Source organism: Streptomyces sp. NPDC028308 (genome assembly GCF_055565855.1).
This window is the reverse complement of sequence record NZ_JBVHTO010000011.1, coordinates 340,700-449,482: the sequence shown is the minus strand read 5'-3', so window position 1 is coordinate 449,482 and position 108,783 is coordinate 340,700. Positions and strand designations below refer to the sequence as shown.

Sequence of the window (108,783 nt, the reverse complement as noted above, 5' to 3'; positions counted from 1 at the left end):
CTTCCGGCAGCAACTTCGGTCGCTGTCGCCAACGTGTCTGTCCGCATGGACATGATCCTAGCTCAGACCCACCTATGTTGCGTAGCTCTTTGGCTGCTCGGCTGGACGACGGTCGACGGGCGCCCCTTCCAGGTGCGGCAGTTCCGCAACCGCAAGGGCAGCGTCGACCCCGCCGCCCTCGCCCCCGGCCAGGTGGACGACTACGGCCGGATGACGGGCGCCCTGCTCGCCCGCGCCCACACGCACAGCGCCGACCCGCGCCTGATCGCCGGCTACTGCGGCAAGAACGAGGAGCTGGACGAGGCGATGGCCGCCTTCGCCGTGGCCTACGCGGACCGTACGGAGGCGGACCACGCGGAGCTGGTGGCGGCGGTCGCGCAGGGCCGCGTGGCCGCGGAGGCGGGCGTGTGACGGGAGGGTCGGGCGGCGTCGCGGGTCGGCCCGGGAAACCCCGGGGGCCCGTGGCCTAGGCTGGACGGGTGACGACCCCGGAAGCCGAGCACAGCCAGCCCAGCCGCAGCGAGGCGGACGCCGCCCGCACGACGGAGGACGCCAGCTCCCGCAGCACCGCGAGCCCGCAGCCCGACGAGGGCACGGGGGCTCAGTCCCCCGGCGGACAGAGCGTTCCGGCCGCCGGGGGCGAGCGGGTCGGTTCGGATGCGCAGAGCGCCGCGAGCGTCGAGGGCGGTCAGGTCGCTGCGGATGCGCGGAGTGGCGCGGGCGTTGAGGGCGATCAGGTCGGTGCCGATGATGGTGCCGGTGCCGGTGCCGGTGCCGGTGCCGGTGCCGGTGCCGGTGCGGGCGCGGGCGCGGCGGCTGAGGCAGGCGCCGTCGGAGCGGGTGCCGGTGTCGTGGCCGATGAGGACGCGCGGCCCGAGGCGCGGCTGGAGCGGGCCGTGCGCGCGGCCGAGCAGGCGCTGATCGAGTACGAGATCGCCGTGGAGACCTTCCGCGTCGAGGTCGAGAACTTCTCGCGGCTGCACCACCAGAAGCTCGGGCCGATGTACGCGCGGCTCGACGAGCTGGAGGCCCAGATCGCCGAGGCGCAGGCCGCCCGCACCGGTGACCCGGAGGACGTGCGCAAGGCGGACGAGGCGCGGGCCCGGGTCATGCCCATGCCGGGCGTCGAGGAGCTGTTCCACGGCTGGATGGACTCGGAGGGCCTGTTCCCGGAGGCCGCGGCGATGCTCACGGACCAGCCGGTGCGGCCCCCGCAGCGCGTGCGGCCCAGCGACGAGGCCCGCAGGCTCTACCGCGAACTCGTCCGCAAGGCCCACCCGGACCTGGCGCAGGACGACGGCGAGCGCTCGCGGCGCGACGAGTTCATCACCCGGGTCAACGCGGCCTACGCGCGCGGCGACGAGGTCCTGCTGCGGGAGCTGTCCGCCGAGTGGGCCGCCGGTCCCGTGCCGGAGGAGTGGAAGCCGAGCCGCAGCGAGGAGCTCTACGCCCGCCTCGAATGGCTCTCGCAGCGCAAGGAACTGCTCACGCTCGTAGCCAGTGACCTGGAGGAGAGCGCGATCGGCGCGATGCTCAAGCTGGCTCCGGACGACCCCGACCGGCTGCTGGAGGAGATCGCCGAGCAGCTCCTGGCCCAGGTCGGGCAGCGCGAGGCCCAGCTGGCGGAGCTGATCGGTCAGCAGCGGAGCTGATCGGTCGGCGAGGGGCGTGCGCTGTCGGTCCGCCGACGGGTGGCAGTGGCTGTGGTGGACCTCGGGCGCCTGAGGCTGCCGGTGGACCTCGGGCAGCTGGGGCTGTCGGTGGGCGCCGGATGGCTGGGGCGACGGAGTACTGGTGCGGTCAGGTAGCGTCGAGGCATGCATTTTGGAGCTGGTGTGCCCACCGTCGAGGTCAAGGACCTGACGGACGGAGACTTCCTGCTGGACGTCCGCGAGGACGACGAGTGGCAGGCGGGTCATGCCGAAGGGGCGCTGCACATCCCGATCAGTGAGTTCGTGGCCCGCTACGGCGAGCTGACCGAGGCGGCGCCGCAGGACGGCAGGGTCAATGTGATCTGCCGCTCCGGGGGACGTTCGGCGCAGGTGGCCATGTACCTCGTACAGCAGGGCGTCGACGCGGTGAACGTCGACGGCGGCATGCAGGTCTGGGCCGCCGCGGGCCGCCCCGTCGTGAACGACAAGGGCGAGCAGGGGTTCGTGCTCTGAGCAGGTAACCGCGGAGGCGGATGACCGGCGGGGCGAGGGCGGGGGCCAGGGGTTGGGGTCCCCGCCGTCGGTGGCCGTGAGCCGTCATCCGGTGAGCCGCCGTTCAGCTCAAGGGGTGGGCTGCCAGGAGGTCGCCCAGGGCCTCCTCGTGGGCTGCCGCCGGGCCGAGGGAGAGTTCGAGCTGCTTGGCCCAGGCGTGGTAGCGGTGCAACGGGTACTCCACGTCCGCACCGAAGCCGCCGTGCAGATGCTGCGCGGTCTGCACGACACGTCGTACGCCCTCGGACGCCCAGGTCTTGGCGACGGCCACGTCGGCCGCGGCGGGCAACGCACCGCTCGCACCCGTGGAGATCCGCCACGCGGCCTGCCACAGCGTGACCTCCATGGCGCGCAGGTCGATGTAGCGGTCGGCGGCCTGTACGGCCACGGCCTGGAACGTGGCGACGGGGAAGCCGAACTGCTCACGCTTGCTCGTGTACGCGCTCGTCATGCCGAGCACGCGCTCCCCCAGCCCCAGCGCCAGCGCACACGTCCCGACGGTCAGCAGCTCGCGCAGTTCCTCCCAGGCGCCGTCCGCCTCGATGACGTCCCGTGCGGCGATCCGCGCCGAGTCCAGGCGCAGCTCGCCCAACCGCTCGCCGGTGGTGGAGAGTTGCTCGGCGAGTACGGCTCCCTCGTGGACGCGGGGGAGGAGGGCGAGGACGGTCCGGCCGGCGGCGGTGTGTGCGGGTACGACGATGACGTCGGCGTCGTGCGCCCAGGGCACGGCGGTCTGCAGGCCGTCCAGGATCCAGGAGTCGCCGTCCTCGCGGGCGGTCACGGCGAGTTCGGCCGGGTCGTGGCCGGTGCGGCCGTTCGCGGCGACGGTCAGCACGAGTTCCCCACGGCCGGCCCGTGCCGGCAGGTCCGCCTTCGCCTCGGGGCTGCCGTGCGCCTGTACGGTCACCGCGGCCGCGGTGCTCTCCAGCAGCGGTACCCGGGCCAGTACCTTCGCGGACTCGCGCAGCACCAGGCACAGCGCGACGGCGTCCAGGCCCGTGCCGCCGGACTCCGCGTCCAGCAGCAGGCTCAGCAGGTCGGCGTCGGCGAGCTTCGCCCACAGCGGCCGGTCGAAGTCCTCGGCGACGGCTCTCGCGGTCATGGAGGGGCTGGGTACGGCGTCCGGTGCCACCCCGGCGAACACCGCCCTCGCCGCTTCGGCCGCCGCCTGCTGCTCCTCGGTGAAGGTGAAGTCCACGGTCCCGCCCCTCCCACGCACCCGGCCACCCGTCCTGCCACCCGTCGTGCCGCCCGAACCGGTGGAACCGGCGGATCGTCGGTCGGGTTGCTCCGACGGATCTGACGGTTCGTCAAGATAGAACAGGTTCTACAAGAAGGGAACGGGTGACGAGGGCAGGGGTGGAGAGGGAGGGGTCCGAGGGCGGGCTGGGGTCCGTCCCGCACAGCGCGGCGACGAGCACCGTCGCCGCTGTCGTCACCGGGAATCGGTCACGTCACCGGGAGCGCAGGCCGTCCGGTGACCCGGCAGGGGTGCCGGGTCACCTGAGACTGGGGTCAGCGGTCGAAGTCCAGCTCCACCTTCTCCGTGGCCGGATGGGACTGGCAGGCCAGTACGTAACCCGCGTCCGTCTCCTCCGGCTCCAGCGCGAAGTTGCGGTCCATGCGCACCTCACCCGAGACCAGGAAGGCGCGGCAGGTGCCGCAGACCCCGCCCTTGCAGGCGTAGGGGGCGTCGGGGCGGTTGCGCAGCACTGTCTCCAGGAGGGACTCGCCGTCCTGGACGGGCCAGGTCCCGCCCCGGCCGTCGAGCCGGGCGGTGACCATGCTGTGGGCGGGAGCCGGTGTGGTGACCGCGGGCGCGGCGACGGTGTCCACGTGGAAGATCTCCTCGTGCAGCCGTGTGCGAGGCACCCCGAGGCCGCGCAGCGCCCGCTCCGCGCCCTCGACGAGACCGAGCGGCCCGCACAGGAACCAGCCCGCTACTTGGTCCACGGGCAGCAGCGCCGGCAGCAGCGCGGTCAGGCGCTCCTCGTCGAGCCGGCCCGTCGGGAGTCCGGCCTGCTGCTCCTCCCGGGAGAGCGCCGTCACCAGCTGGAACCGCTCCGGGTAGCGGTCCTTGAGGTCGGCGACCTCCTCCAGGAACATCGTGGAGGCGGCCGTCCGGTCGCTGCGGATCAGGCAGAACCTGGCCTCCGGTTCGCGCGCCAGCAAGGTCGTCACGATCGACAGCACCGGCGTGATGCCGCTTCCGCCGACCACTGCCGCGTACAGCCCGGGCGCCGGGTCCAGGGTGAAGCGTCCGGCCGGTGTCATGACGTCCACCTCGTCGCCGGCCAGGATCTCCTTGAGCGCGTACGTCGAGAAGGCGCCGCCGTCGACGAGCCGCACGCCGACGCGCAGGGTGCGCGGGCCTTCGGGGTCGGCCGGGTCGGGCGCGGGGGAGCAGATCGAGTACGTCCGCCGGATCTCCGTGCCGTCGACGACGCGGCGCAGGGCGAGGTGCTGGCCGGGGGCGTGCCGGAACTCCTCGCGCAGGGCGGGCGGCACGGCGAAGGTCAGGGCGACGGAGTCGTCGGTGAGCCGGTCGACCGCGGCCACCGGGAGCGGGTGGAACCGGGCCATCACAACTCCTTGAAGTGGTCGAACGGTTCACGGCACGTCAGGCAGCGCCGCAGTGCCTTGCAGGCGGTGGACGAGAAGCGGCTGAGCAGTTCGGTGTCGCCGGAGCCGCAGAGCGGGCAGCGCACGGGTTCCGCCGCCGGCGTCCGGGCCGCCGTGAGCTCGTCAGCGGGGGCCTCGGCGCCGGCAACTGTCGCGCCCGGGGTCGTCGGCGCAGGCGTCGCTTCCTGCGCGGTGAGCGTGCGGGTCGGGCCGAGGCCGACCGTCACCGGGCCCGCCGGGCGGCCGCCGCGCGGCGGCGCTATGCCGAACTCGCGCAGCTTGCGGCGGCCTTCGTCCGAGATGTCGTCCGTCGACCAGGCCGGGCTGAGCACCTTGTGCACGGACACCTCGGCGACCCCGTGCTCGTGCAGCACGCGCTCGATGTCGACGGTCATCGCCTCGATGGCGGGGCAGGCGGTGTACGTAGGGGTGAGCTCGACCTCGACCGAGCCGCCCTCGCGGACGTGCACCGCGCGGAGTACGCCCAGCTCCTCCAGGGTGAGGACGGGCAGCTCCGGGTCGAGGACGGAACCGGCGAGCCTGCGCAGTTCCTCCTCGAGCGCGGTCGTGCGGCCCTCGGCCGTGGGGGCGGGGGTCACCACGACGCTCCCGGGTGGCTCCGGTGCAGGTGCTGCATCTCGGCGATCATCCGGCCGAACGATTCCGTGTGCAGGCCCTGCCGCCCGGCGCCCGCCGTCCACGCGCCGGACTGCGGTCCCTGCGGCACGTCGAGGGTCGCGCGGCGCAGGACGTCGGTGACGGAGGTCAGCCAGTCGGTCCGCAGCGCCTCCCAGTCGAGGTCCAGGCCCTCGACCGGCTGGAACATCTCGCCGGTGAACCGCCACAGCGTGTCGCTGGCCTGACGCATCCGCTCGTGGCTCAGCTCGGTGCCGTCGCCCAGCCGCAGTGTCCACTGCTCGGCGTGGTCCCGGTGGTAGTCGACCTCCTTGACGGCCTTCGCGGCGAGCGGCGCCAGCGCGCCGTCACCGGCCGCCAGGCGCCCGTAGAGGAGGTGCTGGTAGGTGGAGAAGTACAGCTGGCGGGCGATCGTGTGGGCGAAGTCGCCGTTCGGCTGCTCGACCAGCTGGAGGTTGCGGAAGGCGCGCTCCTCGCGGAGGTACGCCAGCTCGTCCTCGTCGCCGACCATCGACAGCAGCACCCTGGCCTGGCCGAGCAGGTCCAGCGCGATGTTCCCCAGGGCCACTTCCTCTTCGAGGACGGGGGCGTGGCCGGCCCACTCCCCCAGGCGGTGCGAGAGCACCAGGGCGTCGTCCCCGAGGCAGAGGGCGGCGGCGGCCGTGGTGCCGGCCGCGGGCAGCGTGGGCGTCACAGGTGCTTCACCCCTTCCGGGATCTCGTAGAACGTCGGGTGCCGGTAGGGCTTGTCGGCGGACGGCTCGAAGAAGGGGTCCTTCTCGTCGGGCGAGGAGGCGGTGACGGCGGTGGACGGGACGACCCAGATGGAGACGCCCTCGCCGCGGCGGGTGTACAGATCGCGCGCGTTGCGCAGGGCCAGCTCGGCGTCCGGGGCGTGCAGGCTGCCGGCGTGGGTGTGGGAGAGGCCGCGGCGCGAGCGCACGAAGACCTCCCAGAGGGGCCAGTCGGTGGTCATGCTCGCGCCTTTCCGTGTGCGTCCTCGGGCCGGCCGGTGCCGGCCGTGTCCGTCCTGGCCGCCTGCTTGCCCGCGTACGCGGCGGCCGCGTCGCGGACCCAGGCGCCTTCCTCGTGGGCCTGCCTGCGCTGGGTGAGCCGCTGGTCGTTGCACGGGCCGTTGCCCTTGAGGACCTCGCGGAACTCGGCCCAGTCGATCGCGCCGAAGTCGTGGTGGCCCCGCTCCTCGTTCCACCGGAGGTCCGGGTCGGGGAGGGTCAGGCCGAGGGACTCCGCCTGCGGCACGCAGATGTCCACGAAGCGCTGGCGCAGCTCGTCGTTCGAGTGGCGCTTGATCTTCCACGTCATCGACTGCGCGGAGTGCGCGGACTCGTCGTCCGGCGGGCCGAACATCATCAGGGACGGCCACCACCAGCGGTTCACCGCGTCCTGGGCCATCTCGTGCTGTTCCGGGGTGCCGCGGCTGAGGGCCAGCAGCAGCTCGTAGCCCTGCCGCTGGTGGAAGGACTCCTCCTTGCAGACGCGGACCATCGCGCGTGCGTACGGGCCGTAGGAGCAGCGGCACAGCGGGACCTGGTTCGTGATCGCGGCGCCGTCCACCAGCCAGCCGATCGCGCCGACGTCCGCCCAGGTCAGCGTCGGGTAGTTGAAGATCGACGAGTACTTCTGGCGGCCGCTGTGCAGCTTGTCCAGCAGCTCGTCGCGGCTGGTGCCCAGGGTCTCCGCGGCGCTGTACAGGTACAGGCCGTGCCCCGCCTCGTCCTGCACCTTGGCCATCAGGATCGCCTTGCGGCGCAGGGAGGGCGCGCGCGTGATCCAGTTGGCCTCGGGCTGCATGCCGATGATCTCGGAGTGCGCGTGCTGCGCCATCTGGCGCACCAGCGTCGAGCGGTACGCGTCGGGCATCCAGTCGCGGGGCTCGATGCGCTCGTCGGCCGCCACGGCGGCGTCGAAGGCGCGCTCGTACGCCTCCTGCGCGGCGCCGTCCGTCGCCGGGTCCGCCTCCGTGCGGGTCGTACGCTGCGCGGCTGCTGTTGCCATGCGGTCCCCCTCGACCTCTCGCTCCTGGCTACCGACCGATCGTTCGGTTCGCTCGAAACCATGGTCGGGCGAGCGTCGTAAGGTGTCAACCGCTGTGGATAACCTCACGGGGCCCGGTTCGACCGCTGTGGCCCGTGGGGCTGTGCTGGACCGCGGGTCTGAGTACCGTTCCGTTCCGGTGCGAACGTCGGGGCGCGTGGTGCGCGAGTGATACCGCGCCGTACGGCCGGACGGCGGGGAAGCGGACCGGGATCGGGAAACGGGGCGGAATGGACGCGTACGACGAGGGCTCGGACGCCCGCCACGGGCCCGACCACCCCGGCAGACCCGTGCCGCCCCCGCCCGGTAGCTCCGTGCCGCCCCCGCCCGGTGGTTCCCCACCGCCTACGCCCGGGGGACCTGTGCCGCCCCCGCCCGGTGGTTCCGTGCCGCTTTCGTCCGACGAGCCCGACCACCACGGCGCCTCCGACAGCCCCGTACCGGACGACCCGGTCCTGACCCGCCCCGGCGCCGAGGCCGACGCGAGCCCTTCCGGTGAGCCGGAACGGGTCCGTCCCGGCCCGGAAGCCGTGCGCACCGAGCCGGTCGAAACGGCTGCGCAGGTGTGGCCGGACCCCGCCGGCCGCGCGGCGGTGGCGCCGGACCGGGTCGGGCTCGCCGCGCTGTCGCTGCCCTACCGGATCGCGGCCGCCGGGGCCCTCGCCTTCGTCATGGTGGCCGCCTGCGTGCACCTCGGCATGGTGTTCCTGCATGTCGCACCCTCGAACACGGCGACCAAGCAGCACGGCCGGACCGTCGAGGAGTGGATCTACCCCGAGTTCGAGCAGAACTGGAAGCTGTTCGCGCCCAATCCACTCCAGCAGAACATCGCGGTCCAGGTCCGGGCCGAGGTCAGGACCGCGGACGGCGGGCGTCGTACGACCGGCTGGTACGACCTGTCGGCGCGCGACGGCGAGGCCATCGACGGCAATCCGCTGCCGAGCCACACCCAGCAGAACGAACTGCGCCGGGCCTGGGACTTCTTCGTCGCCTCGCACGACAGCGAGAACCGTCCGGCGGGCCTGCGCGGCGACCTCGCCGAGCGCTACCTGCGCCGCATCGTCGTGCTGCGCCTCGACCGGGAGCGGGTGGACGCCGACGGGGGCGTCGTGGAGCGCGTGCAGGTCCGCTCCCGCACGACCAACGTGCCGCCTCCCGACTGGAGCACGGAGCCGGTGTCCGACAAGCCGGTGCTCCGCGTGCTGCCCTGGTGGCGGGTGCCGACGGGCGGGGCGGGGGCGAGCGCCTGATGAACCGGTTCTCCCTCTGTCTCGCGCGCGGGATCGCCCGCGTCACCGAGACCGCCCTCGGGCCGTACCAGTCGGCGGTGATCCGTATCGGCTTCTCGGCCACCTGGCTGCTGTTCCTGCTGCGCGAGTTCCCGCACCGCCAGGAGCTGTACGGGCCCGACGGGCCCTGGAGCTGGGACCTGGCGCAGCAACTCGTGGCGAGCAACCACTCCTTCACGGTCCTGCTGTGGTCGGACAGCCAGCTGTGGTTCGAGACGGTCTACGCCCTGGCCGTGCTGTCGAGCCTTCTGCTGATGCTCGGCTGGCGGACCCGGACCATGTCCGTGCTGTTCATGGTCGGCGTGCTCTCCCTGCAGAACCGCAGCGTCTTCATGGGGGACGGCGGTGACAACGTCATCCACCTGATGGCGATCTACCTCGTCTTCACGCGCTGCGGGCAGGTGTGGTCGCTGGACGAACGGCGGGCCCGGCTCCGGCAAGCGGCACGCGCGCGTGGAGCGTTCCCCGGCCACGACGTGCTCCAGGGGACGCGGGAAACCCCGGAAGCCCCGGCGGCGAGGGGGACGGCGGACGGGTCCGATCCCGTCGGAGCCGCCCTGTGGGCCGTACTGGGTTTCGCCCTGCTCGCGGCGACGCTGACGGGGAAGATCGACGGCGGTCTGCTCGGGGGCTGGCCGGCCGTCTACTGGGGGCTGTGGGCCGGGCAGGGGCTGTGGTGGGCCGTCGGGCGTCGCGCGCGCACCGCCCAGCCGCGGATCCTGCTCGACGTCGTCGCGAACCTCGCGCACAACGCGGCCCTGCTGGTGATCATGGCCGAGGCGTGCCTGATCTACGCGACGGCCGGCTGGTACAAGATCCAGGGTTCGCGCTGGCAGGACGGCACCGCCGTCTACTACCCGCTCCACCTGGACTACTTCTCGCCCTGGCCCGCGCTCTCCGACCTGCTGTCCGCACACGGGACCGCGGTGCTGCTGGTGACGTACGGGACGGTCGTGGTGCAGGTCGCCTTCCCGTTCACGCTGTTCAACCGGCGGGTGAAGAACGTGCTGCTCGCGGTGATGATGACCGAGCACGCCGTGATCGCCGTGGTCCTGGGCCTGCCGTTCTTCTCGCTGGCGATGATCGCCGCCGACGCGGTGTTCCTGCCGACGTCCTTCCTGCGGCGCGTGGGCGGACGGGTGGCACGCGCGCGTGGGGGGCTGTTCCGCGGCAGGTACAGGGGCCGCACGGTCCCTGGCCCGCGTGGTGAGCAGCCGGATCCCGTGGAGGGGACGCACGTAGGCTTCACGGCATGAACGACCCCGGCGACAGGCGAGGCACGAACGGCGACGGCGGCACCGGCGGCGCGAACGACGCCGTGCGGGCCTGGCACCGGCTCGCCGACGATGCGGTGCTGCTCGACGGCTTCCACGCCCTCAAGCACGCCGTGCGCTTCGGCGCCTCGGTCCCGGTGGCCGTCAGCGCCGACCGGTCCGCCACACTCGCCCTGGCGGACGAGCTGGCCCCCGACGTACGGGAGGTGCTCGACGGGCTGCTCAGCGAGGTCCCGGAGACGACGCTGCGGGCTCTGGTGCCACGTCCGCACCCCACCGCGGTGGCCGCGCTGGCCGTACGACCCTCCCGGACCGCCCACCTGGAGGCCCTGGCGCGTCCGGGCCGCACGGCGCCGGTCGTCGTGCTCGACAATCCCAGGAACCTGGGCAACGCGGGCGCCGTCATCCGGCTCGCGGCGGGCTTCGGGGCGACCGGAGTGGTCACCACCGGCACGCTCGACCCCTGGCATCCCACGGTCGTACGCGGCGGGGCGGGGCTGCACTTCGCGACCGCCGTGGAGCGGCTGACGGTCGCCGAGCTGCCGCCGGGGCCGGTCTTCGCCCTCGATCCGGAGGGCGAGGACATCCGCGGGCTGAAGCTCCCCGACGACGCCGTCCTCGCCTTCGGCTCCGAGCGCAGCGGGCTGTCCGCCGAACTGCGCGCCCGCACCGACCACCTGGTGTCCCTGCCGATGCGCCCCCAGGTCTCCAGCTACAACCTCGCGACCAGCGTCGCGATGACCCTGTTCCACTGGAGCACCACCGGGGGCGCCTCGGCTTGAGGCCCGGCGGGCCCGGGCGGCCTACGCCTCCCGGCGGACCTCCACGATCCTGAAGCGGTTCGCGACGAAGGCGCCGTCGCACAGGGCGGAGTTGGCCGCCGCGTTGCCCCCGGAGCCGTGGAAGTCGGAGAAGGCCGCCGTCTGGTTCACGTAGACCCCGCCGGTCAGGTTCAGCGAGAGCTGGGCGCACTCCTCGAAGCAGACCTCCTGGACGGCCTGCTCGACCTCGTCGGAGGTGGTGTACGCGCCGACCGTCATCGCGCCCTTGTCGCGGATGCTGCGCCGCAGCAGGTCCACGCCGTCCGCCGCCGAGTCGACGGCGACCGCGAAGGAGACGGGGCCGAAGCACTCGCTCAGGTAGGCGGCCTCGTCCTCGGCGCCGTCCCAGTACTTCCGGGCGCCGTCGAGCTTCACGATCACCGGGGTGCGCACCACGGCGCCCGGGAACTCGGGGTTGGCGACCTCCCGGGAGGGGAGGGCGACTTCGCCGAGGCCGGACGCGGCCTCCAGGCGGGCCTTCACGTCGGGGTTGACGATCGCGCCGAGCAGGGCGTTCGCGCGGGCGTCGTCGCCGAGGAGTCCGTCGACCGACCTGGCGAGGTCGGTGACCACCTCGTCGTACGACTTGGGGCCCTCCTCGGTGCGGATGCCGTCACGGGGGATCAGCAGGTTCTGCGGCGTCGTGCACATCTGGCCGCTGTAGAGGGACAGCGAGAAGGCGAGGTTCGACAGCATGCCCTTGTAGTCGTCGGTCGACTCGACGAGCACCGTGTTGACGCCGGCCTTCTCCGTGTAGACCTGGGCCTGACGGGCGTTGGTCTCCAGCCAGTCGCCGAACTCCGTGGAGCCCGTGTAGTCGATGATCCGGATCTCGGGGCGGACCGCCAGGGTCTTGGCGATGCCCTCTCCGGGGCGCTCGGCGGCCAGCGCGACCAGGTTCGGGTCGAAGCCGGCCTCGGTGAGCACCTCGCGGGCCACGGCCACGGTCAGCGCGAGCGGCAGCACCGCGCGCGGGTGCGGCTTGACCAGGACCGCGTTGCCCGTGGCCAGGGAGGCGAAGAGGCCGGGGTAGCCGTTCCACGTCGGGAAGGTGTTGCAGCCGATCAGCAGGGCGATGCCGCGCGGCACCGGTGTGAACTGCTTGGTCAGCGCGAGCGGGTCGCGCTTGCCCTGGGGCTTGGTCCACTCCGCGGTGTCCGGCGTGCGGACCTGCTCCACGTACGCGTACGCCACCGCCTCCAGGCCGCGGTCCTGCGCGTGCGGGCCGCCCGCCTGGAACGCCATCATGAACGCCTGGCCGCTGGTGTGCATGACCGCGTGCGCGAACTCGTGCGTCCGGTCGCTGATCCGCTTGAGGATCTCCAGGCAGACCACCGCGCGCGTCTCCGCGCCCGCGTCCCGCCACGCCCGCATGCCCGCGCGCATGGCCGGCAGCAGTACGTCGACGTCCGCGTGCGGGTAGCTGACGCCCAGCTCGATCCCGTACGGCGAGACCTCGCCGCCGACCCAGTCGTCCGTGCCGGGCTGGCCGAGGTCGAGACGGGTGCCCAGCAGGGCGTCGAAGGCGGCCTTGCCCTCCGCCATGCCCAGGCTCCCGTGCTCCCCGTAGGCCTTGGGGTGCTCGGGGTGCGGGGACCAGTACGCGCGCGTGCGGATCGCTTCCAGCGCCTGGTCGAGGGTGGGCCGGTGCTGGGCGATCAGCTGGTGCGCGGTGAGTTCGGCGGCCATCTAGGACCAACTCCTCGTCTCAGGAGCTCCTCGTCGAGCTCGCGAGCTGGGCAGGAATGGACGGACACGGTTAGAGTAACCGAACGATCGGTCGGGACAAGGGGGACCGCCGCAACTGTGGAAAACCGTGTGCGGGAGGATCGCGAGCATGACAGCACTCGACCTCAGCAGCCCCGTGGCCGTCGTCGGTACCGGCACCATGGGCCAGGGCATCGCCCAGGTCGCGCTGGTCGCAGGCCGGCCCGTGCGGCTGTACGACGCCGTGCCCGGACGTGCCGAAGCGGCCGCCTCCGCGATCGGCGCGCGACTGGACCGGCTCGTCGACAAGGAGCGGCTCAGTGCCGCCGACCGGGACGCCGCGCGCGCCCGGCTGCACCCGGCGGCAAGCCTCGGCGAACTCGCCGACTGCGTACTCGTCGTGGAGGCGGTGCTCGAACAGCTCGACGTGAAGCAGCAGCTGTTCCGCGACCTGGAGGACGTCGTCGGGGAGGACTGCCTGCTCGCCACGAACACCTCCTCCCTGTCCGTGACGGCCATCGGCGGCGCGCTGCGCAACCCGGGCCGCCTGGTCGGGCTGCACTTCTTCAACCCCGCTCCGCTGCTGCCCCTGGTGGAGGTCGTCTCCGGGTTCGCCACGGACGTCACGTCGGCCACGCGCGCGTACGAGACGGCCCGCGCCTGGGGCAAGACCCCGGTCGCCTGCGCGGACACCCCCGGTTTCATCGTCAACCGCATCGCCCGGCCCTTCTACGCCGAGGCCTTCGCGGTCCACGAGTCCCAGGCCGCCGACCCGGCCACCATCGACGCCGTCCTGCGCGAGTCCGGGGGCTTTCGGATGGGGGCCTTCGAGCTGACCGACCTGATCGGCCAGGACGTCAACGAGTCCGTCACGCACTCCGTGTGGCAGGCGTTCTTCCAGGACGTGCGCTTCACGCCCTCGCTGGCGCAGCGGCGGCTCGTGGAGTCGGGCCGGCACGGCCGCAAGTCGGGTCACGGCTGGTACGACTACGCGGACGGCGCCGAGCGCCCCGAGCCGCACACCGCGGAGAAGGCGCCCGCGCCCGCCCACGTCACCGTCGAGGGCGACCTCGGCCCCGCCTCCGAACTCGTCGCGCTGATCCGCGAGGCGGGCATCCAGGTCCGCGAGGAGGAGGAGGACCACGGCACCCGGCTGCTGCTGCCCTCCGGCGGTCAGCTGGTCCTCGCCGACGGACAGACCTCGGTCGAGTTCCGTGACGTCGTCTACTTCGACCTGGCGCTCGACTACCGCCGGGCCACCCGGATCGCCCTGTCGGCCTCCCAGGACACCGCCGCCCGGACTCTCTCCGAGGCGACCGGTCTCTTCCAGGCGCTCGGCAAGGACGTCAGCGTCATCGGGGACGCCCCCGGCATGATCGTCGCCCGGACGGTGGCCCGGATCATCGACCTGGCGCACGACGCCGTCGCCAAGGGGGTGGCCACCGAGGAGGACATCGACACCGCGATGCGGCTCGGCGTGAACTACCCCCTGGGTCCCTTCGAGTGGAGCCGCAGGCTCGGCCGGACCTGGGCGCACGACCTCCTGGAGGAGCTGCACCTGCGCGAGCCCTCGGGCCGTTACGCGCCCTCCCTGGCGCTGTACCGCCACGGGCACGCCTCCGAGAAGCGGGAGGGCACCTCGTGACCACCGCCAAGCGGGACACGTACACCCCGGAGACGCTGCTCCATGTCGCCGTGCAGGTCTTCATCGAGCGCGGCTACGACGGCACTTCCATGGAGCACCTGTCCAAGGCCGCCGGCATCTCCAAGTCCTCGATCTACCACCACGTGGCGGGCAAGGAGGAGCTGCTGGGCAGGGCCGTGCGCCGGGCGCTGGACGGCCTCTTCGGCATCCTCGACGAGGAGCACGCGCGCGTGGGGCGTTCCGTGGAGCGCCTGGAGTACGTCGTACGGCGGATGGTCGAGGTGCTCACCGCCGAGCTGCCGTACGTGACGCTGCTGCTGCGGGTGCGGGGCAACACGGACACCGAGCGCTGGGCCCTGGAGCGGCGCCGGGACTTCGACCACCGGGTGGCCGAACTGCTGAGGGCGGCGGCCGCCGACGGCGACGTACGGGACGACATCGAGTTCCGGCTCGCGACGCGGCTGGTGTTCGGCATGATCAACTCGATCGTGGAGTGGTACCGGCCCGACGGCCGGGGCTCCGCCGAGCGCGAGGTGGCCGACGCTGTCGTACGCCTGGTCTTCGAAGGGCTCCGCAAGGAGGGCTGACACTCCTGACGGGGGCCCTGTCCGGGCCCCGGATTCCCACGGGGCCCCCTATGCCTAACTTGGGTTCAACGGGGCCCCCTATGCCTAACTTGGGTTCAACGGGGCCCCGTCCGGGCGGCTCACGCCACGGGACCCTGTCCAGGCCGCCCACGCCACGGGGCCTCCTGGCCAGGCCCCCTATGCCTCACTCGGGTTCAACGGGACCTCCGCCCGAGCCGCCCACGCCACGGGACCCCGTCCGGCCCGCTCACGCCTCGGGTTCCACGTCCTCCTCCTCGAAGACCAGCAGCGTGCGCGTGCTGAGTACCTCGGGGATGGCCTGGAGGCGGGTGAGCACCAGCTCGCGCAGGGCGCGGTTGTGCGGGGTGTGCACCAGCAGCAGGACGTCGAAGTCGCCGCCCACCAGCGAGATGTGGGCGGCCCCGGGCAGCGCCCGCAACTGCTCGCGGACCGTGCGCCAGGAGTTCTGCACGATCTTGAGCGTGATGTACGCCGACGTGCCCTGGCCCGCGCGCTCGTGGTTGACGCGGGCTCCGAAGCCCCGGATGACCCCGTCCTCGATGAGGCGGTTGATCCGCGCGTAGGCGTTGGCCCGCGAGACGTGGACCCGCTCGGCGACGGACCGTATCGAGGCGCGTCCGTCCGCCTGGAGCATCTGCAGGATGTCCTGGTCGATCGGGTCGAGCGGACGGGCGGGCGGCAGCTCCGTCCCGGCCCCAGCTCCCTCGGCCATTTGTTCAGGTGCCATGTCCCCCCGCCTCCCTACCATGGACGTACTGCGTCCATCTCAGGCTGTGCAGAACCGTTTGTCCACAGCCTGGCGGTGCCTGTAGCCAAAATGTGCCGACGACCGAACAATCGGTAGGTGAGGCGCATCACACCCGGTGCGTCTCTCCAGCCGCTCCCACGAGGAGGTGCCGTCATGACGGTCATGGAGCAGCGAGGCGCTTACCGGCCCACACCGCCGCCCGCCTGGCAGCCACGCACCGACCCCGCGCCGCTGCTGCCCGACGCGCTGCCCCACCGCGTCCTCGGCACCGAGGCCGCCGCGCAGGCCGACCCCGACCTGCTGCGCCGGCTGTACGCCCAGCTGGTCCGCGGCCGCCGCTACAACACGCAGGCCACCGCCCTCACCAAGCAGGGCCGTCTCGCCGTGTACCCCTCCACCACCGGCCAGGAGGCCTGCGAGGTCGCCGCGGCGCTCGTCCTCGAAGAGCGCGACTGGCTCTTCCCGAGCTACCGGGACACCCTGGCGGCCGTCGCCCGCGGCCTGGACCCCGTCCAGGCGCTCACGCTGCTGCGCGGCGACTGGCACACCGGGTACGACCCGCGCGAGCACCGCATCGCGCCCCTGAGCACCCCGCTCGCCACCCAGCTCCCGCACGCCGTGGGTCTCGCCCACGCCGCCCGCCTCAAGGGCGACGACGTGGTCGCGCTCGCCATGGTCGGCGACGGCGGCACCAGCGAGGGCGACTTCCACGAGGCGCTGAACTTCGCGGCCGTCTGGCAGGCCCCGGTCGTCTTCCTCGTGCAGAACAACGGCTTCGCGATCTCCGTCCCGCTCGCCAAGCAGACCGCGGCCCCCTCGCTGGCCCACAAGGCAGTCGGCTACGGGATGCCGGGCCGCCTGGTCGACGGCAACGACGCGGCCGCCGTCCACGAGGTCCTCGCCGACGCCGTGCGCCGTGCCCGCGAGGGCGGCGGCCCGACGCTCGTCGAGGCCGTCACGTACCGCATCGACGCCCACACGAACGCCGACGACGCCACCCGCTACCGCGGCGACGCCGAGGTCGAGACCTGGCGCGCGCACGACCCGATCGCCCTGCTGGAACGCGAGCTGACCGAGCGCGGCCTGCTCGACGAGGACGGCGTACGGGCCGCCCGCGAGGACGCCGAGGCGATGGCCGCGGATCTGCGCGAGCGCATGAACCAGGACCCGGTGCTCGACCCCATGGACCTCTTCGCCCACGTGTACGCCGAGCCCACCCCGCAGCTGCGCGAGCAGGAGGCGCAGCTGCGCGCCGAGCTCGACGCCGAGTCGGACGGTTCGCACGGGTCGGAAGGGGCCGGGCGATGACCACCGTTGCCCAGAAACCGGCGACCATGGCGCAGGCCCTCGGGCGCGCCCTGCGGGACGCCATGGCCGAGGACCCGACGGTCCACGTCATGGGCGAGGACGTCGGCACGCTCGGCGGTGTCTTCCGGGTCACCGACGGGCTCGCCGCGGAGTTCGGCGAGGACCGCTGCACGGACACGCCCCTGGCGGAGGCCGGCATCCTCGGGACCGCCGTCGGCATGGCGATGTACGGGCTGCGGCCGGTCGTCGAGATGCAGTTCGACGCCTTCGCCTACCCGGCGTTCGAGCAGCTGATCAGCCACGTCGCGAAGATGCGCAACCGCACGCGCGGCGCGATGCCGCTGCCGATCACCATCCGCGTGCCCTACGGGGGAGGCATCGGCGGCGTCGAGCACCACAGCGACTCCTCCGAGGCGTACTACATGGCGACCCCGGGGCTGCACGTCGTCACGCCCGCCACGGTCCCCGACGCCTACGGGCTGCTGCGGGCCGCCATCGCCTCCGACGACCCCGTCGTCTTCCTGGAGCCCAAGCGCCTGTACTGGTCGAAGGACACCTGGAACCCGCAGGAGCCGCCGGCCGTCGAGCCGATCGGCCGCGCGGTGGTCCGGCGTCCCGGCCGCAGCGCCACCCTCGTCACGTACGGCCCGTCCCTGCCCGTCTGCCTGGAGGCGGCCGAGGCGGCGCGGGCCGAGGGCTGGGACCTCGAAGTCGTCGACCTGCGCTCCCTGGTGCCGTTCGACGACGAGACGGTGTGCGCGGCCGTCCGGCGGACCGGGCGCGCCGTCGTCGTGCACGAGTCGGGCGGGTTCGGGGGACCGGGCGGAGAGATCGCCGCGCGGATCACCGAGCGCTGCTTCCACCACCTGGAGGCGCCGGTGCTGCGGGTCGCCGGGTTCGACATCCCGTATCCGCCGCCGATGCTGGAGCGCCACCACCTGCCCGGTGTCGACCGCATCCTGGACGCGGTGGCACGGCTGCAATGGGAGGGCGAGAGCTGATGGCCCAGGTGCTGGAGTTCAAGCTCCCCGACCTCGGGGAGGGCCTGACCGAGGCGGAGATCGTCCGCTGGCTCGTCCAGGTCGGTGACGTGGTCGCCGTCGACCAGCCGGTCGTCGAGGTCGAGACCGCCAAGGCCATGGTCGAGGTGCCGTGTCCCTACGGGGGCGTGGTCACCGCCCGCTTCGGCGAGGAAGGCACCGAACTGCCCGTCGGCGCCCCGCTGATCACGGTCGCGGTCGGAGCGCCCGCGTCGGCGTCCGAATCCGCGCCCGCGCCCGCGTCCCGGCCGTCCGCGTCCTCGAACGGCGACGGCGACGGCGACCAGGGATCGGGCAACGTACTGGTGGGATACGGCACCCAGGCCCCGCCCGGGCGCCGCAGGAGGGTCCGGCCGGCGTCGCCGGTGCCCGGGACCCCGTCGGGGAGCCGCGCGGACGGATTCGCGTCCGCCGGAGCCGCGCCCTCCCTCGCGGGAGCCGCCGCGCCGTCGTCCGGGAAGTCCGCCGGGGCGGGGACGGCCGGGTCCGCCCGGCCCGAGGCCGCCGGGACGTTCGGGACGGGCGGTGCCGTGGACGGCCGTGCGGTCGCCGGGCGGACGGAGGGTCCCGTTCCGGTGATCTCCCCCCTCGTGCGCCGGCTGGCCCGGGAGAACGGGCTGGACCTGCGTGCGCTTGAGGGGACCGGGCCCGACGGGCTGATCCTGCGCGCGGACGTCGAGTCCGCGCTGCGGGCGGCCGCCGGCCGGGGTGCCGTACGGGTGCCCGAGGGCCGTGGACCCGCTGCCACCGGTGCCGCCCTCGCCGACGCGGCCTCCGCCGTGCGCGGCGACGGGACCGGAGTCCCGGCCGCCGCCGGGGCGGTCCGGACGCCCGCTGCCGGGGAAGGTGTGCGCGTGCCGCTCAAGGGCGTTCGCGGTGCCGTCGCCGACAAGCTCTCCCGGAGCCGTCGCGAGATACCCGACGCGACCTGCTGGGTCGACGCCGACGCGACCGAACTCATGCGGGCGCGCGCGGCGATGAACGCGGCGGGCGGCCCGAAGATCTCGCTGCTGGCGTTGCTCGCGCGGATCTGCACGGCCGCGCTGGCCCGCCACCCCGAGCTGAACTCGACGGTCGACCTGGAGGCCCGTGAGATCGTGCGGCTCGACCGGGTGCACCTGGGCTTCGCCGCGCAGACCGAGCGCGGGCTCGTGGTGCCTGTCGTCCGGGACGCGCACACGCGGGACGCGGAGTCGCTGAGCGCGGAGTTCGGGCGGCTGACCGAGGCGGCGCGCACCGGGACGCTGACGCCCGCGGACCTGACGGGCGGCACGTTCACGCTGAACAACTACGGCGTGTTCGGTGTCGACGGCTCCACGCCGATCATCAACCACCCGGAGGCGGCCATGCTCGGCGTCGGCCGCATCGTCCCCAAGCCGTGGGTGCACGAGGGCGAGCTGGCCGTACGACAGGTCGTGCAGCTCTCGCTCACCTTCGACCACCGGGTGTGCGACGGCGGTACGGCGGGCGGCTTCCTGCGGTACGTCGCGGACTGCGTGGAGCGGCCGGCGGTGCTGCTGCGGACGCTGTAGGCCACCGGGGGACGCCGCCGTCCACATGCTGTGCGCGGGGGTGGCAATGATCCCCCGGGCGCCCATACTCGGGGGATGACCGCGCACGAGCCACTCGGCGCCGCCGTCGGCACGGCGGACGCCGTCGCGGCCGGCGTCCCCGCTCCGGGCGCCGCGCCCGCCGCCTATGACGCCGTCGTGCTCGCCGGGGGCGGCGCGCGGCGTCTCGGGGGCGCGGACAAGCCCGGCGTGCGGGTGGGCGGACGGGCGTTGCTCGACCGGGTCCTCGCCGCGTGCGCCGGAGCCGGGACCACCGTCGTGGTGGCCGACCCCAGGGCGACCGCCCGGCCCGTGGTGTGGGCCCGTGAGGATCCGCCAGGCGCGGGACCCGTCGCCGCCCTCGGCGCGGGACTCCGGCACATCACCGCCGAGTACGTCGTGGTGCTCTCGGCCGACCTGCCGTTCCTGACGGCGGGGACGGTACGGCGCCTCCTCTCGGCCCTGCTGACGGGCGACGCCGGCCCGGCCCGCCCCGGCCCGGGAGACGCCGCCGGCCCCGGTGCGGAGAAGGACGGGGGCACCGGCCGCCCGCGGCACCCCGTGCCCGCCACACCGGACGGACCCGGCCCCGCACCCGTCGCACCGGACGGACCTGGCCCCGCACCCGCCGTGAGCCGCGAACCCACCGATTCCGCGCCCCCCGCCGCTCCCGGCCCCGCACCCGCCGTGAGCCGCGAACCCACCGATTCCGCGCCCTCCGCCGCTCCCGGCCCCGCACCCGCCGTGAGCCGCGAACCCACCGATTCCGCGCCCTCCGCCGCTCCCGGCCCCGCCCCCGTCGTGGGCCGCGAACCCAACGGCTCCGCGTCCCCCGTCGCCCCCGCTGTGAGCGCCGAAGTCACCGGCCCCGTACCCCCCGCCGCCCCCGGCAGCGCCCAGCCCGCGCATCCCCGCGAGCCCCACCGTGGCGACACCGTCCCGGCCCCGCATCCCGCCGCCCAGGCACCCCGCCCCCCGCAAGGCACCCCTCCCGACGGGGTGCTGCTCACCGACCGGGACGGGCGGGAGCAGCCGTTGGTGGCCGTCTACCGGGCGCAGGCGCTGCGGAGGGTGCTGGAGGGGCTGGCCGGTGCGCGGGGCGGGCTGGACGGGCTGCCCCTGCGGCAGGTCACCGCCGCCCTCGAACTCACCCGTCTCCCGGACCCCGTCGCCTCCTTCGACTGCGACACCTGGGACGACATCGCCACCGCTCGGTCACGCATCAGGGAGCATGGGCTCGTGTTGGATGAATGGATTTCCGCAGTCAAGGACGAACTGGGCATCGACCTGGACGTCGACACCGGCATCCTGCTGGACCTGGCCCGGGACGCCGCGCACTCGGTGGCACGGCCCTCGGCGCCGCTGACCACGTTCCTCGTGGGTTACGCGGCCGCGCGGGCCGGAGGCGGCCCCGAGGCGGTGGCCGAGGCCGCCCGCAAGGCGTCGGCGCTCGCGCGGGCCTGGGAGGCCGAGGACCTCCCCGCGCCGCCGCCCGCCCCGGCCGGCGAGGGTCCCGTCGTCCGTCCGGACGCCGGATGACCGCCGCTGGCGGCACCCGCAACAGCCAGGAGGACGAGGACTTCGACGTCGAAGAGGCCCTCGCCCTGGTCAAGGGGGAGACCGTGCCCGGCCCCACGAGCAGTCCCGAGCCCGCGCCCGTACCGGAGGGCGAACGGCACGGGCGGCCCGCCGCGCCCGCCGGACACCGGGCCACCCCCTGGCCGCGGGCCCGCACCGCGGCCGAGCGGGCCGGCCGTGCCGGAGCACGCCGGGCACCGGTGTCGGTGCCGCTCGACGCCTCCCTCGGCCTGGTCCTCGCCGCCCCGCTCGGCGCGCTGACCGACCTGCCCTCGTTCGACACCAGCGCGATGGACGGATGGGCACTGGCCGGTCCTGGCCCCTGGGACGTGCGGGAGGAAGGCGTGCTCGCCGGGCACGCCGAGCCGGCACGGCTCACCGACGGCGAGGCGGTGCGGATCGCCACCGGGGCGCGCATCCCGCAGGACGTCACCGCCGTGCTGCGCAGCGAGCACGGACGGACCGACGACAAGGGGCGGCTGCACGCCACCCGCGAGGTCGTGCACGGGCAGGACATCCGCCCGCGCGGCCAGGAGTGCCGCAGCGGCGACCAGTTGCTGCCCGTCGGCGCGCTGGTCACCCCGGCCGTGCTGGGTCTCGCCGCGGCCGCCGGGTACGACACGCTCGCCGTCCTCCCCCGCCCGCGGGTCGAAGTCCTCGTCCTGGGCGACGAGTTGCTCACCTCGGGTCTCCCCCGGGACGGGCTCATCCGGGACGCGCTCGGCCCCATGCTGCCGCCGTGGCTGCGGGCCCTGGGCGCCGAGGTCCTCGGCGTGCGGCGGCTCGGCGACGACGCCGAGGCGCTGCACCGGGCGATCGCCGGTTCCGCCGCCGACCTGGTCGTCACCACCGGCGGTACCGCGTTCGGCCCGGTCGACCACGTGCACCCCGTGCTGGACCGGCTCGGCGCCGAACTCCTCGTGGACGGCGTCAAGGTCCGCCCCGGCCACCCCATGCTGCTGGCCCGCATCAAGGAGGACCAGCACCTCGTCGGCCTGCCCGGCAACCCCCTGGCCGCCGTGTCCGGGCTGCTCACGCTCGCCGAGCCCCTGCTGCGCGCCCTGGCCGGGCGGACGGCTCCGGAGCCGTACGGGATGCCCCTGAAGGACGGCGTGCACGGGCATCCGTACGACACCCGGCTGATCCCCGTCGTGCTGCGGGCGGAGCAGGCCGTGCCGCTGCACTACAACGGCCCCGCCATGCTGCGGGGCATCGCCGCGGCCGACGCGCTGGCCGTCGTGCCGCCCGGCGGCGCCCGGGCGGGCCAGGACGTGGAACTGCTCGACCTGCCCTGGGCGCTTGCCGGCCTCGGGGCGTGTCTCGCCTAGGGCCTGTCGTTTGGATCAGGTCGGCCGTGACGGACGGTTCGTCCCGGCGACCCCGCGACACTGGCCTGATCCAAACGACAGGCCCTAGCCGCCGAGCGGGCGGGCGGCCGGGCCGGCTGTCCGCCTACGGGTGGGGCGTGCCGTTGCCCGTCCGGCTGATCGTGATCAGGCGGTCGCCCGCCCGCAGCGGCGCGGTGTCGGGCGCGGCATGGTCCAGCACCCTCCGGTCGCGTACGACGGCGACCACGAGGTCGGCGCAGTCCCGCGGGGCGGCGCCGATCTCCCGTTCCGACACGGCGCGTTCCGTCAGGTCGAGGCCGCTGCCGTAGGTCATCAGGCCCTCCAGGACGTCGGCGGCGTGCGGGCTGCCCACCGAGACGCCCAGCAGGCGCCCGGCCGAGCTGGAGCTGGTGACGACCATGTCGGCGCCGCTCTGCTTGAGCAGCGGCACGTTCTCGTCCTCCCGGACGGCGGCGACGATCGTGGCGCGCCGGTTGAGCTGGCGGGCGGTGAGCGTGACGAGGGTCGCCGTGTCGTCGCGCTGCGGGGCGACGATCACCTGGGCGGCGTGCTGGATCTCGGCCTTGAGGAGGGTGTCGGAGCGGGTGGCGTCCCCGAGCACGGACACCAGTCCGTCGCTGCCGGCCGCGTCCACCGTCTTCTGCTGCGGGTCGACGACGACGATCCGGTGCCTCGGGATGCCCTGCCCGAGCAGCGTCTCGATGGCGTGCCGTCCCTTGGTGCCGTAGCCGACGACCACCACGTGGTTCCGCATCCGCGAGCGCCAGCGGTGGATGCGCACCTGCTGCCGGGTCCGCTCGGTGAGGACCTCCAGGGTGGTGCCGACCAGGATGATCAGGAAGAGCACGCGCAGCGGGGTGATGACGAGGATGTTCGTGAGCCGGGCGGTGTCGCTGACCGGGGTGATGTCGCCGTAGCCGGTGGTGGAGAGGGTGACGGTCGCGTAGTAGGCGGCGTCGAGGAGGTCGACCGAGCCGTCGGAGTTGTCCTGGTAGCCGGAGCGGTCCAGCCAGACCAGGAACGTGGTGAACGCGAGGACCAGCAGCGCCATCGCCAGCCGCCGCAGCACCTGCTGGAGCGGCGGCACGGTGACCTCGACCGGCAGCCGGATCGAGCGGCCCGCCTCGGCGTCGTCCAGGGCCTCCGTGCGCGAGCGGTACCAGAGGGAGCGCAGGATGGAGAAGCGTCCCGCGCCCGGACCGTCCTCCCGGGTGGCCCCGCCCCGCCCGTCCGTCCGGCCCGGGTCGCGTCGGCCGCGGTCCCCGCGGCCCGTGCCCGCTCCGTGCGCTGCTGTCCTGGGCGGTCGTTGTTGTCCGTCCTTCATGGCCTGCTCCCAGCGGCTCGCGGCCCGGTCGGCGGACCGGTACCGGGGCCATGCTCTCGGATCTTGGCCTCCAGGTGGGTAACGTCGGCGCGGGTGACGTCCGTCGATTCGTGGGAGGCCCGCCTTGCGTGACCACACCGTGGTGGTCGGTTTCGGGACGAAAGGGCGGTCGGCCGTCCAGACCGTCTGCGCGACGGGACTGAGGAAGGAACGGATCGTCGTCATCGACCCGGCCTCGAAGGTGATCGAGGCGGCGGCGGCCGAGGGCTACGCGGGCGTGGTCGGCGACGGCACCCGCAGCGACGTGCTGCTGCGGGCCGAGGTGCAGCGGGCCGGCCAGATCATCATCGCCGCGCAGCGGGACGACACGGCCGTGCTGGTGACGCTGACGGCCCGGCAGCTCAACGCCACGGCGAAGATCGTGGCCGCGGTGCGGGAGGAGGAGAACGCGCCGCTGCTGCGCCGGTCCGGCGCCGACGCCGTCATCACCAGTGCCGGCGCGGCCGGGCGCCTGCTCGGCCTCTCGGTGCTCAGCCCCAGCGCGGGCCTGGTCATGGAGGACCTCATCCAGCAGGGCAGCGGACTCGACATCGTCGAACGCCCGGTCATAAAGGCCGAGGTGGGCAAGGGGGTGCGCGAGGTCGGCGACCTGGTGGTGAGCGTCGTACGAGGTCACCGGGTCCTCGGATACGACGATCCCGCCATCGGCACCCTGGAACTGACGGACCGTCTCATCGCGATCGTGCGGGTCTCCTGAAGTAGCCTCGCGGCATGCGAGCGATCACGATTGCCGAACCTGGTGGACCCGAGGCTCTGGTGTGGGACGAGGTCCCGGACGCGGAGCCCGGGGAGGGCGAAGTCCTGGTCGAGGTGGTGGCCAGTGCCGTCAACCGAGCCGATCTGCTGCAGCGCCAGGGCTTCTACAACCCGCCGCCCGGCGCGTCCCCCTACCCCGGTCTCGAATGCTCCGGGCGGATCGCCGCCCTGGGCCCCGGGGTGTCGGGCTGGGCCGTCGGGGACGAGGTGTGCGCGCTGCTCTCGGGCGGCGGTTACGCCGAGAAGGTCGCCGTCCCGGCCGGCCAGCTGCTGCCGGTGCCGGACGGCATCGACCTGCACCGGGCCGCCGCGCTGCCCGAGGTGACCTGCACCGTCTGGTCCAACGTCTTCATGATCTCCCACCTGCGCCCCGGTGAGACGCTGCTCGTGCACGGCGGCTCCAGCGGCATCGGCACCATGGCGATCCAGCTGGCGAAGGCGGTCGGCGCCAAGGTCGCCGTCACGGCCGGCACCGAGGACAAGCTGCGGTTCTGCGCCGACCTCGGCGCGGACGTCCTGATCAACTACCGCGAGCAGGACTTCGTCGAGGAGCTGGAGCGGGCCACCGACGGAGCCGGCGCCGACGTCATCCTCGACAACATGGGCGCCAAGTACCTGGACCGCAACGTCCGGGCGCTGGCCGTCAACGGCCGGCTGGCGATCATCGGCATGCAGGGCGGCGTCAAGGGCGAGCTGAACATCGGCACGCTCCTCGGCAAGCGTGCCGCGGTCAGCGCGACCTCGCTGCGGGCCCGGCCGCTCGCCGAGAAGGCGGCCATCGTGGCGGCCGTGCGCGAGCACGTGTGGCCGCTGATCTCCTCCGGGCACGTCCGGCCCGTCGTGGACCGCGAGATCCCGATGAGCGACGCGGCCACGGCGCACCGCGTCCTTGAGGAGAGCGGGCACATCGGCAAGGTGCTGCTCGTCGTGCCGTAGGCGCCCGGCCGGGCGGGAGTCTCAGCCGCGCCGGACGCGCAGGGCGAGGAAGGCGAGCCCGAGACCGCAGCCGATGAGGATCAGCCCGCTGCCCAGAGGCAGTATCTGCAGCACGGGCTCCTGCGGCGCGGACCGGGTGACGGACCGCCCTGCGGGGGCCGGGGAGGGCGGCTGCAGCCCGGTGTCCCCGGGCGCCTCGGAGGCGACGGCGCTCTCGGGGACGCCGTCGCTGTCCGCGACGCCGGAGCCGTCCGTGTCGTATGCCTCGGACGTCCCGTCCCCGGCGTCCGCGTCCGTACGGCCCGCGGGCCGGACCGGCCGGTCCGGGCGCTTGCGGCCGTCGGGGTCGCGGCCCGCGTGCGTCGCTCCCGCGTCCTCCTCGCGCGGTGCCGGCTCCTCGCGTCCCGGACGCCTGCGGCCCTCGCCCGCCTCGCTCCCGGCGCGCGACGCGTCGGCCCGGGGGGTGCGCGAGGTGTCCGGCGCCGGGGAGCGGGACGGGCCCGCCGCCGGGGTGCGGGACGACGAGACGGACGGGGAGGGCGGGGCTTCCCGCGCTGCCGGGGCCGCGTACGCGTACGAGGTATGGGTGGTGCCGCCGGCCAGCAGGACCAGCAGCAGGCCCAGTCCCGCCGCGTACGGCCCGTGGCCGCCCTGCCGCTGTGTGCGCAGCCTTGGAGTCACGTCCGTGACCCCCTCCCGGTGCGAGAGTTCGCCAAGATCAACGAGACAAGCCTCACATGAGGTGAGGATCCCGGCATCCCGTCGGGGGCCGAAGGGTGGATCACTGCCCGGCGGGGGCGCCACCGTGATGAGGTGGGCGTGTGCGAGACAATGGCGGCATGGAGATGCCGAGGAACGAACGGTCGCCGGAGAACCCCCAGATCCTGGTCGTGGGCCAGGACGGAATGCCTCTCGGAGGCGCCGGGGACGAGGACTCCCGGGAGGTCCCGGTGACGGAGATGGTGGAACAGCCCGCCAAGGTGATGCGCATCGGCAGCATGATCAAGCAGCTGCTGGAGGAAGTGCGCGCGGCCCCTCTGGACGAGGCCAGCCGGGTGCGGCTCAAGGAGATCCACGCCAGCTCCGTGAAGGAGCTGGAGGACGGCCTTGCGCCCGAGCTCGTCGAGGAGCTGGAGCGCCTCTCCCTCCCCTTCACGGACGAGGGAACCCCCAGTGACGCCGAACTGCGCATCGCGCAGGCCCAGTTGGTGGGTTGGCTGGAGGGGCTCTTCCACGGGATCCAGACGACCCTGTTCGCCCAGCAGATGGCGGCCAGGGCTCAGCTGGAGACCATGCGCCGGGCCCTGCCGCCGGGCGTGGGCGGCGGTGACGACGGCGAGGACCCGCGCGCGGGCGGCCGCTCCGGCGGACCGTACCTGTAGAGCGCGGCCGTCGGGGACGGCGGCGGCCGGACGGAGTCCGGCGACCGTACACACGCAAGGGCCCGGCACTCGTGCCGGGCCCTCGGTGCGCCGGCGGTGGCCGGCGGCGGTCTCAGCCGGTCAGGCCGGGTCGCCCGTCGAGACCCGCAGCTCGATGGAGGGCATGTCCTTGGGGTCCACGTCCGTGCCCGCGGCGGGGAACTGGTCCATGACCGTGCCCTCGCCGTAGGTGTTCTCGTCGACCGGCTTCTCCTTCAGCTGCCAGCCGGCGGCCTGGAAGCACGACTTGACGGACTTGATGTACCGGAACGTGAAGTCGGGGACCTTGATCTTGTCCGGGTCGTTGTACGACTCGTCGGGCTCCGTGCACTTCGACGTCTCGATGGTCTTCGTGGTGTCCGGGCCCTTGTGGCCGGCGACCTCGGAGGCGGAGGCCGAGGACGAGGAGCCGCCGTCGCGGCCCTTGTCGTCGTCACCGCCGCCGTTCATCGTGAGTGCCGTGATCAGACCGCCTATCGCGACGAGCGCGACGAGCACCGAGCCGATGATCACGCTCTTGTTGCTCTTCCCGCCGCCGGAACCGCCCTGGGGCGCCTGGTGCGGGGCGAGGTTGTACGGCGGCGGGGTGTGCGAGCCCTGCTGCGGCGCGTACGCCGAGGTCTGCGGCGGAGGCTGGTAGCCACCCTGCTGCGGGTAGCCGTAGGACGGCGCCGGGGTGTGCTGCGGCGACGGGGTGGGCGGGCCGTAGGGACCGGGCTGGTACGGCGTCTGGACCGGGCCGGGCGGGGCCGGGGCCGACTGGTCGACCGGCGGGAAGACGGCGGAGCCGACACCGGAACCGCTCGGCGTCTGCGCGCCCGGCACGATGTTCGGCGCGGTGCCGTGCAGCGACTGGGCCACCCGCAGGCACTCGTCGCGCATCGCCTCGGCGCTCGGGAAGCGCTCGTTCGGGTTCTTCTTCAGCGCGCGGGCGATCAGCGCGTCCACCGCCGGGGGCAGCGAGCGGTTGACCGAGGAGGGCGCGACCGGCTCCTCCTGGACGTGCGCGTACGCGATGGCCAGCGGCGAGTCCGCCTCGAACGGCAGCCGCCCGGTGACCAGTTGGAACAGCATGATGCCGACCGAGTAGAGGTCGCTGCGGGCGTCCACGCCCCGGCCGAGGGCCTGCTCGGGCGAGAGGTACTGCGGGGTGCCGACGACCATGCCGGTCTGGGTCATCGACGTGACCCCGGACTGCATGGCGCGGGCGATGCCGAAGTCCATCACCTTGACGACGTTGCGCTTCGTCATCATCACGTTGCCCGGCTTGATGTCCCGGTGGACCAGGCCCATCTCGTGGCTGATCTCCAGGGCCGCCAGGACGTCCGCGGTGATCTTCAGGGCCTTGTCGGCGGGCATGGCGCCGTACTGCCGGATGTCCTCGTCGAGGACCGACCCGAGCGGGTGGCCCTCGATGTACTCCATGACGATGTACGGCGTCGTCATGCCGTCGAGGTCGTCCTCGCCGGTGTCGAAGACCGAGACGATGTTGGTGTGCGTGAGCTTGGCCACCGACTGGGCCTCGCGGCGGAAGCGCTCGCGGAACGCCTGTTCGCGGCCGAGTTCGGTGTGCAGGGTCTTGATGGCGACCTGGCGGTCGAGCACCGAGTCGTACGCGAGGTGCACCGAGGCCATCCCGCCCTCGCCGAGCAGGTCGCGCAGTTGATAGCGCCCGCCGGCGACCGCACGCCCCGCGTACCGGCCCTGTGCGCCGTCCTGGCTCATGTTTCTGCGTCCCCCATCGGCGCGGCGGCAGCGGCTCTCGTGCGTCCGCGTCCCGCGTTCGGTCCTCGGTGATCCAATGCGCTATTCCCGGCCAAGTCTGCCCGAGGGCAGTGACACGTCAAGCTCGGTGCCCGTTCCGTGACCGTACGCGAAAGAAGCGTCGCGGAAGCGTTACAGGTGGCGTACGGCCGGTACACAGGATTTGCACGCGGGGACCCGCTGCGGGTTTCATGGCCGGTCCATCTCGAATCCAACCCGGACCAGCGCCTTGCGCGGAGCCTGTAGCGTGGCCCGACGGAGACCGTAACAACCACCGCGCAGACCGCGGGCAGAAACGACGGCGAGGACTGATGGCACAGCAGCAGCGCGCTCAGGGCCCGTCCGACCCCGAGGCGACTGGCGGCGGTATGTCAGATGCGCCGGAGATGTGGGGTAACGGCGGGCTGGTCGGCGACGGCCGGTATCGACTGACCCGCAGACTCGGCCGGGGCGGTATGGCCGAGGTGTTCGCGGCCGAGGACGTACGACTCGGGCGCACCGTCGCGGTCAAGCTGCTCCGGTCCGACCTGGCCGAGGACCCGGTCTCCAAGGCCCGCTTCACGCGTGAGGCCCAGTCGGTGGCCGGGCTCAACCACCACGCCGTCGTCGCCGTGTACGACTCCGGCGAGGACGCGGTCGGCCACGGCGTCGTGCCGTACATCGTGATGGAGATCGTCGAGGGCCGCACGATCCGCGACCTGCTGCTCAACGCCGAGGCCCCGGGCCCGGAGCAGGCGCTGATCATCGTCTCCGGCGTCCTGGAGGCGCTGGCGTACTCGCACCAGCACGGCATCGTGCACCGCGACATCAAGCCCGCCAACGTCATCATCACGGACACGGGTGCCGTGAAGGTGATGGACTTCGGCATCGCGCGCGCCCTGCACGGCGCGCAGTCGACGATGACCCAGACCGGCATGGTCATGGGCACCCCTCAGTACCTCTCCCCGGAGCAGGCGCTCGGCAAGGCCGTCGACCACCGCTCCGACCTGTACGCGACGGGCTGCCTGCTCTACGAACTGCTCGCGCTGCGGCCCCCGTTCACCGGTGAGACGCCGCTGTCGGTGGTCTACCAGCACGTGCAGGACATCCCGGCGCCGCCGTCGACGGTGTCGGACACGGTGCCGCCGGAGCTCGACGGGCTCGTGATGCGCGCGCTGGCGAAGGAGCCCGACGACCGGTTCCAGACCGCCGAGGAGATGCGCGGCCTGGTCCAGTACGCGCTGCAGATGCTCTACGACCAGGGCGGCCACACCGGCACCTGGAACACCGGGCCCGTCACGGTGCACGAGGGACGGCACACCCCTGCCGCGGGCTTCGCGGGCGCGGGCATGCTGCCGCATCCCGGCGACTCCGGCACCACGCAGATCCCCTCGCCGCTGCTGCCGCAGTCCGGCGGGGACGACGGCGGCTTCGAGGGACACGGCAACCACGGCAGCGGCCGCGGCAAGCTGTGGATCCTCGCGGTCTTCGCGGTGATCGCCATCGCGGCCGGTGTGGCGCTCGCGCTGAACCACAACGGGGGCGAGGGCGGCGGAGGCAACGGCACCACGACCTCACCCACGGCGACCACGTCCAAGGACAAGGGCGACGACGCGAGCCCGAGCGACGACTCCACGGGCAAGGCCACCGAGGACTCCACGGACAACGGCACGAGCACGGGCACCGGCGACGACTGGACGCCCTCGTACACGCCGTCCGAGACCCCGACGGACGAGCCGACGGAGAAGCCGACGAAGACGACGCCGACCAAGGTGCCGCCGACGAAGACGACCCCGTCGACGAAGCCGCCGGCTTCCAGCGAGCCGCCGCCGTCGGCGGACCCGTCGGGCGGCGAGGACACCGCGGGCGGCGACGGGCTCTGAGCCCGGGTCGGCCCCCGCCACACGCGCGCGTGCGGCCCGGAGACGGGCTCCACGCGCGCGTGCCGCTTTTCCGGGTCCGTCGGGTGCCGGGCCGCCCGCGCCGCTCAGCCCGCGAACGCCTCGCCCACCGCGTCGTACTCCCGGGTCCACCACATCACCAGGGCCGAGGCGGCCGGGAACTGCGGGTCGGCGCGGGTGTCGCCGCGCTCGTAGTGCCAGCGCAGTATCCAGAAGTCGTTGAGGCGCTCCCACCACACGCGGTGCACGGCCGCCGCGAACTCGGCGCCGGAGGCGCCCGCCGAACGCCGGTACGCGCGCGCGTAGGCCCGCACCTTCGCCAGGTCGAGGGTGCCGTCCGGGCGGACGAAGAAGATCACCGCGGCGCGGACGGCCTCCTCGGCCCGGGGCTGCACGCCGAGCCGGTCCCAGTCGACGATCGCGGCCGGTTCGCCGTCCCGGTAGAGCAGGTTGTACGGGTGGAAGTCGCCGTGCACCCACCCCACGGAGCCGCCGCGCGGGGGACGCCGGTCCGCGTGCTCCTCCAGGAGCGCCCGCCGCTCCAGGAGCCGGTGCCGGGCCAGTTCGTCGAAGGCGTCCGGCGGCCGGCGCCGGTTCACGTGCCCGAGCAGGTCGTCGATGAGCGCGCGGGTGTCGGCCGGATCGGCGCCGTCCGCGGGCTTCCCGGGCGCCCGCCCGTCCGCCGGCATGACCCGCTCCAGGCAGGCGTGTACGAGGCCGAGCAGCGCGCCGAGGCGCCGGCACTCCTCGCCGGTGAGCTGGCCGCCGTGCCGGTGCCCGCCGTCGATCCAGGGGTGCAGCGCGTAGGCGTGGCCGCCGACGACGGCGACGGTGCGGCCGTCGGTGGCGGCCAGCGGCGGGGCGACGGGGACCCCGAGGTCCGCGAGGCGCCGGGTGGCGTGGTGCTGCCGGGCGATGGCGGCGGGGTCGGCGGTCTCCGGGTCGAAGTGGTGCTTGAGGAAGTAGCGGCCGCGGGTCGTGCACAGCCTGTAGCCGCGGTTGAGGAGGCCCTGGTCGACGGGCTCGCAGGTGAGCGCGGACCCGGCGGCGTAGCGGCGCAGAAGGGCACCCAAGGGGGGCGTGTGAGTCGTAGGGGGTGGTACAGATGGGCGCGGCACGCGCCAGATGCTAGGGCACGATCCGGACCTCCGACCTCGCGCTTGTCACAGACAGTCGTCTTCGGTCACAGGACGTGCTGGAACCGCCGTTCCAGGCCACCGTCGATGGTGTGCACGGTGGCGAAGCGCGGTTCGATCACCAGATGGACCGGATCGAAGGGCTCGCCGTCCACGAGTTCCGGACCGGGTCCGAGGCGGTCGAGCTCGGCCGGGGTCGGGTCGGCGCTCTCGCAGTGCCCGACGACCTGCACGGACCACAGGCCCTCGCCGGGGCGGGCGCAGCCGAGGTTGTCCGCGCCGTACGCGACGACTCCGCCTCCGCAGGCCCGGTGGTACCCGTAGCCCCGGTGCAGGCGCAGCAGGACGCGTCCGTCCGCGACAATGTGACGGGCGGGGGCGAGGAAGGGCAGCGCGCGCATGCTGGTGGCCGCCCGGCCGTGCCGGACGCGGCCGAGCAGGTCCACGGCGAGCTGTTCTTCGGTGGGCATGCCCACCAATCTCGGGCACCGGGCCCCGGGGAGACAGGGTCGCCCGCCCCGGAAAGAGGAGCCGAAAGTCCCGAACGGCCGTGTCAGGGCCGGCGGCTCTCCGCCTGGAGGCGGGCCACGTAGGCGGCGGCCTGGGACCGGCGCTCCATGCCGAGCTTGGCCAGCAGGCTGGACACGTAGTTCTTGATCGTCTTCTCGGCGAGGTGCAGCCGCTCGCCGATCACCCGGTTGGTGAGGCCCTCCCCGATCAGGTCGAGGATTTTGCGCTCCTGGTCGGTGAGCCGGGCGAGCCGGTCGTCGGCCTTGGGACCCCCGTCGCGCAGCCGTTCCAGGACGCGGGCGGTGGCCACCGGGTCGAGCAGGGACTTCCCGGCGGCGACATCCCGTACGGCCGTGAGCAGCTCGTTTCCCCGGATGGCCTTCAGGACGTAGCCCGAGGCGCCCGCCATGATCGCCTCGAAAAGAGCCTCGTCGTCGGCGTAGGAGGTCAGCATCAGGCACTTGATGTTCTCGTCCGCCGAGCGGATCTCGCGGCACACCTCCACGCCGCTGCCGTCCGGGAGCCGTACGTCCAGCACGGCGACGTCCGGGCGGGTGGCCGGAATCCGCGCCAGGGCGTCGGCCGCCGTCCCTGCCTCGCCGACCACCACGATGTCGGGCTCCACCGAGAGCAGTTCGTGGACGCCCCGGCGCACCACCTCGTGGTCGTCGAGGAGAAATACGGTGATTTTCCCGTCTTCGCGCACGGGGTCAGTTTCACACACGGCAGGAATACCCGCCTGAGGTCAAGTCTTCCCGTGCCCGGGGTGACCGGGATAACGTGCCCGTGTTCCGGCCCCCTGCAAGGCTGTGACCAGCGACTGTTCCCGACTTGAGCGACGCACTTGGAACCCCTCGTGGAAAGTACTTGGAAATCCAAGCAAAATCGCAGGTCAGGCGGGGTTTCACAGAAATGTGGAGCACTGGGTAACGTGCATCTTGCAGGGCGCTCGCCGGGGCACCTGTCACGTCTGTTCCCGGCCGAGCGGCACCCACCCCGTGCGCGGGATCGGGATCAGGCGAGCCGCACTGGCCACCCGGCAACCCCGGGGGCCGGACCGACGGAGGAGCACACGTGACCGTGGAGAGCACTGCCGCGCGCAAGCCGCGACGCAGCGCCGGTACGAAGAGCGCCGCGAGCAGGCGGGCCGGCGCGGCCGCCAAGGCGGCCCCGGGCGCCGAGCCCGAACTCGTCCAGCTGCTGACCCCGGAAGGCAAGCGGGTCAAGGACGCCACGTACGACGCGTACGTCGCCGACATCACCCCCGAAGAGCTGCGTGGCCTGTACCGGGACATGGTGCTGAGCCGTCGCTTCGACGCCGAGGCCACCTCCCTGCAGCGCCAGGGCGAGCTGGGCCTGTGGGCGTCGATGCTCGGCCAGGAGGCCGCGCAGATCGGCTCGGGCCGGGCCACCCGGGACGACGACTACGTCTTCCCGACCTACCGGGAGCACGGCGTCGCCTGGTGCCGGGGCGTCGACCCGACGAACCTGCTCGGCATGTTCCGCGGCGTGAACAACGGCGGCTGGGATCCGAACAGCAACAACTTCCACCTGTACACGATCGTCATCGGCTCGCAGACCCTGCACGCCACCGGCTATGCCATGGGCATCGCCAAGGACGGCGCCGACTCGGCCGTGATCGCGTACTTCGGGGACGGTGCCTCCAGCCAGGGCGACGTCGCCGAATCGTTCACCTTCTCCGCGGTCTACAACGCCCCCGTCGTGTTCTTCTGCCAGAACAACCAGTGGGCGATCTCCGAGCCCACCGAGCGGCAGACCCGCGTCCCGCTCTACCAGCGCGCGCAGGGCTACGGCTTCCCCGGCGTCCGCGTCGACGGCAACGACGTGCTCGCCTGCCTCGCCGTCACCAAGTGGGCCCTGGAGCGGGCCCGCAACGGCGAGGGCCCCACCCTGGTGGAGGCGTACACGTACCGCATGGGCGCGCACACCACCTCCGACGACCCGAGCAAGTACCGGGCCGACGAGGAGCGCGAGGCGTGGGAGGCGAAGGACCCGATCCTGCGCCTGCGCGCCCACCTGGAGGCCGAGGGCCACGCGGACGAGGCGTTCTTCGCGGAACTCGAGACCGAGAGCGAGACGTTGGGCAAGCGGGTGCGTGACGTGGTGCGTGCCATGCCGGACCCGGACCACTTCGCGATCTTCGAGAACGCGTACGCGGACGGGCACGCGCTCGTCGACGAGGAGCGGGCACAGTTCGCCGCCTACCAGGCGTCGTTCGCGGACGAAGGGGAGGGCAAGTAGCGATGGCAGCAGAAAAGATGGCGCTGGCCAAGGCGATCAACGAGTCGCTGCGCACGGCCCTCGACACCGACCCCAAGGTCCTCATCATGGGCGAGGACGTCGGCAAGCTCGGCGGTGTCTTCCGGGTCACCGACGGTCTCCAGAAGGACTTCGGCGAGGACCGGGTCATCGACACCCCGCTCGCCGAGTCGGGCATCGTCGGCACCGCGATCGGCCTGGCCCTGCGCGGCTACCGCCCCGTGGTGGAGATCCAGTTCGACGGCTTCGTCTTCCCGGCGTACGACCAGATCGTCACGCAGCTCGCGAAGATGCACGCCCGGGCGCTGGGCAAGATCAAGCTGCCCGTCGTCGTCCGCATCCCGTACGGCGGCGGCATCGGCGCGGTCGAGCACCACTCCGAGTCCCCCGAGGCGCTGTTCGCGCACGTGGCGGGCCTGAAGGTGGTCTCCCCGTCGAACGCGGCGGACGCGTACTGGATGATGCAGCAGGCCATCCAGAGCGACGACCCGGTGATCTTCTTCGAGCCGAAGCGGCGCTACTGGGACAAGTCCGAGGTCGACACGAGCGCGATCCCCGGCGAGCTGCACAAGGCGCGGGTGGTCCGCGAGGGCACCGACCTGACGCTGGTGGCGTACGGCCCGATGGTGAAGGTCTGCCAGGAGGTCGCCGACGCCGCCCGCGAGGAGGGCAAGTCCCTGGAGGTCGTCGACCTGCGCTCCATGTCGCCGATCGACTTCGACACCGTCCAGGCGTCCGTCGAGAAGACCCGCCGGCTCGTCGTGGTCCACGAGGCCCCGGTCTTCCTCGGTACGGGCGCGGAGATCGCCGCCCGCATCACCGAGCGGTGCTTCTACCACCTGGAGGCCCCCGTCCTGCGGGTCGGCGGCTACCACGCCCCGTACCCGCCGGCGCGCCTGGAGGACGAGTACCTGCCGGGCCTGGACCGGGTGCTCGACGCCGTCGACCGCTCGCTGGCGTACTGAGGGAGAGGGTCGTGACGACGATGACAGAGACCGCCTCCGGGCTCGCCGAGTTCAAGATGCCCGACGTGGGCGAGGGGCTCACCGAGGCCGAGATCCTCAAGTGGTACGTCCAGCCCGGTGACCAGGTCACCGACGGCCAGGTCGTCTGCGAGGTCGAGACGGCCAAGGCCGCCGTGGAGCTGCCCATTCCGTTCGACGGCGTGGTCAGCGAGCTGCGCTTTCCCGAGGGCACCACGGTGGACGTGGGCCAGGTGATCATCTCGGTGGACGTGTCCGGCGGTGCCGGCGCCCCGGCCCCCGAGGCCCCCGTCGCCGAGGCGCCGGCCGCACCGGCCGCCGAGGAGCCGAAGGCCGAGCGCAAGCCGGTCCTCGTCGGGTACGGGGTCGCAGAGGCGTCCACCAAGCGCCGTGCCCGCAAGGGGGCGGAGGTCCGCGCCGACGCCCCGTCCGAGACGTACTACGCGGCCACCGCGATCCAGGCCGAGCTGAACGGCCACGGCGGGCAGCGTCCGCTGGCCAAGCCGCCGGTCCGCAAGCTCGCCAAGGACCTCGGCGTGGACCTCGCGACGGTCACGCCGTCGGGCCCCGACGGAATCATCACGCGCGAGGACGTGCACGCCGCGGTGGCCGCTCCGGCCGCGCAGCCCGTGGCCGTGCCCGCGGTGACCGAGGCTCCGGCCCCGGTGCAGGCCGCCGCCGCTCCGGCGCCCGTCGCCTCGTACGACGGGGCCCGGGAGACCCGGATCCCGGTCAAGGGTGTCCGCAAGGCCACCGCGCAGGCGATGGTCGGCTCCGCGTTCACCGCGCCGCACGTGACGGAGTTCGTGACCGTCGACGTGTCGCGCACGATGAAGCTGGTCGAGGAGCTCAAGCAGGACAAGGAGATGGCCGGCCTGCGGGTGAATCCGCTGCTGCTCATCGCCAAGGCCCTGCTGGTCGCCATCAAGCGCAACCCGGACGTGAACGCGTCGTGGGACGAGGCCGCCCAGGAGATCGTGCGCAAGCACTACGTGAACCTGGGCATCGCGGCGGCCACCCCCCGCGGCCTGATCGTCCCGAACATCAAGGACGCCCACGCCAAGACCCTGCCGCAGCTGGCCGAGTCGCTGGGCGAGCTGGTCGCCACCGCCCGCGAGGGCAAGACCTCCCCGGCGGCCATGCAGGGCGGCACGGTCACCATCACGAACGTCGGCGTCTTCGGCGTCGACACGGGCACGCCGATCCTCAACCCCGGCGAGTCCGCGATCCTCGCGGTCGGCGCGATCAAGCTCCAGCCGTGGGTCCACAAGGGCAAGGTCAAGCCCCGCCAGGTCACCACGCTCGCGCTCTCCTTCGACCACCGCCTGGTCGACGGCGAGCTGGGCTCCAAGGTCCTCGCCGACGTGGCGGCGATCCTGGAACAGCCGAAGCGGCTGATCACCTGGGCGTAGCCCCGGTCGACCTCCTCTCGCGGGGCCGTCTCCTCACGGAGGCGGCCCCGCGAGCCGTTCCGGGCCCGGTGTCCCCGGGACGTCCAGCTCCGCCCACACCGTCTTGCCCACCGGCAGCCGCCGCACGGACCAGCGTGCGGCGAGCAGGCCGACGATGAGCAGTCCCCGCCCGAACTGGTCACCGTCCTCGGCCGTCCGCAGCCGCGGCAGGCGCTCCCCTCTCGGGTCCGTCACCGCGACGCGCAGCACCTGTCCGGTGAGCGAGGTCTCCACCCGGAACAGGCGGTCCCGCAGGCACCCGTGCAGCAGCGCGTTCGCGCACAACTCGCCGGCCAGGAGCGCGGCGTCGCCGGCGGCGCCGGGATGCCCCACTCGGCGGCGAGCCGGGCGACCCGTCTGCGGGCCAGCGGGACGTTCCGCGGATACGGGTGTAGCTGACGCAGTCGTAGCGGTCGGGGGCGTGGCGATCGGGATCGCAGGAGCCGTACATGGACGCGCACCTCCTCGTGCGGGGCCGGTGCCCTGGCGGTGTCCGGTCGGGTGGGGGGAGGTGGCTCGGCCGCACGACCCCGGAGCGGGCAGCAACCTGCTTGGGCAGAAAGTTTTCTGTCCAGCTTGTGTGGGAAGCGCGTGCGCCACCAGACTGGGGCGATCCACCGGAGGGACGGAAGATGGCGGGCAAGGACCCCGACCGGGGCCGGACGGTGTCGACCGTGCTGGGGCGCCGACTGGGTGGCGAGCTGCTGCGCATGCGCGAGGAGCGTGGGCTACGGCAGGCCGAGGCCGCCGAAGCGCTCACCGCGTCCGCTCCCAAGGTCGCCAAGATCGAGCGCGGCCAGGTGCCGATGCGTGATCCGGACGTGCGGGCGCTGTGCCATCTCTACGGCGAGAGGGACGAGCCGGCGATCGAACGGCTCCTGGCCCTCGCCAAGGCTGACCGCGAGCGGCGCAAGGCGCACGGCTGGTGGAACCAGTACCCGCAGCTGGGCGCCATGGTCGAATACGTGGCCCTCGAAGACATCGCGACCAACGTGAGGACCTGGCAACTGGCTGTCGTACCAGGTCTGTTGCAGACTCCCGACTACGCGCGGGCGCTCGCCGTCGGCAACGGACACTGGGAGGACCCCGACGAGATCGAACCGTTCGTGGAGTCCCGGATGGCGCGTCAGGCGCGACTCGGCGGAGAGCGTCCGCTCGAACTGTGGGCGGTCGTGCACGAGGGTGCCCTGCGCCAACTCGTGGGCGGCCGACGGGTCATGCGCGAACAGCTCGGCCATCTGCTGGACGCGGCGCGGCAGTCGAACGTCAAGCTCCAGGTGCTGCCCTTCCTGGCGGGTGCTCACCCGGGCATGACCAGCGCCTTCACGATCGTCTCGTTCGCGGAACCGGGCGCGCTCGACGTGGTCCACCTGGACACCACCTCGTCGACTCTCTGGCTGGAGAGCGATACTGATGCCGATCGCCACAACGGACTGTTCGACCGCATCACCCGGCTGAGCCTCGCACAGCGGGCCTCTGCCGCGCTGATCGACGGAATCCTCAAGGAGATGTAGCAAGCGTGGCCGCATACGAGTTCGTCAAGTCCAGCCACAGCAGCGGCAACGGCGAGTGCGTCGAAGTCGCCCGCAATCTCCCCGGTGTCGTCGCCGTCCGGGACTCCAAGGAGCCGGACGGGCCGGTACTCCGGCTCGCGCCGGGAGCGTGGGCGTCGTTCGCCGCCCACCTGCGCCGACGCTGACGTAAAAGGGGGTCTGGTACGCGTGGCCGCATACGAGTTCGTCAAGTCCAGCCACAGCGGCGGGAACGCCGGACAGGAGTGCGTCGAGGTCGCCCGCAATCTCCCCGGTGTCGTCGCCGTCCGGGACTCCAAGGAGCCGGACGGGCCGGTACTCCGGCTCGCGCCGGGAGCGTGGGCATCGTTCGCCGCCCACCTGCGCCGGCGCTGACGTGAAAGGGGCCGGCCGCTCGAAGCGGCCGGCCCCCGGCACATCCAGGTGAGGCACCCAGGGGAGGGTGACTACCTTGCGAAGCCGTAGTTCATCAGCTTCTTCGCGTCCGACGTGCGGTTGGCGACCGACGTGGAGGCGAGGACCGTGCCGATGACCGTCTTGCCGTTGCGCGTGGCGGCGAAGACGAGGCAGTACTTGGCCTCCGGGCCGGAGCCCGTCTTCACGCCGATCGTGCCGCTGTACTCGCTCAGCAGGTTGTTGGTGTTCGACCAGTTCATGTACCGGTAGCCACCGCTCTTGGTGGTCACCTTCTGCTGGGTCGACTTGGTCTTCACGACCGTGCGGAACGTGGAACTCTTCATCGCGCTGCTCGCGAGCTTGGTGAGGTCGCGCGGCGTCGAGTAGTTGGAACCGTGGCCGATGCCGTCGAACGAGTCGAAGTGCGTGTTCGTCATGCCCAGGCTGCGCGCCGTCGTGTTCATCTTGCCGATGAAGGACTTCACGCGGGCGGAACGGGTCGTGCCGCTGCCGAACTTGTCCGCGAGCGCGTACGCGGCGTCGCAGCCGGACGGCAGCATCAGCCCGTACAGGAGCTGGCGGACGGTGACCTTGTCGCCGACGATCAGGTGAGCCGAGGAGGCGTTGTTGGCGACGATGTAGTCGCTGTACGCCTTCTGGATCGTGACCTTGGAGTCCAGGTTCAGGTTCGACTGCGACAGGACGACCTTGGCAGTCATGATCTTGGTGGTGGAGCCGGTGGAACGCTTGGTGTCGGCCGCCTTGGTGTACAGGCTCGCACCGGTGCCGTTGTTCATCACGTAGCCGCCCGCGGCGACGATCGTGGGCTTGGTGACGGCCTGTGCGGGAGCCGCGCTGAGGGCTCCGGTCGCGACCACGGCGCCGCTCGTCATCATCACGGCGACAGCGCGGCGAACGCGTGCGCCCTTAATGCCGTTTATCAAGTTGAATACCCCGAATACGTTAAATGCCCCTGGAGTGCGGTCACATGGGAGTGCCGCGACTCCTCTGACACCTGAGTAGCACGGATGGTTGCACGTCCACGCGGCGGGGGTGGGACTTGTCGCATTCTGGTCGGGTGTCCGCGATCCGGACGGGGCGCGACCATGCGTACGTGTTGTATCTATGCTGTGCGCATGCCTGTCGCTCCCGTGTCCGACGTGCCCGCCGCGGCCGGTGCGTTCCCCGCGCCCGCCGTCAAACCGCCCCCCGCGGCCGACCGCGTCTACGCGCACGTCAAGCAGGGCGTGCTGGAGCGCCGCTACGAGGGCGGGACGCTGCTCACCGAGGGCGAACTCGCCGAGGCCGTGGGGGTTTCCCGCACTCCGGTGCGCGAGGCGCTGCTGCGGCTGGAGGTGGAAGGGCTGATCCGGCTCTACCCCAAGAAGGGCGCGCTCGTCCTGCCGGTCTCCGCGCAGGAGATCGCGGACGTGGTGGAGACCCGCCAGCTCGTCGAGGAGCACGCCGCCCGCAAGGCCGTACCGGCCTCGCCCCGGCTCATCGCCCGCCTGGAGGAGCTGCTCGCCCGGCAGAAGGAACAGGCGGCCGCCGGTGACCTGGCCGCCGCCGCCGTCACCGACCGCTGCTTCCACGCCGAGATCGTGCGCAGCGGCGGCAACGAGATCCTCGCCCGCCTCTACGACCAACTGCGCGACCGGCAGCTGCGGATGGGAGTCGCCGTGATGCACGCCCACCCCGACCGGATCACCAAGACGCTCACCGAGCACGAGGAAATCCTGGAGGCGCTGCGGTCCGGCGACGCGGAGGCGGCTGTCGGGATCGTCCACCGGCACGTCAGCTGGTTCTCCAACCTGGCCCGGGGCGAGGTCCGGTGAGCGCCGTCTCCCTGCCCGGCGACCCGCCCGGCGGACGGCGCGCGATCGCCGTCTGGGGCATCGGCGTCTCCGTCTACTTCGTCGCGGTCATCTTCCGCACCTCGCTGGGCGTGGCCGGCCTGGACGCGGCCGACCGCTTCCACGTCAACGCCTCCGCCCTCTCCAGCTTCTCCATCCTCCAGCTCCTCGTGTACGCGGGCATGCAGATACCCGTCGGGCTGCTGGTCGACCGGCTCGGCACCAAGAAGGTGCTGACCATCGGCGTCCTGCTGTTCACGGCGGGACAGCTCGGCTTCGCGTTCTCCCCCTCGTACGGCATGGCGCTGGCCTCCCGTGCGCTGCTCGGCTGCGGCGACGCGATGACCTTCATCAGCGTGCTGCGGCTCGGCACCCGCTGGTTCCCGGCCCGCCGCGGCCCGATGGTCGCCCAGCTGGCGGGCCTGGTGGGCATGGCCGGCAACCTCGTCTCGACGCTCGTGATCGCCCGGCTGCTGCACGGGGTCGGCTGGACCGCGGCCTTCGCGGGCAGCGCGCTCGCCGGGGTCGTCGTCCTCGTCCTGCTGCTCCTGTTCCTGAAGGACCACCCCGAGGGGCACGAGCCCGAACCCTTCCCCCACCGCGGAGTCGCCTTCGTGCGGCGCCAGATCGCCCGTTCCTGGCAGGAGCCGGGCACCCGGCTGGGACTGTGGGTGCACTTCACGACGCAGTTCCCCGCCATGGTGTTCCTGCTGCTGTGGGGCCTGCCGTTCCTCGTCGAGGCGCAGGGCCTCTCGCGGGCGGCGGCCGGCGAGCTGCTGACGCTGGTCGTCCTGTCCAACATGGTGGTGGGCCTGGTCTACGGCCAGGTCGTCGCCCGGCACCACGCGGCGCGGCTGCCGCTGGCGCTCGGCACGGTGACCGCGACCGCGCTGGTCTGGGCGGCGGTCCTGGTCTGCCCCGGCGCGCACGCGCCCCTGTGGCTGCTCGTGGTGCTCTGCACCGTGCTGGGCGCCTGCGGGCCCGCGTCGATGATCGGCTTCGACTTCGCGCGGCCCGCGAACCCGCCCGAGCGGCAGGGGACGGCGTCCGGCATCACGAACATGGGCGGCTTCGTCGCCTCCATGACGACGCTGCTGGCGATCGGCGTCCTGCTGGACGCGACCGCTGACAACTACCGCGTCGCGTTCTCCGCGGTCTTCGTGCTCCAGGCGCTCGGCCTCAGCCAGATCTTCCGGCTGCGCGGGCAGGCGGCCCGCCGGGAGCGGGAGCGGCTGGTGGCCAGCCGGGTGGAGACGGTGCACGTCCCCGCCTGACGCGACGGAGCCGGCCGGGCCCCTGTCGCTCGGCGAGGGGCGGGAAGGCCACCGGGTCCTCGCGGCAGGGCGCCGGAAGGGGTACGCCGGGGCGGGCCGCGGGCCGCCGGACACGGACTGCGCCCCCGTACGGCCCCGTGGGCCGGGGCCGGCCCGCTACGGAGTGACCGCGAAGTTCCGCAGGATCGCCGCGGTCAGATCCGGGTCGCCCTCCACCTTGATGCGGTCCTCGACGGAGTTGGCGCTGACGCGTCCGCAGGCGAGCCGGACGTAGGTCTCCCAGTCCAGCGTCAGCGTCGCGGCCGGGCCCAGCGAGGGGGTGCCGTCTATCGAACCGCGGCCGTCCGCGTCCACCCGGACCGTGCGCAGGAACTCGACGGGCCCGTGGACGTCGAAGACCACCGCCGAGTTGGCGGGCGCGCCCGCGTCCTTCGCGACCACCTTCGGCAGGGCGGCGAGCAGTTCGTCACGGGTGATGAACGCGCCGGGCGAGTCCAGGTTGCCCGGCTGCCCGAGAGCGGTCCGCAGGTCCTGCTCGTGCACCCACACGTCGAACGCCCGGTAGCGCATGGCCTCTTCGAGCGTCGGCTCCGTGCCCAGCGGGCCGCGCACCTTGGTGTCCGGGCTCCGCGACTCGTTCCGCAGCTGGCGGTTGCGGCGGATGATCGTGTACTCCAGCTCCGACGTCATCTCGGGCGCCGTGTGGTGGCGCCGCACGTCGACCTGCATCTCCATGTACCGCTGGTGCTCGTTCGTCACGTGGTACAGGTCGCGGGGGAGCGTGTGGATCGGCCGCGGGTCGCCCAGCATCTCGCAGTCGAGGCCGATGACGTGCGACACGAGGTCCCGCACCGACCAACCCGGGCACGGCGTACGCCTGTTCCACTCGCCTTCCACAAGCGATGACACCAGCTCCGATATCGCGTCGACGGAATGGGTCCAGGCGTCGGCGTAGGACTGAAGACTGGGATGCAGACTCACGGAACGGGACCCCTCGGGCGGTCGGTACGCGGGCAGTGGGTGTCTTGGAACGCTAAGTTACGCTGCTGTGAGGCACCCCGGCAGTGCTTTGGTGTGACGATCGTAGGCCCGTATAGACGGCTCGAATGCCAGGACGGTGGTAGTGTGCGCGCCTCCCTCATCCAGATCGGTGTAGACGAGGGCGAATCGGTCGATTCGCGCAGGCGCCGAGCCGCCTCCCTCGTACGGGATCAAGCCGGAGTCGATCTCGTCGTGCTGCCGGAGCTCTGGACCACCGGCGCCTTCGCCTACGAGGCTTTCGGCACCGAGGCCGAACCCCTCGAAGGGCCCACGTACGAGGCGATGGCGAAGGCGGCCGGCGACGCGGGCGTGTGGCTGCACGCCGGCTCGATCCCCGAGCGGGACACCGACGGCACGCTCTACAACACCTCCCTCGTCTTCTCCCCCGACGGCCAACTCACCGCCTCCTACCGCAAGATCCACCGGTTCGGCTTCGACAAGGGCGAGGCCGTGCTGATGGGCGCCGGGACGGAACTGGTCACCGCCAGGCTGACCGGGACGACCATCGGACTCGCCACCTGCTACGACCTCCGCTTCCCCGAACTCTTCCGCGGGCTCGTCGACGCGGGCGCCGAGATCCTCGTCGTCCCCGCCGGCTGGCCCGAACGCCGCCGCTCCCACTGGACGCTGCTCGCCCGCGCGAGGGCCGTCGAGAACCAGGCGTACGTGCTCGCCTGCGGAACGGGCGGCACGCATGCGGGAGTTCCCCAGGCCGGTCACTCGATCGTGGTCGATCCCTGGGGCGAGGTGCTGGCCGAGGCGGGCGCCGGCGAGGAGGTCCTCACCGTGGACCTCGACCCCGCGAAGGTCGGCGACACCCGGGAGCAGTTCCCGGCGCTCAAGGACCGGGTGCTGGGACTGCGGGCACCCCGCCGCTGAGACCGGCGCCGGCCGCTGAGCCGGGCGCCGCCCTCAGTCGTCCTCGCCCTCCTTGTCCGCCAGGTGGATGACGCACACCGCCACGGCGATCATCAGGGCCGCGTCCGCGTCGTCGCGCACCACGTCCACGCCGTAGGTCTCCCGGACGTGCAGCCACCGCCGGGAGATCTGCGCCAGGAGCTCGTTGTCGTAGTCGATGGCGAACTCGCGGTCCAGGATCTTTCCGCTGACGTCCAGCTCCGTCCCGTCCACCAGGGACACCCGGTAGTGGTTGCGCAGCAGCGACAGACGCTTGCGCTTGATGGTCGCCAGGGGGTCGCCGTCCCGCTCGATCACCATCGTGTCGCGCAGGGCGAACATCTTCTGGTGGATGTCGATGAGGACCCGGCCCTGGCCGTCCTTCAGCTCGAAGGTGTCCCGGACCCGCATCGCCTTGCCGTCGACGAGGAACGCCTTGTTGCCGTGCTGGTCCTCGATCCAGTAGTCGTCACCGAAACCGAGCAGTCGTTCGCGTACGAGGTATCTCATGCCATCAGGGCTTCCCCGGCGGCTCCTCCGAAACGCCGCCGGTAGGCCGACGGGCTGAGTCCCGTCTCCCGGCGCAGCCGCTCGCGGAGGTTAGCGGCCGTGCCCAGCCCGCTGTGCCGGGCCACCACGTCGAGCCGTTCCTCACCCCGCTCGATCAGCCGGCAGGCGAGCGCCACCCGCTCGCCGGTGAGCCACGCCAGCGGGGTCGTCCCGAGCTGGGCACGGAACCGCCGGTGGAGGGTGGCCGGGCTGACGGAGGTCCGCGCCGCGAGGTCCGCGACCGTCAGGGGGTCGCCGAGACGCTCACGGGCCCAGGCCAGCAGGGGCCCCAGCGACTCGTCCGGCACGTCCGGCAGCGGCCGCTCCACGAACTGGCGCTGGCCCCCGTCGCGGTGCGCGGCGAACACCAGACGCCGGGAGACCGCGTTGGCGATCTCCGCCCCGTGGTCACGGCGGACCACGTACAGCCCCAGGTCGAGCGCCGCGGCACTGCCCGCCGCCGTCAGCACGTCACCCTCGTCCACGAACAGGACGTCCGGCTCCAGGAGCACCCGCGGGTGCAGCGCGCGGAAGGAGTCGGCCCAGCGCCAGTGCGTGGTCGCCCGGCGGCCGTCCAGCAGGCCCGCCTCCGCCAGCGCGAAGGTGCCCGTGCAGAAGCTCATCACGCGGGCCCCGCGCGCGTGGGTGCGCCGGATGGCCTCCCGCACGTCGGCGCCGCGCGGCACGACGTTGTCGGGGCGGCCGGGGACGATCAGGGTGTCCGCGTCGTCCACCGCGTCCAGGCCCGGCACCCCGGCCAGCGTGAAGAAGCCGTGGTTCATCCGGACCTCGGGCGTCGGCCCGCAGAGCGTCAGCTCGTACAGCGGCCGGTCGAGACCCAGCTCGGGGCGCGGCAGCCCGAACAGCTCGGTGGCCACGCCCACCTCGAAGGGGTTCGTGCTCGCGTCGACGATCACGGCGACGCGATGGGGACGCGGGGGTGGGGCGTCCGGCGGCGGACCGGGGCGGCGCGGCACGGAACCGTCCGGCACCGGCGGCCCCGCTTGCGAGGATCCTTGCGGCATACGCGATTTCTAGCACTCGCGTGGCGCCCGCACCACGCCCGAGCATGGGGCCATGAGCAGCGAACAGAGCGCACCCGACACCGGTACGGGCCCCCGCGCGGGCCGCGAGCCGGTCTCCCTCGCCGAGGCACTCGGCTCCTTCGACGACCTCTGGAGCCCCCGCATCGTCACCGCCGTCAACGACTACGACGTCCGCGTGGCGAAGGTCGAGGGCGAGCACCTGTGGCACGTGCACGACCACACGGACGAGTTCTTCCTGGTCCTCGACGGGGAGCTGGCCATCTCGCTGCGGGAGGCAGGAGGCGAGCGGACCGTCGTCCTGCCCAAGGGCTCCGTCTTCACCGTCCCCCGCGGCACCGAGCACAAGCCCGTCGCCCCGGCGGGCGCCTCGCTCCTCCTCTTCGAGCCGACCGGCACCCTCACCGTCGGCGACCGCCACGAGGAGATCCCCGACCACGTCGACGCGACGACCGGCCACGCCCTGGACTGACCGGGGCCGCGCGGTCCCGGTCCCCGGGGCGGACGCCGGCACGCGAACGCCCCCCGCCGCACCGAAGCGGCGGGGGGCTCGACGCGAACCGAGCGCCGGTCAGCCGTTACCGGTAACCGTCCGCCCACATCTCGTCGTCGTCCTCGGCGGCGCGCTCGTCGCCACGGGCGCGCTCACGGACGCCGGCGCCGGGCATCCCGGCGTCCGAACCGCGCCGCTCCCTGCGGTCCCTGTCCTCCATGGGGTCGAGGTCGCGCGGGTTCTCGCGGTTGCGCATGCCCTCGGGGTCCCGCGGGTTCTCGCGGTCGCGCATGCGCTCCTGCATGCCCTCGGGGTCGCGCAGCTCGTCGCGGTCGCGCATACCGGGCTCGCGCATGGATTCGTCGGGCTGTCGTGCCATGAAACTGCTCCCTTGCAGTGACCCCCCTGTCGTATTCCGAGCATCCCTCCGTCACGCCGGGTACGCATCTCGTGGCGTTCTGTTACTCAATGTGACCGGGTTATCCACAGGGAAAAGGGTTCGCGCGGGCCGAGTGGCACCCTTGATCCATGAACCACTCCACCCCGCGCCGCGCTCGCGTCCGCGCCCCCGAGCTGGTCGGCAAGGGCGGCTGGCTTAACACGGGTGACAAGCAGTACAGCCTCGCCGACCTGCGAGGACGCGTCGTCGTACTCGATTTCTGGACCTTCTGCTGTATCAACTGCCTGCATGTTCTGGACGAGTTGAGGGAGCTGGAGGAGAAGCACCGGGACACCGTGGTGGTCATCGGGGTGCACTCGCCGAAGTTCGTCCACGAGGCGGAGCACGAGGCGGTCGTGGACGCCGTCGAGCGGTACGGGGTGGAGCATCCCGTCCTCGACGACCCGGAGCTGGCCACCTGGAAGCAGTACGCGGTCCGCGCCTGGCCGACGCTGGTGGTGATCGACCCCGAGGGGTACGTGGTCGCGCAGCACGCGGGCGAGGGGCACGCCCACGCCATCGAGCGGCTCGTCGAGGAGCTGGAGGCCGAGCACGCGGCGAAGGGCACCCTGCGGCGCGGGGACGGCCCGTACGTGGCGCCGGAGTCGGTCGCGGGCGACCTCCGCTTCCCCGGCAAGGCGTTGGTGCTGCCGTCCGGGAACCTCCTGGTGAGCGACACGACCCGGCATCAGCTGGTGGAGCTGGAGCCCGACGGTGAGACGGTCGTGCGCCGCATCGGCTCCGGCGTGCGTGGCCTCACCGACGGCGGGCCCGGCACGGCCGCGTTCAACGAGCCGCAGGGCCTCGCCCTCCTCGACGACGGCGCGGTGGTCGTCGCCGACACGGTGAACCACGCTCTGCGCCGGCTCGACCTCACGGACGGCCGGGTCACGACGCTCGCGGGCACCGGCCGCCAGTGGTGGCGCGGGTCGGCGACGGAGGGGCCCGCGCGCGAGGTGGACCTGTCCTCCCCGTGGGACGTGGCCGTGTTCGGCGGGCGGGTCTGGATCGCCATGGCGGGCGTGCACCAGCTGTGGGTGTACGACCCGGCAGGGGGTGCCGCCGGCGGCGGGACGGTCGGCGTCGCGGCCGGCACGACGAACGAGGGGCTGGTGGACGGGCCCGCCGCGGAGGCGTGGTTCGCGCAGCCGTCCGGTCTCGCCGTCTCGGCCGACGGGCAGCGGCTGTGGGTGGCCGACTCCGAGACCTCGGCACTGCGCTGGGTGGAGCCGGACGGGAGCGTGCACACGGCCGTGGGCACCGGCCTGTTCGACTTCGGGCACCGGGACGGCGCCGCCGGACAGGCCCTGCTCCAGCACCCGTTGGGCGTCACCGCGCTGCCCGACGGCTCGGTGGCCGTCAGCGACACGTACAACCACGCGCTGCGCCGCTTCGACCCGGCCACCGGTGAGGTGACCACGCTGGCGACGGACCTGCGGGAGCCCAGCGACGCGGTGGTGGTCGGTCCGGACGTGGTCGTCGTCGAGTCGGCCCGGCACCGGCTGACCCGGCTGCGGCTGCCCGAGGAGGCGGTGCGCGTCGACGCGGTCGCCCACCGCACGCAGCGCGCCGCCACCGAAGTCGCCCCGGGCGCCGTGCGGTTGGACGTCGTCTTCCAGGCTCCGGCAGGCCAGAAGCTCGACACGCGGTACGGGCCGTCCACGCGGCTGCTGGTCTCCTCGACGCCGCCGGAGCTGCTGCTGGGCGGCGGGGGCGCGGGGACGGACCTGTCCCGGGAGCTGGAGCTGAACCCGGCTGTCGCCGAAGGCGTGCTGCACGTCTCGGCGATGGCGGCCTCCTGCGACGACGACGCGGACATCGAGTACCCGGCGTGCCATGTCCACCAGCAGGACTGGGGCGTACCGGTCCGGCTCACCCCGGACGGCGAGGACCGACTGCCGCTGGTCCTCGCGGGGATGGACGAGGTCTGACGAGGGGGGAGTTGAGGGCCGAAGGCCGGACGCGCGGGGTGCCGGGGCGCGTGGGTGCCGAGGACGCGGCGTGCGGTGCGGTACGCCGTGCCGAATCGGCGAGGGCGCCGCAGGCGGTGAGGGGAGCGTCCTGAACCGGCGGGCGCGCGTGCGGTGCAGACGAGTGTGCCGGTCCGCGTGCGGTGCGCTGACTGTCCCGAACGGGCGGGGCGCCGCGTGCGTGCGGTCATCGCCCCGGAACGGCGGGGGCCGCGTGCTGTGCGGTGAGTGTCCCGAACGGGCGCGGCGCGTGCGGTGCAGCGAGTGTGCCGGTGCCCGTGCCCGTGCCGGTGCCGTGCCGGCGTGCGGGGCGGTGAGCGTCCCGTACCGGTGCGGGTGCCGCGTGTGGGGCGGACGGCTGCGGGGAGGGCGGCAGTTGACCGTCCTCCCCGCGTTCCGCGCCCGTGTCCGGTACCCCTCGTGCCATGACCGCCCTCGGGGTGCCCCGTCCGCGTGCCCGGCCCGGGCGGCGTCCCCGTCCTCCGGGGGTGCCCGCCGGTGCCGTCACGGCGGCGGCCTCAGCCGACGCCGGGTGTCCTACGCGCCGTAGCCGTCGTTGTAACCGCCCCGGGGACGCTCTTCGGTGACCACCGGGGTGGTGGGCTGTACGACGGTGCGCCGGCGCTTGGCGATGCTGCTGAACGTCGCCACGCCGATCAGTCCCGCGATCATGAAGATGATGCCGACCAGGTCGAGGTTGACCCCTTCCATGTCCCAGTCGGTCGCGAATGTGAGGATCGCCCCTACGGCGATCAATATGATGCACCCGCCCAGGCCCATTGGGTGTCGCCTCCTGTAGCCGACTCGGCTTCTCTTCGGGTCAACTCCGGGTACCCGGGGGCGCGGCGGACATGCCCGGCTAGCCCTCGAGAAACGCGGCGAGGGAGTTGGCCAGCATGAACGGGTCGTCGGCGCCGCAGAGTTCGCGCGCGCTGTGCATGGAGAGGATGGCCACGCCGACGTCGACGGTCCTGATGCCGTGCCGGGCCGCGGTGATGGGCCCGATGGTGGTGCCGCAGGGCATGGCGTTGTTGGAGACGAAGGACTGGAAGGGGACGCCGGCCTTCTCGCAGGCGGCGGCGAAGATGGCACGCCCCGAACCGTCCGTGGCGTAGCGGTTGTTGACGTTCACCTTGAGGATGGGGCCGCCGTTCGCGCGGGGGTGGTGCGTCGGGTCGTGCCGCTCGGCGTAGTTGGGGTGGACGGCGTGTCCGGTGTCGGAGGACAGGCAGACGGTGCCGGCGAAGGCGCGGGCCCGGTCCTCGTACGTACCGCCGCGGGCGAACACCGAGCGCTCCAGGACGGTGCCGAGCAGCGGGCCGTCCGCGCCGGTGTCCGACTGGGAGCCGTTCTCCTCGTGGTCGAAGGCGGCGAGGACGGGGATGTAGGGGAGGTCGCGGGCGGCGGAGACGGCGGCGAGGGCGGCGGTGCCGGCGTGCACGGAGAGCAGGTTGTCCATACGCGGGCCGGCGAGGAGTTCCCGGTCGCGGCCCAGGTACGCGGGGGCCTCGACGGAGTGGGTCATCAGGTCCCAGCCGGTGATCTCGCCGGCGGAGAGGCCGGTCTCCTGCTCGACGAAGGCGATCAGGTCGCCCTCGCGGGGGTCGCCGAGGCCCCAGACGGGCTGGAGGTGGCGCTGCTTGTCCAGCTTGAGGCCGTCGGCGGAGACCGAGCGGTCGAGGTGGATCGCGAGCTGGGGGACGCGGAGCAGCGGGCGGTCGATGTTCACCAGCCGGGTCGTGCCGTCGCGCAGCGAGACGCGTCCGGCGAGGCCGAGGTCGCGGTCCAGCCAGGAGTTGAGGAGGGGGCCGCCGTAGATCTCGACGGCGACCTGCCGCCAGCCGTGGGCGCCGCTGTCCGGCAGCGGCTTGACCCGCAGGTTGGGGGAGTCGGTGTGCGCGCCGACGATCCGGAACGGGGTGTGCGGGGCGGCGCCCTCCGGGACGTACCAGGCGATGATCGCGCCGCCGCGCAGCACGTAGGCGCCGCCGGTCGTGCCGTCCCACGCGTCGGTCTCGGCGACCTGACGGAATCCGGCCTTCTCCAGGCGCTCGGCGGCGTTCGCCACGGCGTGGTACGGCGTGGGTGTCGCCGCCAGGAAGGTCATGAGGTCGTCGGTGTGGCCGCGGTCGAAGCGGGAGGGTGTGCGCATGGGGTTCACCTTAACGACGCACGAGGGCCCGCTCCCCGTGATGGGGAACGGGCCCTCGTGAGGGGGATGTGAAAGGCGGACACCTGACCGGAGGGTCAGAATCCGGCCACCGGCCCGCCGACGTCCACCCGCCGGCCGGCCCTCGGGACCGACCTGGGCCATCCGCTCGCCGGAGCGCCGGAGCGACCTGAGCCATCCGCTCCCCGGCCCACCGGACGACCGCCGCGTCGGACCGACGGCGATCATCCGCTCGCCGGACCGCCGGACCCTCTGACAGCCGCCGGTTGCCGGCAGGGGTGCGTCCCCCGCCGGTGGCGGGTGCTAGAAGGCGGCCTCGTCCAGCTCCATCAGGTCCAGGTCGACGCCCTCGGCGAGCTTGCGCGCGCCGGTGACGCCGGGCAGGACGTTGGCCGCGAAGAACTTCGCCGCCGCGATCTTGCCGGTGTAGAACGGCTTGTCCTTGGCAGACGCGGTCTGGAGCTTCTCGGCGGCCACGGCGGCACCGCGCAGCAGCAGGTAGCCGACGACCACGTCACCGGAGGCCATGAGCAGGCGGGTGGTGTTGAGGCCGACCTTGTAGATGTTCTTGACGTCCTGCTCGGTGGCCGCGAGGTCGGTGAGCATCAGGCCGACGATGGCCTCCAGCTCGACGGCGGCCTTGGCGAGCTGCTCGCGGGCGGTGGAGAGCTCCTCGCCGCCGGTGCCGAGCGCCAGGAACTTCTTGATGTCCTCGGCGAGGGAGTTCAGCGCGGCGCCCTGGTTGCGGACGATCTTCCGGAAGAAGTAGTCCTGGCCCTGGATCGCGGTGGTGCCCTCGTAGAGGGTGTCGATCTTGGCGTCGCGGATGTACTGCTCGATCGGGTACTCCTGGAGGAACCCGGAGCCGCCGAACGTCTGGAGCGACTGGGCGAGCTGCTCGTAGCCCTTCTCGGAGCCGTAGCCCTTGACGATGGGCAGGAGCAGGTCGTTCAGGGCCTCCAGCGCGGTGGCGTCCTCGCCGGCCGCCTCCTTGACCTGGATCTCGTCCTGGATCGCGGCGGTGTGCAGCACGAGCGCGCGCATGCCCTCCGCGTACGCCTTCTGCGTCATGAGCGAGCGGCGCACGTCGGGGTGGTGCGTGATGGTGACCTTGGGCGCGGTCTTGTCCATGAAGTTCGCCAGGTCGGGACCCTGGACGCGCTCCTTGGCGTACTCCAGCGCGTTCAGGTAGCCCGTCGAGAGCGTGGAGATGGCCTTCGTGCCGACCATCATGCGGGCGAACTCGATGATGCGGAACATCTGGCGGATGCCGTCGTGCTTGTCGCCGATCAGCCAGCCCTTGGCGGGGTGGCGGTCGCCGAAGGTCATCTCGCAGGTGTTGGACGCCTTGAGGCCCATCTTGTGCTCGACGTTGGTGGCGTAGACGCCGTTGCGCTCGCCCAGCTCGCCGGTCTCGAAGTCGAACTCGTACTTCGGGACGAGGAAGAGGGACAGGCCTTTGGTGCCGGGGCCGGCGCCCTCGGGGCGGGCGAGGACGTAGTGGAGGATGTTCTCCGACATGTCGTGCTCGCCGGACGTGATGAAGCGCTTCACGCCCTCGATGTGCCAGGAGCCGTCCTCCTGCTGGACCGCCTTGGTGCGGCCGGCGCCGACGTCCGAGCCGGCGTCCGGCTCGGTGAGCACCATGGTGGAGCCCCACTGCTTGTCGACGGCGATCTTCGCGATGTGCTTCTGGACCTCGTTGCCCTCTTCGAAGAGGATGCCGGCGAAGGCGGGGCCGGAGGAGTACATCCAGACGGCCGGGTTGGCGCCGAGCACGAGCTCCGCGTAGGCCCAGATCAGGGAGCGGGGCGTAGTGGTGCCGCCGATCTCCTCGGGCAGGCCGAGCCGCCAGTACTCGGAGTCCATGAAGGCCTGGTAGCTCTTCTTGAAGGACGCGGGGACCGGCGCCGTGTTCGTCTCCGGGTCGAAGACGGGCGGGTTGCGGTCGGCGTCGGCGAAGGACTCGGCCAGCTCGTTCTCCGAGAGGCGCGTCAGCTCTTCGAGGATGCTCTTGGCGGTGTCGGTGTCCATCTCCTCGAACGGGCCGGTGCCGTACAGCTTGTCGCGCCCGAGCACCTCGAAGAGGTTGAACTCGATGTCGCGGAGATTCGACTTGTAGTGCCCCATGGCGACGGCTCCGTAAGAGATCGGGGAGGCCGGAGAACTGGCAGCCTCGTTACACATACCGGCAAGTAGCTACGATGATGCTACCCGTCGGTAATAAGACGCAACCCCGAGTGGGTTATCTGTGACTCAGTAGTCTTTGCGGCATGTACGGCTACGACCAGAACGCGAGCGCTCAGCAGCAGTACGCCCCGCCGCAGCAGCAGATGCCCGGCGGCTACGGCCAGCAGCCGCCGCTGTACCCCGAGCCGTCCCCGCCCTCCCTCGCGGACGCGGTCCGCGCCTTCACCACGGGGTCGATGGCCGCCGAGGACTTCCAGCAGATCTTCGCGACCTCGAAGGTCTACTGCCCGCGCGGGGACAACCCCGGCTTCCTCGCGCTGCACAACACCCAGCAGCCCGTGATCCCGATGTTCACCTCGCTCAAGGAGCTGCGCCGGTACGCCGGCAAGGAGTCCAAGTACTTCGTGATCACCGGCGCCGAGGTGATCGACCTGCTGCCGACCGGCTACGGCTTCGTCCTCGACATGGAGGGCGAGCACCGCATGGTCTTCGACGCGAAGGCCGTGGAGCAGATGGTCGACTTCGCCATGCGCCGGATGTACGGCTGACCGCGGCCGTGCCGCGGGCGGTGAGCGCCCGTACGCGCCGCCGACGACGTACCTCGCCCACGACGGACGCCCGGAGGGAATGCCCTCCGGGCGTCCTTCGTTACGGGTAGCAGAAAGTTCAACAATCAACTAAACTCGAAGCCAAGGAGGTACCCGACATGCCTGCAGTGACCGTCGAGAACCCGCTGACCCTGCCCCGTGTGGTCGCGCCCGCCGACGCCGTGGCCCGTCCCGTCCTCACGGTGACGACCGCGCCCGGTGGCTTCGAGGGCGAGGGATTCCCGGTGCGCCGCGCGTTCGCCGGGATCAACTACCGCCACCTCGACCCGTTCATCATGATGGACCAGATGGGTGAGGTGGAGTACGCGCCGGGAGAGCCCAAGGGCACCCCCTGGCACCCCCACCGCGGTTTCGAGACCGTCACCTACATCATCGACGGGATCTTCGACCACCAGGACTCCAACGGCGGTGGCGGCACCATCACCAACGGGGACACCCAGTGGATGACGGCGGGCTCGGGACTCCTGCACATAGAGGCGCCGCCGGAGGCGCTCGTGATGTCGGGCGGCCTCTTCCACGGCCTCCAGCTCTGGGTGAACCTGCCGGCCCGCGACAAGATGATGGCGCCGCGCTACCAGGACATCCGCGGCGGCCAGGTCCAGCTGCTCACCACCCCCGACGGCGGCGCGCTGCTGCGGGTCATCGCCGGTGAGCTGGACGGCCACCAGGGCCCCGGCATCACGCACACGCCGATCACCATGATCCACGCGACCGTGGCGCCCGGCGCCGAACTGACGCTCCCGTGGCGCGAGGACTTCAACGGACTCGCGTACGTCCTCGCCGGGCGCGGCAGCGTCGGTGCGGAGCGCCGGCCCGTCCACACCGGGCAGACCGCCGTCTTCGGCGCCGGTTCCTCGCTGACCGTCCGCGCGGACGAGCGGCAGGACTCGAACACGCCGGACCTGGAGGTCGTGATCCTCGGCGGGCAGCCGATCCGTGAGCCGATGGCCCACTACGGCCCCTTCGTGATGAACACCCGCGAGGAGCTCCAGCAGGCCTTCGAGGACTTCCAGAAGGGCCGGCTCGGTACGGTCCCGGCCGTGCACGGGATGTCCGAGGGCGGCCTGTAGAACCCGCCGGCACCCCGCGGGGACGAGCCCCGGTCCACACCCGGACCGGGGCTCGTCCGTGTGCCCGTACGCGGCGGGTGGTCCCGGTTCCAGGACGCTGAAACCGCCGTGAAACCGCGCTGAAGGCACCGTGCCGCACGCTCTGCCCCATGACGACAACGACTCCGCACTCCCTCGCCATCGCGGCCAAGGGGCTGTGCAAGGCCTACGGGGACAAGACGGTCCTCGACGGCATCGACCTGGCGGTCCCGGCCGGCACGGTGTTCTCCCTGCTCGGCCCGAACGGCGCCGGCAAGACCACCGCCGTCAAGATCCTCTCGACCCTCATCACCGCCGACGCCGGCGACCTGCAGGTCGGCGGCCACGATCTCGCCGCCGACCCGCAGGCCGTCCGCGCCGCGATCGGCGTCACCGGGCAGTTCTCCGCCGTCGACAACCTGATCACCGGCGAGGAGAACATGCTCCTCATGGCGGACCTGCACCACCTCCCCCGCGAGGAGGGCAGGCGCGTCACCGCGGAACTGCTGGAGCGCCTCGACCTGGTGGAGGCCGCCAAGAAGCCGGTGTCCACCTACTCCGGCGGCATGAAGCGGCGCCTGGACCTCGCCATGACGCTGGTCGGCGGCCCGCGGATCATCTTCCTCGACGAGCCGACCACCGGCCTCGACCCCCGCTCCCGCCACAACATGTGGCAGATCATCCGCGAGCTGGTCTCCGGCGGCGTCACCGTCTTCCTCACCACGCAGTACCTGGAGGAGGCCGACGAACTCGCCGACCGCATCGCGGTGCTGAGCGACGGGAAGATCGCCGCCGAGGGCAGCGCCGACGAGCTGAAGCGGCTCATCCCCGGCGGGCACGTGCGGCTGCGGTTCACCGACCCGGCCGCCTACCGGTCCGCCGCGGCCGCCCTGCGCGAGGCCACCCGCGACGACGAGGCGCTGACGCTGCAGATCCCCAGCGACGGCAGCCAGCGCGAACTGCGCTCCGTCCTCGACTGGCTGGACACGGCCGGCATCGAGGCCGACGAGCTGACCGTGCACACCCCCGACCTCGACGACGTCTTCTTCGCCCTCACCGGCGGCGCCGCCGTCCCCAGCCAGTCCAAGGAGACCGTCCGATGAGCGCCCTCTCCCTCGCCGTGCGCGACTCGAACACGATGCTGCGCCGCAACCTGCTGCACGCCCGGCGCTACCCGTCCCTCACGCTGAACCTGCTGCTCACGCCGATCATGCTGCTGCTGCTCTTCGTCTACATCTTCGGCGACGTGATGAGCGCGGGGATCGGCGGCGGCGGCGCCGACCGCTCCGAGTACATCGCCTACATCGTCCCCGGCATCCTGATGATGACCATCGGCAGCACTGTCATCGGCGCCGCCGTGTCCGTCTCCACCGACATGGCCGAGGGCCTCATCGCCCGCTTCCGCACCATGGCCATCCACCGCAGCTCGATGATCATCGGGCACGTCGTGGGCAGCGTGCTCCAGGTGCTCGCCAGCCTGGTCCTCGTCGGCGCCGTCGCCGTCGCCATCGGGTTCCGGTCCACGGACGCCACGGCGCTGGAGTGGCTGGCGGCCTTCGGACTGCTCGCGCTGTTCACCCTGGCGCTCACCTGGATCGCCGTCGGGATGGGCATGGCGAGCCCGAACGCCGAGGCGGCCAGCAACATGGCGATGCCGCTGATCCTCCTGCCGCTCATCTCCAGCGCCTTCATCCCGGCCGACACGATGCCGGGCTGGTTCCAGCCGATCGCCGAGTACCAGCCCTTCACGCCCGCCATCGAGACCCTGCGCGGCCTGCTCCTCGGCAGCGAGATCGGCAACAACTGGTGGATCGCGATCGCCTGGTGCGTCGGCCTGTCCGTGCTCGGCTACCGCTGGTCCACGGCGCTGTTCAACCGCGACCCGAAATGAGCGCGCGGGCTGCCTCGCGCAGCCCGTCCCGCGGCAGGGCGGCGTACTCCGACACCGCGTCGGCGTACGCCGCCCTGTCGGCCTGCTCGGCCGCCTTGCGGGCGCGGTCCGCCGACATGGTCGGCTGGTAGTCGCGCAGTACCCGCAGCCGTTCGGCCAGCGCGATCATCCGGACCGCCGTGCCGTCCCCGGCGGCGAGGCCCGCCATGCCGAGCGCGTGCAGCACCGTCCCGTACACGGGCAGGTCCATGGGCGAGTGGGCCGGGGCCGAGAGCAGGGTCGTAAGGCCCCGGCGCAGTCGCCCGACCGCCTGCGCGACCGGTTCGAGGCGCCCCGCGTGCGCGTGCGCCGTCACCGCCGCCGACTGGATCTTCAGCGCCCACCGGTCGAGGAAGGGATCGCCGCTGTACATCGGGCCGGCCTCGGTGACCCCGTCCATGGCACTGCGCCACAGGCCGAGACCGACCTCCGTCAGTCCCCGGGCGAGCGCGATCTCGGCCCGTCCGCCGAGGTCGGCGCTGTCGGAGTCGTCCTTCTTCGGGTTGCCGGCCTGTTCCGCCTGGCGCAGCCAGTACTCGGCCTCGTCGGGGTCGCCGCGCTGGAGGCAGGCGAGGACGAGGCCCCAGCGGACGCCGATGGTGTCGTGGTCGTCGCCGAGCCGCGGCAGCGCTTCGAGGGCCTGTCGGAGATGGCCGTACGCCGCGTCGCCCTGTTCCAGTTGCAGGCACAGCTGGGCCAGCCGGGAGTGGCCCATGACCTGGAGGAACGGGTTGTCGACCGGCGCCAGCGCGGTGACCGTGCGGCGGGCCGAGGCGAGCGCCCGGTCGATGTCGTGCTCGTACTCCCAGACGTAGGTGGCGACGCACTCGGCGATCCCGGCGAGCAGCGGCTGGTCACTGGCGCACAGCTCGCGCAGCACGGCGTAGTCGGGCGGCTGCATCTCGGGGACCGCGCCCAGCACGGCCGCGATGGCGCGCAGCAGCGTGTCCGGGGGCGCCGGGGGCAGCCTTCGCAGGGTGACGAGCTGGCGTACGACGTGCGGGCCGTAGCCCATGAACAGGCTGGCCGTGCAGAGCACCGCGGCGGCGCGGGCGACCTCCACGTACGCGGGCTCGGGGTGGTAGTGCGACAGCGGCGGCCCGGTGTCCGCGGCGAGGGTGGCCAGGCGCAGGTAGTTGGAGTCGGTGGACCACAGCGCGGCCAGGACGGCGGTGAGCGCGGCGGTGGTGGGGCCGTCCGTGCGGGCCAGGGCGTGCCGCAGGGCCGGTACGAGGTTGTCCTGCTCGGCCCTGATCCGCTCCCAGGCGGCCAGCGGTTCCGAGCTGAAGAACCAGTCGTGGTAGGTGACCCCGAAGTCCCGCGCCCAGTCCAGGAAGCGGCCGACGGCCTCCTCTTCCTCGCCCGCCTCCGCGCGCCGGGCCGCGCTGAACTCCCTCACGGTCTCCAGCATCCGGAACCGTACGCCCGCGGGGGTGTCGGCGACGGTGAGCAGCGACTGGTCGGCGAGCTGTTCCAGCAGGAGCAGCGCGTCCTCGCCGAGGACCCGCTCGGCCGCCTCGCCGGAGAAGCCGCCGGGGAACACGGACATCATGCGCAGCGCCGCCCTCGCCTCCTCGTCGAGGAGGTTCCAGCTCCAGTCCACGACCGCGTGCAGTGTGCGGTGGCGTTCCGGCACGTCCCGTGCGCCGCCGCGCAGCAGCGCGAACCGGTCGCCGAGGCGGCGCGCGATCTCCGGCACCGACAGCACCCTCACCCGCGCGGCGGCCAGCTCCACGGCGAGCGGCAGCCCGTCGAGGTGGCGGCAGAGCTCGGCCACCGCGTGCGGCGGCAGCTCCACCCCTGGCCGGGCGGCCCGGGCCCGCTGCGTGAACAGCTCGACCGAGGTGCCGAGGCCGAGTTCGGGCAGCGCGAACACCGCCTCCGAGGTGAGGCCGAGCGGGGACCGGCTCGTGGCGAGCACCCGCAGGTCCTTCGAGGACGAGACCAGGGTGCGTACGAGGTCGGCGGCGCCCCGGACGACCTGCTCGCAGTTGTCCAGCACCAGCAGGGCGGGCCCGGAGCCGAGCACGCCGAGGATGCCGGACACCGCCGGGGCCTGGGCGGGCCCGGTCACGGCGGCGGGCCGGGCCTCGCCGGCGCCGAGCGCGGAGGCCACCTCGGCGGCCACGTCCTCGTCGGCGCCGACTCCGGCGAGCGTCACGAAGTACACCAGCCGCTGCTCGGCGCGTCGGCTGACGGCGTGCGCGAGGCGGGTCTTGCCGAGGCCGCCGGGGCCGACGACGGTGACGGCGCGGGAGGCGCGCAGCAGCCGTTCCACCGCCGCGATGTCCTCGTCCCGGCCCAGCAGCGGGTTCGGCTCGTGCGGGACGCCGTGCCGTACGGGCGGCGCCTCGCCGCGCAGCAGCTCCCGCTGGACGGCCTTCAGGGCGGGCCCTGGGTCGGTGCCGAGCCGGTCGCGCAGCTCCCGGCGATAGGTCTCGTAGCGCGTCAGCGCGGCGGACGGGCCGGCCGTCGCCGCCTCGCCGCGCAGCAGCTCGGCGAGCACCTCCTCGTCGCGCGGACGCGCCGCGGCGGCCGCTGCTAGCGGTCCGGCGGCCTCCGTGTGGCGGCCCAGCCGGGCGAGGGCGAGGGCCCGCGCCCGGACGAGCGCGTCGCGGACGGGGGCGCGGTCGGCGCGCAGCGCGGCCACGGGGTCTCCGGGGTCACCGGCCCCCTCGGGGGTGCCCTCCCACAGGGCGAGCCCCGCCTCGGCGGCGGCCAGTGATCCGGCGTGGTCCCCGGCCCTGGCCCGCCCGGCGCTCGTGGTGGCGTGCAGCAGCAGGGCTGAGCTGTCGATCCGGTCCTCGGTGAGGGTGAGCCGGTACCCGGTCGGCGTGCTCGCTATGACGTCGGCGCCCAGCTGCGCCCGCGCCCTGGACACGAGGACCTGGAGCGCCTTGCCCGGGTGCTCCGGCTGCTCGTCCGGCCACAGTCCCGCCACGAGCCGCTCGGTGCTGCAGCCCGAGCGCACGTCGCCCGCGAGCAGCGCGAGCAGGCCCCGGAGCCGGGGCGCGGTGACCTCCCGTCCGCGGTGGGCGACACGCGGCAGCAGGGTCAGGTCGGTGGTCACCCGTGCAGGTTAGCCAAGCCCCGGCCGCGGAAACTCCCGCCGTGGCCCGAACTCGCGCCCGCCCGAAGGGCTTTCGGCCGCGGCGCCCGTTCCGTCCCCGTGCCGGGTACGCGCGCGGGGCCGGTGCTCCCCCGCGGCGTGAGCGGTCCTCTTCCTGACGTCGCGTCACCCGGGCGGGCCGTCCCGCGAGGACACACCGCCCGCCGCGTGATCGGGTGGGGCCGTGCACCTACTTCCCGAAGGCGCCCGGCGGCTGGCCGCCTGGTGCGCCGTCATCCTCCTCGTCGCGGCCGTCGGGTGGGTCGGGATCCAGCTCTGCGGCGAACTGCGCACGGCCGTCGTGCCGGTGCTGCTCGCCCTCCTCGGGACGGCCCTGCTCGGGCCGCTGTACCGGCGGCTGGTGAAGGTCGGGGTCAACCGGTCGCTGGCGGCCGGGCTCACCTGCGTGGCGGTGGTCGTGGTCGTCGGCGGCGCCGTCTACATCGTGGTCGCCGCGCTCGTCGACACCGGCGACCAGATCGTCGCCTCGCTCAAGGACGCCGCGACCTCGCTCGCCGAGCACTTCGGGGCGGCCGGCACCTCCCTGCACGACATCGCCTCGAACTCCAGGGAACTGCTGAGCAAGTTCGGCGGGACCGCCGCCTCCAACGTCATCAGCGGCGTCAGCGTCGTCGGCGAGACCCTCGCCGTGGCCGTGCTCGCGCTGCTGCTCGTCTTCTTCTTCCTGCGCGACTCCCACCGCGCCCCCGGCGCCCTGCGCGCGCTGTCCCCGCACGGCACGGCCGACACCGTGGAGGCCATGGCCAGGCGCGCCTTCCAGGCCGTGGAGGGCTTCATGCGCGGTACGACGCTCATCGCGCTGATCGACGCCGTCTGCATCACCGTCGGGCTGCTGGTCCTCGGCGTCCCCGGCGCCGTCGGCCTGGGCGCGCTGGTCTTCGTGATGGCGTACATCCCCTACCTCGGCGCCTTCATCTCGGGCACGGTGGCGGTGCTGGTCGCGCTGGCCGACCGGGGGTTCGTCATCGCGCTGTGGGCGCTCGGCGTCGTGCTCGCCGTCCAGGTCCTGGAGGGCCACGTCCTCCAGCCGGCGATCCAGAGCCGTACGGTGCAGATGCATCCGGCGGTGGTCATGCTGACGATCACCGGGGGCGCCTCGGTCGCCGGGATCCTCGGGATGCTGCTGGCCGTGCCGCTGACGGCGGCCGCGTTCGGCGTCCTGTCGGAGGCGCGCACGCGCTACGCGGGGGAGTCCTCGGACGCGTCGCCGTCGTCGGACAGCCCGAAGTCCGGCGGGTCGTCGGACTTGCCCGAGGACTCGTAGAGCTCGAACCAGATGCTCTTGCCCTGGCCCCGGGGATCGACGCCCCACGCGTCGGCGAGCAGCTCCATGAGCACCAGTCCGCGGCCCGACGACGCCAGCTCGCCCGGCCGGCGCTTGTGCGGGAGGTCGTCGCTGCCGTCCGTGACCTCCACCCGCAGCCGGCGCTCCCCCGTGTCGCCGCTGAGCTGCGCGACGAGCAGGGCGTCCGCGTCGGTGTGCACGAGCACGTTGGTGACCATCTCGGAGGTCATCAGCACCGCCGAGTCGACCTGGTCGTCGCAGGCCCAGTCGTGCAGCAGCTCCCGCAGCTGCTGGCGGGCGCCCGCGACCCGTTCGGGCTCGGCCTGCGCGACGGTGACCATCGTGCGGCGCACCGGCGGCGCGATGACGTCGGCCGTGCTGCCGCAGCCGCAGCCCTCGCCGATCCGGCACAGCAGCAGCACCGCTATGTCGTCCTCGCGGCGGTCGATCAGCGGGCCGGGGGAGTGGTGCGAGGAGGGTCCGTGCACGGCCTGGACCAGGGAGTCGGCGAGGACGTCCATGTCGCCGTCGTGCTCCTCCAGGATCCGGCGGATCCGCCGCCAGCCGGTGTCCAGGTCGTGGCCGCCGGTCTCGATCAGGCCGTCCGTGCACATCAGCAGGGTCTCGGCGGGCTCCAGGACCAGCCGGGTGGTCGGGTAGTCCGCGTCCGGGTCGACGCCCAGCGGGAGCCCGCCCGCGGTCGGCCGCATCAGCACCGTCCCGTCCGCCATGCGGATCGCGGGGTCCGGATGGCCGGCCCGGGCGATGTCCAGCACGCCGGTCGCCGGGTCGACCTCGACGTACAGGCAGGTCGCGAAGCGCGGGTCCATGCTCTCGCCGTCCTGGGTGACGGAGTCGGTGATCCCGTACAGGAACCGGGAGGCCCGCGAGAGCACCGCGTCGGGGCGGTGCCCCTCGGAGGCGTAGGCGCGCAGGGCGATCCGCAGCTGGCCCATCAGTCCCGCGGCCCGTACGTCGTGCCCCTGGACGTCGCCGATGACCAGGGCGAACCTGCCCGCCCCGGACTTCGTCCGGGAGGTGCCGCCGGGCAGCGGGATCATGTCGTACCAGTCGCCGCCGACCTGGAGCCCGCCGCCGGTGGGCACATAGCGCGCGGCCACCGACATGCCGGGTATCTCGGGGCCCAGGGTCGGCAGCATCGAGCGCTGGAGGCCGTCGGTCAGCTCCCGCTCGGACTCGGCGACGCCCGCCCGCGACAGGGCCTGCGCCAGCATCCGGGCCACGGTGGTCAGCACCGAGCGCTCGTCGGGCGTGAACGAGACCGGATAGGAGAACGCCGCCATCCAGGCGCCCATCGTGCGGCCGGCGACCGTCAGCGGCAGGAACGCCCAGCTCTGCCGCCCGAAGTGCTGGGCCAGCGGCCAGGAGGCCGGGTAGCGGGCCTTGTAGTCCTCGGGGGAGGAGAGGTACACGGCACGGCCGGTGCGGACGACCTCCGCCGCCGGATAGTCGGTGTCCAGGGACATGTGGGAGAACGGCCCCTCGTCACCCGGCTGGTGCCCGTGGTGGCCGATGATCGTCAGCCGGTCCGCCTCCGCGCCGAAGACGGCCAGCCCGTCCGGGGTGAAGCCCGGCATCGACAAGCCCGCCGCGACCCGCAGGACCTCCTCCGTCGACCGCGCCTCCGCCAGCGCGCGCCCCGCGTCCAGCAGGAACGCCTCGCGCGAGCGGCGCCAGTCGCCGGTGACGGGGGTACGGGCGGCAGCGCCGGGGGGCTGCTCGCTGACCTCCTGGAGGGTGCCGACCAGCTCGTACTCGCCCGTCTCGGGGTGCACGGAGGGCCGGGAGCGGCTGCGCACCGTGCGGATCACACGCCCCTGCTCGTCCATGATCCGCAGCCGGGCCTCCGCCAGGGTGCCCTCGGCGACGGCGAGCTGCACGATGCCGTCGATCTCGTTCCAGTCGACCGGGTGGAAGCGGGAGCGTATGCCCGCCTCCGTCAGGGTCGTCGGCTCGGCCGGCAGGCCGAGCAGCCGCGCGCACTCGGCGTCAAGCGTCACCAGTCCGGCCTCGTTGTCCCAGCGCCAAAGGCCGGTCGCGAGGGAGGCCAGGACCTCCCCCACGGTGGGCAGGGGCTCACCAGTGCGCATTCACCCACTCTAAGGAGAGGTGATCGGGAGCTGCCACCGAGAGTATTCGGGCCGGTGATCTCGGGGCGGCCGGTACCCTTGGGAGATCCGGGCTCCAGCCCGGATGTTTCACGTGAAACAGCCCCGATCCGCGAAGACTGGATGAACGACGATGCATCGGTACAGGTCCCACACCTGCGGCGAGCTCCGCGCCTCTGACGTCGAGAGCGACGTCCGGCTGAGCGGCTGGCTGCACAATCGCCGAGACCTGGGCGGCATCCTCTTCATCGATCTGCGCGACCACTACGGCATCACGCAGCTCGTCGCCCGCCCCGGCACGGCCGCGTACGAGGCGCTCGACAAGCTCTCCAAGGAGTCGACGGTCCGCGTCGACGGCAAGGTCGTCTCCCGCGGCACGGAGAACGTGAACCCCGACCTGCCCACCGGCGAGGTCGAGGTCGAGGTGAGCGAGGTCGAGCTGCTCGGCGCGGCCGCCCCGCTGCCGTTCACCATCAATGCCGAGGACGGCGTCAACGAGGAGCGGCGCCTGGAGTACCGCTTCCTCGACCTGCGCCGCGAGCGCATGCACCGCAACATCCTGCTGCGCACGGCCGTGATCTCCGCGATCCGTCACAAGATGACGGCGCTGGGCTTCAACGAGATGGCGACGCCGATCCTCAGCGCCACCTCCCCCGAGGGCGCCCGCGACTTCGTCGTCCCCTCGCGTCTGAACCCGGGCAAGTTCTACGCGCTGCCGCAGGCCCCGCAGCAGTTCAAGCAGCTGCTGATGATCTCCGGCTTCGACCGCTACTTCCAGATCGCGCCCTGCTTCCGCGACGAGGACGCGCGCGCGGACCGCTCGCCGGGCGAGTTCTACCAGCTCGACGTGGAGATGTCCTTCGTCGAGCAGGAGGACGTCTTCCAGCCCATCGAGAAGCTCATGACCGAGCTGTTCGAGGAGTTCGGCGGCGACCGGCACGTCACCTCGCCCTTCCCGCGCATCCCGTTCCGCGAGGCCATGCTGAAGTACGGCTCCGACAAGCCGGACCTGCGCGCCCAGCTGGAGCTCGTCGACATCACCGACGTGTTCGAGGGCTCGGAGTTCAAGGCGTTCGCGGGCAAGCACGTGCGTGCCCTGCCGGTGCCGGACGTCGCCGGGCAGAGCCGCAAGTTCTTCGACGGCCTCGGTGACTACGCGGTCGAGCAGGGCGCGAAGGGCCTGGCCTGGGTGCGCGTGGCCGAGGACGGGTCGCTGACCGGCCCGATCGCCAAGTTCCTGACGGAGGAGAACGTCGCGGAGCTGACGAAGCGGCTCTCCCTGGCCGCCGGGCACGCCGTCTTCTTCGGCGCGGGCGAGTTCCACGAGGTCTCGAAGATCATGGGCGCGGTGCGGGTCGAGGCCGCCAAGCGCGCCGGGCACTTCGAGGAGAACGTCTTCCGCTTCTGCTGGATCGTCGACTTCCCGATGTACGAGAAGGACGAGGACACCGGGAAGATCGACTTCTCGCACAACCCGTTCTCGATGCCGCAGGGCGGCCTGGAGGCCCTGGAGACCCAGGACCCGCTGGACATCCTGGGCTGGCAGTACGACATCGTCTGCAACGGCGTCGAGCTGTCCTCCGGCGCGATCCGGAACCACGAGCCCGAGATCATGCTCAAGGCCTTCGAGATCGCGGGCTACGACCGCGAGACCGTCGAGGAGCAGTTCGCCGGCATGCTCCGCGCGTTCCGCTTCGGCGCCCCGCCGCACGGCGGCATCGCCCCGGGCGTCGACCGCATCGTCATGCTCCTCGCCGACGAGCCCAACATCCGCGAGACCATCGCGTTCCCGCTCAACGGCAACGCGCAGGACCTGATGATGGGCGCGCCGACGGAGCTCGACGAGTCGCGCCTGCGCGAGCTGCACCTCTCCGTGCGCAAGCCGCAGCCGAAGTAGCCGACGACCCGCACGAAGCGGCCCGGAACCGAGGAACGGTTCCGGGCCGCTTCGCTGTTCGCGCGGGGTCGGGTGGGCTCAGGTGTCGTAACGGCCGTCCCAGGGGGCGGCGAAGCCGAGGCGGTCCGGGTACAGCTCCGCCCAGGACTCCTCGGCGTCCTCCCCGGTGACCAGTCCGAACAGCACGCCGTCGACGGTCAGCTGGAAGGGGCGGATCGCGATGTCCGTGTACGCGCGCCGGGGCAGGCTGCGCAGCAGCTTCCCCAGATGGGCGCGGGCCCGCGCGAGGACCGAGTTCTCCCCGTGCGGAGCGCGCTGCTGCTCGGCCCAGGTGCCCGCGCACCAGACCTCCGAGTCGCGGTAGCGGCCCTCGGCGTCGAAGGTGTGGAGCGCCACGTACAGGCGCTTGTGCTCTTCCCAGCCGTCGTCGGGACGGAACCCTTCGGGAAACGCGTATGTGATCGACGCCAGGAACTGGCCGTCCGCGTACCGTCCGATGGTCTCGGTGCGGTGCTTGGGCTCGTAGGCGATCGGAATGACCTGGGGGACTGCCATGGCGAAACCATACGGGTGAGCGGGGACATGTCACCGGCGGGGTCGGCCGCCGACGCGGGAGGCCCCGGGTGCCCGGCACCCTGCGGTGCCGGGCGGCCCGCTACTTCAGGGCGACACCGTCGCCGTAGGCGGTGACGGCGCTGGTCGTGCCGGTGCCGGCGAACTTCCAGCGCCAGGTCCCGGAGGAACGCGCGGTGACCGTCGTCCGCAGCTTGCCGCTGCTGTCCGTGGTCGCGGACTTGACCGTCGTGTACGTGGAGGACCCGGACTTCTTGAACTGCAGCGCCACCGACTGGCCGCTGTAGCCCGCGTAGACGTTGGTGTCCCAGTTCGCGCGGGTCAGCGCCCCGGTGACGGTGAGGGTGCCGCCCGAGGCGACCGGCTCCGGCGAGGCCTGCGTGGCCGTCAGCTTCGCGTACCGCTTCACCTTGACCGGCGCGCTGTCCTCCAGGTCGTAGAAGTCGCCGTCGTTCGCGGCGGCCTCCGCGGTGAAGTGCCAGGTGCCGGCGGAGCTGTTCTTCAGGTCGTAGTAGTCGGAGCGGTCGGCCTCCAGGGTGAACTGGAAGACGCACTTCCTGGTCGTCGTCGACGGCCGGGTGCAGTCGGCCGAGCCGGCGTGCACGATCCGGTCGTCGGGGCTGACCAGCTTGGCGCCGTAGATGTCCTTGATCCCGGAGCCGTCCTTCGCGGTGGCGGTCACCGTCAGCTTCTGCGCCGCGCTGACACCGACGTCGACCGTCGTCCTGCTGAAGGACAGGGAGGTGAAGACGGTGTCGCCCTTGCTCACGTCGGCCTGTGCCGCCGGCGTCAGGAACGAGAGCAGTGCCAGGGTGCCGACGGCAGCGCCCGCGGCGGTACGAATACGCATGTTTCTCCACGAATGACGATCCGGATCCTGGTCCGGGCGAGTAGGAGACACACGGCACGCGATGTTGGTTGTACGGATCTTGTGAAGGTCGGCACGTGCATGACGGAAGGGGTGGCCGGGCGCCGGTGCGGCGTGCCCGGCCACCCCCTCCGTCCGGGGCGTGTGCCGCTACTCCGGGGCGCCGCCGAAGCGCTCCTTGTACGTCTCCAGGTCCTCGTCCGTGAGCTTGGCGAAGAGGACCGGCGGGACCGTGAACGGGGTTCCCGCCGGGACCGAGGTGAGGGCGCGGGCCTCCTCGGGGGTGACCCACGTGGCGGTGTCGTCCGGCAGCGCGAACGCCGAGCGCATCGCCTTGGAGGAGGCCGGGATGAAGGGCTCGGAGACCACCGCGTACAGGTGGATCAGGTTCATCGCCGTGCGCAGCGTCAGGGCCGCGCCCTCCTGGTCGGTCTTGATCTCCAGCCAGGGGGCCTTCTCCTCCAGGTAGGAGTTGCCCGCCGACCACAGCGCGCGCAGCGCGGCGGCGGCCTTGCGGAACTGCAGCGCCTCCATCTGCTCCTCGTACTCGGCGAGCAGCCGCGCGATCTCCTCGCCCAGCTTCGCCTCGGCCTCACCGGCCGCCTTGCCCGCCGGGACCTCCTCGCCGAAGCGCTTCTTCGAGAAGGACAGCACCCGGTTGACGAAGTTGCCGAGGGTGTCGGCGAGGTCCTTGTTCACCGTGGCCGTGAAGTGCTCCCAGGTGAAGGACGAGTCGTCCGACTCGGGGGCGTTGGCGATCAGGAAGTAGCGCCAGTAGTCCGCCGGCAGGATCTCCAGGGCGTGGTCCGTGAAGACACCGCGCTTCTGCGAGGTGGAGAACTTGCCGCCGTAGTACGTCAGCCAGTTGAAGGCCTTCACGTAGTCGACCTTCTTCCACGGCTCGCGCACGCCCAGCTCGGTCGCCGGGAACATCACGGTGTGGAAGGGGACGTTGTCCTTGGCCATGAACTCCGTGTAGCGCACGTCGGCCGCGCCGTCCGGCTCGTACCACCAGGACTTCCAGTCGCGGTTCTCCCCGGGAGCGGCGTCCGCCCACTCCTTCGTCGCGCCGATGTACTCGATCGGGGCGTCGAACCAGACGTAGAAGACCTTGCCCTCGGCGGCCAGCTCCGGCCACGTGTCGGCCGGGACCGGGACGCCCCAGTCCAGGTCACGGGTGATCGCCCGGTCGTGCAGGCCCTCGGTCAGCCACTTGCGGGCGATGGAGGAGGCCAGCTGCGGCCAGTCCTCGGAGGCGCCGTCGATCCAGGACTCCACCTCGTGCTGGAGCTTCGACTGGAGCAGGAAGAGGTGCTTGGTCTCGCGCACCTCCAGGTCCGTCGAACCGGAGATCGCCGAACGGGGGTCGATCAGGTCCGTCGGGTCCAGGACGCGGGTGCAGTTCTCGCACTGGTCGCCGCGCGCCTTGTCGTAGCCGCAGTGCGGGCAGGTGCCCTCGACGTAGCGGTCGGGCAGGAAGCGGCCGTCCGCCGGCGAGTACACCTGGCGGATCGACCGCTCCTCGATGAAGCCGTTCTCGTACAGGCGGCGCGCGAAGTGCTGGGTCAGCTCCGCGTTCTGCGGGGAGGAGCTGCGGCCGAAGTGGTCGAACGCCAGCTGGAAGCCGTCGTAGACCGCCTTCTGCGCGTCGTGCGCCTGGGCGCAGAACTCGTCGACCGGCAGGCCCCGCTCCTTGGCGGCCAGCTCGGCGGGGGTGCCGTGCTCGTCCGTCGCGCAGATGTAGAGCACGTCGTGGCCGCGCTGGCGGAGGTACCGGGAGTACACGTCCGCCGGGAGCATGGACCCCACCATGTTGCCCAGGTGCTTGATCCCGTTGATGTACGGAAGGGCGCTGGTGATGAGGTGTCGAGCCATCGCGGGCTGCTCCCAAGTCGCTACGTGCGGTGACGGATGTCGATTCCGGCTGCACCGCCGGGCCGTCGTACGAACCTTGAAATCGTAGCCGACACGCGTGGGCCGCCCGCTTCCCGTTTTACGGGGTGGGAAGCGGGCGGCCGGTCGAGCGCGGGGACCCGGCCGGCGGGAGCGCTGGGGGCGGGTCCGGCCGGGGCTACGGGCGCCAGTTCGCGAGGATGCCCTCGTAGACCTCGGCGTCCGTCAGCTCGCGCGGGGCGGGGCCCGCGTGGAAGAAGGCGGCGTTGTCCGCCTTCAGCTTGCGGAGGTAGTCGAAGCCCTTGGCCTCGTGCTCGCCGAACGCGACGAAGGAGAAGAAGAGGGGCAGCTTCGCCGCGTCCTCCAGGGCCTGGTTGGCGGGGCCCTTGGCGTCCGGGGCGCCGTCCGTCTGGAAGACGACCAGCGCCGGGTCCTTCGTGCCCGACTTCTCGTAGTGCGCCACGATCTCCTCGACCGCCGCGTGGTAGCTCGTACGGCCCATGCGGCCGAGGCCCTCGTGCAGTGCGTCGATCCTGCCCTCGTACTCGGACAGGGTCAGCTCGCCGGTGCCGTCCAGCTCCGTGGAGAAGAAGACGACGTGGACCGTGGCCTCCTTGTCGAGGTGCGCGGCGAGGGCGAGGACCTGCTCGCCCAGGGCCTGGGCGGAGCCGTCCTTGTAGTACGGGCGCATGGAGCCGGAGCGGTCGAGGACGAGGTAGATCTTGGCTCGCGTGCCGGTGAGGTCCCGCGTCTTGAGGGCGGTACCCGCTTCCTTGTACGGGGGGACCAGGGCCGGGGCCTCGGACTTCACGCGGGTGAGGGGGACGGCGGGCCTGCCCTGCGGCGCCGTCTTCTCCGACGCGGCCGTCTCCGACGTGACCGTCTCGGCCGACGGGGCCTTCTCCGACGCGGGCGCCTTCTCCGGCGTGGTCGTCTTGGCCGACGGGGCCTTTGCAGGCGTGGCCGTCTTGGCCGGCGCCGCCGTCTTCTTCACGGTGGCCTTCTTGGCCGTGGTCGTCTTGGCCGCGGTCGCCGTCTTCTTCGGCGTGGCCGCCTTCTTCGCGGGGGCGGTCTTCTTGGCGGTGGCCGTCTTGGTCGCCTTGGCCGGGGTGGTCGCCTTGGCCGGTTCGGCGGGGGTCTCGGCCTCGGCTTCGCCTTCGGCCTTGTCGTTCCCACCCGCACCACCCGTGCGGCTCTCGTCTTCGGCTGCGAGTGGCCCCTGCTCGGCCTGATCGCCGTCGGCGTCCGCGGGAGCGTCCGCCTTCGCGGCCTCGGCCGCCGCGGGCTCCGCCTTCGGCTTCGCTTCCGCCTCGGGCTCCGGTGCCTTCTCGGCCTTCGGCGCGCTCTTGGCCTCGGGCGCCTGCTTCGGCTCCGAGGTCGCCTCAGCCGCGGCCTTGGGCTCCGCTTCCGGGGTGGCCTCGGCCTTCGGCGCGGGCTCCGGGGTGGCCTCGGCCTTCTCCGCCGGTTCCGGCGTGGCCTCGGGTTCCGGTTCCGGTTCCGGAGCCGCCTCGGGCTTCGCCTCAGCCTCGGGCTCGGGCTTCGCCTTAGCCTCGGGCTCGGGCTTCGCCTTAGCCTCGGGCTCGGGCTTCGCCTTAGCCTCGGGCTCGGGCTTCGCCTCGGGCTCCGCCTTAGGCTCGGCCTCCGTTTCGGGCTCCGGAGTGGCCTCGGCCTTGGTCTCAGCCTCGGGCTCGGCCTTCGCCTTGCTCGCAGGCTCGACCTCGGCCTCGGGCTCGGCCGCGCCCTTGCTCTCGGGCTCGGCCGCGACCTCGGCCTTGGCCGCACCCTTGCTGTCGGCCTCGGCCGCACCCTTGCCCTCGGGCTCGGCCTCGGGCTTCGTCGTCGCCTTCGGCTCCGGTGTGGGTTCCGTGGCGCGGGGCTTGGGGACCGTGACGTTGTCGAACGCGGCCGAGACCAGCTCGTCCACCACGGACGGGTCCGGTTCGGCCGACGGTGCGGGCACCTCGACGGAGGACGCGGCCGCCTTCGGCTCCGTGGCGTCCGGCTCGGTCGCCGGGGCCGGAACCGTGGGAGCCGTCGCCTCCCGCGAAGTCTCCGCGTCGGCGTCACGACCCTTGCGTGAGCGGCCGAACGCATTCCGCAGGAGAGTGAGAATGCCCATGTGCGCAACCCTTCGCGTGAGTTGATGCCCGTCAATCCCTGGCCAGGACGGACACGTAAGGTTAGCGGCCACAGAGGGTGATCTTGTCCGGGGTCCGGGCCCCGGGACAAGGGCTGACGGGACCCCGTTCCGTAACGTTCCCGGGCCCCGGCCGCGCCGCCCCCAACACCTCTGTGGATAGCAGCGGTTCACCCCCGCTTCACCTCGTGTCCCCGTTTCGGCACGCGCGGCCACCTAGCGTCACGCTGACACCGAGGGAACGTCTGGGGAGACAAAGTGCGCAAGCTGCTGCCGTTGATCGGATCGTCCGGCTCACATCCCGGCGGCCGGTCCGCCCTGACCTGCCGGTTCCGCTGTGGCGACGCCTGCTTCCAGGAGGTGCCCAACACCAGCGGCAACGCCTACGTGGGCGATGTGATCGCCGGTGCGCTCAGCCGCCGGTCGGTGATGCGGGCGGCCGCCGTCGTGACGGTCGCCACCGCGGCAGGCACGGCCCTCGCCGGCCCCGGCGCCCCGCAGGCGGCGGCCGCCGCCGGTGCCGCTCCGGCCGCGAAGGACAAGGGCAGGGCCGCGCGCGGGCTGCGCTTCGAGGCCGTCGCCCCCAACACCACCGACGCCGTGGTGATACCCGACGGGTACCGGCAGAACATCGTCATCCGCTGGGGCGAGCCGATCCTGCGCGGTGCTCCCGCCTTCGACCCGGAGCACCAGAGCGCCGCGGCCCAGGCCGGCCAGTTCGGCTACAACAACGACTTCCTCGCCCTGCTGCCGCTGCCCGGCGAGCGCGGCAGGCAGCTGCTCGTCGCGAACCACGAGTACACGGACGAGGTGCTCATGTTCCGGGGGTACGACCCCGCGAACCCCACCCGCGACCAGGTCGAGATCGCCTGGGCGGCCCACGGGCTGTCCGCGGTCGTGGTCGAGGAGGACCGCCGCACCGGTCGCCTCACCGCCGTCACCCGGCACCACCTCAACCGCCGTGTCACCGCCACCACCGAGTTCCGGCTGACCGGCCCCGCCGCCGGTTCCCCCCTGCTGCGGACGTCCGCCGACCCGACCGGCCGCAAGGTCCTCGGCACCCTCAACAACTGCTCCGGCGGCACCACCCCGTGGGGCACGACGCTGCACGGCGAGGAGAACTTCAACCAGTACTTCGCGGGCGGCACCCGGGACACCGACAAGCGGTACGGCATCGGCACCGGGGCGACCGAGCGCAAGTGGGAGCGGTTCGACAAGCGGTTCGACATCGCCCAGGAGCCGAACGAGGTGCACCGCTTCGGGTACGTCGTGGAGTTCGACCCGTACGACCCGACCTCCACGCCCCGCAAGCACACCGCCCTCGGCCGCTTCAAGCACGAGGCGGCCACCGTCCGGCTGACGGACGACGGCCGCCCGGTCGTCTACACCGGCGACGACGAACGCTTCGACTACTTCTACAAGTTCGTCGGCAGCAAGCGGATGAAGAAGGGGTCGGGCCGCGCGGTCCGCGAGCACAACCTCTCCCTCCTCGACGAGGGCACGCTGTACGTCGCCCGGCTGACCGGTGACTCCCCGGCCGCCGAGTTCGACGGCACCGGCAAGCTCCCCTCCGACGGCGAGTTCGACGGCAGCGGTACGTGGATCCCGCTGGCCACGGCGACCGCGCACGGTGCCGTCTCGCACGTCGAGGGCATGACGGCGGAGGAGGTCTTCGTCTTCACGCGCCTCGCGGGCGACAAGGTGGGCGCCACCAAGATGGACCGGCCCGAGGACATCCAGCCCTCGCCGCACACCGGCAAGGTGTACGTCGCGCTGACGAACAACTCCAACCGCGGCAAGACCGGCTACGCGCCCGCCGACGAGGCTAACCCCCGCAACGCCAACAAGCACGGGCACATCCTGGAGCTCACCGAGCGCCGGGGCCGCGCCGAGAGCACCGGCTTCGCCTGGTCGCTGTTCCTCGTCGCGGGCGACCCCGCCGACCCGGCCACGTACTTCGCGGGCTTCCCGAAGGACCGGGTCAGCCCGATCTCCTGCCCCGACAACGTGGCCTTCGACCCGCACGGCAACCTGTGGATCTCCACGGACGGCAACCAGCTCGGCTCGCACGACGGCCTGTTCGGGGTCGCGACGCGCGGCGAGCGGCGCGGTGAGCTCAAGCAGTTCCTGACGGTGCCGACCGGCGCCGAGACCTGCGGCCCGCTCGTCCAGGACCGGCGGGTGCTGGTCGCCGTCCAGCACCCCGGTGAGATCGACGGGGCGACGGTGGAGAAGCCGGCGAGCGTCTGGCCGGATGGACCGGGCACCATCGTGCGCCCGGCCGTGGTCGCGGTGTGGCGCGCGGACGGCTGCGACATCGGCGTCTGAGCGAGGACCCGGACGACGGGTGCGCGAGCGGGGTGGGTCAGCGGGTCGGTGCGAAGGCCCGGTGCTCGTCCCGCTCGCGTTCCAGCCACTCCCGGTACGCCGGTGCCAGCAGCGCCGTCTCCCAGTACGCCTCCGCGAGGGCCGGGTAGACCGCGTCGAGCGCCGCGTCCGTACGGGCCGCGAGCAGCAGCCGTACGCCCAGCGGGTCGCCCTCGATCCGGCGGACGGCCGCGTCGGGCCGGGACGGCGAGGTGGGCTGGCAGACCGTGACGACCTCGCCGGTCGCGACGAGGGCGGCGGCCGTGTGGTAGTCGCCGTGCAGGACCCGCGGGCTGAGTCCGGCCGCGCGCAGCATCCGGTGGACGGCGTCCCACTCGCCGTCCACCGTGGGGTCGACCATCCAGCGGTCCCCGGCCAGGTCGGCCAGGCGGACCAGGGCCCGGTCCGCCGCCGGGTGGTCGGCGGGCAGCGAGACGAACTGGGGCTCGCGCTCGATCAGTACGCGCAGCCGCAGCCCTTCCGGGACGCGCAGCGGGGAGCCCTCGACCTCGTGCACGAAGGCGATGTCGAGCTGGCCGTCGGCGACCATGCGCAGCAGGGCGTTCGGCGAGACGTTCATGTGCAGGATCGGTTCCTGCCGGCGTCCGCGCAGGCGGCGCAGCCAGCCCGCGAGGGCGCGGCTGGCCGTGGAGCCGACGCGCAGCTGGGGGCCGTCCGCGGTGGCGGCACGGGCCTCGGCGACCAGGGAGCGCATCTCGGCCACCAGGGGGCGGGCGCGGAGCAGGACGAGACGGCCGAGCGGGGTGGGGCGGCAGCCGGTGGGCTCGCGGGTGAACAGGGCGCCGCCCAGCTCCTGTTCGATGCGGCGCAGCTGGGTGCTCAACGAGGGCTGGGCCACGCCGAGGTGGCGCGCGGCACGGTGCAGACTGCCGGTGTCGGCGATGGCGCACAGCGCTCTCAGATGCCTCACCTCGAGGTCCATGTCCCGGGAGCCTAAGGCGGAACCGGGCCTCGCACCAGATGTACAAACCGCAAGCAAATCCGGCGAGTTGGACGGCCCCGCGGGACGGCCGAGGAGCGCCGATAGCCGCGTCCTATCGCCCTTTGCCATCATCACAGCCGCCGCACAGGCACCGACACTCACCGATGACGACTTCACCCCCCACCCGAGGAGTCATCGCATGAGGGTCTCCCTGCACCTGTCCCGTCCCCTGCTCGCGGCCGCCGTCGGCCTCGGCGTCACCGCCGCCGGTCTGGGCGCCGTCCCGGCCTCGGCGGCACCCGAGCCCGCTCCCTACGCCGGTTACACCGGCTCGGCCGCGGAGGCCGACGCCAACCAGGCGTTCTTCGAGGCGGTCATCAAGTCCGTGGCGGAGAAGCGTGCCGCCAACCCCGGTGCCGCCTCGGTCACCGTGATCTACAACGCGTCCAGCGCGCCCACGTTCGCCACGCAGATAGCCCGCAGCGCCTCGATCTGGAACAGCTCGGTGTCGAACGTGAAGCTCCAGTCGGGCTCGAACGCCGACTTCCGGTACTACGAGGGCAACGACTCGCGCGGTTCGTACGCCTCGACCGACGGTCACGGCAGCGGCTACATCTTCCTGGACTACGCGCAGAACCGGCAGTACAACTCCACCCGCGTGACGGCCCACGAGACCGGGCACGTGCTCGGGCTGCCGGACCACTACTCGGGTCCGTGCAGTGAGCTGATGTCCGGCGGCGGGCCCGGCACGTCGTGCACCAACGCGTATCCGAACGCGACGGAGCGCTCCCGCGTCAACCAGCTGTGGGCGAACGGCTTCGCGAAGGCGCTGGACAAGGCGCTGGCCAAGGCCGACGCCCGCTAGGGACTGTCCGGCCGGCCGGTCTCGCCCTCCCGGCGGGCCCGGCGCCGGCAGTCACCCCCCACGGGTACGGACCGCCCCTGCACGGGCGGTCCGTACCGCTGTCGTCTCAGGACACGGCCCAGGGCTCATCCCCGCCGGTGGAGGGTGAGGTCGACGACGAGGGCGCGGTGGTCGGTGCCCGCGAGGTGCAGGAAGCGGGCGCCGCGTGCGGAGAAGTCCGCGGAGACCAGTACGTGGTCGATCTGGGCGCCGAAGCGCGGGGCGGTGCGCGCGGGCCAGCTGGGCGTACGGGGTGATCCGGAGAGGCGGGCGCCGTCGAGCAGCCCGGCGTCGAGGATCCGGCGGAACGCGGCGTGGTCCTGGGAGGCGTTGAAGTCGCCCGCGACGACGGTGGAGCGGCCCCGGTTCCGGGCGGCGTGGTCGCGCAGCGCGCCGAGCTCCTCGCGCCACGGGCCGAGCCCGCCGGGCAGCGGCGGCATGGGGTGGGCGAGCTGGAGGCGTACGGTGTGGCCGCCGACGTCGGCGACGGCGCCCGGCATGCCGAGGGTCCCGGGCACGGGCGGGGTCCGCGTGAGCGGGAACCGGCTGAGGATCAGGGACCCCTCGGAGCCGCCGGCCTCGACGGCCGACCGGTGCGGGAGGCGTGCGCCGAAGGTCCTCACGAGCCGCGCCTGGCAGGTGTACTCGCACTCCTCGACGAAGACGACGTCGGGCCGCTCCCGCCGGATCGCGGTGACCAGCGCGCCGGTGCCCCCGCCGAACTGCACGTTGGACGTCAGCACCCGCAGCGCGGCGACGGCGTTCCCGGCGGGTTCACCGGTCCTGCCGTACGGCTCCAGGTACCAGGCCAGCGTGCCGAGCACGGCCAGCGCCCACACGAGCCCGGGGCGCCAGCGGGCGAACGCGGCGAGCAGCAGGGCGAGTCCGGCGGGCACGAGCAGCCACGGCAGGAACGCCAGCAGCTGCGGCACGGGTGTGACGCCGTCGCGGTCGGCCGCCCGGCAGCCGGCGACGACGCTCACCCCGGCCAGCAGCAGCCCGCTCGCCAGGGCGGCCGGGACGCGGGTCCCGCGCCGGGGGCCGGTCCGTCCGGCCGGGTCCGTGGCCGGTCCGGCCGCCGTCGTGTCCAAGGCCGGCCTCCCGCTCCCCGCGCGTCGTGTGCCCGGATCCTCCCCCGAAGACGGGACGCGGGGGCTGATGGTTGCCGCACGGGTCCTGCGGTGTGGGTGCCTCAGACGGTGCGCGCCGTGCGGTCCCCGGTCGCCAGGGCCCAGATGACGAAACCGGCGATGGCGATGGAGATGAGCGACCAGACGGGGGCGTACGGCAGGAACATGAAGTACTCGATCATGTAGAGGGCGGCCAGGCCGATGCCCACGCCCCGCGCCCAGTCCATGCCCTTGAGGACACCCCAGCCGGTGACCGCGACCAGGGCACCGAGGACGAGGTGGATCCAGCCCCAGGTGGTGAGGCTGAACTCGTACACGTAGGAGCCGATGGCCTGGTAGACGTCGTCCGTGGCGATCCCCGCGATGCCGTTGAGGATGCCGAGGACGCCGCCGATCATCATCAGGATCCCGGCGAAGACGGTGCCGCCCTCGGCCCAGGACGAGCTCCTGGAGCGGGCGGCCGTGGGAGTTGACGCGGTGTGCTGGGTCATGGCGGTCTCCTCTGCGCGATGTCATCGCAGCTTCGTCCCGCGCATGCCTCCCCCGCATCACGGATGGGCCGGACGGGTGACCTGCCGTCCGCGTCACGGATGGGCCGGACGGGTGACCTGCCCGCGGCGGCGCGCGGCCGGGCCTCAGCCGTCCAGCCGGGCCAGGAACGCGGCCAGCGCCTCGTCGAACTCCGCGGGGCGCTCCAGGTTCGGCAGGTGGGCCGCCGACTCGATGATCCGCAGGGTGGCGTCGGGGATCGCCGCCCGCATCGCCTCGGCGTCGGAGACCGGGGTGTAGGTGTCGTCGGCGCCCACGACGACGAGGGCGGGGACCGTGACGCGGGTCAGCAGCTCGCGGTAGTCGGGGCGTTCGGCACGGCCGCGCAGGGCCGCCGCGGCTCCCCGCGGGTCGGTCGCGGTCATCATGCGGTGGACGTGCGACGCGACCCCTGCGTCCGCGTACGGCGCGACCATCCGGTGCAGCACCTCGTCGGCGTACCCGCGCATCCCCTCGCGCAGCAGGCGGTCCGCCGCCTCGCCGCGCGCCTTCCTGCCCTGCGGGGTCTCGGCGGCCGGGAACGTGTCGGCGAGGACCAGGCCGCGAATGCGTCCGGGGAAGCGCCGGTAGCACTCCATGACGATCTGGCCGCCCATGGACAGCCCGCCGAGGACGAAGTCGTCCACACCCAGGTCGTCCAGGAGGGCCGCGATGTCGTCGGCGAAGACGCCGAGCGGGGTGACCCCGGGGACGACCGGGGAGGCGCCGTACCCCCGCAGGTCCGGGGCGATCACCCGGCGTTCGGGGGAGAACGCGGCGATCTGCGGGCGCCACATCGTGCGGTCGAAGGGGTGGCCGTGGACCAGGACGAGGGGCAGCCGGGAGGAATCGGTGCCTTTGTCCTCGTATGCGAGGAAGGGTGCCATGGGTCCGACCCTAGGGTTCCCCAACTCCTCGGTGCAATAGGATCTTTGCCCTCGGTGCAATGCGGGAGGGGGGACATGGGGGACTACCGGCGGATCGCCGACGGGATCGCCGACGACATCGCCGCCGGGCGGCTGCGGCCCGGTGAACGGCTGCCCACCCAGCGGGCCTTCGCGCGCCTCCGCCACATCGCAGTCTCGACGGCCGGGCGGGTCTACGGCGAACTCGTGCGCCGCGGGCTCGTGGTGGGCGAGGTCGGACGCGGCACGTTCGTGCGGGCGGCGCCGGTGCCCTCGGGCCGCGCCCTCGCCGAGCCCGCCACCACCGCGCCGGTCAACCTGGAGCTCAACTACCCCGTCGCGCCTGGCCAGTCGGAGCTCCTCGCCGCCGGTCTCGCGCCGCTGCTGCGCCCCGACGTACTGGCGCGGTCCCTGCGGACGGCGCCGGCGGCCGGTACGCCCGAGGCCCGCGAGGCCGCCGCCGGCCTCCTCGCCACCGCGGGCTGGCGCCCCGCGCCCGCCCGGGTGCTGTTCGCCGGCAATGCCCGCCAGGCCGTCGCGGGCACGCTCGCGTCCCTGGTCCGGCCCGGCGGCCGCGTCGGCGTGGAGTCCCTGACGTATCCGCTGGTCAAGGAGATCGCGGCACGGCTGGGCGTGGTGCTGGTGCCGCTGGCCACGGACGGCGAGGGGCTGCGCCCGGACGCCCTCGCCGCGGCGCACCGCACGGCTCCCCTCTCCGCCCTGTACGTCCAGCCGACCCTGCACAACCCGACCTCGCTGACGACGAGGGCCGGCCGCCGCGCCGAACTCGCCGAGACCATAAGGGACTTGGAGCTGCCGGTCGTCGAGGACCGCATCTGGTCCTTCCTGTGCGAGGGCGACGAGCCGCTCGCCGCGTACGCCCCGGAGCGCACCCATGTCGTCGACGGGCTCTCCAAGCGGGTGGCGCCGGGACTGACCGCCGGTTTCCTGGTCGTGCCCGAGGGGCGGCAGGAGGCGGTGGCGGCGGCGCTCAGGTCCGGCGGGTGGACGGCGGGGCGGTTCGCTCTGGAGGCCGCGGTGCGGTGGATCCACGACGGTACGGTCGACCGGCTGGTCGCCGCCAAGCGGGCGGACGCGGCTCGCCGGCAGCGGCTCGCCGCCCGGCACCTGGACGGCTTCGACGTGAGCGCGGACCCGCGGGCGTACTACGTGTGGTGGCGGCTGCCCGCGCCCTGGCGGGCCGACACGTTCACCGCGGCGGCCGCCCGCCACGGCATCGCGGTCACCCCCGGGCCCGCCTTCCACGTCGCCCCCGGCGGCCGGACGCCGGCCGGGGCGGGGCCGCCCGCCGTCCCGCAGGTCGCCACGGCCGCCGACGCCGTCAGGCTCGGACTCGCGTCGGCTCCGGAGGAGGAACTGGCACGGGCCCTGCGGACCCTCGCCTCCGTCGCGCGATCCGCTCCGTGAGCAGTGCGCCCAGCGCCAGCGCGAGGCCCAGCCCCAGCAGCAGCCAGGAGACCGTGCGCAGCGTGCCGGTGAGGGTGTCGTAGACGGCTCCGACCGCCGCGTGGGACACGTCCGCGGGCAGCCCGGACAGGGTCATCCGGCGGCCCACGGCGATGGCGACGCCGAGCAGCGCCGCCCCGAGGGCCGTACCGAGCCCCGCCGCCAGCACCGCCCGCCGGCGGCACACGGCGACCAGCACACCCGCCACCGTCAGGACGACCGTCGAGACGGGGAGCCAGAATCCGGCGATCTCCAGCACGTGGTACCCCTTCCGGAGCTGGGCCAGGTCGGCGGACCGCACCACCGTGATCTCGGTGTGCTCGACCGGGATGCGGTTGGCGAACGGCACGTGGTCGTCCGAGAGTTGGCGCCTGACCTGGGCGGCGACCGGCGCGACGTCCAGGGTCACGGTCCGCTCGTCCTCGTCGCGCAGCGCCCGCATGACGGCGTCGTGGGCGGCCGCGTTGGCGGTGTCCCACGCGACGTGGAAGGCCGGCGTCTGGGTGAACGACCGTACGGCGGCGTGCACGAAGGAGCGCACGGGCCGGCGCAGCCGCGGCGCCACCTCGATCTCGCGCATGATGCCGTCGGTGGTGGCCGCCGCGATCGCGTCGCGGACCGCCGGATCGGCGGCCAGCGGCGCCGTCGTGGCCTCGTAGCGGCCGCTGTCGCCGATCTCGTACGTCGCCCACGACGCGAGGGCACCGGCCGGCGCGAACAGGCAGGCGAGGGTGAGCAGCACTGCCGACAGGGCGCTCCGGGCACGTAGGGACACCCCGTCAGGACAGTCCCCACGAGCCCCACTCGCGAGCTGTTTGGGTGCATATGGGTGCATATGACAAGCCCTTCGGGGGAGCGGGGTCCCGCTGCCGCCGAAACAGCCCCGACAGGCCCGTGATGACGGGCTCCGGTGGAGGGCTCCCCCGAACGGGTGTTACCTGTATCTGGGGAAAGGAGGCCGATCATGCGCACCACCCCGGCCCTGCGGACCTGTGCCGCGGCCCTGTTCACCGGCGGCGTGCTCAGCGTCGCGGTGGCGGGCACATCGACGGCGGCCCCGTCGTCCCAATCGACCGGTAGCGGCTCGGACAGCCCCGTGTGGGGCACCGTCGTCTCGAGCGGCGACCTCAACCTCAGACAGCTCCCCACCAGTTCCTCCGCGCTCGTCGGCAAGCTCCCGCCCGGGAGCGAGGACCGCGTCCAGTGCGCGGTCAAGGGACAGAGCGTCCTCGGCAACCCGTACTGGTTCTGGCTCGCCGGAGCACAGGCCTGGGCGAGCGCCGCCTTCGTCGACATCGGCGACCAGGGGGTGCCGGGCTGCTCGGACCCCTGCCCTGGCTGGAAGGACCGGGCCCGGGACTCCTCGTGGAACTGCAACCCCGCGAGCGACCCCTCCGACGACCGGCACGCCTCCGGCTCCGGCTACTGGAGCTTCAGCGCCTCGGGTTCCTGGAGCTGGAGCGTGACCGTCTCCTCCTCCGGTTCCTGGCAGTGGAGTTCGGGAAGCGCGGGATGACCGGCAGTCCGTGAGTGCGGACGCCTCACCGGTGAGGCGCCCGTACCAGGAGGCCCCGGCTTCGAGCCGGGGCCTCCTGGTACGTATCCCGTCGCCCGCGACGGGTCCGACCCACCGTCAGTCGCCCGCCGGTCAGCGCGGGTCGGGGTGGCCCTCCGCGTCCTCGTGCGTGTAGTAGCGGTAGAACAGCGCGACGTAGACGCCCGCCGCGACCGCCAGCGCCATCAGCACCGACCACAGGACGGACGAGTGGGACTGGCTGTGCAGGAACCCGAGCGCGATGCCGGCGAAGGCGGCCCACGCCAGCGCGTGCAGCTCGCGCCGCAGGTGGGGCGCCGCCACACGCAGCGCGGCCCAGACCGCCATGAAGACGATGGCGCAGACGAAACCGAAGAGCACGTTCCAGCCGGTGACGGCACCGGCGTCGCGCCTGATCTGCGCGGCCCAGAACCCGTAGACCAGACCGAGCACCATCGGGACCACGACGATGTGCATACGGGCGCCGAAGACGTCCGGCCGGGCGGACGGCGTGCGGGCGCCGCCGGTGCTTCCTGACGTGCGTGGTGTCCCTGACGCGGGTGCCGCTTGAGCCATGGGAACACTCCTTCCTCTCCTCGCCCCCGACTTCCAGGGCACACCTCGCACAGGGGCCTGGCAAGTCGGGATGCGGGGCTCCGCGCACCGTGTTTCGCTGGGCCTCATGAAGCTCGTACTCTGCGGCGCCGGGGACCACGCGCTCGCCCACGTCCGCGGACCGGAGCAGGACGCCCGCCCCCGTGCCCGGGTCCCGGTCGCCTGCTGACGGGGACGGTGCGGTCGGCGTGAACGGCCTGCGGCACACCTCGCGGCGCGGCCGGCGGCGCCGCGGCGACCTCGGTACGTGGTCCGTGCTCGACCGGCTGCCGCGCGCCGGACGGGAGGCGGACCCCGCCGCCCGCCAGCGGCTGCTGCGGATCCACGGCCGCAGCGTCGCCTGGGTCCCGCCGTTGGTCCTGCTGCTCGGCATCGCCGTCCTGGACTGGAACACCTCGGGCGAGTTCCGGATCATCTCGTGGATCGTGCTGGTGCCCGGGATCGCGGCGGCGATCTGCGGGGTGTGGGGCACCGCCGTCTTCGCCCTGCTGGCGGTGGTCGCCTACTTCATCGTGGACACGTCCTGGCCGCACCAGTACCAGACCGGGCTGCCCGACTTCATCCTCGTCGTCGCGGGCGGGGTCCTGGCGACGCTGGCCTGCGCGGTCCGGGTGCGCGGCGAGCGGCGCATGGTGCACATGCGGGACGTCGCGGAGACCACCCGGCGCGCGGTGCTGCGGCCGCTGCCCCCGGGCTGGGGCGGCCTCGACCACGCGGCCGTGTATCTGTCGGCGGACGTCGAGGCCCGGGTCGGCGGCGACTTCTACGACATCCAGCCGGGCCCCCAAGGCACCCGCGTCCTGCTCGGGGACGTCCAGGGCAAGGGGCTGGGCGCGGTGGAGACGGCCGCCGCGCTGCTCGGCACCTTCCGCGAATCGGCGTACCACGAGGCGGCCCTCAGCACCGTCGCCGAGCGGCTGGAGGTACGGATGCTGCGGCACGCCGGCTACTGCGTCGCCGTCGGCCGGTCCGACGGCGACCGGTTCGCCACCGGCGTCCTGGTCGGCTTCACCGAGGACGCGCCGGACGAGATCGAGGTCGTCAACTTCGGCCACGAACCACCGCTGGTGATCGGCCCCCGCGGGGTCCGGTCCCTCCCGCCGGGCGACGGGCTGCCGGTCGGGCTCGGCGAACTGGGCCCCGGGCTGCCGCCGGTGCTGCGCGTGCCGCTCGCCCCGGGGGAGACGCTGCTCCTCGTCACCGACGGGGTGACGGAGGCGCGGGACGCCGGCGGTGACTTCTTCCCGCTCTTCGACCGCGTCGCCGCCGCGCTGGCCGCCGACCCGCGCGCCGCCGAACCCCGGCGGCTGGTCCGGCTGGTGCGCGACGGCACGCTGCGGCACAGCGGCGGCCGGCTGGAGGACGACACGACGATCTTCGCGGTCCGCCGCCCGGCGACCGTCACCAGCCGGTCAGCAGCAGGTGGTTGAGCAGCAGCGCGAGGACGGTCTGCGCGGCGAGCCAGCCACGCGGACGCGTCAGCAGGGCGCCGGCGGCGGGCAGCCAGACGGCGAACGGCAGCCAGATCCGCTCGGTCTCCGCCTTGCTCATCCCGGAGAGGTCGGCGGCGAGGATCGCAAGCGCGGCGGCGAGCACCAGCAGCGCGAGCCGCTGCTCCCCCGAGAGCGGGCGCCCACCGAGAAGCCGACGCCACCCGGACCCGGGACCCTCGGACCCCGCGTCTTGGGACCCCGGGCTCTCGGACCCGCCTCCGGGACCGTGCGGGCCGGTCACCGGGCCGATCGCCAGGCCGGTCACCGGGTCGGTCACCGGGTCGGTCACCGGGGCGGTCGCCAGACCGGTCACGGGGCCGGGCGGCGACCCGTTCGCAGAGCTGGTCAGGGCCCCGGTCGGCAGGCCGGTCACCGGGCCGGTCACCGCGACGCCCGCCGGGCCGGTCGCGGTCCCGTTCGTCTGAGCGCCCGCCGGGCCGGTCGCGGTCCCGTTCGTCCGGGCGTCCGCCTGGCCGGTCGCGGACCCCCCGGCCGGAGCGTCCGCGTCCGCCGGGAGCGCCCCGGTCCGGCGGGTGAGGGAGCGGGCGGCCGTGCGGGCGAGGGGAGCGGCCGTCGCCGTGGACCGGCGCAGTCCCGCCACGGCCGCCGGTCCCACCACGAGCACCGTGCACGCGAGATTGGCCCACACCCAGTAGCCGTACGGCCGGATGCCGCCCGCCCCCTCGTAGTAGCGCTCGACCAGCAGCCGGTACGCCTCCCACCAGTCGAAGCCCAGCAGCGCGAACACCAGCGGCACGACGGCGGCGCCCGCGAGCAGGAACGGCAGGACGCGCCGCCGCCGCCGGCCGAGCAGCAGCACCGTGCCGGCGACCAGCGCGATCAGCATCAGCCCGTACGAGAGGTAGCCGGTGAGGCCGAAGAGGAGGCCGGAGCCGAGCGCCGCCGTCCTCGGCCGCCGTCCCGTGACCGCGAGCGCCAGCAGGGCCACCGCCCAGGCCGCGACCGCCGCGAAGTAGCCGTCCGCGGAGGTGCCCGCCCACACGGCCGCCGGGGCCGACACGAGGAACGGCGCCGCCCGCCTGGCCAGGTCCTCCCCGGCCAGGGCGCGCACGGTGACCAGCACCGCCACGGCCGCCGTCGCCCCGACCACGATGCACCAGACCCCGGCCCACGCCCCGCCCCCGAGACCGATCCGGTCCAGCAGGACGAACGTGAGGGTCGCCGCCGGGGGATGCCCCGCGACGTGCGGCGGCCAGTGGTCGGGGGAGTGCAGCAGGATGTGCCCGGTGAACTCCCGCAGGGCGCGCGGGATGTCGTCGAAGCGGTCGATGACCTGGAGGTACTCGTACGCGGTCGTCAGCCGCCGGGCGATGCCGCGCTGCCAGCCGTCGACGAGCGCGAGCGAGAACGTCCACGCCGTCACCGTGGCCCACGCGGCACCCAGCAGCGCCCGCCACGGCAGCCGGGCGGCCAGCCTCGGCCCGTACGCCACGACGGCGGCGGCCACCACGAGCGCGGCGGGGGTGCCGGGACCCATATGGGGTTCCCAGTACGCGTACAGGGGCGGCCAGCCGACGTGCAGCGTGCCGTCGTCCCGCTCGATCGCGGTTCCCACCAGGACGGCGGCGACGACGAGCAGCGCCGCCACCAGGACGGCGGCCAGGTCACGGAGGAGGTCTCGGGTCACATCGGCACGCTAGGCGGCGGCGGCCCGCACCGGGTGACTGCGCGCGCCGACGTCAGCGTTTCGTCATCGGTCCTGAGCCCTTTCGGAGGGGGGTGCCGTCCTACGGTCGGGACATGCGCGACCCACAGCTCCCCGCATCCCGCGTCCTTCGTCCGCTGTCCCGCCGCTCCCCCGCCTCGCCCACGTCCCCCGCCTTCTGGCGCAGCCCCCTGCGCGGGCCCTGGTTCACCTCGGTGCTCGGTGTCGTCCTGCTCGTCGGGATCACGGTGCTGTTCGTGACGGGCCTGCTGTCCTACGCGGCCTACAACCCGGGCCTGGACCCGGTGAACGACAAGACCCCGGACAAGGGCCTGCTCGGCTTCTACCTCTTCTCCTGGCCGACGGACCCGGTGTGGCTGTACCGCCTCACCCAGGGCGTGCACGTCACGCTCGGCCTGGTGCTGATCCCCGTACTCCTGGCGAAGCTGTGGTCGGTGGTGCCGAAGCTGTTCGCGCTGCCGCCCGCCCGGTCGCTCGCGCACGGGCTGGAGCGGATCTCGCTGCTCCTGCTGGTCGGCGGCGGCCTGTTCGAGTTCATCACCGGCGTCCTGAACGTCCAGCTCGACTACGTCTTCCCGGGCTCCTTCTACCCCCTGCACTTCTACGGCGCGTGGGTGTTCTTCGCCGCGTTCCTGACGCACGCGGTGCTGCGGGTGCCCACGGCCCTGCGCAACCTCCGCCACCTGCGGACGGAACCCCGGCCGGCACCCGCCGGACCGGACTCCGGGCAGAGTCCCGCGGACGCGGGTGGACCGGCGTCCGCAGGCCGCCCCGCGTCCGCCGAGCGGCCTGCGTCCGCCGAGCGGCCTGCGTCCGCCGAGCGGCCTGCGTCCGCTGAGCGGCCCGCGTCGGCCGGCCGCCCCGCGTCCGCCGAGCGGCCCGCGTCCGTCGGCCGCCCCGCGTTCCCGGACGTCGCGGCGTCCGCCGAGGGGCTGGTGTCGCCGGACCCCGCCCCGCCCACCGTCTCCCGGCGCGGGGCCCTCGGGCTGGTCGGCGGCGGCTCGCTGCTGCTGTTCGTCACGACGGCGGGCCGCAGCTTCGACGGGCCGCTGCGGGAGACCGCCGTGCTCGCCCCGCACGGCGGCCCCGAACCGGGCTCCGGGGCCGCCGCGTTCCAGGTCAACAAGACGGCCGCGGGGGTGGGCATCGACCCCGCCGAGACCAGTGAGGAGGCGTGGCGGCTCGTCGTCACGGGCCGCACCGGGACCGTCCGGCTGAGCCGCGCCGCACTCCTGCGGCTCCCGCAGCACGGCGCCGCCCTGCCCATCGCCTGCGTGGAGGGCTGGTCGACGTCCGACCAGTGGTGGCGGGGCGTACGGCTGCGGGAACTGGCCGCGCTGGTCGGCCACCCGGACGGCGCGGACGTGCTCGTCGAGTCCCTCCAGCGGCACGGCGCGTTCCGCAGGGCGGCCCTGCGCGCCAACCAGGTCGCCGACCCGCGTTCCCTGCTCGCCCTGCACGTCAACGGCGAGCCCTTGACCCCCGACCACGGCCACCCCGCGCGCGTCATCGTCCCCGCGGCGCCCGGCGTGCACAACACCAAATGGGTGGCCCGCATGACGTTCGGAGACCTGTGATGCCCGCCCGACCGCGCATTCCCCTCGGCAGCCCGCTGCAACTCCTGCTGCTCGGCTGCTCGTTCGCCCTCGCCGCCTACGCCGGGGTACGGCTGCTCGCCGACGACTGGGTGGGCGTGGCCCTGTGGATCGTGGGCGCCGCGCTGCTGCACGACCTGGTGCTGCTGCCGCTGTACGTGGCGGCGGACCGGGCCGTCGGCGGGGCGCTCGGCACGGCCGGCCGCCGGGAGTGGCGGAACTTCGTCCGCGTCCCGGCGGCGCTGTCGGGGCTGCTCCTGCTGGTCTGGTTCCCGCTGATCAGCGGGCAGGTGGCGGACCGTTACACGTCGGCCACGAGCCTGTCGGGCGACGGGTTCCTGGCCCGGTGGCTGTTGATCACCGCGGTGCTGTTCGCGGGCTCGGCGGCGCTGCTCGCCCTGCGGGTGTCGAGGGCGTCGCGGCGGCGCAGCGCGACGAAGGAGCGCCCGCCCGCGGCCCACTGAGCCTCGGCGCGGAAACCGGCCCGGCGGGCGTGCCGCAGCAGCGCCGGGGCGCCGAGCCGGGCCCAGGGGAAGGGGGTACCGGCGGCGCCCCGGCCGTCGGAGACCCGTACGTGCACCCGCTCGTCCACGTCCACCGGGGCGCTCTCGGCGATCAGCAGGCCGCCGGGGGCCAGGAGCCGGGAGATCCGGCGCAGCAAAGTGCGGGGTTCGCCGCCGATGCCGACGTTCCCGTCGATGAGGAGCGCGGTGTCCCAGCGGCCCTCGCCCGGCAGCGGGTCGAACACGGACCTCAGCAGGGCCTGTCCGCCGAGCCGCAGCGTGTGGGCGACGGCCGCCTCACTGACGTCGACGCCGAGGGCCGGCCGGCCGCGGGACGCGAGCGCCGCGACGAGCCGGCCGGGGCCGCAGCCGACGTCGAGGACGGCGCCCTCGCACCGCCGCAGCACCTCCAGGTCCACCGCGTCGGCGTCCGCGCACCACCGCTCCACCTCCAGGGGCAGCAGCCAACCGTCGTTGCGGCGCAGGTACAGGGGTCCGCGGCCGGCGCGCAGCGCGTCGGCGTACGGGTCGGCACACCAGGCGGGTGCGGCGCTCTCGGCGGGCGCGGCGCTCTCGGTGGGTGCGCTCATCGTCCGGCGACCGCCGTCAGCCGGGTCAGTTCCGCCGCGAACCGTCCGTCCGGCGCCGCCCCGGCGACCCGCGCGGCGTCGGGCGCGGTGTCGACGTCCCGCAGCACGGGCAGGTCCCGTACGCGCAGGCCGGCCGCGGTCAGCCGCCCCCGCTGCACGGCACCGGTGGCCGCCGTCGACATCGGGACCCCGCGCAGCAGGTCCGGATCGGGTTCGGCCAGGCCCAGGGCCCAGAAGCCGCCGTCCGCGGCCGGCCCGAAGAAGGCGTCGCCCTCCCGCCAGTCGACGCTCAGGAGCGCGGGCGTCACCTGCGGGGTGTCCATGCCGATCAGGAGGGCGGGGCCGGCGCAGCCCGCGAACGCGGCGGCGAGGCGTTCGTCGAGGCCGCCCGCGCACTGCGGTACGACGTCGAAGCCGGGCGGCAGCCAGCGTCCCGGTGTCCCGTCCAGCACCAGGACGCGGCGCCGGGCCGGGGCGGCCAGCACCGCGTCGAGGGTGTCCGCGAGCGCGGCCTCGGCGAGCGCCGCCGCCTCCTGCGGCGTGAACGGCGGGGTGAGCCGGGTCTTCACCCGCCCCGGGCGCGGCTCCTTGGCGATGACGAGGAGGGTGGTGGCGTGGGCGGTGCTCACTGGGCGGTGCCTCCTGGGGAGAGGGGGACGGGCGCGGTGGCGGGCGCGGCCAGGACCCGGCTCATGTCGCGGACCGCCTGCCAGGTGCCGCGCCAGGTGCCGGTCACCTTGGAGGCACCGCTGCGCGGCAGGTACGGGACGTCGTGCTCGGTGACGTGCCAGCCGGCGTCGGCGGCGCGGACGACCATCTCCAGGGGGTAGCCGCTGCGCCGGTCGGTGATCCCGAGGGCGAGCAGCGGGGCACGGCGGGCGGCCCGCAGCGGGCCGAGGTCGTGCAGGCGCAGGCCGGTCCGGCGGCGGAGCATCCGGGACAGCGCGAGATTGCCCGCGCGGGCGTGGGCGGGCCAGGCGCCGCGGCCTTGCGGGCGCCGCCTGCCCAGCACCAGGTCCGCGCCTCCTTCGCGCACCTCGCGGACGAAGGGCGCGAGCAGCGAGGGGTCGAGCGAGGCGTCGCAGTCGCAGAAGCACACGATGTCCGCCGTGGCCGCGGTCAGTCCCGCGTGGCAGGCGGCGCCGAAGCCGCGGCGTTCCTCGTGGACGACGGTCGCGCCGAGAGCGCGGGCGAGGTCCGCCGAGCCGTCCGTGGAGCCGTTGTCCACGACCAGCGCGCGCCAGCCGGGCGGGATGCGGTCGAGGACCCAGGGGAGGGCCTCGGCCTCGTTCAGGCAGGGCAGGACCACGTCGACGGATGCCGTGTCCGTGGCCGGGGCCGATTCCGGTTCCGATGCGGGAGAGGTCGTCACGGGTTTCACCCTACGAACACAAAGGGGACAAAGCGGACTCGGGCTCCTTACGAAACACGGACGTCAGGGGGATCGGACCGCCGCGGGGGCGCCACGGGGACCGGGGCGGTGCGAGGCTGGCGGCATGGAGCAGCAGCCGTACCAGTCACCGGAGATCAGGGGTGCCCGGCGCGACCGGGAGGCCGCCGGGGGCGCCCGCGTGCTCGTCGTGGACGACGACCCCACCGTGGCCGAGATCGTCTCCGGCTATCTGGACCGCGCGGGTTACGTCGTGGACCGCGCCGGTGACGGGACCGAGGCACTCGCCCGGGCGGCCGCCCACTGGCCCGACCTCGTCGTCCTGGACCTGATGCTGCCGGGGATGGACGGCCTGGAGGTGTGCCGGCGGATGCGGGCGCGGGGGCCGGTGCCGGTCATCATGCTCACCGCGCGCGGGGACGAGGACGACCGGATCCTCGGCCTGGAGGTGGGCGCCGACGACTACGTCACCAAGCCCTTCAGCCCGCGCGAGCTGGTGCTGCGCGTGGAGTCCGTACTGCGCCGCACCGGACCCGCCGCCGGGGCCCGCCCGCTCCGCGCGGGCGGCCTGACCGTCGACCCCGGTGCTCGTCAGGCCACCAAGGACGGTGTCGAACTCGCCCTGACGGTAAGGGAGTTCGACCTGCTCGCGTTCCTCCTGCGCCATGCCGGACGGGCCTTCGGGCGCGAGGAGCTGATGCGCGAGGTCTGGGGCTGGGACTTCGGCGACCTGTCGACCGTCACGGTCCACGTCCGCCGGCTGCGCGGCAAGGTCGAGGACGACCCCGCGAGGCCCCGGCTGATCCACACGGTGTGGGGCGTCGGCTACCGCTTCGAGGGCCCCGCCGCCGTACCCATGCCCGCCCCGGACCGCGCGCCCGCCGTAGAGGACCCAGCGCCGGGACCGACCGGGGCGCCTGCCGGAGAGGACCCCGGGCCAGATCCGGACGGGGCGTCTGCTGAAGGGGACCCCGCGCCGGAGCCGGACGGGGTGCCCCCGTATGCGGGCACCCTCCAGAGCCCCACCCCGGCCTCCCCTGCCGTACCCGGCCCCACCCCGGCTTCCTCCGCCGCATCGGGCCACGCCCCGAACCCACCCGCCCCCGGCTCGCCTTGGCCTCCCGACCCCGCACCCGGGACGACGGCCACCTCCGATCCCACTGCCCCCGCACCCCCCACCCTCGCGCTGCCCGAGCCCGCCTCGCCGCCCGGGCCCGCCGCCCCCGAGACGTCCTCGGCGCCCGACCCCGACCTGTCCCCACCCCCCGCCTCCACCCCCGGCGGGGTCCTCCCGCACGTGCCCACGCAGGAGCCGTAGCCCATGCGCGACATGCTGCTCATAGCCCTCTTCGCCTTTCTCGGGGCCGCCGCGGCCGGGCTGTTCGGGGCGTTCGTGCTCTGGCTGATCCGGCGGCGCTCGCTCACCGCCTCCCTCGCCGTGGTGGCCGCCGTCGCCGTGACCGCGATGCTCGCGGGCACCCTCGCCGTCGCGTGGGCGATGTTCCTGTCCCCGCACGACCTGACCGTGGTGACGACCGTGGTGGCGATGGCCGCCGTGGTCTCGCTGGCCACCGCGCTGCTGCTCGGCCGCTGGGTCGTCGGCCGCAGCCGCGCCCTGACCCTCGCCGCCCGCTCCTTCGGCGACGGCGGCGCCTTCGCCGCCCCCGCGGGTCCGGCCACCGCCGAACTGGCGGCGCTGAGCCGGGAGTTGCAGGCCACGAGCGCCAAGCTGGCCGAGTCCCGCGACCGCGAGCGCGCCCTGGAGACCTCCCGCCGCGAGCTGGTCGCCTGGATCTCCCACGACCTGCGCACCCCGCTCGCCGGGCTGCGCGCGATGTCGGAGGCGCTGGAGGACGGGGTCGCCGCCGACCCCGCCCGCTACCTGCGCCAGATCCGCACGGAGGTCGAGCGCCTGAACGGCATGGTCGGCGACCTCTTCGAACTCTCCCGCATCCACGCCGGTTCCCTCGCCCTCTCCCCGTCCCGGATCTCCCTGTACGACCTCGTCGGCGACGCCCTCGCCGGGGCGGACCCGCTGGCCCGCGAGCACGGCGTACGCCTGGTCGGGGACCGGGTCGAACCGCTGCCCGTGGAGGTGGACGGCAAGGAGATGAGCCGTGTACTCGGCAACCTCCTCGTCAACGCGATCCGCCGCACCCCCGCCGACGGGACCGTCGCGGTGGCGGCGGAACGCTCGCCGGAGGGCGTCGTGCTGTCCGTCACCGACGGCTGCGGCGGCATCCCCGAGGAGGACCTGCCGCGCGTCTTCGACACCGGCTGGCGCGGCACCCACGCCCGGACGCCCCCGGCCGGCGCCGGCCTCGGACTCGCCATCGTGCGCGGCATCGTGGAGGCCCACCAGGGCCGCGCCGCCGTACGCAACGTCTCCGGCGGCTGCCGCTTCGAGGTGACGCTCCCCACCCTGCCGACGACGTTCCCCGGCACGGAGGTGCGGGCCTAGGGGCCGTAGACCGGCCCCTTCCCCGGTACGCCGACGGTGTGAACGCCGGGGACGGGCGCCGGGCGCAACCGCCCGGCAGGCGCCGGGTGTTCGCACGTACGGCCCCCGCGAGGTCCCCCGTTTGCACGCGCAGCGGTTACGGTGCTGCCGTAGGTGATCGATGGGGGAGGGAACGATGCCCGGAACCGTGCTGCTGCTCGCGGCCTCGCCGGTGGGCAGGGGATGCCTGGTGGACGCGGCCTCCGTGCTCCCCGTCCTCGCCGCCGTGGCACCCGCCGTGCTGTCCGGCGCCGAGACGGCGAACGTGGTCGAGCTCGCCGACCCGCTGGACCCCCAGGCCGTCCTCACCCGCCTGCGCGCCGCCGCGACGTCCGCCGGACCGCTGACCGTGTACCTCACCGGCCAGCTCCAGCTCGACCGCAGGCAACGGCTGCCGCACCTCGCGCTGGCGCGCACCACCCCGGCCACGGTCCGCTACACGGCGTTCCCCTGGCACTGGGTCCGCGAGGAGCTGCGGCTGCGCCCGCCGGGCACCACCACGCTCTTCGCCGACCTGCACGCGGACGCGGAGGCCTGGCAGGCGCTGGCGTCCCAGCCGCTCACGGCCGGCCCGGGCGTGAGCCTCTACGGGCGGATCGCGCCGCCCCCGCCCCGCCGTACGGTGGCGGCACCGGCGTACATGAGGTCCCTGGCCACGATCCTGCGCAGCGGCCACCGGCCGGTGCCGGAGCAGCTGCACCAACTGGCCCTGACGCGGGCGCTCGCGGACGGCGACGCGCCCGGGGTCGTGCTGTCGGCGGAGGGCAGGGTGCCGGTGGCGCCCGACCCGCACGCGGCGATCACCGCCGCCGTGCAGGCCGGCCGGCACGCGGAGGCCGCCGCGCTGGCCGAGCAGTGGGAGCGGACGGCCGTACGCGCCCACGGCCCCGCCTCCGAGCAGGCGCTGCACTGGATGGAGGTCCGGGCCGACCTCGCGATGTTCGCGGGCGATCCCGTCCACAGCTGCCGGGCCTGGCTCGCGGTCGCCACCGTACGGCTCGGCGCCGGGCAGTCCCCGGACGCGCCCGCCGTGGAATCGGCCGCCGACCGCGCCCACCACCAGTGGGGCCGCATCGAGGACGCGGGCCGGGCCCGCGAACTGGCCCCCGCCCTGGCCGAGCTGCGCCGCCGCGTCCCGGGCCGCCGCGAGGGCGCGCTGCTCCACATCCAGCGCCGCCTCGACGGACTCCGGTCCGCGCAGCTCACCGGCTGACGGACTCCGGGGCCGCGCCCGCGAACTCCCGCATGCCGTCCTCGAAGGCCACCTCCGGCTTCCAGCCCAGGTCGGCCCGGAGCCGGGCGGAGTCCGCCGTGATGTGGCGGACGTCGCCCAGCCGGTACTCGCCGGTGACCACCGGCCGCGGGCCGCCGTGGGCGGCGGCGAGGGCGTGCGCCAGCTCGCCGACGGTGTGCGGGTCCCCGCTCCCCGTGTTGTACGCGGTGAACGTGCCGTCGGCCGGACCGGCCTCCAGCGCCAGCACGTTGGCCGCCGCCACGTCCCGCACGTGCACGAAGTCCCGGCGCTGCCCGCCGTCCTCGAAGACCCGCGGGGACTCGCCCCGGGCCAGCGCGGAGCGGAAGAACGCCGCGACGCCCGCGTACGGGGTGTCGCGGGGCATGCCGGGCCCGTAGACGTTGTGGTAGCGCAGCGACACCGCCCCGCCCCCGGTGCTCCTGGCCCAGGCGGCGGCCAGGTGCTCCTGCGCCAGCTTGGTCGTCGCGTAGACGTTGCGCGGGTCGGCCGGGGCGTCCTCCGCGACCAGTCCCGGGACCAGGTCGTCGCCGCACACCGGGCAGGCGGGCTCGAAGCGGCCGGCGGCGAGGTCGGCCTCGGCGCGGGGGCCCGGGCGCACGACGCCGTGGCGCCCGCAGGCGTACCGGCCCTCCCCGTAGACCACCATCGAGCCGGCCAGCACCAGCCGCCGCACCCCCGCCTCGGCCATCGCCGTCAGCAGCACCGCCGTGCCGAGGTCGTTGCGCGAGACGTACTCGGCGGCGTCGGAAAAACCGTTGCCGAGCCCGACCAGCGCCGCCTGGTGGCACACCGCGTCCACCCCGGGCAGGGCCTCCGCCACCGACGCCGGGTCGCGTACGTCCCGGCCCTCCCGCACGTCGTAGACGACCGCCTCGTGGCCCCGCGCGCGCAGTGCCGTGACGATCTCCGACCCGATGAACCCGGCTCCGCCGGTGACCAGTACCCGCATGCCGCCCACGCTAGGGGCGCGGCCGCGCCGCGTCGCGGACCGCGCGCCGCACGTCACCACTCCGTAAGACCGGGGCGTACGGGCGCGGCGTCAGTGGACGAGGTACGCCAGCGCCCCGGACACCAGCGTCCGCACCCCCGGCACGACGGTCGACAGGTCCGGTGCGAAGTGCGGGCTGTGATTGCCGGGGACCGCGGCGAACTTCTCCATCAGGTCGGTGCCCGGGGCCGCGTCCCAGACGTCGGCGGGCGTGCTCGTCACGAACCAGTAGGAGTAGGGGAGCCGCCCGCCCTCGTGCTCCGCGAGCCGCGCGAAGTCCTCGCTGCCCATCGCGGGCCCGGGGTCGAGGATCGTCCCGGCGCCGAACACCCTGCCGTGCACGGCGGCGACGCGGTGGTCGGTCTCGGGGTCGTTCACCGTGACCGGGAAGGTGTTGCCGACGGTGACGTCCGGCTCGCGCGGGCAGCCGGCGCTCGCGCACTCACCGGCCGCGATCCGGCGGATGGCGGCGATCATCCGGTCGCGGACCTCGTCGGACTGCGTACGGATGTTGAGTTCGACGCGGGCCTCGGCCGGGATGATGTTGTGCCGGGTGCCCGCCTCGATGCGGCCCACCGTGAGGACGGCCGGCTCGCGGGCGGCGATCTCCCGGCTGACGACGGTCTGCAGCCGCGTCACCAGGTAGGCGGCCGTCACCACCGGGTCCACCGTCGACTCGGGCCGCGAGCCGTGCCCGCCGCGCCCGTGGACGACGATGTCGATGTCCGTCGAGGCCGACATGATCAGGCCCGGGGAGTGGGCGTAGAGCCCGACGGGGCCGGGTGCCGCGTGCTGGCCGAGCAGCACGTCGGGCCGCGGGAAGCGCTCGTACAGACCGTCCCCGACCATCAGCGCGGCGCCCTCGCCGGTCTCCTCGGCGGGCTGGCCGACGACCAGGAGGGTGCCCGACCAGGTGTCGCGGCCCGCCGCCAGCGCCTCGGCCGCGCCGGTCAGCCAGGTCACGTGCAGGTCGTGTCCGCAGGCGTGCATGACGCCGTCGCGCTCGGAGGCGTAGGGCAGTCCGGTCTCCTCGGTGACCGGGAGCGCGTCCATGTCGGCGCGCAGCAGGACGGTGGGCCCCTCGCCGTTGCGCAGCAGCGCGGCGACTCCGGTGCCGCCGACGCCCTCGGCCGTCTCGTAGCCGGCCGCGCGGAGCCGGCCGGCGAGGGCCGCCGCCGTGCGGTGCTCGCGAAGCGACAGTTCGGGGTGGCGGTGCAGGTCCCGGTAGAGGTCCTCCAGGGCGGGGACCGGGAGGTCGGCGGTGAGGTCCAGCGCGGTGCGTGCGGCGGCAGAGGTCACGGCGTCAGCGTAGGCGCCGGGCGGCGGGTGCGGCAGGCGTGTGACGGGTGTCCTCGCCGGGCCGCGGGCCCTTCGCTCAGGGCAGCCGCGGATCGGCCCCGCGGGCGGTGTCCGGAGCGTGGACGGTGTGCGGGGCCGCGGGGAGCCCGTCCGCCCTGGCGGGACCGGCGTTCGCGGCCGTGACCAGCGCGGCCACGGCGACCACCGCGGCACCGAGGCCGCGCAGATGGCGGGCGGAAAGGCGTCGGAGCACGGCGACCTCGCAACAGCGGCGTGTTAAGCACGTTTAATGCGCCGCTTAACGTAGAGCCACCCATGGGCCAAGGGCAAGACGCACAGGGGGAGTTAAACGAAAGTCAAAAGGCGTTCGGATGTAACTCCCCTTAATGGCATGCTTAATTCATGGCGGAGCGCGACGACCCGGGGATCATCGGGCGCAGGGTGCAGCAGCTGCGGACGGAACGCGGTCTGACACAGAAGCAGTTGGCGGAACCGGCGTACACGCCGGCCTACATCTCCACCCTGGAGGCCGGCCGCGTCCGCGCCTCCGAACCGGCGCTGCGGCACATCGCCGAGCGGCTCGGCGTGGCCTACGACGAGCTGGCGACCGGCCGGCCCGCCCACCTCGCCACCGGCCTGCGGCTGCGGCTGACGGACGCGCAGCGGACCCTCGCCACCGGAGAGGCCGAGGTGGCCGCCGAGCAGTACGGCGCGCTGCTCGCCGACGCCGAGGCGCACGGGCTCGTCGCCGAACAGGCCGCCGCCCTGCTGGGCCTCGGCGAATGCGCCCTGGAGACAGGGGACCTGGAGACCGCCCGCACCCGCTTCGAGCAGTCGGAGCAGCGGCTCGGGGACGCCCCGCTGCCGCTGCGCGTCCCCGCCCTGCGCGGCCGGGCCGTCTCCCACTACCTCGCGGGCGAACTGCGTTACGCCTGCTACCTGTTCGAGTCCTCGCTCGACGAACTGAACCGCACCGGCCTGCACGACCCCGACGCGCTCCTGCTCCTCTACACGGGCGTCATCGCGCCCTACATGGACATGGGCGCGCACGCCCGCGCCGCCCAGGCCGCCGAGTTCGCGCTCGCCCTGGCACCCCAGGTCGGCGACCCCGCGCTGGTCGCCCGCATGCACCGCTCCGTCGCCCGCACCCTGCTCGCCGAGGGCCGCACCGCCGAGGCCGACGCGTCCCTCGCCAAGGCCGCCGAGCTCTACCGCCAGCTCCAGATCCGTACCGAACTCGCCAACTGCCACTGGATGCGCGGCTACCTGTACGCGCAGAACGGCGAACTGGAGCGCGCCGAGGCCGAGTTGCGGGAGGCCCAGACCATGCTCACCGCCAAACGCGCCGCCCTCTACACCAGCCAGGTCAACGTCGAGCTGGCCGACGTCCTGCACCGGCGCGGGAAGTCCGAGGAGGCTGCGGCGCTGCTGCGCGAGGTGCTGGGCGACCTCAGCTCCGAGCGCGGCGCCGTGCACTCGGCGGGCGCCCACCGCCTCCTCGGCATCATCGCCGAGGACGCCCGCGACACGGACGCGGCCGAGGAGCACTACGTCCGCGCCATGAGCCTGCTGGAACGCGCCGGGGCCGCGGGCGACCTCGCCGACCTGTGCCGCCTCCTCGGCGACCTGCTGCGCCGCACCGGCCGCGTGGAGGCCGCGCTCGACGCCTACCGCACGGGCCTCGGCCACCGCACGGCCCCCGGCACCACCACCCTCGGCCCAGCCCCGGCCCAGCCCCCGCTCTGACGGGTCGGGGTTGGCCCCCGCACCTGCCCGCCGCACCGGAGGATTCCCGAGCCCGGTCGCGAGCCGTCCGCTTGGATCCGCCGCCGTGGGTACTCGGACGCGAACACGCACTCCGCCGGACACGGCTGGTCGACGGGCGAGGCGCGGAAGGAGGCGGTGGCCGTGCGGTCGAGGAAGGGCGGTTGCGGCTCGTCGGGCTCCGGTGACGACTCTCCGGACGCCCGTGAGCCGAACGGCGACGACGGCACACACGACAACGGGGTGGACCCCGGAACCGCAGGACGGACGGCGGCGGGAGCGGACCCCGGTGCCGGGGGCGGCGACGGTTCGCCGCCACCCGGGCCCCGGGGGCGGCCCGGTCCGGACATCGCGCCGGAGTGCCGCGTGGACGAGGCCCCGGAGTTCCGGGACGCCTCCGCCGACGGGGCGGCCGACGCCGACTTCGAGGTCGCCGTGGCGATCGCGGACGCCGTCTGGGACGTACCGCCCGAGGAACTGCCCGGGCGGCTGTGCGCGGCGGCCGTCGAACTGCTGCCGGTCAGCGGGGCCAGCATGTCGCTGCGCAGCGACGGACTGCCCGTGCGGCTGGGCGCGAGCGACGCGACCGCCGCCCGGATCGCGGACGTCCAGGGCACGCTGGGCGAGGGCCCCTGCCTGGACGCCGCCGCGGCCGGAACCGCCGTCATCGCCTGTGACCTGACGCGGGGCGCCGACGCGGGCCGCTGGCCCGTCTTCGCCGAGGAGGCCACCGGCGCCGGTGTGCGGGCGGTGTACTCGCTGCCGCTGGGCGACGCGCGGGTGTGCGTCGGCACGCTGGACCTCTACCGGGACTCCCCCGGCGAACCGACCCGGCGCGAGCTGAGCACCGGACGGCTGGTGGCCGGGGTCGTGACGGTCGCCCTGATGTCCCTGCCGCGCGGGGAGTGGACGGGGATGCGCGGCGACGACTCGTGGCTGAGCCGGCTGACCTCGGACCACGACGAGATCCACCAGGCCATCGGCATGATCATGGCCCAGCTCGGCATCGGCCCGGAGGACGCGCTGGCCCGGCTGCGCGCGTACGCCTTCGCGGACGGCCGTACGGCGGGCGTGGCGGCCCGCGAGGTGCTCGCGCACCGCAAGCGGTTCCACCGCGAGTAGCAGGCGGGCGTCACCGCCCCCGGGTCACCGCCGCCTGGTCGACGGCGCCCCGGCGGCCCGGTCGGCCAGGACGGCCTTCAGCCGCTGCGTACCGCGTTCGGCGGCCCGCGCGGTGGACTCCTCGTCGGTGCCGTACAGCCCGCCGTCGGTGAGGACGAAGGCGCTGTCGCCGACGCGGACGGCGACGATGTCGAGGGTGAGGGTGGCGGGGATCTGCTCGACGTCCCCGCTCACGGTCATCCGCAGCCCCTGCCGCGCGTCCCCGAGCCCGGGCAGCGGCGACTCCACGAGCTGCACCGCCCGCTCCACCCCCTGTCCGTCCGTCGCCGTGAACTCGCCGCACCGCGCGGGCAGACCCCGCAGCCACTCCATGGAGGCGTCCAGCCGGGAACGGTCGTACGCGGCGACCACATGGCGCAGCTGGGCCCCGTTCTCGGTGTCGTCGAAGCCGACCACGGCCCGTCCGCCGGATGGCTCTCCCAGCAGCGCGTCCTCGTACAGCCCGTCGAGCAGCCGCCGGCAGTCCGCGTCCTGCGCCGTGCCCTTCAGCAGGGCGTCGTGCCAGGTGGCGGCCCCCTCGGTGGGCGCCCACCGGGAGCCGAGGTCGTCGAGGGCGAGCCGCGCGTGCGCGGCCTGCGCGTCGCTGAGCGCTGCGGCGGCCGCGGGCGCCGCCTGCCGCCGCTCGCCCGACGCCCTCGTGTCACCCGCGCCCGCGTACGTACCGGCGCCCCGGCCCGGGCCGCCGCCGGCCGAGCAGGCCGCGCTCGTCAGCAGCGCGCCCGCTGCCAGGGCCGTGGCGAGAACGCGGGGCAGACGGTGCATGGCGGTACCTCCAGCGGTGCGGGGCGACGCGTCCGGGCCTTCGGGCCGGGCAGGGGAGTGTCCGCGCCCCGGTCCCGGGTGCCGCGGGTGATCACTCGTGCCCGTCTGCCTCAAGGCACCATTCCTCGTACGCGTCCACCACCGCGCCGGACCGTACGGGTGACGTACGAGTGACGTGGGTGACACCGCGGGCGCCCGTCCGGTGTCCGTCGGCCCCCGGCGCGCGGGAGGCCGCTCGGTCTTGGGGGGACTGGAAAGGCCGCTGAGCCCTCCAACGAGCCCCGACGGATATCTGTCGTGGCGGAAGCAGAAATCGCCGGGATGCGCCGACAGGTTTTGTTATTTCTTCGGAAGGGGTGGCATAGTGGCCCGCCCTCTCCGGCAGCTGCCGTGCTACTGTCGATTTCAGTTGCAGTTGTGGTTCCCAAAGTCTTGGAGCGCACCACCCGGTCAGTACTGGGCGGTTCGCTTCTGAATTTCCGGTGTTTTTCTCCGGACGGGGCAATCATCGCGGCGACCGCGGGTCCGCACAGTGCGGGCCTTCGAGCACTGCTCCCGTAAGGAGATATGACATGGCTACTGGTACCGTGAAGTGGTTCAACGCTGAAAAGGGCTTCGGCTTCATCGAGCAGGACGGCGGCGGCGCTGACGTCTTCGCCCACTACTCGAACATCGCCACCCAGGGCTTCCGTGAGCTCCAGGAAGGCCAGAAGGTGACCTTCGACGTCACGCAGGGCCAGAAGGGCCCGCAGGCCGAGAACATCGTCCCCGCCTAGTCCTGGGACACGGCTGACGCCTGACCCACGGGTTGGCTGACGCGTTACAGGTGGCCGGGGCCCGCACCACGGGGTGCGGGCCCCGGCCACCTGCTTTTTCGTTTTCCGGGCATTTTCGAGTACGGCTTTCCGCGCTTTCTGCGCCGCGCAAGGCCCTGTTCCTCGTCCGGATCAGCACTGAATTTCGCCCCGCGGAGGCACCATGCGTTGTGTGATCGCCCGTTTCCCGTTCGACCTCATCAAGAGCGAGGTGGAGCACTCGATGTCGGGTGTCCGGCCGGAACCCGTCACCGGTGGATCCGTGACCGTCGGCTCGCACACGTACCCCATCAAGCAGGTCGGCGAAGTGATCACCAAGCAGGACCGCCGTGACTTCACGGAGTCCGAGGTCGCCCGCGCGCTCACGCGGCTCGGCTTCACCTGCCGTCCCGCCGCCGCTCCGGCCGCCCCCGCGGCGCCGAGCTGGACCGAGACGGCGTAACCCCGAGCGGTACTTCCCCGGCCGGTCCGGCCGGGACGGACGCGGCGGTCGCAGCAACACGCGACCGGCCGCGTCGACTGCTTTCCGGCCCCCTTCACGCACGGCCTTCCGCCGTGCGTTCCCCTTTTCCCGGACCCGGACCCGGACCCGCCGTCCGTGCCCACTCTCGGACCGGCTCCGCCGTGCGTGACCCCCTCTTGGGCCGGCTCCGCCGTTGCGTCACTCCTCTCGGACCGGCTCTCCCGTGTGTCTTCCGGGCCCGGTCCGACCCAGCTCTCCGCGGCCCTGTCTGCGCTGCGGTGAAGTCCCCGCCAACCGGCGTCAGTTGGCTGCGACCCGGTTCACATGCGGGCGTGGGCAGTCCAGTTGTCCGTTCCTTCGTGACCTGGATCGTCGTGCCCTCACGGCGGTGACCTCGGCGCATCTCACGCGGTCGCCGGAATATCCGGTTCCCTGTGTGGCCGTCATGTGACGACCCGTGAAGTATGTGCGCGTTCAACAAGGTTGACAGTGCTCACGCGTTGGCCGACGATGTGGTCGCACCGTGGCACATGTGACCAATGAGCCCGGTGTTTCTTCGACCCTTGATCCCCGGTGCGGCCGGCCCCCGGCTGCTTTGTGCTGCCCGCTGCCGTCGCCCGGGTCTCGCAACCTCACGATGGGATCCGCATGTCCATAGCGAGACGTGTCACGATGCGCTGCCTGCTGGGGACGGGCGCGGCGGTCGTCGCCCTCTCCGCCGTCACGACCAGCGCGTACGCCACCGACACACCGGGCGGCGACGGCTGGGACGGGGCCGGCCGCGGATACACGTCCGGACAGGGGCCGGGCACGGTGACGGAGACGGATCGCTGCCAGTTCTCCCTGGACGGCAAGGAGTTCGCCGACTCCGTCCGCGTCGACGACCTGAACCTCCGGCCCACCGAGGACGGCAAGGTGCACATCAAGGTGCGGGCCGCCGAGGACGCCGCGACGTGCACGGCGTCGCTCGCCGCCTACCGGACGCACGGCGCGACCTTCAAGACCTCCGGTGTCCAGGTCTTCCACGACTTCGACACCGTGACCGTGAAGCGCGGCGAGACGGACTCGCTGGACATCTCGGTGCCGGACGCGGGCTGCTTCGCGCAGGTCGACCTGTACCGGGGCAAGGTCAAGTTCGACGGCCGGACCGACGCGAACGACGGCTTCGAGCACGGTGACGTGCCGCAGGGCCCGGACCGCCCGGTCATCAAGGACAAGCTGATCGCCGCGTGGAACGGCGGCACGAAGGACTGCACGTCCGAGACGCCCGGCACGCCGGAGACGACCCCGCCGGCGTCCACGCCCCCGGCGTCGACCGCGCCCGCCTCGACCCCGCCCGCGTCCGCCACCCCGTCGGCCTCGAAGCCGGAGTCCACGCCGTCCGACGCGGAGTCCACCACGCCCGCGGCGCCCACGCCCGCCGGAGGCGAGTCCACTCCGGAGGGCGACCTCGCCGAGACCGGCGGCGGCAACACCCTCCCGATCGCGGGCGGCGCCGCCGCTCTGCTCGCCGCCGGTGCGGCCATCGCCGTGGCGACCCGCCGCCGTACGGCCAAGTCCCGCTCCTGACCGACCCCGTCCCCACCGAAGGGCCCGGCGCTCCCGCTCACAGGGTGCCGGGCCCTTCCCCGTCCCCGGGCGCGGGCGGCCCGCCCGCCGCCGTGCGGACGGCCCTCCGGAACCGGTGGCGACCGGCCCACCTACGGGCGGTGCGGATAGATACGGGGTAATTTGTCCGGTAATTTCCGTGACGGGTACGGGCGGACAGGGCTCGTACGCACCCGTGCGGTCCGTCGTGCTCACGGGGGTGGTGGAGGGTGGACGAGGCCAGGGCCGTGGGCGTCCGGACCGTCGGTGCCGAGGGGCGGGCGCCCTCACCGGGGCCGCGCGCCACGGCGCCGCCCGAGACCGGCCGCTCCTGGCCCGCCCTCGTCGCGTGCGCCTTCACCCTCGCCCAGCTGCTCCTCGTGGACCCCCGCATGGGCCTCGGCTGGGACGAGGTGGTGTACGTCAGCCAGGTCAGCGCGCACAGGCCGGCGGCGTTCTTCAGCGCGCCGCGCGCCCGCGGGGTGTCCCTGCTGGTGGCGCCGGTCGCCTCCTGGTCGTCGTCCACCGGGCTGCTGCGGACGTATCTGGCGCTGCTGTCGGGGCTCGGCCTGTTCCTGGCGCTGCGGGCCTGGCGCGGACTGTTCCCGCCGCGCACCCTCACGCTCGCGGGGGCCCTGTTCGCGACGCTGTGGGTGACCCTGTTCTACGGACCCCAGGCCATGCCCAACTACTGGGTCGCCGTCGGCGCGCTGGCGGCGGTCGGCCTGTTCCTGCGGGCCCGCGCGGACCGCCGCGACCGCCGCTTGCTGTGGGGCTTCGGCGTGAGCGTCGCGCTGATGGCGTGGATGCGGCCCACCGACGCCGTGTGGACGGTCCTGCCCCTGCTGGCCGTCGCCGTGCGCGCGCGGCGGTGGGGCCTGCTGGCGGCGCCGGCCGCCGGGCTCGTCGCGGGCGCCGCCGAGTGGGTCGTCGAGGCCTACGCGGGCTTCGGCGGCCTGGGCGAACGCCTGGCCGAGGCCGCCCGCATCCAGGGCGGCCTGGGCTGGAACATCGCCGTCCTGGACCAGTTGCGCAGCATGGACGGACGCGCCCTGTGCCGCCCGTGCGGCGGGCCGCTGCCGAGCACGGCGGTCCTGCTGTGGTGGTTCGCGCTGCCGCTGCTCGCCGCGCTCGGCGCGGCGGTCGCCGTGCGGACCCGGCGCCCGGCACGCACGCTGCTGCCGCTCGCCTGCGCCGCGACCGCCGGCATTCCCTACCTCCTGATGATCGGGTACGCCGCGCCGCGCTTCCTGCTCCCCGTCTACGCCCTGCTCGCGATCCCCGTCGCCGACGCGCTGGCCTTCCTCCTCACCGCCCCGGCCCGGGCCTGGCGCCCGGTGACCGTGACGCTGGTGTCGCTCGGACTCGCCGCTCATCTCGCCGTGCAGTACGCGGTGCTGGAGCGCGCCGTGGACCGTACGACCGCCGCACACCGGGACTGGGCCCGCACGGCCGCCGCGCTGCACCGCGTCGGCGTACGGCCGCCCTGCCTGCTCACCGGCGAAGAGGCCATCCCCATCGCCTTCTACGCCGGCTGCTCCTCCGCCAACGTCACCGGCCACAACGCGAACATCACGCGGGAGGGCGTCGAGCGGGCCACGCGGCGGATGCCGGTCGCCGCGCTGTCGGAGCCCGGCGGCCGGCCCCCGCCCTACGCCCGCACCTGGCGGCCGCGGCCCGTCGCCGGGATGTACGCCTTCGTCGCCCCCTGAGCCGCGGCCCCCTGACCGGTGGTCAGGCGGGGTACGCGTGCGTCTGCGTGGCCTTGACCGTCGCCCAGACCGGGGCGCCGGGGTGCAGGCCGAGTTCGGCGGCGGCGACGGTGGTCAGGTCGGCGGCGAGGGGGAGTTCGCCGGTGAGGTCCGCGCGGATCTGGTCGCCGTGGGTCTCCAGGCCGGTGACCCGGCACTGCCACAGGTTCCGGGCGCTGGAGCCGGTCGGGCGGTCGCGGTGGAGCGTCACCGCGGCCGGCGGGAAGGCCACGAAGACGGGACCCGACAGGTTCTCGGTCGTGGTGATCGCCGGGCCCGCGTCCAGGGTCACGGTGTGGCCCTCGGCCCGGCCCCGGTAGAGGTTCAGGCCGACGAGCTGGGCGATGTAGTCCGTGCGCGGATGCCGGGCGATGTCGGAGGGGGTGCCCTCCTGGACGACCCGGCCCTGCTCGACGACGACCAGCCGGTCCGCCAGCACCATCGCGTCCAGTGGATCGTGCGTGACGAGGACGGCGACGGCCTCGAAGTCGGCCAGATGGCGCCTGAGTTGGGCGCGTACGTCGAGCCGGGTGCGGGCGTCGAGCGCGGCCAGCGGCTCGTCCAGGAGCAGCAGTCGGGGGCCGGTCGCCAGGGCCCGGGCGAGGGCGACGCGCTGGGCCTGCCCGCCCGAGAGCCGGCGCGGTCTCGCGTCCGCGTGCTCGGCGAGCCCCATCCGCTCCAGCCATCCGGCGGCCCGCTCCCTGGCCGCCGCCTTCGGCAGCCCCTGGCAGCGCGGCCCGAACGCGACGTTGTCCAGGGCGGACAGGTGCGGGAAGAGCAGGTAGTCCTGGAAGACGACGCCCACCGGTCGGGACTCCGGCGGTCTCCCGTCCAGGGAGGCCCCGTCCAGGTGGAGGCGGCCGCCCTCGGAGAGCGGTGTGAGCCCGGCGAGCGCCCGCAGCGCGGTGGTCTTTCCGGCCCCGTTCGGCCCGAGCAGCGCGACGACCTCACCGGGCGCGCCACGCAGCTCGACGTCCAGCCGGAAACTCCCGCGCTCCACGAGCAGCCGCGCGTCCAGGCCCTTCGCGGACGGTGTGTGGCCGGTGGGGGGCGGGGTCCCGGAGTGGTCGGCGGTGTCCGTCATGACGGTTCCCTCCGGTGGTGGCGCGGCCGGCCGTGGCTCATGACGCCGTCATCCAGCGGTCCCGCAGCCCGGCCAGCACGGCGATCGACACGACCAGCAGTACCAGGCTCAGCGCGATCGCCGCGGCCGGGTCGTTCTGGAGGGCGAGGTAGACGGCCAGCGGCATGGTCTGCGTACGGCCGGGGAAGTTGCCGGCGAACGTGATCGTCGCGCCGAACTCGCCGAGCGCGCGGGCCCACGCCAGCACGGACCCCGCAGCGATCCCGGGCGCGATCAACGGCAGCGTCACCCGGCGGAACGCGGTGAAGCGGGACGCGCCGAGGGTCGCCGCCGCCTCCTCGTAGCGCGGATCGGCGGCCCGTAGCGTGCCCTCCACGCTGATCACGAGGAACGGCATCGCCACGAACGTCTCCGCGACCACCACCCCCGCCGTCGTGAACGGCAGCGTGATCCCGAAGGCCGAGTCGAGCCACTGCCCGACGACGCCGTTGCGGCCGAGCGCGAGCAGCAGGGCCACACCGCCCACCACCGGGGGCAGGACGAGCGGCAGTGTCACCAGGGCGCGCACGAAACCGCGGCCGGGGAAGTCGGTGCGCGCGAGGAGCCAGGCCAGCGGCACGCCCATCACCAGGCTCGCCGCGGTGGCCGCCGTCGCGGTGACCAGCGACAACTGGAGGGCCTGCCAGACCTCCGGACTGGTCAGCTGCTCCGGAAGACTGCGCCACGGAGCCCGGACCAGCAGCGCGACCAGCGGCAGCAGCAGGAAGACCAGGCCGACGAGGGCGGGCAGCAGGAGGGGCAGCGGGGCCCTGCCCCGCGCGCCGGTCCCGGCCCGCCCGCGCCGCCGGCCGGTCACGGCGCGAGGAACCCGGCGGACGTCAGCACCCGCTGCCCGTCGGCGGACCGCACCAGCGCGATGAACGCCTTCGCCACGGCGGTGCCCCGCGCGTCCTTGAGCAGGGCGATCGGGTAGTCGTTGACGGCGTCGGCCGACTCGGGGAACTCCACGCCCTCCACCTTGTCACCCGCCGCCTTCACATCGGTCTTGTAGACCACCGCGGCGTCGGCCTCCTTCAGCTCTACCTTGGTCAGGGCGCTCTTGACGTCCTGCTCGTAGGAGACCGGGGTGAGCTTCACGCCGCTCGCGTCCAGCGCTTTCTGCGCGGCGGCGCCGCACGGCACCGTCCGGTCGCACAGCACGACCTTGAGGCCGGACCTGCCGAGGTCCTTCAGCGAGGAGACCTTGTCGGGGTTGCCCGGCAGGGTGGCGATCTCCAGCTGGTTGCGCACGAAGGTCACCGGGGCGCCGGCCGTGCCCTTCGCGTCCGTCACGATCGCCATCGTCTTGGGGCTGGCGGCGGCGAACACGTCGGCGGGGGCGCCCCCGGTGATACCGGCGGCCAGCGTGTCACTGCCCCCGAAGTTGAAGGTCACCTCCGTACCGGGGTGGGCCTTCTCGAACCGCGCGCCCAGCTTCGTGAAGCTCTCCTTCAGCGAGGCGGCGGCGAATACGGTCACCGTCCCCGAGAGCTTCCCGGACTCCCCCGACCCGGCCGCGGAGTCCGCGTCCGCGTCCGATCCGGAGGAGGAGCAGGCGCTCACGGCCAGCAGCACGGCGGTGCCCGCGCCGGCCGCCCGGAGGGTCCGGCGGATACGGCGCGTCCGGCGCGCGGAACGGGTCATCACGAGAGCACTCCTCTGGACGTTCGGACGGGCCTACACCGATCATACTTCCGCAGATGCAAGCCGAAAGTCTCCTGTCGCATCGCATGAGCGGTCCTAGGCATCGCAGAGGCACGCATGTGCGTTCCTACGGTGTGCTGCGGGCGGAGGCGCGCCTTTGCCCCGGCCGCGGCACGGGGCAGCGTCGCCGGGGGTACGTCCGCGGGGATCTACGTGCGGTCGATGTGCACGCTGGTGGACTTCACGCGAGCGGTGGCCTCCATGCCGACCTCCAGGCCGAGTTCCTCCACGGCCTCACGGGTGAGCAGGGAGACCAGCCGGTGCGGGCCGGCCTGGATCTCCACCTGGGCGGCGACGTCACCGAGCTTGACGGCGGTGACGATGCCGGGGAAGGCGTTGCGCACGGAGGTGAGGGAGGCGCCTTCCTCCTCGGCACCGCTCTTCGCGAGCTCGACCGAGAACGCCGCCAGGTCCCGGCCGTCGACGAGCCGCCGGCCGCCCTCGTCGCGGTGCGTGGCCACCCGGCCGGCGTCCGCCCACCGTCGCGCGGTGTCCGGGCTCACGCCCAGCAGACGGGCCGCCTGGCCGATGGTGTAGGACTGCATGCGCGCCAACATAGGCGCGAAAACCTGGCACCCGCAAACCTCGGGTGCCGTCCTGCCGGGCACTCCCGTGCTCGGGAGCCCGGCACCGTCAGCCGTTGCGCCGCAGGCCGCCTGACACCGCTCGGACCGCGGGGGACTCACCCCGCGGTCACGCCGAGGCGCCGGGTGCGCTACGGGGCCCGGTCGTCGTAGGGGGCCGGGCCCGGAGCGGGCCGTCCCCGGACGTGCCGGGCAGCCCTCGCTGTGGCCCGGTCCGCCGGTACGCCCCGCCAGGCGTCCTGGGCGCTCGCGTACCGGGGGAAGCGGCCCCGGAGCCCGGCCGCTCCGAGCACCAGGCCCAGGCCCGGCCGGGTGTAGACGACGCGGGTCCAGCCGAGCCGCCTCCGGCAGTCCTCCCACGCGGAGCAAAGGGGCTCCAGGACACTGCCGTCCATGAACGTCACCCTGCGCATGTCGACGATGAGGAACCGGCGCGCGGTGCCCTGGCGCGCTTCCTCCAGACCGCGGACGAGAGCCGGGACCGTCGTCAGGTCCAGCTCCCCGTCGGCGCGGACGACCCGGCACTCGTCGAACAGGTCGGGCTGAACGGCCATCGCCCCAACTCCTCTTTCCTCGTTCCGCCCTCAGGAGGAACCGCGCCTTGCGCAGGGCCTCTGTTGCGCGGGTCGGGACTGCACGGAGAGGGCCGGGGGCTCGGGCTGCCGCCTGGCCAGGGTATGGCTCCGCGCGCCGACCGGCCGTTCCGCTTCGGATCCGGCGCACGGGGGCCCTGGCGTGACCGCGCCCAGCCGGTTTCCCTCCGGGTCGTGGCCGAACTTGTCCGGGGCGCGAGCGGATCTCCGGAGAGGGGGTGGTCGTGGGGCGGGCGAGGGCGCCCGTGCCGCCGATCGGGACGGCAGCCGCCCCGGGGCCCGTGTCCGGTCGGGGGACGGTGGTGCGGAGGCCCCCCGGTCGCCGACGTTCCCGTCCCGGACCGGCGGAGTAGGCTGGGGACGCCGAGGACTCGTCGTACGCCGGTGGTCAGGCCGGTCTCGTCCTCTGTTCACGACGACGCCGGGCGTCCATCGCCCGGGGCAGGTTCCGCCCTATGACGGCAGAAGGCGTCCGACGTACGAGTCCCGCTGCCGAGGCGTGTCCGGCGGTGCGGCGCCCCGTCGCGGACCGCGCGCCCGTCCTTGCCGCGCACCGTCCCGCCCCTCGCGGCGCCCGCGCCCCCGTCCCCGACGAGCGGTACGGCGAGCGCGTCAACGACCTTACAAAGTAGGCGTGTTGGCGCTCCCGCAGTAGGCGTGCCGGTGCTCCCGCACCCCCTTCGCCCGCCACGTCCCGCACGGCGAAGGGGCTCATGCGCACCATGACCGGAGGGGCCCGCGCGTCCTGAGGGTCGTCCCCTTCCGCCTCCCGACCCACCGTTTCTCCCGTACCGAACAACGCGACGGACAGCCCGAGACCTTGGCCGGACCACTCGCCCCGAGGCCGAGGAGGCGCGGCCGTCAGCCGGTTCGACCGTTCGTCGCGCTCGTCCGCTCCGCCCCGAAGTCCGCCGTACACGAGCCCTCGGCACGCCGAAGCCGTGCCCCAGACAGGAGCGCCTCCATGGCCACCGCCCTCCAGCCCCTGCCCGCCGAGCCCCTCGTCCGGCTCCGGCTGGCACCGCCCAGCACCTCGCCGCGTCCCATCGACGGGGCGTGGTGGCCGCGCTCGCGCGACCTCCTGGTCGAACTGCCCTTACTGCTCGGCGGGCTGCCGGCCGCATGGGGCCAGATCACCGGCGTCACCGTCAACACCGCGATGTGGCCGGCGGGGCCCGGCCGGATGCTCGTCGCCAACCACGTCGTACGGCTCCGCCGGTCCGCGGGTTCGTACGGCAGGCACACCGTCTGCCTGCTCAGCCCCGGACACGGCCGCTGGGACCTGCTGGTCGTGCCGCCGGAGGCCGACGCGGCGGCGGCCGTACCGCTGATGGCGGCCGCGGCGGGTGAGGCACCCTGAGGCGACCGCCGACGTCTCCGGGGACGCGACCGCCGGTGGTGCCGGGGCGGTTGGTCAGCGCGGGGGTTTGCGGATCCACACCTCCTGGGCCCACGCACCCGGCCCCGTACCGGCCTCGGAGCCGGGACTCGTGCGGGGGCCTGCGCCGGGCGGGTTGCGAGGGCCCAGTCCACCGAGTCTCGTCCAGCCCCAGGAGTGCAGGGTCCTCGCCGCCACGTTCGCGTGGCCGTTCGCGTCGGGCCGGTTCACCGATGCGACGACCAGGTCGCTCCCCAGCCGGGCCAGCAGCCGCTCGGCCATCCGGGTCGCCACCCCCTGGCGCCGGTGACCCGGCAGCACCATCAGCTCGGCCAGCAGGAACGTCCGCCCGGAGGCGGTGAGTTCCTCGACGTCCGGCGGCAGCTCGCCCCGGAAGTCCGACCACCAGTCGCCGGTGCGCGCGACCCGGAATCCGTAGACGCAGCCGGCCAGGCCGTGCGCGTCGGCGACCACCATGTCGAAGTCGGGCTGCTGGACGTGCTGTTCGAACCGGCGCAGATAGCTCTGGCGGTCGCGGTACTCGGCACCGGCGACACCGCGGTACGCCGTCACGTGCACGTCCGCGACGGCGTCCCGTTGCTGCTCGGCCTGCCACCGGGACAGTCTGCGCAGGTACACCTCGGCCATACGGACCTCCCCCGCCGCGGGACGGACACCCCCGGACTCGGCATCGTGACAGGGCGGGCCCACGCGGTAAACCGGGCGTCGGGATCCGGGGTGGCCGTCGCGGTTCCGCGCGGCGGCCGGACTCCGTCCCTGAGGCCGGGGGAGAGGTCGGTGGCCGGAGGGGGCGGACCGCGCGGCGGGGAGGGGCGTGACGCGCGCTGTCGGCGTCGAGGTCGCCGTCGGGCGCGTGCGGGCGCGGGCCCTCGGTCCGGATCGTGCGTGGCGATCCGGTGCCGCCGTCGCCGGTGCCGCCGCCGGGGGCGCCGTCGGCGGACGGCCGATGTGCCGGAAACCCCGGTGACCGCACGGTAGTCCGGCCCGGGCACCGACAATCCCGGCCGCCCGGCTCGCTCGAGGGCCGGTCCCTCGGGGTCCCGG

General features: G+C 73.4%; 97 protein-coding genes and 3 pseudogenes. 51 read left to right on the top strand and 49 right to left on the bottom strand.

Annotation, left to right across the window (positions count from 1 at the left end; all coding sequences use genetic code 11):
• The 3 genes from ACZ4VA_RS27090 to ACZ4VA_RS27080 form a co-directional block, all read left to right on the top strand.
• Positions 1–411, top strand: a 411-nt coding sequence (locus tag ACZ4VA_RS27090; protein ID WP_468082765.1) for a DUF2252 family protein, incomplete at its 5' end; no start/stop codon positions are given.
• Between the two features lie 440 nt (positions 412–851).
• On the top strand, positions 852–1,652 hold the full coding sequence (locus ACZ4VA_RS27085) for a hypothetical protein (RefSeq protein ID WP_355785229.1): 801 nt from the start codon (positions 852–854) through the stop codon (positions 1,650–1,652).
• A 183-nt stretch (positions 1,653–1,835) separates the two neighbouring features.
• Positions 1,836–2,165 (top strand): rhodanese-like domain-containing protein, encoded by a 330-nt coding sequence (locus ACZ4VA_RS27080; protein ID WP_355785220.1) that lies wholly within the window; start codon positions 1,836–1,838, stop codon positions 2,163–2,165.
• A gap of 103 nt (positions 2,166–2,268) precedes the next feature.
• Here ACZ4VA_RS27080 and ACZ4VA_RS27075 read toward each other — a convergent pair whose 3' ends face one another.
• From ACZ4VA_RS27075 to paaA, 6 genes are all read right to left on the bottom strand, one after another.
• Complete coding sequence (locus tag ACZ4VA_RS27075) at positions 2,269–3,402, bottom strand: acyl-CoA dehydrogenase family protein (protein WP_468082763.1); 1,134 nt, start codon at positions 3,400–3,402, stop codon at positions 2,269–2,271.
• Between the two features lie 317 nt (positions 3,403–3,719).
• Positions 3,720–4,787: a 2Fe-2S iron-sulfur cluster-binding protein gene (locus ACZ4VA_RS27070; RefSeq protein ID WP_355785226.1), complete on the bottom strand. Its 1,068-nt coding sequence runs from the start codon at positions 4,785–4,787 to the stop codon at positions 3,720–3,722.
• Complete coding sequence (locus ACZ4VA_RS27065) at positions 4,787–5,425, bottom strand: PaaD-like zinc ribbon domain-containing protein (RefSeq protein ID WP_356238084.1); 639 nt, start codon at positions 5,423–5,425, stop codon at positions 4,787–4,789. The genes ACZ4VA_RS27070 and ACZ4VA_RS27065 overlap by 1 nt, the downstream gene beginning before the upstream one ends.
• Positions 5,422–6,156 carry a 1,2-phenylacetyl-CoA epoxidase subunit PaaC gene (gene paaC, locus ACZ4VA_RS27060; RefSeq protein WP_356163707.1) on the bottom strand — a complete coding sequence of 245 codons (735 nt, stop codon included), beginning with the start codon at positions 6,154–6,156 and terminating at the stop codon, positions 5,422–5,424. Before paaC ends, ACZ4VA_RS27065 begins: the two co-directional genes overlap by 4 nt.
• The gene (gene paaB, locus ACZ4VA_RS27055; protein ID WP_355793485.1) at positions 6,153–6,437 is read right to left on the bottom strand and encodes a 1,2-phenylacetyl-CoA epoxidase subunit PaaB; all 285 of its coding nucleotides are present in this window, start codon (positions 6,435–6,437) and stop codon (positions 6,153–6,155) included. Before paaB ends, paaC begins: the two co-directional genes overlap by 4 nt.
• Positions 6,434–7,477 carry a 1,2-phenylacetyl-CoA epoxidase subunit PaaA gene (gene paaA / locus ACZ4VA_RS27050; RefSeq protein WP_468082760.1) on the bottom strand — a complete coding sequence of 348 codons (1,044 nt, stop codon included), beginning with the start codon at positions 7,475–7,477 and terminating at the stop codon, positions 6,434–6,436. The genes paaB and paaA overlap by 4 nt, the downstream gene beginning before the upstream one ends.
• Before the next feature lie 269 nt (positions 7,478–7,746).
• Here paaA and ACZ4VA_RS27045 point away from each other — a divergent pair, with 269 nt between their 5' ends.
• From ACZ4VA_RS27045 to ACZ4VA_RS27035, 3 genes are read left to right on the top strand one after another with little or no spacing between them, the layout of a single operon-like run.
• A complete protein-coding gene (locus ACZ4VA_RS27045) occupies positions 7,747–8,766 on the top strand; it encodes a DUF5819 family protein (RefSeq protein WP_468082758.1) in 1,020 nt (339 codons plus the stop codon).
• Positions 8,766–10,061 carry an HTTM domain-containing protein gene (locus ACZ4VA_RS27040; RefSeq protein WP_468082756.1) on the top strand — a complete coding sequence of 432 codons (1,296 nt, stop codon included), beginning with the start codon at positions 8,766–8,768 and terminating at the stop codon, positions 10,059–10,061. Before ACZ4VA_RS27045 ends, ACZ4VA_RS27040 begins: the two co-directional genes overlap by 1 nt.
• Positions 10,058–10,861 (top strand): TrmH family RNA methyltransferase, encoded by an 804-nt coding sequence (locus tag ACZ4VA_RS27035; RefSeq protein ID WP_389390139.1) that lies wholly within the window; start codon positions 10,058–10,060, stop codon positions 10,859–10,861. The genes ACZ4VA_RS27040 and ACZ4VA_RS27035 overlap by 4 nt, the downstream gene beginning before the upstream one ends.
• A 21-nt stretch (positions 10,862–10,882) precedes the next feature.
• Here ACZ4VA_RS27035 and paaN read toward each other — a convergent pair whose 3' ends face one another.
• Positions 10,883–12,589 (bottom strand): phenylacetic acid degradation protein PaaN, encoded by a 1,707-nt coding sequence (gene paaN / locus ACZ4VA_RS27030; protein ID WP_355783033.1) that lies wholly within the window; start codon positions 12,587–12,589, stop codon positions 10,883–10,885.
• Positions 12,590–12,737: 148 nt separating this feature from the next.
• Between paaN and ACZ4VA_RS27025 the strand changes: the two genes are divergently transcribed.
• Together ACZ4VA_RS27025 and ACZ4VA_RS27020 are read left to right on the top strand one after the other, a co-directional pair.
• Positions 12,738–14,252, top strand: a complete 1,515-nt coding sequence (locus tag ACZ4VA_RS27025) for a 3-hydroxyacyl-CoA dehydrogenase (RefSeq protein WP_356238081.1) — start codon at positions 12,738–12,740, stop codon at positions 14,250–14,252.
• The gene (locus ACZ4VA_RS27020) at positions 14,249–14,839 is read left to right on the top strand and encodes a TetR/AcrR family transcriptional regulator (RefSeq protein WP_468082753.1); all 591 of its coding nucleotides are present in this window, start codon (positions 14,249–14,251) and stop codon (positions 14,837–14,839) included. Before ACZ4VA_RS27025 ends, ACZ4VA_RS27020 begins: the two co-directional genes overlap by 4 nt.
• Before the next feature lie 247 nt (positions 14,840–15,086).
• Here the strand turns inward: ACZ4VA_RS27020 and ACZ4VA_RS27015 are convergent, their stop codons facing one another.
• Positions 15,087–15,587, bottom strand: coding sequence for an Lrp/AsnC family transcriptional regulator (locus ACZ4VA_RS27015; protein WP_355783041.1), 501 nt, complete (start codon positions 15,585–15,587; stop codon positions 15,087–15,089).
• 174 nt (positions 15,588–15,761) lie between these two features.
• On the opposite strand from ACZ4VA_RS27015, the gene pdhA (ACZ4VA_RS27010) reads away from it, so the two are divergent.
• The 6 genes and pseudogenes from pdhA (ACZ4VA_RS27010) (at position 15,762) to ACZ4VA_RS26985 (ending at position 22,412) form a co-directional block, all read left to right on the top strand.
• The gene (gene pdhA / locus ACZ4VA_RS27010; protein WP_468082751.1) at positions 15,762–16,916 is read left to right on the top strand and encodes a pyruvate dehydrogenase (acetyl-transferring) E1 component subunit alpha; all 1,155 of its coding nucleotides are present in this window, start codon (positions 15,762–15,764) and stop codon (positions 16,914–16,916) included.
• The gene (locus ACZ4VA_RS27005) at positions 16,913–17,917 is read left to right on the top strand and encodes an alpha-ketoacid dehydrogenase subunit beta (RefSeq protein WP_356163713.1); all 1,005 of its coding nucleotides are present in this window, start codon (positions 16,913–16,915) and stop codon (positions 17,915–17,917) included. The genes pdhA (ACZ4VA_RS27010) and ACZ4VA_RS27005 overlap by 4 nt, the downstream gene beginning before the upstream one ends.
• Positions 17,917–19,488, top strand: a complete 1,572-nt coding sequence (locus ACZ4VA_RS27000; protein ID WP_389390137.1) for a dihydrolipoamide acetyltransferase family protein — start codon at positions 17,917–17,919, stop codon at positions 19,486–19,488. The genes ACZ4VA_RS27005 and ACZ4VA_RS27000 overlap by 1 nt, the downstream gene beginning before the upstream one ends.
• Before the next feature lie 75 nt (positions 19,489–19,563).
• Positions 19,564–19,986: pseudogene (gene mobA, locus ACZ4VA_RS26995) on the top strand (molybdenum cofactor guanylyltransferase); the annotation flags it as partial.
• A 150-nt stretch (positions 19,987–20,136) separates the two neighbouring features.
• The gene (locus tag ACZ4VA_RS26990) at positions 20,137–21,045 is read left to right on the top strand and encodes a DUF6457 domain-containing protein (protein WP_468082775.1); all 909 of its coding nucleotides are present in this window, start codon (positions 20,137–20,139) and stop codon (positions 21,043–21,045) included.
• Positions 21,042–22,412, top strand: a complete 1,371-nt coding sequence (locus ACZ4VA_RS26985) for a molybdopterin molybdotransferase MoeA (RefSeq protein ID WP_468082749.1) — start codon at positions 21,042–21,044, stop codon at positions 22,410–22,412. Before ACZ4VA_RS26990 ends, ACZ4VA_RS26985 begins: the two co-directional genes overlap by 4 nt.
• A gap of 124 nt (positions 22,413–22,536) precedes the next feature.
• Here ACZ4VA_RS26985 and ACZ4VA_RS26980 read toward each other — a convergent pair whose 3' ends face one another.
• Entirely contained in the window at positions 22,537–23,607 is a 1,071-nt protein-coding gene (locus tag ACZ4VA_RS26980; protein WP_355792837.1) for a potassium channel family protein, read from the bottom strand.
• Between the two features lie 259 nt (positions 23,608–23,866).
• Here ACZ4VA_RS26980 and ACZ4VA_RS26975 point away from each other — a divergent pair.
• A pseudogene (locus ACZ4VA_RS26975) lies at positions 23,867–24,514 on the top strand (potassium channel family protein); the annotation flags it as partial.
• A gap of 14 nt (positions 24,515–24,528) precedes the next feature.
• Positions 24,529–25,509, top strand: coding sequence for an NAD(P)H-quinone oxidoreductase (locus tag ACZ4VA_RS26970; protein ID WP_468082747.1), 981 nt, complete (start codon positions 24,529–24,531; stop codon positions 25,507–25,509).
• A gap of 21 nt (positions 25,510–25,530) precedes the next feature.
• Here the strand turns inward: ACZ4VA_RS26970 and ACZ4VA_RS26965 are convergent, their stop codons facing one another.
• The gene (locus ACZ4VA_RS26965) at positions 25,531–26,190 is read right to left on the bottom strand and encodes a hypothetical protein (RefSeq protein WP_356238078.1); all 660 of its coding nucleotides are present in this window, start codon (positions 26,188–26,190) and stop codon (positions 25,531–25,533) included.
• Positions 26,191–26,348: 158 nt separating this feature from the next.
• On the opposite strand from ACZ4VA_RS26965, the gene ACZ4VA_RS26960 reads away from it, so the two are divergent.
• A complete protein-coding gene (locus tag ACZ4VA_RS26960; protein ID WP_355782729.1) occupies positions 26,349–26,891 on the top strand; it encodes a bacterial proteasome activator family protein in 543 nt (180 codons plus the stop codon).
• A gap of 120 nt (positions 26,892–27,011) precedes the next feature.
• Here the strand turns inward: ACZ4VA_RS26960 and ACZ4VA_RS26955 are convergent, their stop codons facing one another.
• Complete coding sequence (locus tag ACZ4VA_RS26955) at positions 27,012–28,655, bottom strand: protein kinase domain-containing protein (protein ID WP_452918717.1); 1,644 nt, start codon at positions 28,653–28,655, stop codon at positions 27,012–27,014.
• Positions 28,656–29,005: 350 nt separating this feature from the next.
• Here ACZ4VA_RS26955 and ACZ4VA_RS26950 point away from each other — a divergent pair, with 350 nt between their 5' ends.
• On the top strand, positions 29,006–30,556 hold the full coding sequence (locus tag ACZ4VA_RS26950; RefSeq protein ID WP_356163717.1) for a protein kinase domain-containing protein: 1,551 nt from the start codon (positions 29,006–29,008) through the stop codon (positions 30,554–30,556).
• A 104-nt stretch (positions 30,557–30,660) separates the two neighbouring features.
• On the opposite strand, the gene ACZ4VA_RS26945 is transcribed toward ACZ4VA_RS26950, so the two are convergent.
• The 3 genes from ACZ4VA_RS26945 to ACZ4VA_RS26935 form a co-directional block, all read right to left on the bottom strand.
• On the bottom strand, positions 30,661–31,692 hold the full coding sequence (locus tag ACZ4VA_RS26945) for a phosphotransferase (protein ID WP_356163718.1): 1,032 nt from the start codon (positions 31,690–31,692) through the stop codon (positions 30,661–30,663).
• A gap of 65 nt (positions 31,693–31,757) precedes the next feature.
• Positions 31,758–32,180, bottom strand: coding sequence for a pyridoxamine 5'-phosphate oxidase family protein (locus ACZ4VA_RS26940; RefSeq protein ID WP_355784911.1), 423 nt, complete (start codon positions 32,178–32,180; stop codon positions 31,758–31,760).
• 83 nt (positions 32,181–32,263) lie between these two features.
• Positions 32,264–32,926 (bottom strand): response regulator transcription factor, encoded by a 663-nt coding sequence (locus tag ACZ4VA_RS26935; protein WP_355784914.1) that lies wholly within the window; start codon positions 32,924–32,926, stop codon positions 32,264–32,266.
• Positions 32,927–33,294: 368 nt separating this feature from the next.
• On the opposite strand from ACZ4VA_RS26935, the gene pdhA (ACZ4VA_RS26930) reads away from it, so the two are divergent.
• Genes pdhA (ACZ4VA_RS26930) through ACZ4VA_RS26920 form a run of 3 tightly spaced genes read left to right on the top strand, consistent with a single transcriptional unit; the run spans position 33,295 to position 36,895 of the window.
• Positions 33,295–34,482: a pyruvate dehydrogenase (acetyl-transferring) E1 component subunit alpha gene (pdhA, locus tag ACZ4VA_RS26930; protein ID WP_355784917.1), complete on the top strand. Its 1,188-nt coding sequence runs from the start codon at positions 33,295–33,297 to the stop codon at positions 34,480–34,482.
• Between the two features lie 2 nt (positions 34,483–34,484).
• Positions 34,485–35,465: an alpha-ketoacid dehydrogenase subunit beta gene (locus ACZ4VA_RS26925; RefSeq protein WP_355784920.1), complete on the top strand. Its 981-nt coding sequence runs from the start codon at positions 34,485–34,487 to the stop codon at positions 35,463–35,465.
• A gap of 11 nt (positions 35,466–35,476) precedes the next feature.
• Positions 35,477–36,895, top strand: a complete 1,419-nt coding sequence (locus ACZ4VA_RS26920) for a dihydrolipoamide acetyltransferase family protein (RefSeq protein WP_356163719.1) — start codon at positions 35,477–35,479, stop codon at positions 36,893–36,895.
• 33 nt (positions 36,896–36,928) lie between these two features.
• On the opposite strand, the gene ACZ4VA_RS26915 is transcribed toward ACZ4VA_RS26920, so the two are convergent.
• Positions 36,929–37,267, bottom strand: coding sequence for an ATP-binding protein (locus ACZ4VA_RS26915; RefSeq protein ID WP_468082742.1), 339 nt, complete (start codon positions 37,265–37,267; stop codon positions 36,929–36,931).
• A gap of 299 nt (positions 37,268–37,566) precedes the next feature.
• On the opposite strand from ACZ4VA_RS26915, the gene ACZ4VA_RS26910 reads away from it, so the two are divergent.
• Genes ACZ4VA_RS26910 through ACZ4VA_RS26900 form a run of 3 tightly spaced genes read left to right on the top strand, consistent with a single transcriptional unit; the run spans position 37,567 to position 38,841 of the window.
• Entirely contained in the window at positions 37,567–38,448 is an 882-nt protein-coding gene (locus tag ACZ4VA_RS26910; protein ID WP_355793491.1) for a helix-turn-helix domain-containing protein, read from the top strand.
• Between the two features lie 5 nt (positions 38,449–38,453).
• Positions 38,454–38,633, top strand: coding sequence for a DUF397 domain-containing protein (locus ACZ4VA_RS26905; protein WP_468082740.1), 180 nt, complete (start codon positions 38,454–38,456; stop codon positions 38,631–38,633).
• Positions 38,634–38,655: 22 nt separating this feature from the next.
• Complete coding sequence (locus tag ACZ4VA_RS26900; RefSeq protein ID WP_356238071.1) at positions 38,656–38,841, top strand: DUF397 domain-containing protein; 186 nt, start codon at positions 38,656–38,658, stop codon at positions 38,839–38,841.
• A 71-nt stretch (positions 38,842–38,912) separates the two neighbouring features.
• Here ACZ4VA_RS26900 and ACZ4VA_RS26895 read toward each other — a convergent pair whose 3' ends face one another.
• Entirely contained in the window at positions 38,913–39,758 is an 846-nt protein-coding gene (locus tag ACZ4VA_RS26895) for a D-alanyl-D-alanine carboxypeptidase family protein (RefSeq protein ID WP_355788531.1), read from the bottom strand.
• 240 nt (positions 39,759–39,998) lie between these two features.
• Here ACZ4VA_RS26895 and ACZ4VA_RS26890 point away from each other — a divergent pair, with 240 nt between their 5' ends.
• Positions 39,999–40,697 (top strand): GntR family transcriptional regulator, encoded by a 699-nt coding sequence (locus ACZ4VA_RS26890; RefSeq protein ID WP_468082738.1) that lies wholly within the window; start codon positions 39,999–40,001, stop codon positions 40,695–40,697.
• Entirely contained in the window at positions 40,694–41,989 is a 1,296-nt protein-coding gene (locus ACZ4VA_RS26885; protein ID WP_389390130.1) for an MFS transporter, read from the top strand. Before ACZ4VA_RS26890 ends, ACZ4VA_RS26885 begins: the two co-directional genes overlap by 4 nt.
• Positions 41,990–42,145: 156 nt before the next feature.
• Here ACZ4VA_RS26885 and ACZ4VA_RS26880 read toward each other — a convergent pair whose 3' ends face one another.
• Complete coding sequence (locus ACZ4VA_RS26880) at positions 42,146–42,970, bottom strand: maleylpyruvate isomerase family mycothiol-dependent enzyme (protein ID WP_355788523.1); 825 nt, start codon at positions 42,968–42,970, stop codon at positions 42,146–42,148.
• Between the two features lie 144 nt (positions 42,971–43,114).
• On the opposite strand from ACZ4VA_RS26880, the gene ACZ4VA_RS26875 reads away from it, so the two are divergent.
• Positions 43,115–43,909, top strand: coding sequence for a carbon-nitrogen family hydrolase (locus tag ACZ4VA_RS26875; RefSeq protein ID WP_355788525.1), 795 nt, complete (start codon positions 43,115–43,117; stop codon positions 43,907–43,909).
• Between the two features lie 33 nt (positions 43,910–43,942).
• Here the strand turns inward: ACZ4VA_RS26875 and ACZ4VA_RS26870 are convergent, their stop codons facing one another.
• Entirely contained in the window at positions 43,943–44,437 is a 495-nt protein-coding gene (locus ACZ4VA_RS26870; protein WP_468082736.1) for an LURP-one-related/scramblase family protein, read from the bottom strand.
• Positions 44,434–45,501 (bottom strand): helix-turn-helix domain-containing protein, encoded by a 1,068-nt coding sequence (locus ACZ4VA_RS26865; RefSeq protein WP_468082734.1) that lies wholly within the window; start codon positions 45,499–45,501, stop codon positions 44,434–44,436. The genes ACZ4VA_RS26870 and ACZ4VA_RS26865 overlap by 4 nt, the downstream gene beginning before the upstream one ends.
• Positions 45,502–45,553: 52 nt before the next feature.
• Here ACZ4VA_RS26865 and ACZ4VA_RS26860 point away from each other — a divergent pair, with 52 nt between their 5' ends.
• Positions 45,554–45,991, top strand: a complete 438-nt coding sequence (locus tag ACZ4VA_RS26860; RefSeq protein ID WP_356163726.1) for a cupin domain-containing protein — start codon at positions 45,554–45,556, stop codon at positions 45,989–45,991.
• Between the two features lie 106 nt (positions 45,992–46,097).
• Here ACZ4VA_RS26860 and ACZ4VA_RS26855 read toward each other — a convergent pair whose 3' ends face one another.
• The gene (locus ACZ4VA_RS26855; protein ID WP_355784388.1) at positions 46,098–46,391 is read right to left on the bottom strand and encodes a hypothetical protein; all 294 of its coding nucleotides are present in this window, start codon (positions 46,389–46,391) and stop codon (positions 46,098–46,100) included.
• 149 nt (positions 46,392–46,540) lie between these two features.
• On the opposite strand from ACZ4VA_RS26855, the gene ACZ4VA_RS26850 reads away from it, so the two are divergent.
• Complete coding sequence (locus ACZ4VA_RS26850) at positions 46,541–48,382, top strand: thioredoxin-like domain-containing protein (RefSeq protein WP_468082732.1); 1,842 nt, start codon at positions 46,541–46,543, stop codon at positions 48,380–48,382.
• 576 nt (positions 48,383–48,958) lie between these two features.
• On the opposite strand, the gene ACZ4VA_RS26845 is transcribed toward ACZ4VA_RS26850, so the two are convergent.
• From ACZ4VA_RS26845 to ACZ4VA_RS26835, 3 genes are all read right to left on the bottom strand, one after another.
• Positions 48,959–49,201, bottom strand: a complete 243-nt coding sequence (locus ACZ4VA_RS26845) for a DUF6458 family protein (protein ID WP_355784383.1) — start codon at positions 49,199–49,201, stop codon at positions 48,959–48,961.
• A gap of 79 nt (positions 49,202–49,280) precedes the next feature.
• The gene (locus tag ACZ4VA_RS26840; protein WP_355784380.1) at positions 49,281–50,573 is read right to left on the bottom strand and encodes a M18 family aminopeptidase; all 1,293 of its coding nucleotides are present in this window, start codon (positions 50,571–50,573) and stop codon (positions 49,281–49,283) included.
• Between the two features lie 321 nt (positions 50,574–50,894).
• Positions 50,895–52,721 (bottom strand): acyl-CoA dehydrogenase, encoded by a 1,827-nt coding sequence (locus ACZ4VA_RS26835; protein ID WP_355784377.1) that lies wholly within the window; start codon positions 52,719–52,721, stop codon positions 50,895–50,897.
• A 143-nt stretch (positions 52,722–52,864) separates the two neighbouring features.
• On the opposite strand from ACZ4VA_RS26835, the gene ACZ4VA_RS26830 reads away from it, so the two are divergent.
• The 4 genes from ACZ4VA_RS26830 (at position 52,865) to ACZ4VA_RS26815 (ending at position 56,368) form a co-directional block, all read left to right on the top strand.
• Positions 52,865–53,329: an SseB family protein gene (locus tag ACZ4VA_RS26830; RefSeq protein WP_121405079.1), complete on the top strand. Its 465-nt coding sequence runs from the start codon at positions 52,865–52,867 to the stop codon at positions 53,327–53,329.
• Between the two features lie 158 nt (positions 53,330–53,487).
• Complete coding sequence (locus tag ACZ4VA_RS26825; protein ID WP_355784373.1) at positions 53,488–54,459, top strand: pirin family protein; 972 nt, start codon at positions 53,488–53,490, stop codon at positions 54,457–54,459.
• A gap of 149 nt (positions 54,460–54,608) precedes the next feature.
• On the top strand, positions 54,609–55,580 hold the full coding sequence (locus ACZ4VA_RS26820) for an ATP-binding cassette domain-containing protein (protein ID WP_468082729.1): 972 nt from the start codon (positions 54,609–54,611) through the stop codon (positions 55,578–55,580).
• On the top strand, positions 55,577–56,368 hold the full coding sequence (locus ACZ4VA_RS26815; protein ID WP_355793560.1) for an ABC transporter permease: 792 nt from the start codon (positions 55,577–55,579) through the stop codon (positions 56,366–56,368). The genes ACZ4VA_RS26820 and ACZ4VA_RS26815 overlap by 4 nt, the downstream gene beginning before the upstream one ends.
• Here the strand turns inward: ACZ4VA_RS26815 and ACZ4VA_RS26810 are convergent.
• Positions 56,349–59,477 carry an ATP-binding protein gene (locus ACZ4VA_RS26810; RefSeq protein ID WP_356163729.1) on the bottom strand — a complete coding sequence of 1,043 codons (3,129 nt, stop codon included), beginning with the start codon at positions 59,475–59,477 and terminating at the stop codon, positions 56,349–56,351. The genes ACZ4VA_RS26815 and ACZ4VA_RS26810 overlap by 20 nt on opposite strands.
• Before the next feature lie 223 nt (positions 59,478–59,700).
• Between ACZ4VA_RS26810 and ACZ4VA_RS26805 the strand changes: the two genes are divergently transcribed.
• A complete protein-coding gene (locus ACZ4VA_RS26805) occupies positions 59,701–60,801 on the top strand; it encodes an AI-2E family transporter (protein WP_355785109.1) in 1,101 nt (366 codons plus the stop codon).
• Here the strand turns inward: ACZ4VA_RS26805 and ACZ4VA_RS26800 are convergent.
• Positions 60,717–62,933 carry a SpoIIE family protein phosphatase gene (locus tag ACZ4VA_RS26800; RefSeq protein ID WP_355785111.1) on the bottom strand — a complete coding sequence of 739 codons (2,217 nt, stop codon included), beginning with the start codon at positions 62,931–62,933 and terminating at the stop codon, positions 60,717–60,719. The genes ACZ4VA_RS26805 and ACZ4VA_RS26800 overlap by 85 nt on opposite strands.
• A 151-nt stretch (positions 62,934–63,084) precedes the next feature.
• Between ACZ4VA_RS26800 and aspS the strand changes: the two genes are divergently transcribed.
• Entirely contained in the window at positions 63,085–64,848 is a 1,764-nt protein-coding gene (aspS, locus tag ACZ4VA_RS26795) for an aspartate--tRNA ligase (protein ID WP_468082726.1), read from the top strand.
• A 78-nt stretch (positions 64,849–64,926) separates the two neighbouring features.
• On the opposite strand, the gene ACZ4VA_RS26790 is transcribed toward aspS, so the two are convergent.
• From ACZ4VA_RS26790 to ACZ4VA_RS26775, 4 genes are all read right to left on the bottom strand, one after another.
• Positions 64,927–65,403: a hypothetical protein gene (locus ACZ4VA_RS26790; RefSeq protein WP_355792773.1), complete on the bottom strand. Its 477-nt coding sequence runs from the start codon at positions 65,401–65,403 to the stop codon at positions 64,927–64,929.
• A 100-nt stretch (positions 65,404–65,503) separates the two neighbouring features.
• The gene (locus ACZ4VA_RS26785; RefSeq protein ID WP_355792776.1) at positions 65,504–66,271 is read right to left on the bottom strand and encodes a calcium-binding protein; all 768 of its coding nucleotides are present in this window, start codon (positions 66,269–66,271) and stop codon (positions 65,504–65,506) included.
• A gap of 168 nt (positions 66,272–66,439) precedes the next feature.
• Entirely contained in the window at positions 66,440–68,164 is a 1,725-nt protein-coding gene (metG, locus tag ACZ4VA_RS26780) for a methionine--tRNA ligase (protein ID WP_355792779.1), read from the bottom strand.
• Between the two features lie 196 nt (positions 68,165–68,360).
• Entirely contained in the window at positions 68,361–70,301 is a 1,941-nt protein-coding gene (locus ACZ4VA_RS26775; RefSeq protein WP_468082723.1) for a VWA domain-containing protein, read from the bottom strand.
• Between the two features lie 276 nt (positions 70,302–70,577).
• On the opposite strand from ACZ4VA_RS26775, the gene ACZ4VA_RS26770 reads away from it, so the two are divergent.
• The gene (locus ACZ4VA_RS26770; protein ID WP_468082721.1) at positions 70,578–72,647 is read left to right on the top strand and encodes a PhoX family protein; all 2,070 of its coding nucleotides are present in this window, start codon (positions 70,578–70,580) and stop codon (positions 72,645–72,647) included.
• 37 nt (positions 72,648–72,684) lie between these two features.
• Here the strand turns inward: ACZ4VA_RS26770 and ACZ4VA_RS26765 are convergent, their stop codons facing one another.
• The gene (locus ACZ4VA_RS26765; RefSeq protein ID WP_356238063.1) at positions 72,685–73,629 is read right to left on the bottom strand and encodes a LysR family transcriptional regulator; all 945 of its coding nucleotides are present in this window, start codon (positions 73,627–73,629) and stop codon (positions 72,685–72,687) included.
• Positions 73,630–73,828: 199 nt separating this feature from the next.
• On the opposite strand from ACZ4VA_RS26765, the gene snpA reads away from it, so the two are divergent.
• Positions 73,829–74,494, top strand: a complete 666-nt coding sequence (snpA, locus tag ACZ4VA_RS26760; protein ID WP_356163737.1) for a snapalysin — start codon at positions 73,829–73,831, stop codon at positions 74,492–74,494.
• 125 nt (positions 74,495–74,619) lie between these two features.
• On the opposite strand, the gene ACZ4VA_RS26755 is transcribed toward snpA, so the two are convergent.
• The 3 genes from ACZ4VA_RS26755 to ACZ4VA_RS26745 all read right to left on the bottom strand — a co-directional run bounded on the left by ACZ4VA_RS26755 (position 74,620) and on the right by ACZ4VA_RS26745 (position 77,078).
• Positions 74,620–75,624: an endonuclease/exonuclease/phosphatase family protein gene (locus tag ACZ4VA_RS26755; RefSeq protein WP_356238062.1), complete on the bottom strand. Its 1,005-nt coding sequence runs from the start codon at positions 75,622–75,624 to the stop codon at positions 74,620–74,622.
• 101 nt (positions 75,625–75,725) lie between these two features.
• Positions 75,726–76,154 (bottom strand): DUF7144 family membrane protein, encoded by a 429-nt coding sequence (locus ACZ4VA_RS26750; protein WP_355786738.1) that lies wholly within the window; start codon positions 76,152–76,154, stop codon positions 75,726–75,728.
• A 144-nt stretch (positions 76,155–76,298) separates the two neighbouring features.
• Entirely contained in the window at positions 76,299–77,078 is a 780-nt protein-coding gene (locus tag ACZ4VA_RS26745) for an alpha/beta fold hydrolase (RefSeq protein WP_356238061.1), read from the bottom strand.
• A gap of 75 nt (positions 77,079–77,153) precedes the next feature.
• Between ACZ4VA_RS26745 and ACZ4VA_RS26740 the strand changes: the two genes are divergently transcribed.
• The gene (locus ACZ4VA_RS26740; RefSeq protein ID WP_468082718.1) at positions 77,154–78,524 is read left to right on the top strand and encodes an aminotransferase-like domain-containing protein; all 1,371 of its coding nucleotides are present in this window, start codon (positions 77,154–77,156) and stop codon (positions 78,522–78,524) included.
• On the opposite strand, the gene ACZ4VA_RS26735 is transcribed toward ACZ4VA_RS26740, so the two are convergent.
• The gene (locus ACZ4VA_RS26735) at positions 78,439–79,338 is read right to left on the bottom strand and encodes a hypothetical protein (RefSeq protein WP_355794133.1); all 900 of its coding nucleotides are present in this window, start codon (positions 79,336–79,338) and stop codon (positions 78,439–78,441) included. The genes ACZ4VA_RS26740 and ACZ4VA_RS26735 overlap by 86 nt on opposite strands.
• A gap of 189 nt (positions 79,339–79,527) precedes the next feature.
• On the opposite strand from ACZ4VA_RS26735, the gene ACZ4VA_RS26730 reads away from it, so the two are divergent.
• Positions 79,528–80,079 carry an SH3 domain-containing protein gene (locus tag ACZ4VA_RS26730; RefSeq protein WP_355794132.1) on the top strand — a complete coding sequence of 184 codons (552 nt, stop codon included), beginning with the start codon at positions 79,528–79,530 and terminating at the stop codon, positions 80,077–80,079.
• Between the two features lie 132 nt (positions 80,080–80,211).
• On the opposite strand, the gene ACZ4VA_RS26725 is transcribed toward ACZ4VA_RS26730, so the two are convergent.
• On the bottom strand, positions 80,212–80,673 hold the full coding sequence (locus ACZ4VA_RS26725; protein ID WP_468082716.1) for a hypothetical protein: 462 nt from the start codon (positions 80,671–80,673) through the stop codon (positions 80,212–80,214).
• A 293-nt stretch (positions 80,674–80,966) separates the two neighbouring features.
• On the opposite strand from ACZ4VA_RS26725, the gene ACZ4VA_RS26720 reads away from it, so the two are divergent.
• Positions 80,967–82,142, top strand: coding sequence for a PP2C family protein-serine/threonine phosphatase (locus tag ACZ4VA_RS26720; RefSeq protein WP_389390228.1), 1,176 nt, complete (start codon positions 80,967–80,969; stop codon positions 82,140–82,142).
• On the opposite strand, the gene ACZ4VA_RS26715 is transcribed toward ACZ4VA_RS26720, so the two are convergent.
• Complete coding sequence (locus ACZ4VA_RS26715; RefSeq protein ID WP_468082714.1) at positions 82,114–83,853, bottom strand: hypothetical protein; 1,740 nt, start codon at positions 83,851–83,853, stop codon at positions 82,114–82,116. The genes ACZ4VA_RS26720 and ACZ4VA_RS26715 overlap by 29 nt on opposite strands.
• A 113-nt stretch (positions 83,854–83,966) precedes the next feature.
• Between ACZ4VA_RS26715 and ACZ4VA_RS26710 the strand changes: the two genes are divergently transcribed.
• Complete coding sequence (locus tag ACZ4VA_RS26710) at positions 83,967–85,469, top strand: molybdopterin-dependent oxidoreductase (protein WP_468082712.1); 1,503 nt, start codon at positions 83,967–83,969, stop codon at positions 85,467–85,469.
• A 319-nt stretch (positions 85,470–85,788) separates the two neighbouring features.
• On the opposite strand, the gene ACZ4VA_RS26705 is transcribed toward ACZ4VA_RS26710, so the two are convergent.
• The 3 genes from ACZ4VA_RS26705 to ACZ4VA_RS26695 are packed head-to-tail and all read right to left on the bottom strand — an operon-like array spanning position 85,789 to position 87,961.
• Entirely contained in the window at positions 85,789–86,580 is a 792-nt protein-coding gene (locus tag ACZ4VA_RS26705; protein WP_468082710.1) for a class I SAM-dependent methyltransferase, read from the bottom strand.
• Positions 86,577–87,209, bottom strand: a complete 633-nt coding sequence (locus ACZ4VA_RS26700) for a TIGR04282 family arsenosugar biosynthesis glycosyltransferase (protein ID WP_468082709.1) — start codon at positions 87,207–87,209, stop codon at positions 86,577–86,579. Before ACZ4VA_RS26700 ends, ACZ4VA_RS26705 begins: the two co-directional genes overlap by 4 nt.
• Positions 87,206–87,961 (bottom strand): glycosyltransferase family 2 protein, encoded by a 756-nt coding sequence (locus ACZ4VA_RS26695; protein WP_452923458.1) that lies wholly within the window; start codon positions 87,959–87,961, stop codon positions 87,206–87,208. The genes ACZ4VA_RS26700 and ACZ4VA_RS26695 overlap by 4 nt, the downstream gene beginning before the upstream one ends.
• A 115-nt stretch (positions 87,962–88,076) precedes the next feature.
• Between ACZ4VA_RS26695 and ACZ4VA_RS26690 the strand changes: the two are divergent.
• From ACZ4VA_RS26690 to ACZ4VA_RS26680, 3 genes and pseudogenes are all read left to right on the top strand, one after another.
• Positions 88,077–88,808, top strand: a pseudogene (locus ACZ4VA_RS26690) (response regulator transcription factor); the annotation flags it as partial.
• Positions 88,809–89,291: 483 nt separating this feature from the next.
• A complete protein-coding gene (locus tag ACZ4VA_RS26685; RefSeq protein ID WP_355794698.1) occupies positions 89,292–90,431 on the top strand; it encodes a sensor histidine kinase in 1,140 nt (379 codons plus the stop codon).
• Between the two features lie 175 nt (positions 90,432–90,606).
• Positions 90,607–91,683 carry a serine/threonine-protein kinase gene (locus ACZ4VA_RS26680; RefSeq protein WP_356163744.1) on the top strand — a complete coding sequence of 359 codons (1,077 nt, stop codon included), beginning with the start codon at positions 90,607–90,609 and terminating at the stop codon, positions 91,681–91,683.
• On the opposite strand, the gene ACZ4VA_RS26675 is transcribed toward ACZ4VA_RS26680, so the two are convergent.
• The 3 genes from ACZ4VA_RS26675 to ACZ4VA_RS26665 all read right to left on the bottom strand — a co-directional run bounded on the left by ACZ4VA_RS26675 (position 91,673) and on the right by ACZ4VA_RS26665 (position 94,265).
• A complete protein-coding gene (locus ACZ4VA_RS26675; RefSeq protein ID WP_356163745.1) occupies positions 91,673–92,674 on the bottom strand; it encodes an NAD-dependent epimerase/dehydratase family protein in 1,002 nt (333 codons plus the stop codon). The two genes, ACZ4VA_RS26680 and ACZ4VA_RS26675, sit on opposite strands and share 11 nt — an antisense overlap.
• Positions 92,675–92,764: 90 nt before the next feature.
• Positions 92,765–94,012 (bottom strand): amidohydrolase, encoded by a 1,248-nt coding sequence (locus ACZ4VA_RS26670; protein WP_355791915.1) that lies wholly within the window; start codon positions 94,010–94,012, stop codon positions 92,765–92,767.
• A 76-nt stretch (positions 94,013–94,088) separates the two neighbouring features.
• Positions 94,089–94,265, bottom strand: a complete 177-nt coding sequence (locus tag ACZ4VA_RS26665) for a hypothetical protein (RefSeq protein ID WP_355791918.1) — start codon at positions 94,263–94,265, stop codon at positions 94,089–94,091.
• Between the two features lie 149 nt (positions 94,266–94,414).
• Here ACZ4VA_RS26665 and ACZ4VA_RS26660 point away from each other — a divergent pair, with 149 nt between their 5' ends.
• The gene (locus ACZ4VA_RS26660) at positions 94,415–95,758 is read left to right on the top strand and encodes a helix-turn-helix domain-containing protein (RefSeq protein WP_355791921.1); all 1,344 of its coding nucleotides are present in this window, start codon (positions 94,415–94,417) and stop codon (positions 95,756–95,758) included.
• Positions 95,759–96,142: 384 nt separating this feature from the next.
• Positions 96,143–96,898: an ANTAR domain-containing protein gene (locus ACZ4VA_RS26655; protein ID WP_389390117.1), complete on the top strand. Its 756-nt coding sequence runs from the start codon at positions 96,143–96,145 to the stop codon at positions 96,896–96,898.
• 24 nt (positions 96,899–96,922) lie between these two features.
• On the opposite strand, the gene ACZ4VA_RS26650 is transcribed toward ACZ4VA_RS26655, so the two are convergent.
• Complete coding sequence (locus ACZ4VA_RS26650; RefSeq protein WP_356163747.1) at positions 96,923–97,720, bottom strand: hypothetical protein; 798 nt, start codon at positions 97,718–97,720, stop codon at positions 96,923–96,925.
• 572 nt (positions 97,721–98,292) lie between these two features.
• Between ACZ4VA_RS26650 and ACZ4VA_RS26645 the strand changes: the two genes are divergently transcribed.
• From ACZ4VA_RS26645 to ACZ4VA_RS26630, 4 genes are all read left to right on the top strand, one after another.
• Positions 98,293–98,496: a cold-shock protein gene (locus ACZ4VA_RS26645; protein ID WP_010986199.1), complete on the top strand. Its 204-nt coding sequence runs from the start codon at positions 98,293–98,295 to the stop codon at positions 98,494–98,496.
• A 202-nt stretch (positions 98,497–98,698) separates the two neighbouring features.
• Positions 98,699–98,977, top strand: coding sequence for an SCO5918 family protein (locus ACZ4VA_RS26640; RefSeq protein ID WP_355788460.1), 279 nt, complete (start codon positions 98,699–98,701; stop codon positions 98,975–98,977).
• 669 nt (positions 98,978–99,646) lie between these two features.
• Positions 99,647–100,567 carry an LAETG motif-containing sortase-dependent surface protein gene (locus ACZ4VA_RS26635; RefSeq protein WP_356238054.1) on the top strand — a complete coding sequence of 307 codons (921 nt, stop codon included), beginning with the start codon at positions 99,647–99,649 and terminating at the stop codon, positions 100,565–100,567.
• A gap of 410 nt (positions 100,568–100,977) precedes the next feature.
• Positions 100,978–102,297: a hypothetical protein gene (locus tag ACZ4VA_RS26630; protein ID WP_468082772.1), complete on the top strand. Its 1,320-nt coding sequence runs from the start codon at positions 100,978–100,980 to the stop codon at positions 102,295–102,297.
• 22 nt (positions 102,298–102,319) lie between these two features.
• Here ACZ4VA_RS26630 and ACZ4VA_RS26625 read toward each other — a convergent pair whose 3' ends face one another.
• The 5 genes from ACZ4VA_RS26625 to ACZ4VA_RS26605 all read right to left on the bottom strand — a co-directional run bounded on the left by ACZ4VA_RS26625 (position 102,320) and on the right by ACZ4VA_RS26605 (position 106,301).
• Complete coding sequence (locus ACZ4VA_RS26625) at positions 102,320–103,420, bottom strand: ABC transporter ATP-binding protein (RefSeq protein ID WP_468082703.1); 1,101 nt, start codon at positions 103,418–103,420, stop codon at positions 102,320–102,322.
• Between the two features lie 37 nt (positions 103,421–103,457).
• On the bottom strand, positions 103,458–104,276 hold the full coding sequence (locus ACZ4VA_RS26620; RefSeq protein WP_389390115.1) for an ABC transporter permease: 819 nt from the start codon (positions 104,274–104,276) through the stop codon (positions 103,458–103,460).
• Positions 104,273–105,103: a molybdate ABC transporter substrate-binding protein gene (gene modA, locus ACZ4VA_RS26615; protein WP_468082701.1), complete on the bottom strand. Its 831-nt coding sequence runs from the start codon at positions 105,101–105,103 to the stop codon at positions 104,273–104,275. The genes ACZ4VA_RS26620 and modA overlap by 4 nt, the downstream gene beginning before the upstream one ends.
• Positions 105,104–105,312: 209 nt before the next feature.
• Complete coding sequence (locus tag ACZ4VA_RS26610; protein ID WP_356163749.1) at positions 105,313–105,708, bottom strand: TOBE domain-containing protein; 396 nt, start codon at positions 105,706–105,708, stop codon at positions 105,313–105,315.
• Between the two features lie 170 nt (positions 105,709–105,878).
• Positions 105,879–106,301 carry an STAS domain-containing protein gene (locus tag ACZ4VA_RS26605; RefSeq protein WP_468082699.1) on the bottom strand — a complete coding sequence of 141 codons (423 nt, stop codon included), beginning with the start codon at positions 106,299–106,301 and terminating at the stop codon, positions 105,879–105,881.
• Between the two features lie 1,003 nt (positions 106,302–107,304).
• On the opposite strand from ACZ4VA_RS26605, the gene ACZ4VA_RS26600 reads away from it, so the two are divergent.
• Positions 107,305–107,700: a DUF5994 family protein gene (locus tag ACZ4VA_RS26600; RefSeq protein ID WP_355788614.1), complete on the top strand. Its 396-nt coding sequence runs from the start codon at positions 107,305–107,307 to the stop codon at positions 107,698–107,700.
• A 54-nt stretch (positions 107,701–107,754) separates the two neighbouring features.
• Here ACZ4VA_RS26600 and ACZ4VA_RS26595 read toward each other — a convergent pair whose 3' ends face one another.
• Complete coding sequence (locus ACZ4VA_RS26595; RefSeq protein ID WP_468082697.1) at positions 107,755–108,366, bottom strand: GNAT family N-acetyltransferase; 612 nt, start codon at positions 108,364–108,366, stop codon at positions 107,755–107,757.
• Between the last annotated feature and the right edge of the window lie 417 nt (positions 108,367–108,783).

Bases quoted from the DNA above. Each gene is read 5' to 3' on its own strand.
- ACZ4VA_RS26925 (WP_355784920.1), top strand. From the start codon at position 34,485: ATGGCAGCAGAAAAGATGGCGCTGGCCAAGGCGATCAACGAGTCGCTG.
- ACZ4VA_RS26865 (WP_468082734.1), bottom strand. From the start codon at position 45,501: ATGCCGCAAGGATCCTCGCAAGCGGGGCCGCCGGTGCCGGACGGTTCC.
- ACZ4VA_RS26855 (WP_355784388.1), bottom strand. From the start codon at position 46,391: ATGGCACGACAGCCCGACGAATCCATGCGCGAGCCCGGTATGCGCGAC.
- ACZ4VA_RS26710 (WP_468082712.1), top strand. From the start codon at position 83,967: ATGCGCGACCCACAGCTCCCCGCATCCCGCGTCCTTCGTCCGCTGTCC.
- ACZ4VA_RS26835 (WP_355784377.1), bottom strand. From the start codon at position 52,721: ATGGGGCACTACAAGTCGAATCTCCGCGACATCGAGTTCAACCTCTTC.
- ACZ4VA_RS26775 (WP_468082723.1), bottom strand. From the start codon at position 70,301: ATGGGCATTCTCACTCTCCTGCGGAATGCGTTCGGCCGCTCACGCAAG.
- ACZ4VA_RS26660 (WP_355791921.1), top strand. From the start codon at position 94,415: ATGGCGGAGCGCGACGACCCGGGGATCATCGGGCGCAGGGTGCAGCAG.
- ACZ4VA_RS27035 (WP_389390139.1), top strand. From the start codon at position 10,058: ATGAACGACCCCGGCGACAGGCGAGGCACGAACGGCGACGGCGGCACC.
- ACZ4VA_RS26940 (WP_355784911.1), bottom strand. From the start codon at position 32,180: ATGCCCACCGAAGAACAGCTCGCCGTGGACCTGCTCGGCCGCGTCCGG.
- ACZ4VA_RS26685 (WP_355794698.1), top strand. From the start codon at position 89,292: ATGCGCGACATGCTGCTCATAGCCCTCTTCGCCTTTCTCGGGGCCGCC.
- ACZ4VA_RS26740 (WP_468082718.1), top strand. From the start codon at position 77,154: ATGGGGGACTACCGGCGGATCGCCGACGGGATCGCCGACGACATCGCC.
- ACZ4VA_RS27005 (WP_356163713.1), top strand. From the start codon at position 16,913: ATGACCACCGTTGCCCAGAAACCGGCGACCATGGCGCAGGCCCTCGGG.
- ACZ4VA_RS26860 (WP_356163726.1), top strand. From the start codon at position 45,554: ATGAGCAGCGAACAGAGCGCACCCGACACCGGTACGGGCCCCCGCGCG.
- ACZ4VA_RS26650 (WP_356163747.1), bottom strand. From the start codon at position 97,720: ATGCACCGTCTGCCCCGCGTTCTCGCCACGGCCCTGGCAGCGGGCGCG.
- paaB (WP_355793485.1), bottom strand. From the start codon at position 6,437: ATGACCACCGACTGGCCCCTCTGGGAGGTCTTCGTGCGCTCGCGCCGC.
- ACZ4VA_RS27015 (WP_355783041.1), bottom strand. From the start codon at position 15,587: ATGGCACCTGAACAAATGGCCGAGGGAGCTGGGGCCGGGACGGAGCTG.
- ACZ4VA_RS26840 (WP_355784380.1), bottom strand. From the start codon at position 50,573: ATGCGCACACCCTCCCGCTTCGACCGCGGCCACACCGACGACCTCATG.
- ACZ4VA_RS26765 (WP_356238063.1), bottom strand. From the start codon at position 73,629: ATGGACCTCGAGGTGAGGCATCTGAGAGCGCTGTGCGCCATCGCCGAC.
- snpA (WP_356163737.1), top strand. From the start codon at position 73,829: ATGAGGGTCTCCCTGCACCTGTCCCGTCCCCTGCTCGCGGCCGCCGTC.
- ACZ4VA_RS26675 (WP_356163745.1), bottom strand. From the start codon at position 92,674: ATGCGGGTACTGGTCACCGGCGGAGCCGGGTTCATCGGGTCGGAGATC.
- ACZ4VA_RS26745 (WP_356238061.1), bottom strand. From the start codon at position 77,078: ATGGCACCCTTCCTCGCATACGAGGACAAAGGCACCGATTCCTCCCGG.
- ACZ4VA_RS26825 (WP_355784373.1), top strand. From the start codon at position 53,488: ATGCCTGCAGTGACCGTCGAGAACCCGCTGACCCTGCCCCGTGTGGTC.
- ACZ4VA_RS26645 (WP_010986199.1), top strand. From the start codon at position 98,293: ATGGCTACTGGTACCGTGAAGTGGTTCAACGCTGAAAAGGGCTTCGGC.
- ACZ4VA_RS26895 (WP_355788531.1), bottom strand. From the start codon at position 39,758: ATGATGACGAGCGGCGCCGTGGTCGCGACCGGAGCCCTCAGCGCGGCT.
- ACZ4VA_RS26800 (WP_355785111.1), bottom strand. From the start codon at position 62,933: ATGCGCACTGGTGAGCCCCTGCCCACCGTGGGGGAGGTCCTGGCCTCC.
- ACZ4VA_RS27045 (WP_468082758.1), top strand. From the start codon at position 7,747: ATGGACGCGTACGACGAGGGCTCGGACGCCCGCCACGGGCCCGACCAC.
- paaN (WP_355783033.1), bottom strand. From the start codon at position 12,589: ATGGCCGCCGAACTCACCGCGCACCAGCTGATCGCCCAGCACCGGCCC.
- ACZ4VA_RS26985 (WP_468082749.1), top strand. From the start codon at position 21,042: ATGACCGCCGCTGGCGGCACCCGCAACAGCCAGGAGGACGAGGACTTC.
- ACZ4VA_RS27040 (WP_468082756.1), top strand. From the start codon at position 8,766: ATGAACCGGTTCTCCCTCTGTCTCGCGCGCGGGATCGCCCGCGTCACC.
- ACZ4VA_RS26630 (WP_468082772.1), top strand. From the start codon at position 100,978: ATGGGCCTCGGCTGGGACGAGGTGGTGTACGTCAGCCAGGTCAGCGCG.
- pdhA (WP_468082751.1), top strand. From the start codon at position 15,762: ATGACGGTCATGGAGCAGCGAGGCGCTTACCGGCCCACACCGCCGCCC.
- ACZ4VA_RS26790 (WP_355792773.1), bottom strand. From the start codon at position 65,403: ATGGCAGTCCCCCAGGTCATTCCGATCGCCTACGAGCCCAAGCACCGC.
- ACZ4VA_RS26970 (WP_468082747.1), top strand. From the start codon at position 24,529: ATGCGAGCGATCACGATTGCCGAACCTGGTGGACCCGAGGCTCTGGTG.
- ACZ4VA_RS26830 (WP_121405079.1), top strand. From the start codon at position 52,865: ATGTACGGCTACGACCAGAACGCGAGCGCTCAGCAGCAGTACGCCCCG.
- ACZ4VA_RS26640 (WP_355788460.1), top strand. From the start codon at position 98,699: ATGCGTTGTGTGATCGCCCGTTTCCCGTTCGACCTCATCAAGAGCGAG.
- ACZ4VA_RS26950 (WP_356163717.1), top strand. From the start codon at position 29,006: ATGGCACAGCAGCAGCGCGCTCAGGGCCCGTCCGACCCCGAGGCGACT.
- ACZ4VA_RS27000 (WP_389390137.1), top strand. From the start codon at position 17,917: ATGGCCCAGGTGCTGGAGTTCAAGCTCCCCGACCTCGGGGAGGGCCTG.
- ACZ4VA_RS26750 (WP_355786738.1), bottom strand. From the start codon at position 76,154: ATGACCCAGCACACCGCGTCAACTCCCACGGCCGCCCGCTCCAGGAGC.
- ACZ4VA_RS26910 (WP_355793491.1), top strand. From the start codon at position 37,567: ATGGCGGGCAAGGACCCCGACCGGGGCCGGACGGTGTCGACCGTGCTG.
- ACZ4VA_RS26705 (WP_468082710.1), bottom strand. From the start codon at position 86,580: ATGAGCGCACCCACCGAGAGCGCCGCGCCCGCCGAGAGCGCCGCACCC.
- ACZ4VA_RS26635 (WP_356238054.1), top strand. From the start codon at position 99,647: ATGTCCATAGCGAGACGTGTCACGATGCGCTGCCTGCTGGGGACGGGC.
- ACZ4VA_RS26605 (WP_468082699.1), bottom strand. From the start codon at position 106,301: ATGGCCGTTCAGCCCGACCTGTTCGACGAGTGCCGGGTCGTCCGCGCC.
- ACZ4VA_RS26730 (WP_355794132.1), top strand. From the start codon at position 79,528: ATGCGCACCACCCCGGCCCTGCGGACCTGTGCCGCGGCCCTGTTCACC.
- ACZ4VA_RS26820 (WP_468082729.1), top strand. From the start codon at position 54,609: ATGACGACAACGACTCCGCACTCCCTCGCCATCGCGGCCAAGGGGCTG.
- ACZ4VA_RS26600 (WP_355788614.1), top strand. From the start codon at position 107,305: ATGGCCACCGCCCTCCAGCCCCTGCCCGCCGAGCCCCTCGTCCGGCTC.
- ACZ4VA_RS27070 (WP_355785226.1), bottom strand. From the start codon at position 4,787: ATGGCCCGGTTCCACCCGCTCCCGGTGGCCGCGGTCGACCGGCTCACC.
- metG (WP_355792779.1), bottom strand. From the start codon at position 68,164: ATGGCTCGACACCTCATCACCAGCGCCCTTCCGTACATCAACGGGATC.
- ACZ4VA_RS26815 (WP_355793560.1), top strand. From the start codon at position 55,577: ATGAGCGCCCTCTCCCTCGCCGTGCGCGACTCGAACACGATGCTGCGC.
- ACZ4VA_RS26870 (WP_468082736.1), bottom strand. From the start codon at position 44,437: ATGAGATACCTCGTACGCGAACGACTGCTCGGTTTCGGTGACGACTAC.
- ACZ4VA_RS26955 (WP_452918717.1), bottom strand. From the start codon at position 28,655: ATGAGCCAGGACGGCGCACAGGGCCGGTACGCGGGGCGTGCGGTCGCC.
- ACZ4VA_RS26725 (WP_468082716.1), bottom strand. From the start codon at position 80,673: ATGGCTCAAGCGGCACCCGCGTCAGGGACACCACGCACGTCAGGAAGC.
- ACZ4VA_RS26850 (WP_468082732.1), top strand. From the start codon at position 46,541: ATGAACCACTCCACCCCGCGCCGCGCTCGCGTCCGCGCCCCCGAGCTG.
- ACZ4VA_RS26845 (WP_355784383.1), bottom strand. From the start codon at position 49,201: ATGGGCCTGGGCGGGTGCATCATATTGATCGCCGTAGGGGCGATCCTC.
- ACZ4VA_RS26595 (WP_468082697.1), bottom strand. From the start codon at position 108,366: ATGGCCGAGGTGTACCTGCGCAGACTGTCCCGGTGGCAGGCCGAGCAG.
- ACZ4VA_RS26610 (WP_356163749.1), bottom strand. From the start codon at position 105,708: ATGCAGTCCTACACCATCGGCCAGGCGGCCCGTCTGCTGGGCGTGAGC.
- ACZ4VA_RS26680 (WP_356163744.1), top strand. From the start codon at position 90,607: ATGCCCGGAACCGTGCTGCTGCTCGCGGCCTCGCCGGTGGGCAGGGGA.
- ACZ4VA_RS26960 (WP_355782729.1), top strand. From the start codon at position 26,349: ATGGAGATGCCGAGGAACGAACGGTCGCCGGAGAACCCCCAGATCCTG.
- ACZ4VA_RS27025 (WP_356238081.1), top strand. From the start codon at position 12,738: ATGACAGCACTCGACCTCAGCAGCCCCGTGGCCGTCGTCGGTACCGGC.
- ACZ4VA_RS26785 (WP_355792776.1), bottom strand. From the start codon at position 66,271: ATGCGTATTCGTACCGCCGCGGGCGCTGCCGTCGGCACCCTGGCACTG.
- ACZ4VA_RS26625 (WP_468082703.1), bottom strand. From the start codon at position 103,420: ATGACGGACACCGCCGACCACTCCGGGACCCCGCCCCCCACCGGCCAC.
- paaA (WP_468082760.1), bottom strand. From the start codon at position 7,477: ATGGCAACAGCAGCCGCGCAGCGTACGACCCGCACGGAGGCGGACCCG.
- ACZ4VA_RS26890 (WP_468082738.1), top strand. From the start codon at position 39,999: ATGCCTGTCGCTCCCGTGTCCGACGTGCCCGCCGCGGCCGGTGCGTTC.
- aspS (WP_468082726.1), top strand. From the start codon at position 63,085: ATGCATCGGTACAGGTCCCACACCTGCGGCGAGCTCCGCGCCTCTGAC.
- modA (WP_468082701.1), bottom strand. From the start codon at position 105,103: ATGACCCGTTCCGCGCGCCGGACGCGCCGTATCCGCCGGACCCTCCGG.